The 113,886-nt window shown below is 67.9% G+C and carries 100 protein-coding genes, 1 tRNA gene, 3 pseudogenes and 1 riboswitch; of the genes and pseudogenes, 56 read left to right on the top strand and 48 right to left on the bottom strand.

Annotation, left to right across the window (positions count from 1 at the left end):
- The first annotated feature begins 122 nt into the window (after window positions 1-122).
- The 4 genes from J2S53_RS11505 to J2S53_RS11490 are packed head-to-tail and all read left to right on the top strand — an operon-like array spanning window position 123 to window position 4,119.
- The gene (locus J2S53_RS11505) at window positions 123-1,049 is read left to right on the top strand and encodes an ABC transporter permease (protein WP_092923272.1); all 927 of its coding nucleotides are present in this window, start codon (window positions 123-125) and stop codon (window positions 1,047-1,049) included.
- Window positions 1,042-2,058 carry an ABC transporter permease gene (locus tag J2S53_RS11500; RefSeq protein ID WP_456240961.1) on the top strand — a complete coding sequence of 339 codons (1,017 nt, stop codon included), beginning with the start codon at window positions 1,042-1,044 and terminating at the stop codon, window positions 2,056-2,058. The genes J2S53_RS11505 and J2S53_RS11500 overlap by 8 nt, the downstream gene beginning before the upstream one ends.
- 14 nt (window positions 2,059-2,072) lie before the next feature.
- Entirely contained in the window at window positions 2,073-3,092 is a 1,020-nt protein-coding gene (locus J2S53_RS11495; protein WP_456240960.1) for an ABC transporter ATP-binding protein, read from the top strand.
- Complete coding sequence (locus tag J2S53_RS11490) at window positions 3,085-4,119, top strand: ABC transporter ATP-binding protein (protein WP_456240959.1); 1,035 nt, start codon at window positions 3,085-3,087, stop codon at window positions 4,117-4,119. Before J2S53_RS11495 ends, J2S53_RS11490 begins: the two co-directional genes overlap by 8 nt.
- Window positions 4,120-4,458: 339 nt before the next feature.
- On the opposite strand, the gene J2S53_RS11485 is transcribed toward J2S53_RS11490, so the two are convergent.
- Entirely contained in the window at window positions 4,459-5,937 is a 1,479-nt protein-coding gene (locus tag J2S53_RS11485; protein ID WP_456240958.1) for a S10 family peptidase, read from the bottom strand.
- Window positions 5,938-6,092: 155 nt separating this feature from the next.
- Here J2S53_RS11485 and J2S53_RS11480 point away from each other — a divergent pair, with 155 nt between their 5' ends.
- The 8 genes and pseudogenes from J2S53_RS11480 to J2S53_RS11445 all read left to right on the top strand — a co-directional run bounded on the left by J2S53_RS11480 (window position 6,093) and on the right by J2S53_RS11445 (window position 13,340).
- Window positions 6,093-6,785, top strand: coding sequence for a uracil-DNA glycosylase (locus tag J2S53_RS11480; RefSeq protein ID WP_456242772.1), 693 nt, complete (start codon window positions 6,093-6,095; stop codon window positions 6,783-6,785).
- 95 nt (window positions 6,786-6,880) lie between these two features.
- Window positions 6,881-7,180: a HigA family addiction module antitoxin gene (locus J2S53_RS11475; RefSeq protein ID WP_456240957.1), complete on the top strand. Its 300-nt coding sequence runs from the start codon at window positions 6,881-6,883 to the stop codon at window positions 7,178-7,180.
- 37 nt (window positions 7,181-7,217) lie between these two features.
- Window positions 7,218-7,313 (top strand): annotated as a pseudogene (locus J2S53_RS11470) (uracil-DNA glycosylase); the annotation flags it as partial.
- A 581-nt stretch (window positions 7,314-7,894) separates the two neighbouring features.
- Window positions 7,895-9,217 (top strand): NAD(P)/FAD-dependent oxidoreductase, encoded by a 1,323-nt coding sequence (locus tag J2S53_RS11465; protein WP_092979625.1) that lies wholly within the window; start codon window positions 7,895-7,897, stop codon window positions 9,215-9,217.
- Between the two features lie 329 nt (window positions 9,218-9,546).
- Window positions 9,547-9,620, top strand: a tRNA-Leu gene (locus J2S53_RS11460).
- 316 nt (window positions 9,621-9,936) lie between these two features.
- Window positions 9,937-10,130: riboswitch (cobalamin riboswitch) on the top strand.
- Window positions 10,131-10,192: 62 nt separating this feature from the next.
- A complete protein-coding gene (locus tag J2S53_RS11455) occupies window positions 10,193-11,221 on the top strand; it encodes an ABC transporter substrate-binding protein (RefSeq protein WP_456240956.1) in 1,029 nt (342 codons plus the stop codon).
- Entirely contained in the window at window positions 11,218-12,255 is a 1,038-nt protein-coding gene (locus tag J2S53_RS11450; RefSeq protein ID WP_092979629.1) for a FecCD family ABC transporter permease, read from the top strand. The genes J2S53_RS11455 and J2S53_RS11450 overlap by 4 nt, the downstream gene beginning before the upstream one ends.
- A gap of 320 nt (window positions 12,256-12,575) precedes the next feature.
- Window positions 12,576-13,340 (top strand): ABC transporter ATP-binding protein, encoded by a 765-nt coding sequence (locus J2S53_RS11445; protein WP_456240955.1) that lies wholly within the window; start codon window positions 12,576-12,578, stop codon window positions 13,338-13,340.
- Window positions 13,341-13,419: 79 nt separating this feature from the next.
- Here J2S53_RS11445 and J2S53_RS11440 read toward each other — a convergent pair whose 3' ends face one another.
- Window positions 13,420-14,019 (bottom strand): NADPH-dependent FMN reductase, encoded by a 600-nt coding sequence (locus J2S53_RS11440; protein WP_456240954.1) that lies wholly within the window; start codon window positions 14,017-14,019, stop codon window positions 13,420-13,422.
- 465 nt (window positions 14,020-14,484) lie between these two features.
- Between J2S53_RS11440 and yidC the strand changes: the two genes are divergently transcribed.
- Entirely contained in the window at window positions 14,485-15,768 is a 1,284-nt protein-coding gene (yidC, locus tag J2S53_RS11435; RefSeq protein ID WP_456240953.1) for a membrane protein insertase YidC, read from the top strand.
- A gap of 141 nt (window positions 15,769-15,909) precedes the next feature.
- Window positions 15,910-16,713 carry a Bax inhibitor-1/YccA family protein gene (locus J2S53_RS11430; protein ID WP_456240952.1) on the top strand — a complete coding sequence of 268 codons (804 nt, stop codon included), beginning with the start codon at window positions 15,910-15,912 and terminating at the stop codon, window positions 16,711-16,713.
- A gap of 270 nt (window positions 16,714-16,983) precedes the next feature.
- Here the strand turns inward: J2S53_RS11430 and J2S53_RS11425 are convergent, their stop codons facing one another.
- Together J2S53_RS11425 and J2S53_RS11420 are read right to left on the bottom strand one after the other, a co-directional pair.
- A complete protein-coding gene (locus tag J2S53_RS11425; protein WP_456240951.1) occupies window positions 16,984-18,204 on the bottom strand; it encodes an acetyl-CoA C-acetyltransferase in 1,221 nt (406 codons plus the stop codon).
- Between the two features lie 478 nt (window positions 18,205-18,682).
- Window positions 18,683-19,597, bottom strand: a complete 915-nt coding sequence (locus J2S53_RS11420; protein WP_456240950.1) for an SGNH/GDSL hydrolase family protein — start codon at window positions 19,595-19,597, stop codon at window positions 18,683-18,685.
- A 361-nt stretch (window positions 19,598-19,958) separates the two neighbouring features.
- Here J2S53_RS11420 and J2S53_RS11415 point away from each other — a divergent pair, with 361 nt between their 5' ends.
- From J2S53_RS11415 to J2S53_RS11405, 3 genes are all read left to right on the top strand, one after another.
- Window positions 19,959-21,326, top strand: a complete 1,368-nt coding sequence (locus J2S53_RS11415; protein WP_456240949.1) for a cystathionine beta-synthase — start codon at window positions 19,959-19,961, stop codon at window positions 21,324-21,326.
- A 213-nt stretch (window positions 21,327-21,539) separates the two neighbouring features.
- Window positions 21,540-23,030 (top strand): RDD family protein, encoded by a 1,491-nt coding sequence (locus tag J2S53_RS11410; RefSeq protein ID WP_456240948.1) that lies wholly within the window; start codon window positions 21,540-21,542, stop codon window positions 23,028-23,030.
- Between the two features lie 197 nt (window positions 23,031-23,227).
- Window positions 23,228-24,367 (top strand): cystathionine gamma-synthase, encoded by a 1,140-nt coding sequence (locus J2S53_RS11405; protein ID WP_456240947.1) that lies wholly within the window; start codon window positions 23,228-23,230, stop codon window positions 24,365-24,367.
- A 115-nt stretch (window positions 24,368-24,482) separates the two neighbouring features.
- On the opposite strand, the gene J2S53_RS11400 is transcribed toward J2S53_RS11405, so the two are convergent.
- Window positions 24,483-24,740, bottom strand: a complete 258-nt coding sequence (locus J2S53_RS11400) for a hypothetical protein (protein ID WP_456240946.1) — start codon at window positions 24,738-24,740, stop codon at window positions 24,483-24,485.
- 652 nt (window positions 24,741-25,392) lie between these two features.
- Window positions 25,393-26,538, bottom strand: a complete 1,146-nt coding sequence (hppD, locus tag J2S53_RS11395) for a 4-hydroxyphenylpyruvate dioxygenase (RefSeq protein WP_207227682.1) — start codon at window positions 26,536-26,538, stop codon at window positions 25,393-25,395.
- Between the two features lie 228 nt (window positions 26,539-26,766).
- Between hppD and J2S53_RS11390 the strand changes: the two genes are divergently transcribed.
- Window positions 26,767-27,258: an Lrp/AsnC family transcriptional regulator gene (locus J2S53_RS11390; protein WP_456240945.1), complete on the top strand. Its 492-nt coding sequence runs from the start codon at window positions 26,767-26,769 to the stop codon at window positions 27,256-27,258.
- A gap of 259 nt (window positions 27,259-27,517) precedes the next feature.
- Here J2S53_RS11390 and greA read toward each other — a convergent pair whose 3' ends face one another.
- Together greA and J2S53_RS11380 are read right to left on the bottom strand one after the other, a co-directional pair.
- Window positions 27,518-28,006, bottom strand: coding sequence for a transcription elongation factor GreA (greA, locus tag J2S53_RS11385; RefSeq protein ID WP_175496626.1), 489 nt, complete (start codon window positions 28,004-28,006; stop codon window positions 27,518-27,520).
- A 177-nt stretch (window positions 28,007-28,183) separates the two neighbouring features.
- A complete protein-coding gene (locus J2S53_RS11380) occupies window positions 28,184-28,651 on the bottom strand; it encodes a DUF4307 domain-containing protein (RefSeq protein WP_092979640.1) in 468 nt (155 codons plus the stop codon).
- A 198-nt stretch (window positions 28,652-28,849) separates the two neighbouring features.
- On the opposite strand from J2S53_RS11380, the gene mca reads away from it, so the two are divergent.
- Both mca and J2S53_RS11370 read left to right on the top strand, forming a co-directional pair.
- Complete coding sequence (mca, locus tag J2S53_RS11375) at window positions 28,850-29,731, top strand: mycothiol conjugate amidase Mca (protein ID WP_456240944.1); 882 nt, start codon at window positions 28,850-28,852, stop codon at window positions 29,729-29,731.
- Window positions 29,728-30,189, top strand: a complete 462-nt coding sequence (locus J2S53_RS11370; protein ID WP_456240943.1) for a hypothetical protein — start codon at window positions 29,728-29,730, stop codon at window positions 30,187-30,189. Before mca ends, J2S53_RS11370 begins: the two co-directional genes overlap by 4 nt.
- An 89-nt stretch (window positions 30,190-30,278) precedes the next feature.
- On the opposite strand, the gene J2S53_RS11365 is transcribed toward J2S53_RS11370, so the two are convergent.
- Together J2S53_RS11365 and J2S53_RS11360 are read right to left on the bottom strand one after the other, a co-directional pair.
- A complete protein-coding gene (locus J2S53_RS11365; protein WP_456240942.1) occupies window positions 30,279-32,909 on the bottom strand; it encodes a polynucleotide kinase-phosphatase in 2,631 nt (876 codons plus the stop codon).
- Window positions 32,906-34,345, bottom strand: coding sequence for a 3' terminal RNA ribose 2'-O-methyltransferase Hen1 (locus J2S53_RS11360; RefSeq protein WP_456240941.1), 1,440 nt, complete (start codon window positions 34,343-34,345; stop codon window positions 32,906-32,908). Before J2S53_RS11360 ends, J2S53_RS11365 begins: the two co-directional genes overlap by 4 nt.
- 119 nt (window positions 34,346-34,464) lie before the next feature.
- Here J2S53_RS11360 and J2S53_RS11355 point away from each other — a divergent pair, with 119 nt between their 5' ends.
- Entirely contained in the window at window positions 34,465-35,514 is a 1,050-nt protein-coding gene (locus tag J2S53_RS11355; RefSeq protein WP_456240940.1) for an endonuclease/exonuclease/phosphatase family protein, read from the top strand.
- Window positions 35,515-35,712: 198 nt separating this feature from the next.
- Window positions 35,713-37,758: a thioredoxin domain-containing protein gene (locus tag J2S53_RS11350; protein ID WP_456240939.1), complete on the top strand. Its 2,046-nt coding sequence runs from the start codon at window positions 35,713-35,715 to the stop codon at window positions 37,756-37,758.
- A 111-nt stretch (window positions 37,759-37,869) separates the two neighbouring features.
- Here the strand turns inward: J2S53_RS11350 and trhA are convergent, their stop codons facing one another.
- Window positions 37,870-38,556, bottom strand: a complete 687-nt coding sequence (gene trhA, locus J2S53_RS11345; RefSeq protein WP_456240938.1) for a PAQR family membrane homeostasis protein TrhA — start codon at window positions 38,554-38,556, stop codon at window positions 37,870-37,872.
- 174 nt (window positions 38,557-38,730) lie between these two features.
- Here trhA and J2S53_RS11340 point away from each other — a divergent pair, with 174 nt between their 5' ends.
- A complete protein-coding gene (locus J2S53_RS11340; RefSeq protein WP_092979811.1) occupies window positions 38,731-39,507 on the top strand; it encodes an isoprenyl transferase in 777 nt (258 codons plus the stop codon).
- A gap of 206 nt (window positions 39,508-39,713) precedes the next feature.
- On the opposite strand, the gene J2S53_RS11335 is transcribed toward J2S53_RS11340, so the two are convergent.
- Entirely contained in the window at window positions 39,714-39,974 is a 261-nt protein-coding gene (locus J2S53_RS11335; RefSeq protein WP_456240937.1) for a hypothetical protein, read from the bottom strand.
- A gap of 315 nt (window positions 39,975-40,289) precedes the next feature.
- Entirely contained in the window at window positions 40,290-40,541 is a 252-nt protein-coding gene (locus tag J2S53_RS11330; RefSeq protein ID WP_456240936.1) for a hypothetical protein, read from the bottom strand.
- Between the two features lie 315 nt (window positions 40,542-40,856).
- On the opposite strand from J2S53_RS11330, the gene J2S53_RS11325 reads away from it, so the two are divergent.
- The 3 genes from J2S53_RS11325 (at window position 40,857) to J2S53_RS11315 (ending at window position 44,726) form a co-directional block, all read left to right on the top strand.
- Window positions 40,857-42,047: a hypothetical protein gene (locus J2S53_RS11325; RefSeq protein ID WP_456240935.1), complete on the top strand. Its 1,191-nt coding sequence runs from the start codon at window positions 40,857-40,859 to the stop codon at window positions 42,045-42,047.
- Window positions 42,048-42,093: 46 nt separating this feature from the next.
- Window positions 42,094-42,972: a PfkB family carbohydrate kinase gene (locus tag J2S53_RS11320; RefSeq protein ID WP_456240934.1), complete on the top strand. Its 879-nt coding sequence runs from the start codon at window positions 42,094-42,096 to the stop codon at window positions 42,970-42,972.
- A gap of 362 nt (window positions 42,973-43,334) precedes the next feature.
- Window positions 43,335-44,726 (top strand): PhoH family protein, encoded by a 1,392-nt coding sequence (locus J2S53_RS11315; protein WP_456240933.1) that lies wholly within the window; start codon window positions 43,335-43,337, stop codon window positions 44,724-44,726.
- A 45-nt stretch (window positions 44,727-44,771) separates the two neighbouring features.
- Here the strand turns inward: J2S53_RS11315 and tnpB are convergent, their stop codons facing one another.
- The 4 genes and pseudogenes from tnpB to J2S53_RS11295 form a co-directional block, all read right to left on the bottom strand.
- Window positions 44,772-46,094, bottom strand: a complete 1,323-nt coding sequence (tnpB, locus tag J2S53_RS11310) for an IS607 family element RNA-guided endonuclease TnpB (protein WP_456240932.1) — start codon at window positions 46,092-46,094, stop codon at window positions 44,772-44,774.
- Window positions 46,091-46,411: pseudogene (locus J2S53_RS11305) on the bottom strand (IS607 family transposase); the annotation flags it as partial. The pseudogene J2S53_RS11305 and the gene tnpB, both read right to left, overlap by 4 nt.
- A 110-nt stretch (window positions 46,412-46,521) precedes the next feature.
- Window positions 46,522-46,719, bottom strand: coding sequence for a DUF397 domain-containing protein (locus tag J2S53_RS11300; RefSeq protein ID WP_456240931.1), 198 nt, complete (start codon window positions 46,717-46,719; stop codon window positions 46,522-46,524).
- Window positions 46,719-47,585 carry a helix-turn-helix domain-containing protein gene (locus J2S53_RS11295; protein WP_456240930.1) on the bottom strand — a complete coding sequence of 289 codons (867 nt, stop codon included), beginning with the start codon at window positions 47,583-47,585 and terminating at the stop codon, window positions 46,719-46,721. The genes J2S53_RS11300 and J2S53_RS11295 overlap by 1 nt, the downstream gene beginning before the upstream one ends.
- 130 nt (window positions 47,586-47,715) lie before the next feature.
- Here J2S53_RS11295 and J2S53_RS11290 point away from each other — a divergent pair, with 130 nt between their 5' ends.
- Window positions 47,716-47,949 (top strand): hypothetical protein, encoded by a 234-nt coding sequence (locus J2S53_RS11290; RefSeq protein ID WP_456240929.1) that lies wholly within the window; start codon window positions 47,716-47,718, stop codon window positions 47,947-47,949.
- 98 nt (window positions 47,950-48,047) lie between these two features.
- On the opposite strand, the gene J2S53_RS11285 is transcribed toward J2S53_RS11290, so the two are convergent.
- Together J2S53_RS11285 and J2S53_RS11280 are read right to left on the bottom strand one after the other, a co-directional pair.
- Window positions 48,048-48,248: a DUF397 domain-containing protein gene (locus tag J2S53_RS11285; protein ID WP_456240928.1), complete on the bottom strand. Its 201-nt coding sequence runs from the start codon at window positions 48,246-48,248 to the stop codon at window positions 48,048-48,050.
- 190 nt (window positions 48,249-48,438) lie between these two features.
- Window positions 48,439-48,918 carry a MarR family winged helix-turn-helix transcriptional regulator gene (locus J2S53_RS11280; protein WP_456240927.1) on the bottom strand — a complete coding sequence of 160 codons (480 nt, stop codon included), beginning with the start codon at window positions 48,916-48,918 and terminating at the stop codon, window positions 48,439-48,441.
- Between the two features lie 130 nt (window positions 48,919-49,048).
- On the opposite strand from J2S53_RS11280, the gene J2S53_RS11275 reads away from it, so the two are divergent.
- Window positions 49,049-50,128 (top strand): NAD(P)/FAD-dependent oxidoreductase, encoded by a 1,080-nt coding sequence (locus tag J2S53_RS11275; protein WP_456240926.1) that lies wholly within the window; start codon window positions 49,049-49,051, stop codon window positions 50,126-50,128.
- A gap of 147 nt (window positions 50,129-50,275) precedes the next feature.
- On the opposite strand, the gene J2S53_RS11270 is transcribed toward J2S53_RS11275, so the two are convergent.
- From J2S53_RS11270 to kdgD, 3 genes are all read right to left on the bottom strand, one after another.
- Entirely contained in the window at window positions 50,276-51,568 is a 1,293-nt protein-coding gene (locus J2S53_RS11270; protein WP_456240925.1) for an Nramp family divalent metal transporter, read from the bottom strand.
- Window positions 51,569-51,790: 222 nt separating this feature from the next.
- The gene (locus J2S53_RS11265; RefSeq protein ID WP_456240924.1) at window positions 51,791-53,374 is read right to left on the bottom strand and encodes an aldehyde dehydrogenase (NADP(+)); all 1,584 of its coding nucleotides are present in this window, start codon (window positions 53,372-53,374) and stop codon (window positions 51,791-51,793) included.
- A gap of 5 nt (window positions 53,375-53,379) precedes the next feature.
- The gene (gene kdgD / locus J2S53_RS11260) at window positions 53,380-54,300 is read right to left on the bottom strand and encodes a 5-dehydro-4-deoxyglucarate dehydratase (RefSeq protein WP_456240923.1); all 921 of its coding nucleotides are present in this window, start codon (window positions 54,298-54,300) and stop codon (window positions 53,380-53,382) included.
- A gap of 108 nt (window positions 54,301-54,408) precedes the next feature.
- Between kdgD and J2S53_RS11255 the strand changes: the two genes are divergently transcribed.
- Complete coding sequence (locus tag J2S53_RS11255) at window positions 54,409-55,281, top strand: LysR substrate-binding domain-containing protein (protein WP_456240922.1); 873 nt, start codon at window positions 54,409-54,411, stop codon at window positions 55,279-55,281.
- 136 nt (window positions 55,282-55,417) lie between these two features.
- Here the strand turns inward: J2S53_RS11255 and J2S53_RS11250 are convergent, their stop codons facing one another.
- From J2S53_RS11250 to J2S53_RS11235, 4 genes are all read right to left on the bottom strand, one after another.
- Window positions 55,418-56,857, bottom strand: coding sequence for a GuaB1 family IMP dehydrogenase-related protein (locus J2S53_RS11250; RefSeq protein ID WP_456240921.1), 1,440 nt, complete (start codon window positions 56,855-56,857; stop codon window positions 55,418-55,420).
- A 157-nt stretch (window positions 56,858-57,014) separates the two neighbouring features.
- On the bottom strand, window positions 57,015-57,500 hold the full coding sequence (locus J2S53_RS11245; RefSeq protein ID WP_092979698.1) for a DUF4288 domain-containing protein: 486 nt from the start codon (window positions 57,498-57,500) through the stop codon (window positions 57,015-57,017).
- Window positions 57,501-57,547: 47 nt separating this feature from the next.
- Window positions 57,548-59,083 carry a diguanylate cyclase domain-containing protein gene (locus J2S53_RS11240; protein WP_456240920.1) on the bottom strand — a complete coding sequence of 512 codons (1,536 nt, stop codon included), beginning with the start codon at window positions 59,081-59,083 and terminating at the stop codon, window positions 57,548-57,550.
- 365 nt (window positions 59,084-59,448) lie between these two features.
- Window positions 59,449-60,846 (bottom strand): class II fumarate hydratase, encoded by a 1,398-nt coding sequence (locus J2S53_RS11235; protein ID WP_456240919.1) that lies wholly within the window; start codon window positions 60,844-60,846, stop codon window positions 59,449-59,451.
- Window positions 60,847-60,986: 140 nt separating this feature from the next.
- Here J2S53_RS11235 and J2S53_RS11230 point away from each other — a divergent pair, with 140 nt between their 5' ends.
- Window positions 60,987-61,991: an NAD(P)/FAD-dependent oxidoreductase gene (locus tag J2S53_RS11230; protein ID WP_456240918.1), complete on the top strand. Its 1,005-nt coding sequence runs from the start codon at window positions 60,987-60,989 to the stop codon at window positions 61,989-61,991.
- Window positions 61,992-62,352: 361 nt separating this feature from the next.
- On the opposite strand, the gene glpX is transcribed toward J2S53_RS11230, so the two are convergent.
- Window positions 62,353-63,414, bottom strand: a complete 1,062-nt coding sequence (gene glpX, locus J2S53_RS11225) for a class II fructose-bisphosphatase (protein ID WP_456240917.1) — start codon at window positions 63,412-63,414, stop codon at window positions 62,353-62,355.
- Between the two features lie 249 nt (window positions 63,415-63,663).
- On the opposite strand from glpX, the gene J2S53_RS11220 reads away from it, so the two are divergent.
- Window positions 63,664-64,287, top strand: a complete 624-nt coding sequence (locus tag J2S53_RS11220) for a DUF4245 domain-containing protein (RefSeq protein ID WP_456240916.1) — start codon at window positions 63,664-63,666, stop codon at window positions 64,285-64,287.
- 12 nt (window positions 64,288-64,299) lie between these two features.
- On the opposite strand, the gene J2S53_RS11215 is transcribed toward J2S53_RS11220, so the two are convergent.
- The 4 genes from J2S53_RS11215 to J2S53_RS11200 all read right to left on the bottom strand — a co-directional run bounded on the left by J2S53_RS11215 (window position 64,300) and on the right by J2S53_RS11200 (window position 67,085).
- A complete protein-coding gene (locus tag J2S53_RS11215) occupies window positions 64,300-64,548 on the bottom strand; it encodes an exodeoxyribonuclease VII small subunit (RefSeq protein WP_092979840.1) in 249 nt (82 codons plus the stop codon).
- A gap of 68 nt (window positions 64,549-64,616) precedes the next feature.
- Window positions 64,617-65,072, bottom strand: coding sequence for a hypothetical protein (locus J2S53_RS11210; protein ID WP_456240915.1), 456 nt, complete (start codon window positions 65,070-65,072; stop codon window positions 64,617-64,619).
- A 94-nt stretch (window positions 65,073-65,166) separates the two neighbouring features.
- Window positions 65,167-66,390 (bottom strand): exodeoxyribonuclease VII large subunit, encoded by a 1,224-nt coding sequence (gene xseA, locus J2S53_RS11205; protein WP_456242771.1) that lies wholly within the window; start codon window positions 66,388-66,390, stop codon window positions 65,167-65,169.
- A gap of 137 nt (window positions 66,391-66,527) precedes the next feature.
- A complete protein-coding gene (locus tag J2S53_RS11200; protein ID WP_456240914.1) occupies window positions 66,528-67,085 on the bottom strand; it encodes a lipid droplet-associated protein in 558 nt (185 codons plus the stop codon).
- Window positions 67,086-67,305: 220 nt separating this feature from the next.
- On the opposite strand from J2S53_RS11200, the gene J2S53_RS11195 reads away from it, so the two are divergent.
- Window positions 67,306-68,340 carry a 4-hydroxy-3-methylbut-2-enyl diphosphate reductase gene (locus J2S53_RS11195; protein WP_456240913.1) on the top strand — a complete coding sequence of 345 codons (1,035 nt, stop codon included), beginning with the start codon at window positions 67,306-67,308 and terminating at the stop codon, window positions 68,338-68,340.
- Between the two features lie 200 nt (window positions 68,341-68,540).
- On the opposite strand, the gene J2S53_RS11190 is transcribed toward J2S53_RS11195, so the two are convergent.
- A complete protein-coding gene (locus J2S53_RS11190) occupies window positions 68,541-69,602 on the bottom strand; it encodes a DUF6542 domain-containing protein (RefSeq protein ID WP_456240912.1) in 1,062 nt (353 codons plus the stop codon).
- 257 nt (window positions 69,603-69,859) lie between these two features.
- On the opposite strand from J2S53_RS11190, the pseudogene J2S53_RS11185 reads away from it, so the two are divergent.
- The 5 genes and pseudogenes from J2S53_RS11185 (at window position 69,860) to J2S53_RS11165 (ending at window position 78,180) form a co-directional block, all read left to right on the top strand.
- A pseudogene (locus J2S53_RS11185) lies at window positions 69,860-71,430 on the top strand (sugar ABC transporter ATP-binding protein).
- Window positions 71,427-72,605, top strand: coding sequence for an ABC transporter permease (locus tag J2S53_RS11180; protein WP_456240911.1), 1,179 nt, complete (start codon window positions 71,427-71,429; stop codon window positions 72,603-72,605). Before J2S53_RS11185 ends, J2S53_RS11180 begins: the two are co-directional and overlap by 4 nt.
- A 44-nt stretch (window positions 72,606-72,649) precedes the next feature.
- A complete protein-coding gene (locus tag J2S53_RS11175) occupies window positions 72,650-73,660 on the top strand; it encodes a substrate-binding domain-containing protein (RefSeq protein ID WP_456240910.1) in 1,011 nt (336 codons plus the stop codon).
- Window positions 73,661-73,886: 226 nt separating this feature from the next.
- The gene (locus J2S53_RS11170) at window positions 73,887-76,481 is read left to right on the top strand and encodes a glycoside hydrolase family 172 protein (protein ID WP_456240909.1); all 2,595 of its coding nucleotides are present in this window, start codon (window positions 73,887-73,889) and stop codon (window positions 76,479-76,481) included.
- A gap of 196 nt (window positions 76,482-76,677) precedes the next feature.
- Window positions 76,678-78,180: an FGGY-family carbohydrate kinase gene (locus tag J2S53_RS11165; RefSeq protein ID WP_456240908.1), complete on the top strand. Its 1,503-nt coding sequence runs from the start codon at window positions 76,678-76,680 to the stop codon at window positions 78,178-78,180.
- A 78-nt stretch (window positions 78,181-78,258) separates the two neighbouring features.
- On the opposite strand, the gene J2S53_RS11160 is transcribed toward J2S53_RS11165, so the two are convergent.
- Window positions 78,259-79,317 carry a DNA recombination protein RmuC gene (locus J2S53_RS11160; RefSeq protein WP_456240907.1) on the bottom strand — a complete coding sequence of 353 codons (1,059 nt, stop codon included), beginning with the start codon at window positions 79,315-79,317 and terminating at the stop codon, window positions 78,259-78,261.
- 213 nt (window positions 79,318-79,530) lie between these two features.
- On the opposite strand from J2S53_RS11160, the gene J2S53_RS11155 reads away from it, so the two are divergent.
- The 3 genes from J2S53_RS11155 to J2S53_RS11145 all read left to right on the top strand — a co-directional run bounded on the left by J2S53_RS11155 (window position 79,531) and on the right by J2S53_RS11145 (window position 85,157).
- The gene (locus J2S53_RS11155) at window positions 79,531-80,709 is read left to right on the top strand and encodes an exonuclease SbcCD subunit D (RefSeq protein WP_456240906.1); all 1,179 of its coding nucleotides are present in this window, start codon (window positions 79,531-79,533) and stop codon (window positions 80,707-80,709) included.
- Complete coding sequence (locus J2S53_RS11150) at window positions 80,706-83,681, top strand: AAA family ATPase (protein ID WP_456240905.1); 2,976 nt, start codon at window positions 80,706-80,708, stop codon at window positions 83,679-83,681. Before J2S53_RS11155 ends, J2S53_RS11150 begins: the two co-directional genes overlap by 4 nt.
- Window positions 83,682-83,810: 129 nt before the next feature.
- Window positions 83,811-85,157 (top strand): DUF2252 domain-containing protein, encoded by a 1,347-nt coding sequence (locus J2S53_RS11145; RefSeq protein WP_092979724.1) that lies wholly within the window; start codon window positions 83,811-83,813, stop codon window positions 85,155-85,157.
- A gap of 564 nt (window positions 85,158-85,721) precedes the next feature.
- On the opposite strand, the gene J2S53_RS11140 is transcribed toward J2S53_RS11145, so the two are convergent.
- Together J2S53_RS11140 and J2S53_RS11135 are read right to left on the bottom strand one after the other, a co-directional pair.
- On the bottom strand, window positions 85,722-86,219 hold the full coding sequence (locus J2S53_RS11140) for a methylated-DNA--[protein]-cysteine S-methyltransferase (RefSeq protein ID WP_456240904.1): 498 nt from the start codon (window positions 86,217-86,219) through the stop codon (window positions 85,722-85,724).
- Entirely contained in the window at window positions 86,216-87,754 is a 1,539-nt protein-coding gene (locus tag J2S53_RS11135; protein ID WP_456240903.1) for a DNA-3-methyladenine glycosylase 2 family protein, read from the bottom strand. The genes J2S53_RS11140 and J2S53_RS11135 overlap by 4 nt, the downstream gene beginning before the upstream one ends.
- A 167-nt stretch (window positions 87,755-87,921) precedes the next feature.
- Between J2S53_RS11135 and J2S53_RS11130 the strand changes: the two genes are divergently transcribed.
- From J2S53_RS11130 to J2S53_RS11115, 4 genes are all read left to right on the top strand, one after another.
- The gene (locus tag J2S53_RS11130; RefSeq protein ID WP_092979730.1) at window positions 87,922-88,116 is read left to right on the top strand and encodes a hypothetical protein; all 195 of its coding nucleotides are present in this window, start codon (window positions 87,922-87,924) and stop codon (window positions 88,114-88,116) included.
- A gap of 126 nt (window positions 88,117-88,242) precedes the next feature.
- Window positions 88,243-89,322 carry a redox-regulated ATPase YchF gene (gene ychF / locus J2S53_RS11125; protein WP_456240902.1) on the top strand — a complete coding sequence of 360 codons (1,080 nt, stop codon included), beginning with the start codon at window positions 88,243-88,245 and terminating at the stop codon, window positions 89,320-89,322.
- Between the two features lie 325 nt (window positions 89,323-89,647).
- Window positions 89,648-89,830, top strand: coding sequence for a hypothetical protein (locus J2S53_RS11120; RefSeq protein ID WP_456240901.1), 183 nt, complete (start codon window positions 89,648-89,650; stop codon window positions 89,828-89,830).
- A gap of 12 nt (window positions 89,831-89,842) precedes the next feature.
- Window positions 89,843-90,349, top strand: a complete 507-nt coding sequence (locus tag J2S53_RS11115; protein WP_456240900.1) for an NUDIX domain-containing protein — start codon at window positions 89,843-89,845, stop codon at window positions 90,347-90,349.
- Window positions 90,350-90,675: 326 nt separating this feature from the next.
- On the opposite strand, the gene J2S53_RS11110 is transcribed toward J2S53_RS11115, so the two are convergent.
- From J2S53_RS11110 to J2S53_RS11100, 3 genes are all read right to left on the bottom strand, one after another.
- Window positions 90,676-91,347 carry a hypothetical protein gene (locus tag J2S53_RS11110; protein WP_456240899.1) on the bottom strand — a complete coding sequence of 224 codons (672 nt, stop codon included), beginning with the start codon at window positions 91,345-91,347 and terminating at the stop codon, window positions 90,676-90,678.
- Window positions 91,348-93,671: 2,324 nt separating this feature from the next.
- The gene (locus J2S53_RS11105; protein ID WP_456240898.1) at window positions 93,672-94,049 is read right to left on the bottom strand and encodes a VOC family protein; all 378 of its coding nucleotides are present in this window, start codon (window positions 94,047-94,049) and stop codon (window positions 93,672-93,674) included.
- 186 nt (window positions 94,050-94,235) lie between these two features.
- Window positions 94,236-94,427, bottom strand: a complete 192-nt coding sequence (locus J2S53_RS11100) for a helix-turn-helix domain-containing protein (protein WP_130468114.1) — start codon at window positions 94,425-94,427, stop codon at window positions 94,236-94,238.
- Window positions 94,428-94,543: 116 nt separating this feature from the next.
- Here J2S53_RS11100 and J2S53_RS11095 point away from each other — a divergent pair, with 116 nt between their 5' ends.
- From J2S53_RS11095 to J2S53_RS11085, 3 genes are all read left to right on the top strand, one after another.
- Window positions 94,544-94,846, top strand: a complete 303-nt coding sequence (locus tag J2S53_RS11095; protein WP_456240897.1) for a hypothetical protein — start codon at window positions 94,544-94,546, stop codon at window positions 94,844-94,846.
- Between the two features lie 89 nt (window positions 94,847-94,935).
- Window positions 94,936-95,352: a hypothetical protein gene (locus tag J2S53_RS11090; protein WP_456240896.1), complete on the top strand. Its 417-nt coding sequence runs from the start codon at window positions 94,936-94,938 to the stop codon at window positions 95,350-95,352.
- A 184-nt stretch (window positions 95,353-95,536) separates the two neighbouring features.
- A complete protein-coding gene (locus J2S53_RS11085) occupies window positions 95,537-96,361 on the top strand; it encodes an alpha/beta fold hydrolase (protein ID WP_456240895.1) in 825 nt (274 codons plus the stop codon).
- Between the two features lie 146 nt (window positions 96,362-96,507).
- Here J2S53_RS11085 and J2S53_RS11080 read toward each other — a convergent pair whose 3' ends face one another.
- The 3 genes from J2S53_RS11080 to J2S53_RS11070 are packed head-to-tail and all read right to left on the bottom strand — an operon-like array spanning window position 96,508 to window position 99,239.
- Window positions 96,508-97,281: an SDR family oxidoreductase gene (locus J2S53_RS11080; RefSeq protein WP_456240894.1), complete on the bottom strand. Its 774-nt coding sequence runs from the start codon at window positions 97,279-97,281 to the stop codon at window positions 96,508-96,510.
- Window positions 97,282-97,293: 12 nt separating this feature from the next.
- The gene (locus J2S53_RS11075) at window positions 97,294-98,679 is read right to left on the bottom strand and encodes a GntP family permease (protein ID WP_456240893.1); all 1,386 of its coding nucleotides are present in this window, start codon (window positions 98,677-98,679) and stop codon (window positions 97,294-97,296) included.
- A 35-nt stretch (window positions 98,680-98,714) separates the two neighbouring features.
- Complete coding sequence (locus tag J2S53_RS11070; protein WP_456240892.1) at window positions 98,715-99,239, bottom strand: gluconokinase; 525 nt, start codon at window positions 99,237-99,239, stop codon at window positions 98,715-98,717.
- Window positions 99,240-99,496: 257 nt separating this feature from the next.
- On the opposite strand from J2S53_RS11070, the gene J2S53_RS11065 reads away from it, so the two are divergent.
- A complete protein-coding gene (locus J2S53_RS11065; protein ID WP_092979859.1) occupies window positions 99,497-100,231 on the top strand; it encodes an FCD domain-containing protein in 735 nt (244 codons plus the stop codon).
- A 392-nt stretch (window positions 100,232-100,623) separates the two neighbouring features.
- Here the strand turns inward: J2S53_RS11065 and J2S53_RS11060 are convergent, their stop codons facing one another.
- A complete protein-coding gene (locus J2S53_RS11060) occupies window positions 100,624-100,908 on the bottom strand; it encodes a TM2 domain-containing protein (protein ID WP_092979861.1) in 285 nt (94 codons plus the stop codon).
- 200 nt (window positions 100,909-101,108) lie between these two features.
- A complete protein-coding gene (locus J2S53_RS11055; protein WP_456240891.1) occupies window positions 101,109-101,936 on the bottom strand; it encodes an SAM-dependent methyltransferase in 828 nt (275 codons plus the stop codon).
- A gap of 329 nt (window positions 101,937-102,265) precedes the next feature.
- On the opposite strand from J2S53_RS11055, the gene J2S53_RS11050 reads away from it, so the two are divergent.
- From J2S53_RS11050 to J2S53_RS11040, 3 genes are read left to right on the top strand one after another with little or no spacing between them, the layout of a single operon-like run.
- Complete coding sequence (locus J2S53_RS11050; RefSeq protein ID WP_092979863.1) at window positions 102,266-102,769, top strand: 2Fe-2S iron-sulfur cluster-binding protein; 504 nt, start codon at window positions 102,266-102,268, stop codon at window positions 102,767-102,769.
- The gene (locus J2S53_RS11045) at window positions 102,766-103,758 is read left to right on the top strand and encodes an FAD binding domain-containing protein (RefSeq protein WP_456240890.1); all 993 of its coding nucleotides are present in this window, start codon (window positions 102,766-102,768) and stop codon (window positions 103,756-103,758) included. The genes J2S53_RS11050 and J2S53_RS11045 overlap by 4 nt, the downstream gene beginning before the upstream one ends.
- The gene (locus J2S53_RS11040; protein ID WP_456240889.1) at window positions 103,755-105,836 is read left to right on the top strand and encodes a xanthine dehydrogenase family protein molybdopterin-binding subunit; all 2,082 of its coding nucleotides are present in this window, start codon (window positions 103,755-103,757) and stop codon (window positions 105,834-105,836) included. Before J2S53_RS11045 ends, J2S53_RS11040 begins: the two co-directional genes overlap by 4 nt.
- A gap of 89 nt (window positions 105,837-105,925) precedes the next feature.
- Here J2S53_RS11040 and J2S53_RS11035 read toward each other — a convergent pair whose 3' ends face one another.
- Window positions 105,926-106,294 carry a hypothetical protein gene (locus tag J2S53_RS11035; protein WP_456240888.1) on the bottom strand — a complete coding sequence of 123 codons (369 nt, stop codon included), beginning with the start codon at window positions 106,292-106,294 and terminating at the stop codon, window positions 105,926-105,928.
- A 371-nt stretch (window positions 106,295-106,665) separates the two neighbouring features.
- Between J2S53_RS11035 and J2S53_RS11030 the strand changes: the two genes are divergently transcribed.
- On the top strand, window positions 106,666-106,803 hold the full coding sequence (locus J2S53_RS11030) for a hypothetical protein (protein ID WP_175530154.1): 138 nt from the start codon (window positions 106,666-106,668) through the stop codon (window positions 106,801-106,803).
- Window positions 106,804-106,932: 129 nt separating this feature from the next.
- Here the strand turns inward: J2S53_RS11030 and J2S53_RS11025 are convergent, their stop codons facing one another.
- The 3 genes from J2S53_RS11025 to J2S53_RS11015 all read right to left on the bottom strand — a co-directional run bounded on the left by J2S53_RS11025 (window position 106,933) and on the right by J2S53_RS11015 (window position 108,373).
- Window positions 106,933-107,181, bottom strand: a complete 249-nt coding sequence (locus J2S53_RS11025) for a hypothetical protein (RefSeq protein ID WP_456240887.1) — start codon at window positions 107,179-107,181, stop codon at window positions 106,933-106,935.
- 31 nt (window positions 107,182-107,212) lie between these two features.
- Window positions 107,213-107,521 (bottom strand): hypothetical protein, encoded by a 309-nt coding sequence (locus J2S53_RS11020; RefSeq protein WP_456240886.1) that lies wholly within the window; start codon window positions 107,519-107,521, stop codon window positions 107,213-107,215.
- A 189-nt stretch (window positions 107,522-107,710) separates the two neighbouring features.
- Entirely contained in the window at window positions 107,711-108,373 is a 663-nt protein-coding gene (locus J2S53_RS11015; RefSeq protein WP_456240885.1) for a pyridoxamine 5'-phosphate oxidase family protein, read from the bottom strand.
- Between the two features lie 1,059 nt (window positions 108,374-109,432).
- Here J2S53_RS11015 and J2S53_RS11010 point away from each other — a divergent pair.
- The gene (locus J2S53_RS11010) at window positions 109,433-110,428 is read left to right on the top strand and encodes a streptomycin biosynthesis protein (RefSeq protein ID WP_456240884.1); all 996 of its coding nucleotides are present in this window, start codon (window positions 109,433-109,435) and stop codon (window positions 110,426-110,428) included.
- 43 nt (window positions 110,429-110,471) lie between these two features.
- Here J2S53_RS11010 and J2S53_RS11005 read toward each other — a convergent pair whose 3' ends face one another.
- Window positions 110,472-111,065, bottom strand: coding sequence for a TetR/AcrR family transcriptional regulator (locus J2S53_RS11005; RefSeq protein WP_456240883.1), 594 nt, complete (start codon window positions 111,063-111,065; stop codon window positions 110,472-110,474).
- Between the two features lie 193 nt (window positions 111,066-111,258).
- On the opposite strand from J2S53_RS11005, the gene J2S53_RS11000 reads away from it, so the two are divergent.
- Genes J2S53_RS11000 through J2S53_RS10990 form a run of 3 tightly spaced genes read left to right on the top strand, consistent with a single transcriptional unit; the run spans window position 111,259 to window position 113,807 of the window.
- The gene (locus J2S53_RS11000; RefSeq protein WP_456240882.1) at window positions 111,259-111,786 is read left to right on the top strand and encodes a quercetin 2,3-dioxygenase; all 528 of its coding nucleotides are present in this window, start codon (window positions 111,259-111,261) and stop codon (window positions 111,784-111,786) included.
- 42 nt (window positions 111,787-111,828) lie between these two features.
- Window positions 111,829-113,064, top strand: a complete 1,236-nt coding sequence (locus J2S53_RS10995; RefSeq protein ID WP_456240881.1) for an MFS transporter — start codon at window positions 111,829-111,831, stop codon at window positions 113,062-113,064.
- Window positions 113,061-113,807 carry an SDR family NAD(P)-dependent oxidoreductase gene (locus J2S53_RS10990; RefSeq protein ID WP_456240880.1) on the top strand — a complete coding sequence of 249 codons (747 nt, stop codon included), beginning with the start codon at window positions 113,061-113,063 and terminating at the stop codon, window positions 113,805-113,807. The genes J2S53_RS10995 and J2S53_RS10990 overlap by 4 nt, the downstream gene beginning before the upstream one ends.
- The last annotated feature ends 79 nt before the right edge of the window (window positions 113,808-113,886 follow it).

Here is a 113,886-nt window from a genome sequence, read left to right as displayed (position 1 = left end):
AGAACCGGTCACCCGTAATCGCCATTCCGCGAGGTCTTCTCGGGTTACGGACTGTTTCTGCCCGGTCCACCGTCGCCAAAAGCGGCGGTGGACCGGGTGTGTCCTCGTCGAAGGAGGGTTCGGTGGGCCGATACATACTGCGGCGGCTGCTGCAGTTGATTCCGGTGTTCATCGGAACGACGTTCATCATCTACTCGTTGGTCTGGGCCATCCCCGGCAACCCGTTCGCGGGAATGTGCGGGCCGCGTGGTTGCCCGCCCGCGTTCATCGAGCAGATGACCCAGGAATACAACCTGGACAAACCGTTGCCGGTGCAGTACGTCCTCTACCTGGGGCAGCTGTTCAGCGGCAACTTCGGGCAGACCTTCAACGGCATCGAGGTCAGTACGCTGATCCAGAACGCTTATCCGGTCACCCTCAAACTCGCCACCATCGCGCTGGTCTTCGAGGCAGTGATCGGCATCGCCGCCGGCATTCTGACCGCGCTGCGCGGCAAGGGCTTTGTGGACAATCTCGTGCTCGCCGCCACGCTCTTCCTGATCGCGGTGCCGGTCTTCGTCAGCGGGTTCATCATCCAGGTCGTGTTCGGCGTGCAGCTCGAATGGATCCAGCCTTCGGTCGGCAGTGATCCCACCATCGGACAACTCATCGCTCCCGGGCTCGTGCTCGGCAGCCTGTCCATGGCCTACATCGCCCGGTTGACGCGTACCGCGATGTTCGAGAACAAGCGCGCGGACTACATCCGCACCGCCACGGCCAAGGGCCTCAAACCGCGCCGGGTGGTCTCGGTGCACATGCTGCGCAACTCGTTGATCCCGGTGATCACCTTCATCGGTACCGACTTCGGTGCGCTGATGGGCGGTGCCATCGTGACCGAGGGTGTGTTCAACATCCACGGCATCGGCGGCCTCGTCTTCGATGCCATCAAGACCCAGGAGGGCGTCACCGTCACCGGCGTGGTCACCCTGTTGGTGGTTGTCTACCTGCTGATGAACCTGCTGGTGGACATTCTCTACGCGGCTCTGGACCCGAGGATCCGATATGACTAACGCAGGGGAAGGCCAGCAGCACATTCTCGCTGCCGGGGCTTACGCCGAAGGTGAGATCGAAGCGAGAAAGCAGGGGGAGAACGGCGGTGAGTCGTCCGGCGCCCCCGAACCGCGGCAGCAGGCTCCCAAGCAGGAGAAGCAGCGGGGACTCTGGGGCGACGCCTGGCTCGAGCTGCGGCGCAAGCCGCTGTTCATCATCGGCAGCGTCATCATTCTGCTGCTGGTCGCGATCTCGATCTTTCCGGGATTCTTCGCGCCGGGCGATCCCAACGCGCAGAACCTCACGCTGGCCCGCCAGGGACCGTCCGCCGACGCCCCGTTCGGCTACGACTCGATCGGCCGCGACATCTACACCAGGGTGATCCACGGCGCGCGTGCCTCCATCGTGGTCGGTGTGCTCGCCACGCTGCTCACAGTGGCCATCGGTTCGCTGGTGGGGCTGTTCGCGGGCTACTTCGGAGGCAAGACCGACAGCTTCCTGGCGCGGTTCGCCGAGATCTTCCTGGGGTTGCCGTTCGTGCTCGGCGCCATCGTCATCCTGTCGGTGTTCAACGCCGGTATCCAGGGAGCGCCCGGCACGATACGCATCATGCTGCAGGTCATCCTCACCATCGGGGCACTGGCCTGGCCGATCTCGATGCGCATCATGCGTTCGGCCGCGATCGCTGCCAAGCAGCAGGACTACGTCAACGCCGCCAAGGCGCTGGGTGCCAGCCACACGCGGATCATCTTCAAGCACGTGCTGCCGAACTGCCTGGCTCCGGTGATGGTCTACGCCACGATCGCGCTCGGCCAGTTCGTCGGGCTGGAGGCGACGCTGTCCTATCTGGGGCTCGGGCTGCAGTACCCGGTCGTCTCCTGGGGAATGATGATCTCCGACTCGCAGCAGTACATCATCAGCACGCCGCACATGCTGCTATTCCCGGCGGGCTTCCTGGTGATCACGGTTCTGGCGTTCGTGATGCTGGGTGACGCGGTGCGCGACGCGCTGGATCCGAAACAACGGTAGTAAGGAGGGCCGCTTTGTCGGCTACCGACGACAGCACGGGCGGCTCGCCGGAGTCGCGTCTGCTCGAAGTGGAAGACCTGCACGTCGAGTTCCGCACCCGCGAGGCCACGGCGAACGTGCTCAACGGGGTGGGGTATCACGTCGACGCGGGGGAGACCCTCGCCGTGCTCGGCGAATCGGGCTCCGGCAAGAGCGTCACGGCGCAGACCGTGATGGGCATTCTGGACACTCCGCCGGGCTTCGTGACCAAGGGAGCCATCCGTTATCGCGGGGAGGAGCTCCTCTCCGCGACGGAGGACCGTCGCCGTGGCCTGCGGGGCGAGAACATGGCGATGATTTTCCAGGACGCCCTCTCCGCGCTCAACCCGGTTTACACCGTGGGATTCCAGATCGCCGAGCAGTTCCGCTTCCGGCGTGGGATGTCGCGCAAGGACGCGATGGCCAAGGCCGCCGAGATGCTGGACCTGGTCAAGATCCCCAACGCCAAGCAGCGCGTGAAGGAGTTCCCGCACCAGTTCTCCGGCGGCATGCGGCAGCGCGCCATGATCGCGATGTCGCTGGCGCTGGACCCGGACCTGCTCATCGCCGACGAGCCGACCACGGCGCTGGACGTGACGGTGCAGGCCCAGATCATGGATCTGCTGGACGAGCTGCGCCGCGAACGCGGGATGGGACTGATCCTGATCACCCACGACCTCGGCGTGGTCGCCGAGGTCGCCGACCGCATCGCGGTGATGTACGCCGGTCGGGTGGTGGAGGAGTCCGACGCGGAATCGCTGTACAAGCGCCCCGCGCACCCCTACACCGAGGGGCTGATGGAGTCCATTCCCCGGCTGGACCAGAAGGGCGAACAGCTGGCCAGCATCAAGGGGCTCCCGCCCAACCTCGCGAACATCCCCGAGGGCTGCCCGTTCCACCCGCGTTGTCACCGCGCCACGGACGAGTGCCGCCGGAAGGTTCCGGAGTTGCTCGAACTCCGCCCCGGGCGCTACAGCGCCTGCCACTTCGCCGAGGAGTTGATCAGCAGTGAGTGAGCCGATTCTGCAAGTTCGCGACCTGGTCAAGCACTTCCCGGTGCAGCAGGGGATCGTGTTCAAGAAGACCATCGGTCACGTGCGGGCGGTGGACGGCGTCTCCTTCGACCTCAACCGGGGCGAGACGCTGGGCATCGTGGGCGAGTCCGGCTGCGGCAAGTCCACACTGGCCCAGGTGCTGATGCGGCTGGAGCAGCCCACCAGCGGCAGCGCGCTGTTCGAGGGTGTGGACATGTTCGGCAAGAAGAGCGCGTCCCAGCTTCGGCAGCTGCGCAGGGACATGCAGATCGTGCTGCAGGACCCCTACACCTCGCTGAACCCGCGCAAGACGGTGGGCGACATCGTCGGCGAGCCGTTCGAGATCCACCCCGAGGTGGCGCCGAAGGGCGACCGGCAGCGGCGGGTGCAGGAGCTGCTCGACACCGTCGGGCTCAACCCGGAGCACGTGCGGCGCTATCCGCACCAGTTCTCCGGTGGACAGCGGCAGCGGATCGGCATCGCCCGTGCGCTGGCGCTCAAGCCCAAGGTGATCGTCTGCGACGAGCCGGTGTCCGCACTGGACGTCTCCATCCAGGCGCAGGTGATGAACCTGCTGAGTGATCTGCAGTCCGAGTTCGGCCTGTCCTACATCTTCATCGCCCACGACCTCGGCGTGGTGCGGCACCTCTCCGACCGGGTGGGCGTGATGTACCTGGGTAAGATGGTCGAGAACGGGACCGAGGACCAGATCTACGAGCACCCGCAGCACCCCTACACCCAGGCGTTGCTGTCCTCGGTGCCCGTGCCCGATCCCTCGGTGCGCGACCGCAGGGAGGCCATCCGGCTGACCGGCGACGTGCCCAGCCCGGCGAACCCGCCGTCCGGCTGCCGGTTCCGCACCAGGTGCTGGAAGGCGCAGGACATCTGTGCCGAGCAGGAGCCCGAGCTGGCCGTGCGGCGCGACGGCGGCCGCATCGATCTCGAACTGGCCGACGGCCACCCCAGTGCCTGTCACTTCGCCGAACGGAACGACCACGTCGTTTCCTGAGGGGAACGCTGCCTCCTCGAAGGGCATCTCTTCGCGGTGGTGGGGGCGTCGATTTCGCGAGAAATCGACGCCCCGGTGCGGCGGTGCGGTCCCGGTCGGCGTCAATTTCTCGCGAAATCGCGGCGCCGCTACGACGCAGGGCTGAGCTTCCACCACTCCCGCAGGCCGAACTCCGACCACCCTCGCAATCGGCACCGCCGCGGGTTCTCTCGTGCGACTCTCGCGAGGAAGGCCCGACGTTGGGTAGGTCGCTACCCGATGTCGGGCCTCCCCGGAGCGAGAGTCGTGCGCGAGGTTCCGCCACTGGACCGACCGAGCAAACCGAGCGGACGAACCGCTTCACCGGGAGACGAACTCGGCGAGATCTGCGGACTGCTTGATCCGCGAGGGCTCGTGCACGTACATCATGTGCCCGGCGGGGTAGTAGCGGACCTCGATGTTGTCGCGCAGTTCCCGCGGGATCTCCAGCTGTGCCAGGGTGTGCTCGGCCGCGAAGTACGGCGTCGCCCCGTCGGTGTGCCCGCAGCCCACGTGCACCCGCAGGTGCGGGTTGCTGCGCATCGCCTTGGCCAGTTTGTCCGTCGCGGTCACCGCCGTCCCCTCGAAGTCCTCGTAGGACCACGGATGGACCCGTGGGGACAGCACCTCGTAGGGCAGGTCGTTGGAGTACTCCAGCTCCTGCCGCAGGTAGTGGTTGACCCCGGCCGAGTAGGCTCCGATGATCCCCGAGACGCTCGGGTCGTCCGAGAGGTGCTCGCCGCCCGCGTCGGGCTCCCAACCGGTGAAGCGTCCGTCCATGCGACCGACGGTCAGCCGCTTCTCGCGCAACAGCTCGGTGAAGAACCGCAGGTGCTCGATCCGCAGATTCACCCGGTCCACGTAGTCCGGGCTCAGCCCGGTCAACTCGGCGGTGCGCCGCACCACCTCGGCGCGGTCCTCGTCCGACAGCCGGGCACCCTGCCGCAGCGCCCACGGGTGATCCCGCGCCGCGAACTCCTCGGCCTCGTCCAGCACCTCGCGCAGCGGCCGGTCCCCGTGCTTGCCGTGGTGGTGCGCGATGGCCGCGTAGGTCGGCAGGAAGAGACTGTAGGGCAGGTCGTTGCCCTCGGTGAAGCGGATCGTGCCCATGTCCAGCACCGTCGAGATCAGCAGCAACCCGTTCGGGTAGAGCCCGTGCTTGCTCTGCAGGTGTTCGGCCAGTGACGCGGCCCGCAGCGTGCCGTAGGACTCGCCCGCCAGGTACTTGGGCGACAGCCAGCGGCCGTTGCGCGTGGTCCACAGCCGGATCAGCTCCGCCACCGACTCGATGTCGCGCCGGTAACCGTGGAAGTCGCCCGCCTTGCCACCGCGAACCGCCCGGGAGAAACCGGTGGATACCGGGTCGATGAACACCAGGTCGCTGTGTGCCAGCAGCGTTTCCGGATTGTCGGTGAGCCCGTACGGTGGGGCCGCGAGCTGGCCCGCGTCGCCGGAGACCACCTTGCGCGGCCCCAGCAGCCCCATGTGCAGGAACGCGCTGGCCGCTCCGGGACCGCCGTTGAAGGCGAACGTGACCGGACGGTCGGACGACTCCGGCGAATCGGCCACGTACGAGGTCACGAACACCTCGGCGCCGGCGACGTGCCCGTCGAACTTGCCGTCGGTGTAGCTCTCCTCCCGCAGCACGTACCGGCCCGCCGTGGCCGTGTAGGAGAGTTGCTTGCCGTTGGCCGTGATCGTGTGATGTGTGCTGACCAGGTCGTCGGTCGGTTCGGCCGAAGGCGTGCTCGACTGCCGGTTCGACTCGCCGGTGTTGTCGGTTTCCTCACTGGCTGTCATGTGCCGTAGCCTAATCGCCTCGATCGGAGGATTCGGTGGCCCGCGCAGGGGTGTTCGAGCGATGTGCCACTGTGACCGTGGTGAACGAGACACACTCCCGAGCACCCGTCCCGGGGCCGGTCGAGCCGACCACCTCGACGGTCGAGGCGAGCACGCTGGCCGAGCTGGACGAGGCGGTCACCGGTTGTCGCGCCTGCCCCAGACTGGTGAGCTGGCGGGAACGGGTGGCCGAAGAGAAGCGCGCCGCCTTTCGTACGCAGGAGTACTGGGGCAGACCCGTACCGGGGTTCGGGCCCTCCGACGCCTCGCTGGCGCTGGTGGGACTGGCACCCGCCGCACACGGGGCGAATCGGACGGGACGCATGTTCACCGGGGACCGCTCCGGTGAGGTGCTCTACCGGGCGCTGTTCGACGTGGGCCTGGCCTCGGCGCCGCGCTCCGAGTCGGCCGACGACGGGCTGCGGCTGTACGGTACGCGGATCACCGCGCCGGTGCGGTGCGCCCCTCCCGCGAACAAGCCGACCCCCGCGGAGCGCGACACCTGCTCGCCCTGGCTCGCACGCGAGTTCGAGCTGCTCCGACCCACCCTGCGAGTCGTCGTGGTGCTGGGTGGTTACGGCTGGCAGGCCCTGTTGCCGGTGCTGGCGGCCGGTGGTTGGGAAGTGCCCCGGCCGAAGCCGAGGTTCGGTCACGGCGCCCGTGCGACGCTGCGCGACACGGCGGGAGGGGAGCTGCTGCTACTGGGCTGCTACCACGTCAGCCAGCAGAACACCTTCACCGGAAGGCTCACCCCGGAGATGCTGCGCGACGTGCTGGGACGCGCCAAGGAAGCGGCGGGGTTGGCGTGAGGCCGCACCACCTGGCGCATAACGCTTGCCGTGAGTGGACATCAGCCGGGCCCGAGAACGTCGAGATCGTGGACTACCACTGAAGGGAGCTGAGGATGTCCGACGAGTGCGTCATGCCTCCGGTTCATCCCGGGGAAGTCCTGGCCGAGGAGTACTTGGAGCCGCTCGGCGTCACCCAATATCGAGTGGCCGTCGCGATCGGTGTTCCGCCGCGTCGTATCAACGAGATCGTGCACGGCGCGCGCGGGATCTCCGCTGACACCGCACTACGGCTGGCGCGGTTTTTCGGGACGTCCGAGCGGTTCTGGCTGAACCTGCAGTCTCGCTACGACCTCGAACGGGAGAAGGACAACCTGGCCGATTCGTTGGATCGGATCCACCCGTTGGGAGCCTGACGCCACGCCGAGTCCTGATGGCTGCCCGATGCCCGAACTCAGCCGGCAGAACACCTTCACCGGCAGGCTGACGCCGGAGATGCTGCGTGCGGTGCTCACCGAGGCCAAGGACTCCGCAGGCCTGGGGGAGTGAGGTTTTCCGGCCGGGGCGGTGCCTGCGAGGCGGCGATCTCGGAACGGCGTCGATTTCTCGCGAAATCGCCGGGTCCGTGTACGACCTGGCGACCCGGTGAAGTGCCGCGCTCGGCGGCTCCGGTGCCGTGGGGGTGTCGATTTCGCGCCTGGTTTCAGTGGGTGGGCGCGCCGTGATCGCTGCGCCCGCGATTGGTGCGCTGCGCTCGCTGCCCCGTGATCGGTGCGATGGGGGAGCGTGTGACGGGAACCTCGATTCCGTGGTTCCGTGCTCGTGGATCCGAATCTCCGGTATGGTGGGCGGGGATGATTCGAGATCGTTTTCACTCGGTGCTCGCGGTGTCGTAGGCGAGCGTCGAACACGCCGCTCGTGCTCGTTCCCTCCCGGTGATCCCGGTTTTCTCCAGAGGGCGCGCATCGTGCGCGAGCGGAGCACACAACGATTGCGTACCGTGATTTCGGTGGACGCAACGTTCACACCCGCACACGGGCTGTTTTTGTGATCAGGAACACCCGCGAGCGGTGTCACATTTGAGGGGGCCGCCGGGGCGGCCCATCGCGTATTGGTGTGACCATAGAGGCATGGCTGGTAAATCCGATCCCACCCGGATTCTCATCCTCGGCGGCGGCTACGTCGGTATGTACACCGCGTTGCGCCTGCAGTCCAAGCTCGGCCGCCGTGAGGCTTCGGTGACGGTCGTCGACCCTCAGCCGCATATGACCTACCAGCCCTTCCTCCCGGAAGCGGCGGCGGGCAACGTTGAGCCCCGTCACGTGGTAGCGCCGTTGCGACGAGTGTTGAAGCGGTGTCACGTTCTCACCGCGCGTGTCACGGAGGTCAACCACGAGAAGCGATCGGTCACGGTGGAAGATGCCGAGGGCATCGCCAGTGACCTGGGCTACGACGTGCTCGTTGTCGCACTCGGGTCCGTCTCGCGCCTGCTGCCGATCCCGGGGCTGCCCGAACAAGGTATTGGTCTCAAGACCGTGGGCGAAGCGATCTATCTGCGCAACCACGTGCTCGCGAAGATGGACGCCGCCGCCAACACCACCGATCCGGAGCTGCGCAAGCGCCTGCTGAATTTCACCTTCGTCGGTGGGGGGTACGCGGGTACCGAGGCGCTGGCCGAGTTGGAGGACATGGCCAGGTACGCCACCCGCTACTACGAGTCCATCTCACGCGACGACATGAGCTGGTCGCTGATCGAGGCCGCCGGGCGGATCATGCCCGAGGTCAGCGAGAAGATGGGCGTCTACACCGTCAAGGCCCTCGAGGAACGCGACATCAAGGTCTACCTGAACACCTTCCTCAAGTCGGTGGAGAACGGCCACGCCGTGCTCTCGGACGGTACCGAGTTCGACACCGACACCCTGGTATGGAACGCCGGGGTGAAGGCCAACCCGGTGCTGAAGAACACCGACCTCCCGCTGGACGAGCGCGGCAGGATCAAGGCCACCTCGCACCTGCGCGTCGAGGGACATCCCGACGTCTGGGTCGCGGGCGACTGCTCGGCCGTGCCGGACCTGTCCAAGGCGGAGGAGGACCCCAACGCCACCTGCGCCCCCTCGGCGCAGCACGCCGTTCGGCAGGCCAACCAGCTGGCGAAGAACCTCATCTCCTCGCTGCGTGGCCGCAAGACCGCGGCGTACTTCCACCGCAACGCGGGGTCCGTCGCGGGGCTGGGGCTCTACAAGGGTGTGGCCGACGTCTACGGCTTCAAGGCCAAGGGCTTCGTGGCCTGGTTCATGCACCGCACCTACCACGTGAGCAAGATGCCGACCTTCAACCGCAAGGCGCGGATCGTCATCGACTGGACGCTGGCGTTCCTGTTCCGTCGCGAGGTCGTCTCGATGGGCCAGATCCAGAACCCCCGTTCCGATTTCAAGCGTGCGGCTTCCAGTTGAGCCCGTTCCGGGCTCCTCGGTCGGTGATCACACGATCGGCAACGGGCCGTGCGTCGGGAAACCGGCGCACGGCCCGTTGTGTGTGATCCCCCGCTCTCTTGACTTTCTGTGACCTGTTAACAAGCATTACCCGAAAAGTGTCACCTGTATGGGTGGCTATGATGGTGCGCGTGGCGCGTCAGTGTTGATGTTTTTTACACGCTGTGATCGGGTTTGCTCCAGATGGCGGTTTCGTTTCTTCTGGAACCAACGGCAGCATTGGCACGTCTTAACAAGGGGCCCACTGTGGGTCGGTTACCGAAGGCGTGTCGGTGACGAGCCGAGGACGCGCCCCCGTAGCCCAATCGGCAGAGGCGGACGACTTAAAATCGTCGTAGTGTCGGTTCGAGTCCGACCGGGGGCACCGAAAACCCTGGGCACAACATGTGTAGATCATGAAGCCCAGCGGGATGGCCCGGTGTGTCCATTCCGGAGTCGTTGTACCGCTGTCGAGACGACTTTCGGCGAGATCGTTCCTACGTGAGGTCGTGGACACGACGTTTGTCGATCCTCTTCCACTGTCCTCTTTCGTCGCTTCCTTGTCGAACATCGCGACGTGGACGGTCCCGCCTCGGATCCCCGGGCGTCGAACCGGCTGTGAGCGGCGTCTCCTGTCGCTGCTGTGTTCGTCCGACGACGCTGCGCCGCCCACACCGAGCGGAGTCGCGCTCACCGGAATTGTTAGGTTCTTCCTCGCCAGTCAACCCGTCCGGGCAGTGTCGCCGGGCGGCGCAGGGAATCCGGTGTGAATCCGGAGCTGACGCGCAGCGGTGAGAGGGACGCGCGGAGTATCGGCCACTGAGACGAGCTCTCGGGAAGGCGCTCCGGGCGGAGGATCTCGAGCCCGAAAACCTGCTGGCTGTGGCGTCGCCCCCGCGACGCACGGAAACCGCCCGCAGGGCTTCGCGTATCAAAGCCCCCGACGGAGAAGGACTCATGAAGAGATCGTCCCGTGTCTTATCCCTGACCTGCCTGCTTCCGCTCGGCCTCGGCGTGCTGACCGCCTGCGGCGGCAGCGGTGCGGAAACATCCGGCCAGGACAGCGCCGCCGGATACCCCAGGACAATCGAGAACTGCGGCAGGGAGATCGCCGTCGAGGCCCCGCCGGAACGCACGGTCTCGCTGAACCAGGGCTCGACCGAGATCCTGCTCTCGCTCGGTCTCGCCGATCGAATGGTCGGCACCGCCACCTGGACCGACCCGGTGCTGAAGGACCTGCGGGAAGCCAACTCGAAGGTTCCCAGGCTCGCCGACAACGCCCCCTCCTACGAGCGGGTGCTGGCCGAGGAACCGGACTTCGTCTCCGCGTCCTTCGAGAGCACCTTCCAGGAGGTCTCCTCCCGGGACGGCTTCGCGAAGATGGGCGTGCCCACCTATCTCTCCCCGGCCGATTGCGTCAAGAACAACGAGGGTGACGGCGACGGCGCGCGCAGCGAGCCGCTGGAGATGAGCACCATCTACCGGGAGATCGAGGAGCTCGCGCGGGTCTTCGACGTCGAAAAGCGCGGTGACGAGCTCGTCGAGGAGCTGCGCGGCAGGCTGGGCGAGGCCTCCTCCGACATCGACGCCTCCGGTGTGAGCATGCTCTACTGGTTCGCCAACAAGGAGTCGCCCTACATGGCGGGCTGCTGCGGCGCGCCCGGCATCATCACCGAGGAGATCGGCGCCAAGAACGTCTTCGACGACACGAAGAAGGAATGGCCGCAGATCAACTGGGAGACCGTGGCCCAGCGCGATCCCGACGTGCTGGTCATCGGTGACCTGACCCGCGAGAGCCAGACCGCCGAGGAAGCCGCCCAGAAGATCGATTTCCTGGAGAGCAACCCGGTCACCAAGCACATGGACGCCGTGCGCAACGGCCGCTACGTCCGGCTCAGCGGCGCCGCCATGAACCCCTCGATCCGGACCGTCAACGGCGTGGAACGGGTCGCGGCCAAGCTGCGTGAGTTCGGGCTCGTCGAGTGAGCGCCCTACTGGCCCGGTCCCGCGGGGGTGCCGCCGCCGCTCTCTGGCTGGCCGGTCTGCTGCTGCTCGCGCTCTCCATCGCCGTCACCATCACGTTCGGTCCGGCCGACATCGCGGTGACCAACGTGTGGGCGGTGGTGGGCGAGCACCTCGGTCTCGGCGACGCCGGACTCTCGCTGATCCGCGAGGGGATCATCTGGGATCTCCGGCTGCCCCGAACCATGCTGGCGGCGGTCTGCGGCGCCGGGCTCGGACTGTGCGGTGTGGTCATGCAGTCCCTGCTGCGCAACCCGCTGGCCGACCCCTACGTGCTGGGGATCTCCTCCGGGGCCTCCACCGGGGCCGTGCTGGTCGTGGTGCTGGGAATCGGCAGCGGAGTGCTCTCGCTGTCGCTCGGCGCGTTCCTCGGATCACTGGTCTCGTTCACGCTGGTGATGGTGCTGAGTCACATCGTCGGCGGCACCGCCGACCGCGTGATCCTCTCCGGCGTCGCGGCCATGCAGCTGTTCTCGGCGCTGACCTCGTTCATCGTGATGTCGGTCGCCGACTCCCGGCAGACGCGCAGCGTGCTGTTCTGGCTGCTCGGCTCGTTGAGCGGTACCGGCTGGTTCGAGGTGTGGCTGTGCCTGGGCGCGCTGCTCGCCGTGCTGGTGGTGTGCACCGCCAAGTCGAGTTCGCTGGACGCGTTCACCTTCGGGCAGGACGCGGCCGCCTCGCTCGGCGTTCCGGTGGCGCGCACCCGGTTGCTGCTGCTCGTCGTGACCGCGTTGCTCACGGCCACGCTGGTCAGTGCCTCCGGAGCCATCGGTTTCGTGGGGCTGGTGCTGCCGCACGCGGCGCGTGCCATCGTCGGCCCCGGCCACCGCAGGCTGTTGCCGACCACCGCGCTGGCCGGGGCGATCTTCCTGGTGTGGATCGACACGATCGCCCGGACGCTGCTCGACCCGCAGGAGATCCCGGTCGGCGTGATGACCTCGCTGGTCGGGGTGCCCGCGTTCGTGGTGATCCTCTACCGCAGCCGCAAGGTGCACTGATGAAGGTGCTCAACCCGTTTTTCGCGGAGCTCGCTTGGCGGAACCTCTCGCACGGCTCTCGCTGCGGGTGCCCCGACATCGGGTAGTTACTACACAACGTCGGGGCCGTCCTCGCGAGAGCCGCACGGGAGAACCCGCGGCGGTGCCGGTTGGCGGGCGTGGTGCTCGGCGCTGTCACCTCGGGGGTACCGGTGAGACGGACAAAACTCGATGAATGGCAAAACGTGGCTGGGAAACCGACCTCGAACGCGGCACCCGACCGGACAAGGCACTCCACCGGACAAGGCAAGTTCCGTTACGAATCGCAGGGAGCGACGTTCATGAGTCTGCTGGCCGAGGAGGTTTCCTGGCGTGCCGGGGGGAGGCTGATAGTCGACGGTGTCAGCATCGCTCCGGAGGAGGGAGCCACCGTCGGGCTGCTCGGCCCCAACGGTTCGGGCAAGTCGACGCTGCTCCGGCTGCTGTCCGGGGTTCGCCCGGCCTCGGAGGGTGTGGTCCGACTCGACGGCTCCCCGATCGAACGGGTCGGGCGCAAGAACGTCGCCCGCAGGCTGGCCGTGGTCGAACAGCACGCGGGCACCGAGGTCGACATGAGCGTGCTCGACGTCGTCCGCCTCGGCCGCATTCCGCACCGGCGTGCCTGGGCGGGGGCCACGGCCGACGACGAGGCCGCGGTGCGCTCGGCCGTGGAGTACACCCGGCTGGAGGACAAGGTCGAGCGGTCCTGGCACACCCTCTCGGGAGGGGAGCGCCAGCGGGTCCAGATCGCGCGGGCACTCGCACAGCAGCCGAAGGAGCTGCTGCTCGACGAGCCCACCAACCACCTGGACATCCAGCACCAGCTGGAGCTGTTGGCGCTGGTGGTCCGGATCCCGGTGACCAGCGTCATCGCCCTGCACGACCTCAACCTGGCGGCCATGTTCTGCGATCACCTGCTGGTGCTGGCGGAGGGGCGTGCCGTGGCGGCGGGCTCCCCGGAGCGGGTGCTGACCGAGGAGCTGATCGCCGAGGTCTACAACGTTCGTGCCCGGGTGGACGCCGAGGGCCCAGGCGGGCGCCCCGCCATCCGCTTCTTCCCGGACTGACCGGAGCTTCCCCGCCACCCCGCTGGGGTTTCCCGACGCGTGGTGCCGGGGGAGAGCTCCCCGAGCCACGCTCACCCGGTCAACGCCGGTAGGGACGCTTCTCCTTCGCGTCCCGGAGCGCGGTGGCCCACCAGGACAGATCGTCGAGCATCATCTTGGCCGCGGCCGTGCTGCCCGCCCGGTCCTTGGGAAAGCCCTCCTCGTCGAAGGCCTGCCCGGCCCACTGGAAGCTCACCGTGTCCCGAACGGTCATGGCGCGGACCTCGGCGAACACCTGCCTGAGGTTCTCCAGGGCGTGCAGTCCGCCGGCGATCCCGCCGTAGGAGACCAGCCCGACCGGCTTCGCGTACCACTCGGACTTGTGGTGGTCGATCGCGTTCTTCAACGATGCCGGGAAACTGCGGTTGTACTCGGCCGAGACCACCACGAAGGCGTCGGCCGCGTCGAGCCGTTCGTGCAGTGACGTCTTCGAGCTCCCCGCGTCGGAGGCTGAGCTCACGCTCATGTCGATCGGCAGTTCCACCTCGGCCAGATCCACCAGGTCGACCTCGAAGTCACCGTGGCGTTCGGCCTCGGCGGCTATCCAGTCACCCACCGTCGGTCCGAAGCGGCCCTCCCGGACGCTGCCGATGATCACTGCCACGCGCAGGTTGTCGCCGATCGTGCTGTAGCTGGACATTTCGTTTCCTTCCCGCTTTCCGGAAGTGGCGGGCCTGCCGCTCCGGGTGTCGCTGTCGAGATCGAAACTAGGAGTTCGATCAAACTCGAAGTCAAGTTCCCGGTCGGACACTTTCGAATTCGGTTGCCGGGGAACCGGAATCGGGGAGACTGGCGGCCGTCCGTTTCGCGTACAATCCGGAACCGGAACGTGACACGGTTCGTGCCGTGTTCGAACGTGTTCGCCGAGTGGGTGTGTGGCGCGAGTGATCGAGTAACCGAGCGGTGGCCGGTTAGGGATCCCGGATTCGCATCGCCCCCGAAGCTCGGCATCCGTGCCGGTCGGCCGGTTACGGGCCGTCCCGCCCACCTTGATCGAATGCGCTCGTGGCACCCTGGCGGGGTTGAACCCTCCGGTTCGTGTCGGAGTGCGGCTGTGCAGGTAGAGCCCGGATGAGCGCGCCGGGCGACGACCAGGAGTGAACGAGTGGAGCAATTCTTCGGCTTTATCCTCTACCCGGTGTCGTGGCTCCTCTGGGTCTGGCATCAGCTCTTCGGCGCCGTGTTCGGCCCGGATCAGGGCATCAGTTGGATACTCTCCGTCTTCTTCCTGGTGTTCACCCTGCGCGTGCTGCTGCTCAAGCCCGCGCTGAGCCAGATCCGCGCGGGGCGCAAGATGCAGAAGTTCGCCCCGCAGATGCAGAAGATCCGGGAGAAGTACAAGAACGACCGCCAGAAGATGGCGCAGGAGATGCAGAAGATGCAGTCCGAGCAGGGGGTCAACCCGCTCGGTGGCTGCCTTCCGGCGCTCGTGCAGATTCCGGTCTTTCTGAGCCTGTTCCACGTGCTGCGTGGTTTCGACCCCACTGAGGACAGCAACTTCGCCTTCGGCAGGGAGGGCGTTCAGTCCTTCGTCAACGCCGACATCTTCGGTGCCAAGCTCTCCAACTGGATCACCCAGTCCGAGCAGCAGTTGGAGCAGTTCGACACCACCCGCCCCGATATGATCATCGTGGGCATCCCGTTGATGATCGTCGCTTCGGTGGCCACCTACTTCACGATGCGGATGTCGATGAAGCGCCAGTCCGACGCGGCGATGGCCAACCCGCAGAGCGCGATGATGGGCAAGGTCATGATGTACCTCGCCCCGATCGGCGCCCTGGTCTCCGGCTGGTTCCTGCCGCTGGCGGTGCTGTTCTACTGGCTCGCCAACAACGTCTGGACCCTGGGGCAGCAGCACTTCCTCACCAACAAGGTGGACCGGGAGGAAGCGCGCCAGAAGGAGCAGGAGATCGCGGCCAAGAAGGAGGCCCCGCGCCCCAAGCCTGGACAGAAGCCGGATCGCGGCGGCAGGAAGGCCGTCGCGGAGCTCGACGAGGACGAGTCGGAGGAGGAGTCGCCCGACACCACGTCCGAGAACGGCACCAAGTCCGGCGGTGGTTCCAAGGCGGGCTCCGGCTCCAAGTCCGGCGGTGGTTCCGCGGCCAAGAAGACGTCACAACGGACCAACGGTTCCAAGACGGGCTCCGGTTCCAAGACGGGCTCCGGTTCCAAGACGGGCTCCGGTTCCAAGTCCGGCTCCGGGAACGCGAAGTCGGCCACGGGTGCCAAATCCGGTGATGGCTCGGGCGGCGGCTCGGAGAACGGCGGCAAGTCCTCCGGCGGTTCCGGGAGTGGCTCGGGCAACAAGAAGGGCCAGCAGTCCAAGAGTCGTTCGGGTGGCTCTGGTAAGCATTCGCCGGCGCAGCGGAGCCAGAAGAAGCGTCGCTGAAACCGTGACGTTCCCGAAACAGGTGAGGCACTGGGATCAGTGCCGCGATTGCGGGTAAAGTGCGTTTTACGTGGCCGGGAACCGATCACGGTTTCCGGCCGTTAATACGGGTGACGGCGCACGCACGCCCGGGAGGATGACTTGCGCACAAGCAGCAACCCTGCGTTCAAGAACCTGCCCAAGGGTGGGGGGTACGCGAACTTCAACTACGGCCAGCCCGCCGGTGCCTTCGGGACCGAGGGGCAGGCCCCCACCGCTCCGCAGCAGACCGGACGGCCGCTGTCGATCGACGACATCGTGACCAAGACGGCCACCACGCTGGCGATCACGATCGGTACCGGTGCGGCCACCTACATCATCGGTGGTGCCGCTTCCTGGGGACTGGCGCTCCCGGCGGCGATCGTCGGGTTCGTACTGGCGTTGGTCAACATCTTCAAGAAGAAGGTGAGCCCGGCGCTGGTCATCGCCTACGCCGCCGTCGAGGGTGTGTTCCTCGGCGCGGTGAGCCATCTGTTCGCCACGATGGTGAACAACCCGGCCATCATCATGCAGGCCATCGCGGGCACCATGGGTGTGTTCGGGGCCATGCTGGTGGTCTACAAGACCGGTGCGATCCGGGTTACCCCGAAGCTGACCAAGTGGGTCATCGGCGCGGCGGCGGGTGCCTTCACGCTGATGCTGGTCAACCTGGTCGCCGGTTTCTTCGTCGAGGGTGGCCTCGGCATCCGCAGCAGCGACGGCGGTCCGCTCGCCATCGGCTTCAGCCTGCTGTGCATCGGTATCGCCGCGTTCGTGTTCCTGCTGGACTTCGACCAGGCGGACAGCGCCATCAAGAGCGGTGTGGACGCCAGGTTCGCCTGGTACATCGCGTTCAGCCTGATGGTCACGCTGGTGTGGCTGTACCTGGAGATCCTGCGGCTGCTGTCCTACCTGCAGAGCGACTAGCGGTACTTCGCCGGTCCGGTTCTCGTGGGTGCCCGTTCGGTGCGATCGGCGCCGTGCCCGCGAGTTCCGCCCGGCAGGAGCTCCCGCGACCACGGGGGAGCTCAGCGGAATCGAAGCGGCGCCCGTCCCTTCCGCAGCTGCGGAGGACGGGCGCCGCTTTTCATGGTCGCGAACGGCACCGGTCACGGTCGCGAACGGCACCGGTAGCCGTTTCCGAGGCACGGCCCGGTGGCAGCGGCTCGCCCCGTGACGAGCCGCGCCCACCCGTTGTCAGCTGAGCCGTTCCAGCACCATGGCCATTCCCTGACCACCGCCGACACACATCGTTTCCAGCCCGAACTGCTTGTCGTGGTACCGCAGCGAGTTCAGCAGCGTGGTCGTGATCCGCGCGCCGGTCATGCCGAACGGGTGGCCCACGGCGATGGCACCACCGTTGACGTTGAGCTTGTCCAACGGGATTCCCAGCTCCTGGTAGGACGGGATCACCTGGGCGGCGAACGCCTCGTTGATCTCGACCAGGTCCATGTCGCCGATGCCCATGCCCGCCCGGCCGAGCGCCTGCCGGGATGCCTCCACCGGGCCCAGCCCCATGATCTCCGGGGAGAGCGCCGTCACACCGGTGGACACGATCCTTGCCAGCGGGGTCAGGCCGAGCTGTTCCGCCTTGCGGTCACTCATGATCACCAGCGCGGCCGCGCCGTCGTTGAGCGGGCAGGCGTTGCCCGCCGTGATCCGCCCGTCGGGACGGAAGACCGGCTTGAGGCCCGACACCGCGTCCTTGGTCACCCCGGCACGCGGACTGTCGTCGGTGTCCACGACCGCTCCGGAGGGCGTGGTGACCGGAGTGATCTCCCGGGACCAGAACCCGTTCGCGGTGGCCTTCTCCGCGAGGTTCTGCGAACGCACCCCGAACTCGTCCATCTCGTCCCTGCCGATGCCCTTGGCCAGCGCCAGGTTCTCCGCCGTCTGACCCATCGGGATGTAGACGTCGGGGAGTTCGCCGAACTCCCGTGGGTCCACCCACTCGGCGGCGCCGTTCTCGGCGGCATGCTGGGTGCGCTGCTGCGCCCGGTCGAACACCGGGTTGGCGGTGTCCGGCAGCGAATCCGAGTTCCCCTTCGCGAAGCGGGAAACCGCCTCCACGCCCGCGCTGATGAACACGTCACCCTCGCCGGCCTTGATGGCGTGCATGGCCATTCGGGTCGTCTGCAGGCTGGACGAGCAGTAGCGGGTGATCGTCGTGCCGGGCAGGTGGTCGTGGCCGAGCAGCGTGGCGACCACGCGCCCCATGTTGTAGCCCTGCTCGCCGCCGGGCAGTCCGCAGCCGAGCATCAGGTCGTCGATCTCGCCGGGATCGAGTTCGGGGACCTTGTCCAGCGCGGCCCGCACGATCTGTGCCGAGAGATCGTCCGGGCGCATGTCCAGTAGTGATCCCTTGCCCGCGCGCCCGATGGGGGAGCGGGCGGTCGCGACGATGACTGCTTCGGTCATGGCGGGAACTCCTTCGCGGTCGCTGTGTCTGTTTCGGAACGATTCCCGTGACGTGTTCGAGTCACGCACGGTGGAATGTGCTCACCCTAGGGGCCTACCCGATGTTGGCGCGGTGACAGCGCTCACAACAACGCCATACCGACTGGATGGTACGCCTGCACATCACCCGAAAACAGCTGACGAGGTCATGTCGGCGCGGTTTGCCGGGGTGGTGCTGTGGCGGAACCTCACGGGCCGTCTCGCTGCGGGATCCTCGACATCGAGTAGTTACTACGCCACGTCGAGGCTGTCCTCGCGAGACGACCCGTGAGAACCCGCGGCGGTGCCGGTTGCGAGGGTGGTCGGGGCTCGGCCTGCGTCGATGGCGCGGCGATTTCTCGAGAAATTGACGCCGCCCGAACGGGAACCGACCACGTTCCGGGACACCCTGTGCGCCGTTCCGGAGCCGGGGCGGTTCATGAGCGGGCGAGTTCCCAGCTCAGTTCTCGGCTCGGTGGCCCCATCGCAGGTTCAACCGGGCCACGAATCGGCGGGTCGGTCTGCGGGCCTCGACCGCCGCCGAACGGGCCGGAGCCTTGGGCACCGGCACGCCGGCCCAGGCGCCGATCGCGTCGCACAGTGTCGGCAGCAGCAGTTCGGCGGCCATCTCGTACCCGGCGGCGGAGGGGTGGAACCGGTCCGGTCCGAACAGCTCCACCGGCCGGGTCAGGAACTCGGGGGAGAGCAGGTCGGCCAGCGGCACGGCATGACCTCCGGAACGTTCCACCGCCCGCCGCTGTTCGGTCGCCAGGGTGAGGCTCCTCCTGCGGACGACCGAACGCAGCGGCTGCGGGATGGGGCGGACCACTCCGAGGTCCGGACAGGTTCCCACGACCACCGCCACCCCCTCCTCGGTCAACCGGGCCACCCCCTGCTCCAGCAGTCCCGTGCTCGCGCTCACCGGTATGCGGGTGGTCACGTCGTTGGCGCCGATCAGCACCAGCGCCAACCGGGGCGGTCGCCGGAGCACCGCGTCGATCTGCGCTTCCAACCCCCTCGTGGTCGAGCCCACGACCGCGTGCGTGCGCAACAGCACCGGGAGTTCCAGTTCCTCGGACAGCCCGCTCGCCAGCCGTACCCCGGGCAGCTCCGTCGCCACCTCGACACCGAGCCCGGCGGCCGAGGAATCACCCAGCACGGCGAACTCCAGCGGCGGTATCGCGGCCCCCGCTCCGCCACCGAAATGTTCGGGACAGTACGTGCCGTCCGCGTTCAGGGGGCCGTTGCCGGGCGGGCCGATGACCCGCCTGGCGTATCTCGACTGTTCGTTGAGCAGGCCGTATGCCGCGCCGGACAGTCCGCCCACGGAAGCGGTGCCGACGGCGGCCAACCGCAGCAGTCGCGCAGCGATCATCGTTGCCTCCCCGACTCTCGCGGACGCCTCGGACACCGCTCTGCCGAATGGTCACTCCGTTCGGGTGCAGTCGCATGTCCGGGGAGCCCGGTTCCCGTCCGGTCGGGCTTGCCGAACCCGGAGAAGGTTCCGTAACCCGAATATCGTTCGTCACGAGCGAATGGTTAATGAGCGCCGAGCGGGCGAACGGGTGAAAATCGCCTGAACAACGGGTTCGCGCGGCTCGCGAATCACCTACCCCGCCGAGAGCGCGGTGCGGCCGGTGGGGAGACTGCTGGTGGGCAGTTTTGGCCCCGGGAGAATTCGTGCGGATCCGCGGCGCGGCCGCACGGCACACGGTTGATACGAGGAAGGGACCGCCGTGGACTACGTGGAGCACGTGGCCGATCTTGTCGGTGACACACCGTTGGTGCGGCTGAACTCACTGACAAAGCCCGGGAACGCCCGGGTGCTGGTCAAAGTCGAATACTTCAATCCCGGCGGCAGCGTCAAGGACCGGATCGCCGAGCGCATGATCGAGGCCGCCGAGGAGTCGGGGGAACTCCCGCCGGGAGGCACCATCGTGGAGCCCACCTCGGGCAACACCGGTGTCGGGCTGGCGATGATCGCCCAGCGCAAGGGCTACCGTTGCGTGTTCGTCTGCCCGGACAAGGTCAGCGAGGACAAGCGCAACGTCCTGGAGGCCTACGGTGCCGAGGTCGTCGTGTGCCCGACCGCGGTGCCACCCGAGCACGAGGACTCCTACTACAGCGTCTCCGACCGGCTGGCGGCGCAGGACGGTTACTGGAAACCCAACCAGTACGACAATCCCGCCAATCCCGAGTCGCACTACCACTCGACCGGTCCGGAGATCTGGAAGCAGACCGAGGGGAGCGTGACGCACTTCGTCGCGGGGATCGGTACCGGTGGCACGATCTCCGGTATCGGGCACTACCTCAAGGAGGTCTCGGAGGGGCGGGTCCGCATCGTCGGTGCCGATCCCGAGGGCTCGGTCTACTCCGGCGGACACGGGCGTCCCTACCTGGTCGAGGGCGTCGGCGAGGACTTCTGGCCGAACACCTACGACCGCGATATCTGCGACGAGATCATCTCCGTCTCCGACGGGGACTCCTTCCGGATGACCAGGGAACTGGCTCGGCAGGAGGCGCTGCTGGTCGGCGGCTCCTGCGGCATGGCCGTGGTCGCGGCGCTGCGGCTGGCGGAACGCGTCGATCCCGAGGACGTGATCGTGGTGATGCTGCCCGACAGCGGGCGCGGTTACCTCACCAAGGTCTTCAACGACTCCTGGATGGCCTCCTACGGATTCCTCCCCCCGGGGCACAGTGGCGGTTCGATCGGGGACGTCCTCCGGCGCAAGGACGGCACCATGCCCGAACTGGTGCACGTACATCCGAACGAGACGGTCGCCGAGGCTGTGGCGATCCTTCGCGAGTTCAGCGTGTCCCAGATGCCGGTGGTAAAGGCCGAGCCCCCGGTCATGGCGGCCGAGGTAGCGGGCGCGATCAACGAGCGCGACCTGCTGGACGAGCTGTTCGCGGGCAGGGCCAACCTGGCCGACCGGGTCGAGACCCACATGTCGCCGCGGCTGCCCACGATCGGAGCCGGTGAGGACATCAACTCGGCCATGCGGGCGCTCAAGAACGCCGACGGCGCGATGGTGCTGGTCGACGGCAAACCGGCCGGCGTCGTCACCAGGCAGGACGTGCTCGCCTTCATCGCGGGGCGCTGACCGGAGTGCTTCCCGGCGGGTTGTCCGGATCGGAAACGACCGGTCGCGCGGCTCGGAGCGCCTCGTTCTCCCGGGCAACCCGCTTTCGGCGGATACGTGCTGTGCTGGGAATATCGAAGTGCTGTTACACGGTGACCCCTGCGTCCGAGTGCTGTCGGATACCGTAGGTCCCGTACACGCCCAGGTTCACGCCCAAGGGGGTAGGAAAACCCGATGAGCTCTCCGCAATCACCCGAAGGTGGTAACCAGGAGGAGCGGCAGCCGGATTCGTCCTTCGAGCAGCAGTCCGGCAACGCCGAGGCCGACGCGTCCACCCCGGACTCGACACAGAAGATCTCCTCGCGGATGAATCCGCAGGAGACGGAGCAGCCGGAGAGCGGGCAACAGGGCGATCGGAGTTCCGGCGCGGATTCGACGCAGGTCGTCAATCCCGCGCAGGCCATGCAACAGATGGAACAGTCCCCGCAGCCGCAGCCACAGCAGGAGGGCGGGACCACCCAGGTCGTTCCGCCGTCCATGCAGCAGCCGCAGCCGATGTACGAACAACCCGGCCTGGGGGGACAGCAGTCCGGTGGTTTCGCGACGCAGCCGCCGGGTGCGCAACCACCCCAGATGCCGGGGCAACCCGGTATGCCCGGGCAACCTCCCGGGCAGCAGGGCATGCCGGGGCAGACCCCCGGGCAGCAGCCGATGCCCGGCCAGCCGCCGCAGATGCCCGGGCAGCAACCCGGTGGTCACCCGGGGATGCCCGGCACACCCAGTGGTGGGTTCCCGGCACAGCAGCCACCACCGCCGGGACAGCCCGGGCCGTTCGGCGCGCCACCGCAGCAGCCGGGGCAGCCGTCCGGTGGCAACCAGTCCGGGGCGGTCGTCCCGGTAGGACCGCCGGTGGAGTGGGGCGACCGTGCGAAGAGCTACCTCATCGACGGCATCGCCCCCGGCGTGGTTTACGGCATCATCTACGCGATCGCCATGGCCATGGTGCTCGGAGGCACTGCCAGCAGCGTTTCCAGTGGCGGGACGAGCGGCGGTGGTGCCGCTCTTTTCGGCGGCATACTGATGTTTCTCGCCTCGCTCGGACTGCTCGGCTTCCTGGTCTGGAACTACGGTTACAAGCAGGGCACCACCGGGCAGTCCCTCGGCCGCGGCTTCGCCAAGACCATGCTGATAAGCGAGACAACCGGCAGGCCGGTCGGGTTCGGTTACGCCTTCCTGCGCTACCTCTGCCACATCGTCGACAGCCTTCCGCTCGGCATCGGTTTCCTGGCGCCGCTCTGGGATCCCAAGAACCAGACCTGGGCCGACAAGATCATGGGTACGGTCGTCGTCCCCGCCGCTCCGGCCGGACCCGGTGGTCCCGGCGGCCAACCCGGCATGCCCGGCCAACCCGGCATGGCTCCCGGACAGCAGTACGCCCAGCCCTACGGCCAGCCCTACGGCCAGCCCTATCCGGGGCAGCCCGGCCAGCCGATGCCCGGCCAGCCGATGCCCGGTCAACCTGTGCCGGGCCAGCAGCCCATGCCCGGCCAGCCGATGCCGGGGCAACCCATGCCCGGTCAACAGCCCGCACCGGGTCAGCCGCCGCAGGGCCCGCCCCAGCAAGGGCCCCCGCAGCAGGGTCAACAGCCCATGCCCGGCCAGCCCTACGGTCCGCCACCCGGTGGGTACCCGCCCCAGCCACCCGGACAGCCACCGCAGTGGTGAGTGGAACGTCGGCACCGATCCCCGCCGGACCACTCCCGTGGTCCGCATGAGATTCGCGGGCGTGTCACTCCGTGCGCGGAGTGAGGGCGTCCGCGAATCTCGTTCCGCCACGCTCTCGGACCGGCGGGGTGTGTGGGCTTGTTCACCTCCCGTGAGCGCGTGTCACCTTCCGAAGGGCTACGAGTAGGGTTCCGGGCATGACCGACGGTTTCGCCACTCGCGCCATCCACGCGGGGCAGCACCCCGACAGTTCGACCGGCTCCGTGATTCCGCCGATTCACGCGACCTCGACATACGCCCAGGACGGCGTCGGAAACCAGCGAGCGGGCTACGAGTACTCCCGCACCGGCAATCCCACCCGCACCACGCTGGAGGAGTGCCTGGCCGCGCTGGAATCGGGGCGCTACGCACGGGCCTTCTCCTCCGGGATGGCCGCCACCGACGCGGTGCTGCGCGGTGTGCTGCGTCCCGGTGATCACCTGGTCATTCCCGATGACGCCTACGGCGGGACGTTCCGCCTGATCGACAAGGTGCTGACCGGGTGGGGAGTCGACTACACCCCCGTCCGCGTGTCCGACGTGGACGAGGTTCGTGCGGCGATCCGGCACAACACCAAGGTCCTGTGGGTGGAGTCGCCCACCAACCCGCTGCTCAACATCGCCGATCTGGCCGCCCTGGCCGAGCTCGCGTCCGAGACCTCCACACGGCTCGTCGTGGACAACACGTTCGCCTCGCCCTACCTGCAGCAGCCGCTCTCGTTGGGGGCCGACGTGGTGGTGCACTCCACCACGAAGTACCTCGGTGGTCACTCCGATGTGGTCGGTGGTGCCGTGGTTACCTCCGACGAGGAGATCGCTTCCGGAATCGCGTTCCTGCAGAACACCGTAGGCGCGGTTCCCGGGCCGTTCGACGCGTGGCTCACACTGCGCGGCATCAAGACCCTGGCTGCGCGAATGGAGCAGCACAGCGCCAACGCGGCCAGGATCGCCGCGGCGTTGCGGGAACACCCCAAGGTCACCAGGGTGTTCTACCCGGGGCTTCCGGAACACCCCGGCCACGAGGTCGCGGCGCGGCAGATGCGGCTGTTCGGTGGGATGGTGTCGTTCACCCACGCCGACGGGGAACAGGCCGCCGTGGACGTCTGCGCCCGCACCCGGTTGTTCACCCTGGCCGAGTCACTGGGCGGGGTGGAGTCGTTGATCGAACACCCAGGCAGGATGACCCACGCGAGCACAGCGGGATCGCTGTTGCAGGTGCCCGCCGAGCTGGTCCGGGTCTCCGCGGGGATCGAGGACGTCGACGACCTGCTGCAGGACCTGCTCGCCGCCCTGGAGTGACGCCGCACCGCTGGGGCTGATCGCCGCACCGTTGGGACGGCCGAGGGTGCGTAAATTTCTCGCGAAATCGCCGCGCCGGTGGGGTGGCACGGCACGGGGTTTCCGCCACGGCCGTTCAGCTCTTGGCGCCTTCGACGTTCCAGGACGGCGCCGGTGCGGCGGGCGTGGTTACCTCCTCCGGATTCACCGGCAGGTCCTCGCGGCCCACGCAGCCGCCCACCAGCCGAACGGTCTCACCGTTCGTCTCGTAGCTGCCGGGGTCGTCGCAGCCGGAACTGACCACGGTGAACACGGCGACGGCGCACAGTACCGTCGCCGTTGTCAGTCCCGCGACCAGGGGGAGCGTGCCGGAAGAGGTACTCAGCCGTGGCATGGTGCCTCCAGGGGGCGGTATCGGTCGGTACGCTGACGACCCGGTCTTGGCGGTGTGACGTCATCAAGCTTACCGAATACGTTTTCGAGTGGCGCGTTTCGAGTGAACGTCGCGATGCACTCGGTTATCGCTTTCCGACGCGGGATACGTGTGTGAAACGGGTTCGCGGCGATTCGACCGTCCGCTTCGTACCGGCCGTTTCGTACCGGCCGTTTCGTACCGGCCGTTTCGTACCGGCCGTTTCGTACCGGCCGTTTCGTGCCGGCGGTTTTATGCCGGCTGCTTCGTGTCGCCGGTTCGCACTGATCGCTTCGGCTCGCACTGGCCGCTTCGGCTCGCACTGGCCGCTTCGGCCGAAACACCGATGCCCGCCCTCGACCGAATCGTCGAGGACGGGCTCAATCGGTCATCACCCGACCTGAGACCGATGCTACTCACGTGACCGCCCTCTTCCGTGAGCAGCGGTGCCGAAGCACTCGGTAGAGTGGCAACTTCAGCCCTTCCGGGTGAAGTCGTTCGACCGTCGAGTGCTCGGTCACGAATCCCGCGAAAGGTCACTCGTGTCGCCCGGCGTGTCGCACCGTTCGATTCGTGCCGCCCGCCATCGGCAACCGGTGGCGGGCGGTACGCGACGAGTGTGGAGCGAACTCGATCAGAGGTTGCCGCGCAGTTCCTGCTCCCGCTCTATCGCCTGGAACAGCGCCTTGAAATTGCCGATACCGAACCCGAGCGAGCCGTGGCGTTCGATGAGTTCGAAGAACATCGTCGGGCGGTCCCCGATCGGTTTGGTGAAGATCTGCAGCAGGTAGCCGTCCTCGTCCCGATCCACCAGAATCCCGTGCTCCTTGAGCGTTTCGATGGGCAGCCGCACCTCACCGATCCGGGCACGCAGCTGTGGATCGTCGTAGTAGGAGTCGGGAACCCCGAGGAACTCGACTCCCGCAGCGCGCATCGCGGTCACGCTGGCGATGATGTCGTTGGTGGCCAGCGCGATGTGCTGACACCCCGAATCGCCGTAGAACTCCAGGAACTCGTCTATCTGCGATTTCTTCCTGCCGACCGCGGGTTCGTTGAGCGGGAACTTGACCCGGTGGTTGCCGTTGGCCACGACCTTGCTCATCAGCGCCGAGTACTCGGTGGCGATGTCGTCACCGATGAACTCGGTCATGTTCACGAAGCCCATGACGCGGTTGTAGAACGACACCCACCGGTCCATCTCGCCCATCGGCACGTTGCCGACGCAGTGGTCGATCGCCTGGAACACCCGTTTCGGTGCTCCCTCCGGTTTGCGGTACCCGCTGTCCTTGGCGACGTAGCCGGGGAAGTACGGACCGGAGTACCCCGACCGGTCGATGAGGCTGTGCCTGGTCTGCCCGTAGGTGGCTATCGAGGCGTGGCGCACCGTGCCGTGCTCGTCGGAGACGTCCGTCGGCTCCTCCAGCACGGTGGCTCCCTGCTCCCGGGCGTGTGCCACGCACTTGTCGACATCGGTGACCTCCAGGGACAGGTCGCACACCCCGTCACCGTGCTCGCGGTGGTGATCGGCCAGTGAGCTGTCGGGGTCGACCGCGCCCTTGAGCACGAACCGCGCCGAACCGGACTTGAGCACGTAGGCCCGGTGGTCGCGGTGACCGGTTTCCGGTCCCCGGTAGGCGATCAGCTTCATGCCCAGTGCGCTCTGGTAGAACACCGCGCTCTGCGTCGCGTTTCCCGAGATGAACACGACCGCGTCCATGGCTCTGACCGGGAACGGGTCCCGGTCCGGGTCGTGCGGGACCAGGCCGACCAGTTGCTTCATCTGCTCGAACGTCACGTCGTCACGTTCGGCGGTCCCGGTGCTTTGGTTGGCGGTCTCGGTCACGGTGTCCTCCCGCTGACTGCGAACTCGATGCGTACGCAAGCCTGCGAGTGCCGCGCACCCTGCGCAACAGGAGGCTTCACGGCTGTACAACCTGCTCGACTCGTGGTCGGTTGGTAGGGGGTCGACTGCTCACCCTGTATCACCGAAAGATGTTTGGAGCGTGCTGTGACCACCACTTCGGGTGACGATTCGCTGGACGAGCTGGACGCGCGCCTGCTGCTGTTGCTCTCGGACGAGCCCCGCCTGCCGGTGCTGGAGTGCTCCCGCCGGCTGGGCGTGGCGCGTGGCACGGTGCAGGCCCGCATGGACCGGATGATCCGCCACGGCATACTGCGCGGTTTTCCACCGGAACTGGATCTCGCCGCCGTGGGGTACGGGCTGACCGCGTTCGCGGTGTTGGAGATCGCTCAGGGGCAGCGCGGTTCGGTGGCCGAGCAGCTGTCCGCGATAGACGAGGTCTGCGAAGTACACGCCACCACCGGACAGGGTGATCTGTTCGTGCGCATGGTCGCGCGGTCCAACGACGACCTGCAGCGCGTCATCGATCGGGTGGTGGCGGTAACCGGTGTGTTGCGCACTTCCACTTCCATCGCACTGTCCACACCGGTGCCTCCCCGCGTGCGCCCGTTGCTGGAGCGCCTGGCCGATTCCGAGTGACCGATCCGGGGCCGCTGCTCGAGGTGTCCCGCGACGCGGCGGGGCAACCCGCTCACGTGCCGATGCCCGTGCGGCGAGCGAGCCGCTCCGCGATGTGTTCCGGGAGGGATTCGCGACGGGGAGGACCCGCCAAACCGAAGTTAACCGCCCCTGCGCCGGGGCGGTTGATGGTCGTTACCCGATGTCGCGGCCCCGGAACGAGAGCCGATGGGAGGTTCCGCCGAGCGAGCTACCCGTCGGTCCGACCGGAAAACCTCGATCAGCCCTGGAACGGCTCCGCCTTGATCAGTGTCACCTGCATCTTGCCGCCGTTGGGCAGGTCGTACTCGCAGACGTCGCCCTCGGCGGCGTCCAGCAGAGCCTTGCCGAGCGGCGAGCTGGGGGAATAGACCTCCAGATCACCGTGGGCGCCTTCCTCGCGGTTGGCGAGCAGGAATTTCTCCTCCTCGTTCTCGCCCTCGAACCGCACGGTCAGCACCGAGCCGGGACGTGCCACACCGGACTCGGTCGGAACGTCGCCGACCTTGGCGTTGCGCAGCAACTCCTGCAGCTGGCGGATACGTCCCTCCAGCTGTCCCTGCTCCTCGCGCGCGGCGTGGTATCCGCCGTTCTCCTTGAGGTCGCCCTCTTCGCGAGCTTCGTTGATCTTCGCAGCGATCGCCGGGCGCTCGGCCACGAGCTCGTCCAGCTCACCCTTGAGCCGGTCGTAAGCATCTTGGGTCAGCCAGGTCGCCTGGGTATCGCTCACGGTCACCACTCCTCGTCGACTGCGGTTCCGCGTTCCGCGGACCGATAGCTTTCGCACTCCGAAGAGTTCGGAATGGAAAAACACGGCCCGTGCGGGGCCGTGCTGGTAGCGACAATAACACGAGTAAAGGGGTGTTGTGGGGTATTCAGCCGGTACCACCGGAGTGACGTGGCGAGTTCACCCGGATGGCCGTGCACCCTCCCGGAGATAATTCGGCACATCGTAGGAACAGCCGAAAACCTCACCGGTAACCGGCTGCTCCGAGGTCCGCAGTACCGTCTCGACGTGGGTGGTCGTCTCCCCGGGCGGGAGATAGACCTCCTTGCGTCCCGCCTCCTTGCCCGAGATCCCGCGGGAACGCACCACGCATTCCGCCGGCTCGGAGGGGTCGTCGCGACGCACCTCCAGCGTGATGTGCACGGTGTTGTCGTCGCGGAGGTCGAACTGGGAGGCCTTGCCGTCGATGGGGGCGCTTCCGAAGTTCCGGTAGCCCGCGACCGCGAGCACGATCCCGAGTGCCAGTACCAGCGCGCTCCCCAGCCACAAGGGCCATCGCCGGTCGCGTCCGGAACCGCGCCTGCCGTACCTGCCCTCGGGAACCCCGTTGCCCGTTCCGGGCGAACCCGGCTCGGATGAACTCGTCACGGTCTCAGCCTCTCGACCTCTCCGGTGGTTCTTCCCCGCCGCGGTCCGTTCTCCTCCGCAGGGGGCTGCCGCCGGTCGACATCGACGTTCGGGAACAATGGAAAGCGACCTGCGGTTGAGTATCCCTGGGGCGTACCGCCCGGAGTTCGCGGGGGGCGGTACAGGTGTCGACAGCCAGACGGGAAGGGAATACCGGACATGGCGGAGAAACTTCGCCTGATGACTGTGCACGCTCACCCGGACGACGAGTCCAGCAAGGGGGCGGCCAGCACGGCTCGTTATGTGGCGGAAGGCCACGACGTGATGGTTGTCACCTGCACCGGAGGTGAGGCGGGCAGCATCCTGAACCCGGCGATGGACAAGCCGGGAGTGGTCGAGAACATGCCGGAGATCCGGCGTCGCGAGATGGCCGAGGCAGCGGAGATCCTCGGTGTGCACCACCGGTGGATGGGGTTCGTCGACTCCGGGCTTCCCGAGGGCGATCCGCCGCCGCCGTTGCCGGAGGGGTGTTTCGCCAACCAGCCGTTGGAGTTGCCAACCGAGGAGCTGGTCCGGATCGTGCGCGAGTTCCGGCCGCACGTGGTGGTGACCTACGACGAGAACGGCGGCTATCCGCACCCGGACCACGTGAAGTGCCACGAGGTCTCGATGGCGGCCTTCGACGCTGCCGGTGATCCCGACCGGTTCCCGGGCGCGGGTGAGCCCTGGCAGCCGCTCAAGTTGTACTATGGGCACGGCTTCTCCAGGCGTCGAATGCAGCTGTTCCACGATTCGTTGCTGGAGCGCGGGCTGGAATCGCCCTACGGGGAGTGGCTGCGGAAGTGGGACGCCTCACGCCAGGATCCCTACGAGCGGGTGACCACGCAGGTCGAGTGCGCGGACTACTTCGAGGTCCGTGACGACGCGCTGCGTGCCCACGCCACGCAGATCGACCCGAACAGCAGGTGGTTCGCGGTCCCGCTGGACATCCAGCGTTCGGTCTGGCCCACCGAGGAGTACGAACTGGTGCGATCGTTGGTGGACACGACGTTGCCGGAAGACGATCTGTTCACCGGAGTGCAGGAGCGAGTGCACGCATGACGGTGCTCGGTTACGCGGCGGTGCTCGCGACGGAGCGGCAACCGCTGGCCATGGTGGTGGCGCAGGACTCGGGTCCGGGAGTGCAGGAAGAGGGGGTCGGCAAGTCCACCCCGCTCGCGCTGTTCCTGATCCTGGTGCTGCTGATCGCGGTCGTCTTCCTGGCCCGATCCATGACCAGGCAGCTCGGCAAGGTTTCCACCCGGTTCGACGAGCAGCGCGCCGCCGCGGCGGCGCCGAAACGCGTCAAACGCGCCGAGGCCGCTCGCCTGGCCCGACAGCAGGAAGCCGGGGCCGCCGAGCGAACCGAGGACTCCGACTCGTCCGCCGTTTCCGAGGAACCGGGACGACATCCCGGTCCCGAGGCTCCCGGCGGCGAGCTTCCCGACGACAACGCCCCGACGGACGACTCGGCGGGGGACGACGCCGCGGAGCGTCGTGAGCGGGGGCGTGCGGACTGAGCGGATCTTTCCCGTCGAGCGGTCGCGGGAAATCACGTTCGTATCCGAGTGGAACGGGCCGCACGAGTGGTCCGTTCCACGCGGCGTGGTCACAACCGGGGGTCCACCGGATCCGATTCGAGCGCCAGCACGGCGGAGACGCACTCGTGCAGCCGCCACAGCGGTTCACCGTCGGCGAGGCGATCGAGCGCTTCGAGCCCCAGGCCGTGCTCCCGCAACGCGAGCGATCGCTTCCTGCCCAGTGAGCGCTTCCGCAGCCGCTCCAGGTTGTGCGGCTCGGTGTACTCCGGTCCGTAGACCAGCCGCAGGTACTCCCGGCCCCGCACCTTCACCCCGGGCTGGACCAGCCCGTTCCGGCCGCGCGGTGCCGCCGTGCGCGGTTTGACGACCATGCCCTCCCCGCCCTCGGCGGTCAGCTCCTCCCACCAGGCGGTGGCCGCGGCCACCGAGCCGGCGTCGTCGATGTCGACCGCGCGTCGTCGAGTCGTGCGGAACAGCCCCGGATCCGCCTCGGCGAGCCGGTCGGCGGTTGTCAGGTGCCACTCCTGCTCGGTTTCGCGATACGCCCGTCCCTCGCTCGCCAGGACCCGGAACGGTGCGAGCCGTATCCCCTCGGTTCCGTCCACGGGGTGGCAGTACGAGCGGTAAGCCGTGCGAAAGCGCTCGACATCGGTTTGCCTGGCCTCGAACCTGGTTCGCAACGCGGTCACGTCGAGCCCGCGCCGCTCCGCCTCGCGCAGACCTCGCAGCGTGCTCCGCAACGTGCTGTCGCCTGCCGTGGCCGTGCCCGCGTACCGCTCGTCGATCAGACCCGCCGCCTTGGCGTTCCAGGGCAGCAACTCCGTGTCCAGCAGTAACCAATCGGTGTCGAGCTCTTCCCACAGGCCGGTCCGGCCCACGGCGGCGTGGACTCGCGCGAGCAGCGTGGTCGAGGTCGCCTCGTCGAAGAACGCCCGCCCGGTGCGGGTGTGGATCGTTCCCGGCGTGCCCGACGGACGGGGTTCGATTCCGAACCTTTCCCGCGCGGTCCGGTCGTCGCGGCACAGCAGCACCACGGCGCGCGAGCCCATGTGCTTCTCCTGGCACACCAGCTCCCGCACCCCTTGGTGCCGGTAGTCGGCGAAGGCCCGTTCCGGGTGCTCCAGCAGCTCGCCCTCGGTCACCGTGGAGCAGGGCGGCATCGTCGGCGGCAGGTACAGCAGCAGCCGGGGATCGATCGCGAGTCTGCTCAGCACCTCCAGTGCGGCGGCGGACTGCTCGGCACCGATCGTCACCCGGCCGTGATGGCCGGTGTGCACCACGCGACGCCCGGAGACGTCCCCCAGATCGAGCGTTCCCGGTTCGCGTCGCGGGGTCCGCTCGGCGGGATCTTGCCGCTCGTTCCCGTCCCGGTCGGTCGACTCGCCGTTCCGCGGCGGACGTGCCGGTTCGCTGTACACCCGCTCCGCCGGTACCGACACCGTCTCCCGCTCCGGGTAGCGCAGCGCGGTGAGCTCCCCACCGAACACGCATCCCGTGTCCAGGCACATCGTGTTGTTGATCCACTCGGCCGCGGCCACCGGGGTGTGGCCGTACAGCACCGTCGCGCTGCCCCGGTACTCCTTGGCCCAGGGATAACGCACCGGCAGCCCCCATTCGTCGGTCTCGCCGGTGGTGTCGCCGTACATCGCGAACGCGCGCACCCGGCCGGAGGTCCTGCCGTGGTAGCGCTCCGGCAGCCCAGCGTGTGCCACGACCAGGTTTCCGCCGTCCAGCACGTAGTGGGCGGTCAGTCCGTCGCAGAAGTCGCGGGCACGTCGTCGGAAGTCCGCGCCCAGCTCGTCGAGCTGATCCAGCGTCTCCCGCAGCGAATCCGGGATCCGCACCCTGCGGCCGTCGAGCGCCTTGACCAGTTTGTGCTCGTGGTTGCCGATGATCACCAGCGCGTTGCCCGACTCGGCCATTCCCATGACCAGCCGGAGCGTGCCCGCGCTGTCCGGCCCCCTGTCCACCAGGTCACCCAGCAGTATCGCGCGCCTGCCCCTCGGGTGTTCGGCGTCGACCGCGTTCCCGTCGGCATCGTGCCGCAGCCGGTAGCCGAGCTCGGTCAGCAGTGTTTCCAGCTCGACACGACAGCCGTGCACGTCGCCGATCACGTCGAACGGGCCTGTGTCGGCGCGACGGTTGTTGAACAGCTTGGTCCACCGCGGTTCCGCAGAGTCCACTTCGGATTCGGAACGGAGCACGTGCACCCGCCGGAACCCTTCCCGCCGCAGTCCCTTCAGCGAGTGGCGCAGGTCCTTGCGCTGCCGCCGCACCACACCCGGATCCGGGGCCTCCGGGCGTTCGGCGTTGCGCCGCAGGCAGAGGCTCTCGGGCATGTCGAGCACCACGGCGACCGGCAGCACGTCGTGCTCCCGGGCGAGCCGGATCAGCGACTGCCTGGCGTGGTTGTGCACGTTCGTGGCGTCCACGACGGTCACCCGACCCGCCGCCAGCCGCTTGCCCGCGATGTGGTGCAGCACGTCGAAGGCGTCGGCCGTCGCGTCCTGGTCGGTGGGGTCATCGGCCACCATCGCCCGGCAGTGATCGCTCGACAGCACCTGGGTGGGCGGGAAGTGCCTGGCGGCGAAGGTGGACTTGCCGGAGCCGGAAGCACCCACGAGCACGATCAGCGCGAGCTCGGGAAGATCCAGCTCCGTCACCGTCGAATTCGCGCTCGCGTCCTCGGTCTCGGTCATGATGTCGCGTCCCTGTCGGAGAGGTCGTTTCGGGTGAACACGGCCAGCTGGGTGGGCTGTCCGAGCCGCCGGTCCGCTTCGCCGATACCGCTCGACGTGGCGGTGTAGCCGTGGGTACGCGCCACCCGCCGCGTCCACTCCGCGAACTCGGCACGGTCGAACTCGAAACGGTGATCGGGATGGCGCATCCCACCGGCCAGATCCGGATAGTGCGAGTTGTACTCCGAGTTCGGGGTGGTCAGCACCACCCGGGCCGGGCGCGCGTGCGCGAACACCGCGTGTTCCAGCGCAGCCAGCCGTTCCGGGTCGACGTGTTCGATCACTTCCATGAGCACGGCCGCGTCGTAGCCCACCAACCCCGAGTCGGTGTAGGTCAGCGCGGACTGCCGAAGTCGGATCCGGTGGTTCTCGCGTTCCGAACGCCGCTCCAACCGCAGGGTGCGCTCGGCGGCCCGCAACGCGCGGGTGGAGACGTCCACCCCCAGGATCTCGCCGAACTCCGTGTCGTCGAGCAGGTCCCGCAGCAGTTTGCCGTCGCCGCAGCCCAGATCGACCACCGAGCGGCCCCCGGTCGTGCGCAGCACTTCCAGCACGGCGGCCCGGCGCTGCGCCGCCAACGGGCGCGTCTCGGTGGTGCCGTCGTCGTGGTCGGTGCCCTCGTCAGCGGTGAGCCGCCGCAGCGCCTCGTCCACCAGCGGTCGCGCGTGCACCAGGTAGCGCCCGCTGATCAGCTCCCGCTCGGGGTGGCTCGCCAGCCAGGCCCCGCCCGCGCGCAGCAGTTTGTCGATCTCGTCCTGGCCGACCCAGTAGTGCTTGGCGTCGTCGAGTACCGGCAGCAGCACGTAGAGCTGGTTCAACGCCTCGGAGACGGTGTGCTCGCCGCGCAGCGTCAGCCACCCGTACCGGGTCTCACCCCGGTCCGGGTCGTGCAGCACCTCGTGCTCGACCTCCCAGCCCAGCGGTTCGAACAGGCGGCGCGGCAGTCCCCGGTCCCGACCGTGCGGCACGGCGGGCAGTTCGATCCGCAGCGGTACCGCTCGGGTGACCAGTTCGGGCCGTGCCTCGCAGCGGGCCGCCAGCGCGGTCCGGAACACCCTGCCCAGCGCCACCGCCAGCAGCGAGGAGGCCACGTAGGGGCGGTCGTTGACGTAGGGACCCAGCGCCCACGAACCGCCCTGGCGGGCCTGTCGCGCCAGCTCCACCGGATCGGTCTCCAGCAGCAGCGCGGCGGTGCAGTCGTGCTCGTCGGCACGCGGGTAGTACACGTGCGCCCTGCCCGCCGTCACGTCGAAGGACTGTGCCCGCTCGGGGTGCTTGTGCAGCAGGAATCCCAGGTCGCTCGCCGGTCGCTCCCCCATGGTGGTGCTCAACGTCAACAACACGGGCACCAGCATGCCTCGCGGCGCGTGCCGCACGCAGCCGATTTCCGGTGCCAACCGGCCTGGGGTGCCCCGTTCCCAGGTGGTTCGCCGGACTCCGGAACGAATCCGAGCGGGGGAGCTCGATCACGAGCTCTCGGCGTTCGCACCGAGGACCGAGCTTTACGATAAGGCCGTTGAAGATCGAAAACCTTTCCGATTCCGCTTCCGGTAACCGAGCCGGGACGTGGAAACGGCGACTGCGAACGGCGCTCTACCTGTGCGGGCTCGCCGGGGTGGCCTCGGTGCTGTGGGCGGGCAGCCTCGGGATCGACCTGGTTACCCCCTGGGCGCAGCTGTCGGCGTTGCGACCCCAGTGGAACGTGCTGCTCCTGCTGTTCGCCGTGGTGCCGCTGTGGCGGCGACGCTTCGTGATCTCGGCGTTGACTCTGGTCACCACGCTGGTTTCCACGATCGGGATGCTGCCCCCGGCCTGGGGGACGAGCGGTTCGGTCTCCTCCGGTTCCGGCTCGGTCGGGATAGCCGTCTTCAACGTTTTCGCCGACGGTGCCGACCTGTCCGAGATCGCCCGGGAGATCCGAAGCGCCGATCCGGAAGTGGTCTCGTTGCCCGAGGCATCCAGCGGCTATGCCGGAAAGCTGGTCGACAGGCTCGCCCGCACCGGGGACGAGTACGTGTACGAGACGGATGCCCCACTGGTCGGTGACGTCGAGCCCCCGACCCGCAGACGAACCGGTCCGTACCCCACCTCGCTGCTGGTGAAACCGGAGCTTCGACCGGAGTTCGGCACCGAAAAGGTCGCGGGCTCGCTGGGCACGCTCGACGCGAAGATCAACGGTTCGGCGGTGACCTGGCACGTGGCCGCCGTGCATCCTCCGCCGCCGTTTCCGGGAAGGACGTCGGGATGGCGGGCCAGTCACAGCCTGCTCGAGGAGTACTGCGATTCGGAGACGCCGTTCGTGCTCGCCGGGGACTTCAACTCCACGCTGAACCAGGGGCCGATGCGGCGACTGACCTCCAACGGATGCACGGACGTCGGCCGCACCGCCGGTACCGGGTCGAGCACGACCTGGCCGTCCTCGCTGCCGGAATTCCTCGGGATCACGATCGACCACGTGCTCGTAGGCGGTAGCGAGGTCGGCACCGCCGACTACCGGACGGTCGACATCAGCGGCACCGACCACAGGGGGCTGATCACCGAAGTGGCCCTGCCACGGCTGAACTGATCCGGTTCCGGCCACCCGCACGGCCGTTCCCGGGCGGCGTCCTGCCCTCGCCGCTCAGGAGCTGTCCCGACACGGCGAGACACCGACCGCGTGGGCGGGAACCGGCGACCCGTGCGAGTTCCGTCAGGGCTTCTGGCGGCGGGCTTCTCGCGGTGGGGCTTCTCGGCACCGGGACCGTCGGCGTGGGACGCTGCGGGTATGGCACAGCGGCTAGCCCGGGCGACGAGTCCGTACCTACTCCAGCACGCCGACAACCCGGTCGACTGGTGGCCCTGGTGCACCGAGGCGTTCGAGGAGGCACGGCGGCGCGACGTGCCGGTGCTGCTCTCGATCGGCTACGCGGCCTGCCACTGGTGTCACGTGATGGCGCACGAGTCGTTCGAGGACCCCGACACGGCCGGGGTGATGAACGAGGAGTTCGTCAACATCAAGGTCGACCGGGAGGAACGCCCGGACATCGACGCCGTCTACATCCAGGCCACCCAGGCCATGACCGGCCAGGCGGGCTGGCCGCTGACCTGCTTCCTGACCCCGGACGGCGAGCCGTTCCACTGCGGCACCTACTACCCGGCCGCGCCGATGCACGGCATGCCGTCCTTCCGGCAACTGCTCGACGCGGTGATCAGCGCCTGGCAGGAACGCACCGAGGAGGTGCGGCAGAGCGCGAGCAAGATCGTCGAGCAGCTGGCGAGCCAGCGCGCGGCGCTGCCGGAGTCCGCAGTGGACGACGAGGCGCTGACCGCCGCCGTGACCGGGCTGACCGAGGAGTTCGACGCCGACAACGGCGGATTCGGCGACGCACCCAAATTTCCGCCGTCGATGGTGCTGGAGTTCCTGCTGCGCCACCACGAACGCGCGGGCGACACCGGCACCGGCGCGCGGGCGTGGCAGCTCGCCGAGAGCGTGGCCGTGGCGATGGCGCGCGGCGGCATCAACGACCAGCTGGCGGGCGGTTTCGCCCGCTACAGCGTGGACGCGTCCTGGATCGTGCCGCACTTCGAGAAGATGCTCTACGACAACGCGTTGCTGCTGCGGGCCTACACTCACCTGGCGCGGCGGCACGCCGCCGGGGTGTCCGGCACCGATCTCGAACTGCTGCGGCGGGTCGCGGGGGAGACGGCGGAGTTCCTGGTGCGCGATCTCGGCACCTCGGAGGGCGGCTTCGCGGCCTCGTTGGACGCCGACACCGAGCAGGGCGAGGGGGTCACCTACGTGTGGAGCCCGGAACAGCTGCGTCAGGCGCTCGGTGAGGACGACGGCACGTGGGCCGCGGAGATCTTCGGGGTGACCTCGGAGGGTACCTTCGAGCACGGCACCTCCACGCTGCGCCTGCTGCACGATCCGGACGATCCCGAGCGGTGGCAGGACGTTCGGGAGCGGTTGCTGCGGGAACGCGCGGGACGCCCGCAGCCCGCCAGGGACGACAAGGTGGTCACCGCCTGGAACGGACTCGCGATCACCGCGCTGACCGAGGCCGCCACCGCGCTGGACCGTCCCGACTGGCTCAGCGCGGCGGAGACGGCCGCGCGGCTGCTGCTGGACACCCAGCTCCGGAACGGCAGGCTGCTGCGCACCTCCCGTGCCGGTGTGCCGGGCACCGCCGAAGGCGTGCTGGAGGACTACGGCTGCCTCGCCGAGGGGCTGCTGAGCCTGCACCAGGCCACCGGTTCGGCGCACTGGCTGGACACGGCGTGCGAGCTGCTGGACACCGCGTTGGAGCTGTTCGCCGACACCGAGAACCCGGGGGCGTTCCACGACACCGCTTCGGATGCCGAAGCCCTGGTCAACCGCCCCTCGGACCCCACGGACAACTCGAGTCCCTCCGGGGCGTCCTCGGTCACCTCGGCGCTGGTGACGGCGGGGGCGCTCGCGGGCTCCGAGCGCTCCGGACGCTACCGCGAGGCGGCCGAGCTGGCGCTGAACCGCGCTGGGCTGCTCGCTCGGCGCGCCCCGAGATTCGCGGGGCACTGGCTGGCCGCCGCCGAGGCGAGCAGGCACGGGCCGCTGCAGATCGCCGTGGCCGGTCCCGCCGACAGCGACCGGGCCGAGCTGATCACCACCGCCCGTCGCCATTCGCCGGGTGGCGCGGTGGCCGTGGCGGGGGAACCCGAGGACGCGGAGGTTCCGCTGCTGGCCGACCGGGGACTGCTGGAGGGGTCCGCCGCGGCCTACGTCTGCAGGGGCTACGTGTGCGATCGGCCCGTCGGCAGCGCGGCGGAGCTGCTGGCGACGCTGCGCGGCTGAGCACGCCCACTCGACACCGGCCGTCCCGAGGCGGGAGCGTCCGGGAGGCTCCCGCCTCCGGAGGGGGCTACATCGGTCTCTCCCGGGCGGGGCCGACCGGAAGGATCCTGTTCAGGAGTACAGCGCCAGCCAGATGGCGATGTGGTGGCAGACCGCGGCCGCCGAGACCGCCGCGTGGAAGAACTCGTGGTAGCCGAACACCCTCGGCCACGGATCGGGGCGGCGCAGCGCGTAGCAGATCGCACCCCCGGTGTAGAGCACGCCGCCGACCACCAGCAGCACCAACGCCGTGGCCCCGGCGTTGGCCAGCAGGTCGGGCAGCACGAAGACCGCGACCCACCCGAGGGCGATGTAGACGGGTACCCCGACCCAGCGCGGGCCGTTCGGCCAGGCCAGCTTGAGCACCACGCCGCCGAGTGCGCCGCCCCACACCACCGCCAACACCACCGTCGCCGTGGTCGGCCGCATCGCCAGCATCGCCAGCGGCGTGTAGGTGCCCGCGATGAACAGGAAGATCATGGAGTGGTCGAGGCGCCGCATCGTGGTCCGCGCACCTTCCGTGCGCCACGTCCTGCGGTGGTACAGCGCGCTTACGCCGAACAGGCCCAGCACCGTGGCGACGTAGATGGAGGTCCCCAGCGCGGCACGTCCGGACACCGTGGTTCCGGCCAGCGCGATCAGCGCGGCGCCAGAGACCAGCGCCCCGAGCGCGGACCACAGGTGGATCCAGCCCCGCAGCTTGGGTTTGACCGGCTGAGCGGCCGAGGGCTCGCGCGTGTTGCGGCTCGCTGTTGGCACGTTTCGAGCCTACGGGAGGGAGGCCGCCCCGCTCCGCTCGACATGATGACGTTCACCCGCCCGGTGCGGGACGAGCCACGGCTCACCCGCCTCGGTGAGCTGCGCGCGGAGCGGCCGTGTCGATCCTGCGGTCGCTTGCCGTGCTCGTCGAGCCTCCGAGTAGTCTCGTGGAACGTGGCGCTGAGACTTCGGCTACGAGAGCTTGTCTACGATCTCTACGAACGGCGGTTGCGCCGTCAGCTAAAAGGGGCACAACCCCCCAGACACGTCGGTGTGATTCTGGACGGCAATCGCCGCTGGGCGAAGGAGGCCGGGTTCGACGCCGACTACGGTCATCGTGCCGGGGCGCGCAAGATCTCGGACTTTCTCGGCTGGTGTCGGGAGAACCAGGTGGAAGTGGTCACGCTGTGGCTGCTGTCCACCGACAACCTCAGAAGGGCCAGCAGCGAGGTCGACTCGCTGCTGGAGATCATCGCCGGTGTCGTCGAGGAGATCACCCAGCCCGGCACGCCGTGGCGGGTGCGCATCGTGGGTGCGATGGACCTGCTGCCCACCGAGATCGCGGCCAGGATCTCGGCCGCCGCGTTGCGGACCGAGAACCGGGATGGGATGCAGGTCAACGTGGCGGTCGGCTACGGCGGCAGGCAGGAGATCGCCGACGCGGTGCGCAAGATGCTGCAGCGGCACGCCGAGGCGGGAACCACCATCGAGGAGCTCGCCGAGGTGCTCGATGTCGATCACATCGCCGAACACCTCTACACCTCCGGGCAGCCCGATCCGGAGCTGTTGATCCGCACTTCCGGTGAGCAGCGATTGTCCGGTTTCATGCTCTGGCAGTCGGCGCACTCGGAGTTCTGGTTCTGCGAGACCTACTGGCCCGCCTTCCGGCGAGTGGACTTCCTGCGCGCACTGCGGAATTTCGCGGCTCGGCATCGCAGATTCGGGAACTGACGCGTTCTCGGCAGAGCTCTTGGAACGGGCTCTTGGAACGGGCTCTTGGAACGGGCTCTTGGGACGGGTTCTCGAACCGCGGGCGCGAGTGGCGAAGTGCTGCGGTGTCGACGATATCCGTAGAACCGAGAAGCGGGGCCGGACCGCGATGTCCGACCCCGCTCGTTTCGTCCCGGTGTTTCGGGCCGAATCCGTTCAGCCCGTGCTCAGCTGCCGTTGGTGACCGAGGTGGGGTGGTCCACAACCGGCGCGTTGACGCACTGCGAGGGCTGCGCGTGCAGCGCGTTGACGACCGCGCCGAGCACGGCGACGTTGTTGCCGCACAGCTGGACCGGCAGCACGCTCAGGTTGTTGTCGTTGAGCACGTTGATGCCGTCGTTGTCCTTGGTGTCGGCGCTGGCCATGGGGGCCATGGCCATCATGCCGGCGGCGGCGATACCCACGGCGGCGGCGGTTTTCTTCAGCATGGGGGAGTTCTCCTTCGAATTACACGTCGATTCCGACGCTCTCCGCCTGTTCGGACTCCGAGCGGCGGAGGAGATTTTGTCGTGAGCTGACTCGGAACGAGCCCGTCAGTGCGGAAATCGCTCGTCAGGGCGGAAGTAGCTCGTCAGTGCGGAAACCGGCTACCGAATCGTGTCACGCGATCGCGTGGAAGAAACGGATCAGTTCTCGTTCCGAGCTCTCCGGGGGTAGTTCGGTTCGCCGCTGAATCCGGAGTGGACGGCGGGTAGGTCAGTTCCGTCCACTCCGGCTCTTCCGGTTCCGCGCGGGATCCGGGCTCAGCTGATCGCCTTGGGGTGGTCCACGACCGGGGCGTTGACGCACTCGGAGGCCTGCGAGGACAGCACGTTGGCGACAACGCCGAGCACGGCGACGTTGTTGCCGCACAGCTGGATCGGGACGGCGCTGATGTTGTTGTCGTTGAGCACGTTGATGCCGTCGTTGCCCTTGGAGTCGGCGCTGGCCATGGGGGCCATGGCGACCATGCCGGCGGCGGCGATACCCACGGTGGCGGCGGTCTTCTTCAGCATTTTCTCGCTCCCTGTCGGTACGGGTGATTCGTGGAACGCGGTTCGCACGACGGAACCCCAGAAAATTCCGCCGTGGGCGCGCACACGAAGGAAACCTATCGACTGCATGATCGCGAGGAAAGCTCGATAACACTATCGTGTAAATATCTAATTTGGTTTCTAAAGGTATCTTTCGGGTGACACACGAAAGGCGACATCGATGATCGGAATGATTCGCCGGAACCCTTCCGGCCGTGCGTCACCCTCGGGAGGAACGTGAGCGGTTCTACGGCGCGAACACGTCACGAAAGCCGCGAACTCCGCTATCCTGCCGACATGCCCGAAGCACCGGTCGCCGAGTACCTCCTTCTCGGCCTGCGGTTCGGGCGGCTGTCCCGCGGCTTCGTGCAGAGCTACACCGGCGATCGTGCGCTGCGCGGGCAGGTGGACCGCGAGCCCGCGCCGCTTCCCGGCGTGCTCGCCTCCCAGGCACGCGGACTGCGTCGAACCGTCCGGCGGGCCGCGCTGGGTGCCGACCGTGCGGACTTCCTGCTCGGGCAGCTCGCCGCGCTGGACTGCGCCGCCCGCGGGCTCGCCGGTGGTCCCGTGTCGTTCGCGGGCAGGCTGCGCCGCTGCTTCCAGATCGAGGTACATCGCACCGACCCCGAGCACTACGCGGCGGTCCACGCCGAACTCGCCCACTGGCTGCCCCGGGGCGCCACGTTGGCCGAGCGGGTGGCGAACTTCCGCGAACGCGAACGCGTCCCGGCGGAAGCGCTGCCCGGCTGCGTGCGTGCCCTCTCCGAATCCTTCCGAGTCCTGAGCCACGAGGCGTTCCGATTGCCCTCGCACGAGCGGGTGACGTACCGGTTCCGGCACGACCCTTCCTTCGGCGGGCTGCAGCACTACCTCGGCGGTGGCCGCTCCGTCGTCACCGTCAGCACCGCCGTACCGCACCGGCTAAGCGACCTGCCCAGGCTGCTGGCGCACGAGAGCTACCCCGGCCACCACACCCAGCACTGCCGTGGCACGCTTCCCGAACACGACATCTCGCTCACCGACACCCCGCAGTGCACGGTCTCGGAGGGACTGGCCGAACGGGCGCTGGACGTGCTGCTCGGTCCGGCCTGGGGAGCCCGGGTTCGTGAGGTGCTCCACGGGATCCTGCCGGTGCCGGCGGCGGAGGACCTCGAACGGATGGACGCCGCGCGGCGCGTGCTCGCCGGGGTACGGCGGGACGCCGCGCTGATGCTGCACGAGCACGGCACCGATCCCCACCGGGTGCGCGAGTACCTGCGGTGCTGGTTGCTGCTGGACGACTCGCGTGCCCGGGTGCTGCTGGAACGCCTCTCCGACCCTTCCACCGCCGCGTACGCCGTCGTCTGCCCAGCCGCGTACGAGTTGACCGGTGCCTGGTTGGACGCCGAAGGTCCCGAACACCGCCGCGCTCGCTACGAACGGCTGCTGGATCGGTCGCTGCCGCCGCACACCCTGCGGTCCGAGCTCTCCGGCAGAATCGCCGCTTGACTGCTCCCCGACGTGAACGCCGGGGTTTCCGCCGATCGGAGGGCCGATGAGCCGACGCGCCGTGCTGTGCGCTGGGATGGTCACGCTGGACCTGCTGCAGCGGGTGGCCGAGTTCCCGGGGCCGAACGAGAAGACCACCGCCGAGCGGGCAGAGCTGAGCGCGGGCGGGCCTGCCACCGGGGCCGCCGTCACCGCCGCCGCGCTCGGTTCGGAGGTGAGCCTGCTGACGGCACTGGGAAGTCATCCGATGGCCGGGGTGGTGGCGGACGAACTCGCCGAGCACGGAGTCGAACTGCTCGACGTCACTCCCGACAGCGGAACGCCGCCGGTGGTCTCCGCCGTGACGGTGCACAGCACGACCGGTAGCCGCAGCGTGGTCTCGCGCGCGCCGAAGGATGCCGATCCGGAGCCGGGAGCGCTGCTGCGGACCGTCCCCGACGCGGTGCTCGTGGACGGTCATCGTCCCGTGCTCGCGCGAGCGGCCGTGCGGCACGCCGGACGGGCCGGTGCTCCCGTGGTGCTCGACGGTGGCAGTTGGAAACCCGTGCTCGCCGAGATCCTCCCCCGAGTGGACCTCGCTGTCTGCTCCGCCGACTTCCGGGTTCCCGGCACCACCGAGCTCGACGAGCAGCCCGCCGCGCTGTTCGAACGCGGAGTGGGGGCCGTGGCGATCACCCGGGGTCCCCGCGACGTGCTCTGGTGGTTGCCGGACGGCGCGAGCGGCAGCGTTCCGGTGCCCGAGGTCGAGGCGGTGGACACGCTCGGCGCGGGCGATGTGTTCCACGGTGCGGTGGTTCACGCGGTCGCCGGTGGTGCCCCGCTGTCCGGCCTGCCCGACACGCTTTCGTTCGCGGCCGGGATCGCCGCCGACCGGGTGCGCCGTCCGGGGCGTGGGGAGTGGTTGCGCGGCATGTCCCCTCGCTGACTCGGGGAGGCGGTGCGAACCGGGATCGATTCCGTGCGGTGTGCGGGGTGCGAAACACCCCAGGCCCACGGTCGGGTGATGGGTTCACCGTAGGGGCCGTGCGGGTGTGCACACTGTGGCTTTCGGGTGACGATTCGTTTAATCACCTGTGTGGCTGCCTGCCAACGTCCGATCACACGGGTAGCGTCCGCGGTGACGGGTCGTGCAGTTGCGGCCCGTCCGGGGAGGCCCTTCACCCGTGTCGAAGGTCGGATCGGGCTCCACCGGGTGGCTGCCCACGGCCCGACTCCGACGGGGTGCGGGGCGGCCCGGCCCGCCGACGAACGGGCGCGGTCGCTCGTGCCCGTTAGGGAGTAGCCGTGATGACACGACGTTCCCAGCAAGCGGAGCCCCTGTCCGGTTCCGAAAGCGTGAATTCCTCAGCTCCCGCACCGCGTCCCTCGGACGCGGCCGAGGGAAGGGGAGTGCGTAGCTACGTCCTGGACACTTCTGTGCTGTTGTCGGACCCCTGGGCTTTCACCAGGTTCGCCGAGCACAGTGTCGTCCTGCCACTGGTCGTGATCAGCGAGTTGGAAGGCAAGCGCCACCACCCCGAACTGGGCTGGTTCGCGCGGGAGGCGCTGCGTGGTCTCGACGACCTGCGACTGCGACACGGCAAGTTGGACGAGCCGGTTCCGGTCGGTGAGTCGGGTGGTCGACTGCACGTCGAGTTGAACCACTCCGACCCCGAAGTGCTGCCTCCGGGGTTTCGCAACGAGTCCAACGACGCCCGCATCCTGGCGTGCGCGCTGAACCTGGCCGATGACGGTCACCTGGTGACCCTGATCAGCAAGGACATGCCGCTGCGGGTCAAGGCCGCCGCGGTGGCGTTGGACGCGGACGAGTACCGGGCGCAGGACGTGATCTCCACCGGTTGGTCCGGCATGACCGATCTGGACGTGCCGCCCAACGAGGTGGACACGCTGTTCAAGTCCGGCTCGGTGGAGTTGGCCGAAGCCGCCGAGCTCCCGGTCAACACCGGGTTGCGGCTGCTCGCGGGAACGAAGAACGCCCTGGGCCGGGTGACCCCGGACAAGACGGTGCGGCTGGTGCGCGGTGAGCGCGAGGCGTTCGGGCTGCACGGTCGTTCCGCCGAGCAGCGGATAGCCCTGGATCTGCTGCTGGACCCCGAGGTCGGCATCGTCTCGCTGGGCGGTCGGGCCGGAACCGGCAAGTCCGCGCTGGCGCTGTGCGCCGGGCTGGAATCCGTGATGGAACAGAACAGGCACCGCAAGGTGATGGTCTTCCGGCCGCTCTACGCGGTGGGCGGGCAGCAGCTCGGCTACCTGCCCGGCAGCGAGGACGACAAGATGCAGCCCTGGGGGCAGGCGGTCTACGACACGCTGGGCGCGCTCGCGGGGCAGAACGTCATCGACGAGGTCATCGACCGGGAGATGCTCGAAGTGCTGCCGTTGACCCACATCAGGGGGCGCTCGCTGCACGACTCCTTCGTGATCGTCGACGAGGCGCAGTCGTTGGAGCGCAACGTGCTGCTGACGGTGCTGTCGCGGCTGGGTGCCAATTCGCGGGTGGTGCTCACCCACGACGTGGCGCAGCGCGACAACCTGCGCGTCGGCAGGCACGACGGTGTGGCGGCCGTGATCGAGAAGCTCAAGGGCCACCCGCTGTTCGCGCACGTCACACTGACCCGCTCCGAGCGGTCCCCGGTGGCGGCCCTGGTCACCGAGATGCTGGAGGGTGAGTTCATGAGCTGACGCCGTTCAGGAAAGGTGTGAAAACGTTCCTGAGCCGTCGTATTGCTACGCGGCGTTGGCCCCGGCCCGTTGTGTCGGGGTCTTCCCGTGGCGATACCCGCTGCCAGCATGGCTGGTTTTACGTGGGTTTCCAGCGGGCTCGTTTTTCGTCGCCCCGCAACTCGGGGAGGACGCCAGGCCCGCGAGGTTGCGGGCCGCATTGAGGTCGCGATCAGTGCGGTAGCCGCAGTGATCGCAGGTGAATGTCCGCTCGGACAGGCGCAGTTTGGCTTTCACCGCACCACAGTCGTTGCAGGTTTTCGAGCTGGGGTAGAACCGGTCTGCCGCCACCAGATCGCGGCCTGACCAGGTGGTTTTGTAGTCGAGTTGGCGATGCAGCTCGCCCATGCCGACACCGGAGATGGCGCGAGCCAACCGGCGGTTGCGCACCATCCCGGCCACGTGGAGGTCTTCCACCACGACGGTGTCGAACTCGGCCACGAGTCGGGTGGAGAGCTTGTGCAGCCCGTCGCGGCGCGCGTTCGCCACGGCGGTGTGCAGCTTGGCGATGCGTGCTTGGGTTTTGCGCCACCGGTTCGACGGTGTGCGCTTGTCCGGGCCCTGCTGGCGGGCGGCCCCACGCTGCAACCGGCGCAACTCCCGCTGCGCGGCGTCGAGGTGTTTCGGGTTGGCGATGATTTCCCCGGTGGACAGCACCGCCAGGTGCTTCACCCCGAGGTCAACGCCGACCGTCCCGCCCTTGACCGCAGGCTCAGGTTCGGTCTTGGTGATCTCGACGGAGAACGACACGTGCCACCGGCCGCGTTGAAACGACACGGTGGCCGATCGGATGCGGGCGGTGCCGCGTTCGACGTGTCGGGCGAGTGTGCGGGTGGATTCGTGCGTGCGCACGAGCCCAATGCGGGGCAGCTGCACATGCCGCCGATCCGACTCGGACAGCCCGAACGAGCCGGTGGAGAACCGGCACGACAAGCGGTGGCGCTTGGACTTGAACCGGGGAAACCCGATCCGCTTCCCGGCGCGTTTACCGGTGCGGGACTTGTGCCAATTACCCAGAGCATCAGCCAGATTGGCCAGACCCGAGGCGTAGGCTTCCTTCGAGTTCTCGCCCCACCACGGGGCCACCTCGTCCTTCGCGGCGTTCCAGGCTTTGCGCAGGGAATAGGCCGACCAGTTCAGGCTCGGCGTCAACTCGGATTCGGGCACGCCGTAGGAGCGTTCGGCTTCCCGCTGGTTCAGCACGGCCCTGACCTGGGCTAGGCCCCAGTTGTGGGTGAACCGTGCCGCGCCGCAGTGCGACGACAACATGGCCTGCTGCTGCCCGGTCGGGTCGAGCGCGAATTGGTACGCCTGCAACACCGTGGTCATCGCGGCGGCACCTCCGCCGCCTTCAGTGCTGCTTTCGCCCGCTTGGCCGCCGACCGGCGCCCGTACAAGCGGGCGCACATCGACGTGAGTACTTCGGTCATGTCGCGCACCAGGTCGTCTTCCACTTCGGCGTCGTTGAGTACGACGATTCGGCGGGACTGGGCGGACAGGGCGGCTTCGAGGTGTTCGACACCAAATCGGGCCAGCCGGTCGCGGTGTTCCACCACGATGGTGGTTGCCTCGGGGGTAGCGAGCAGCTTCCGCAGTTTCTGCCGGTTGCCGTTCAACCCGGACCCGATCTCGGTGACCCCCACCGGGAGCAAGTCCTCGAAGGACGGCGTGGCCGGGCGGCGATTTCGCGAGAAATCGACACCCGGCCACGGCCGGTCGTGTCAACTCCGTCCGTCCCAGCGATCTCGGCGTGACTTCACCACCGGTGATCCTGGGCCGGTTCGGTCGTGGTGTGGAGGAAGGCGCGCCAGGCGTGGTGGGTGAAGGTGTGGACGGGGCCGTCGGGGTTCTTGGAGTCGCGGACGCCCACGGCGGTGTCGGTGAGTCGCACCTCCACGCAGTTGTCACTGCCTCCGGAACTGCGACTGCTCTTGATCCAGCCGGTGTCGTACATCAGACCTCCTTGCGGGTTCGTTCCAGGAAAGCCCGTGACTCCTCTGGAGAGAGTGTCAACTCGCACACTCGATCGAAGATTCTGGTGAGCACTCCCACGTCTTCCGCGTCGTCGAGGTAGACGGATGGGCCGTGTACAACCGAGGAGAAAGCTATCGGTGAACCTCGGTCACCGAAACCGAATATCGTGAATCCGCCGCCACAAGCCGGATTCGACACCGCTCCTACCGGCAGCACTCGAACTGTCAGGCTTTCGTGGTGATCAAGCAGGGACAGCACGTGTTCGAGCTGATCCCGCAGCAAGAAGTCAGTTCTCTTCATGTCCAGGATGGCGTGCTCCGCGAGCACGATGTCGAGCTCGCCCGGGTGCTCACTGTGCAATGTTTTGGACTGGCGATTCATCCGATAGTCGATACGCTGTTCGATCTCGGCCGGTGCTGAGCTGGTGAAGATGCCTTCCCAGGAGCTTATTACCGAACGGATGTAGGAAGGCGACTGCAGTAGTCCGGGGACGATGCTCGGTTCGAACGCTTTGATCTCGGTCGCGTTGCTTTCCAGGTCGGCGAACCGCTGGTAGGCGTCGGGCAGCGTGTCCACGTACGCCCTGCGTTTCTGGCGTTTTCGGGCCGAGCTCGCCAGCGCTCGTACCGTTTCCCGTTCCTGAGGCTCTACCGAGTAGAGATCGAGCAGGCTGTCGAGGCTGTCCGGTGGCAGGGTTCCCTCGCCGTCCTCGATCTGGACCAACCGCGAGCGCGCCTTGCCGATCTCCTGCGCAGCGGCGTGCTGTGATTTGCCTGCTTGTTCCCGGAGTCGACGCAGGGTGAGCCCCAGTTGCCGCCGCTCGAACGTCTGACGGGCACGGCCCATGCGCTTCCTCTCGTAACTCACCCGATCAGATGGCTGTCAAAGACTGACGGTCAGTCTTATCTTGGTTGTGGTGGCCACCATTCCTGTCAGCTCGATCAATCATCGTATCGACCAGCAAGGAGCGTGGATCATGAGTCTTTACCGGCGCACCGGGGTATCGGTGGAGTCCTATGTGGAGATGGCCCGTGGGGTGGCGGTTCGCTGTGAGGTGGACCGGCTAAACGAGCAGGCCAGCCTAGCGTTCGGTTCCTCGGAGAGCTTCGTGCTCAGTCTGGATCGCGACGCGCTCGAACAGCTGGTGTCGGTGGGCAGTCGCGCCATCGCCGAACTAGACGTCGAGGGCGAGTCGTTGACTGTCATGTGAGCGCGTTGGTCGTCATCGGTGTTTTCGACGGGTGTCGTCGGTTTCGTGAGTTGAACCGACGACACCGTCTCGACGCGTTGTTGTCACTGGAAACGGTCCTATTCGGTCGGTTCGGTCGTGGCGCGGAGGAAGGAGTGCCAGGCGTGGTGGGTGAAGGTGTGGACGGGGCCGTCGGGGTTCTTGGAGTCGCGGACGCCCACGGCGGTGTCGGTGAGTCGCACCTCCACGCAGTTGTCACTGGCCGCCGCACTGTAGGAGCTCTTCAGCCATTCACCCTGCTTATTGGTCGTCTGTGCCATGTCATCGATTGTCCCCGTCATGGCGCGCCGAAGCCGGTGAATTCACCGTTTCTCGGGACGAGTACCCAATCAGGCGTCGCGTGCGTGTGAGCATCGGCAGGGAGCGGTGCCCACACGGGCGGTCGCTTACGTCGGGCGCGTGAGTTCCGCCCGCTGTGGTGGGAGCGGGTCTCTCCGAAGAGTGCCGGACTCAGTCGGCAGCTCGGTCGGCAGCGGGGTTCCGCCCCGAGTCGTCGGTGGCCAGTACGCGCCCCAGCAGCTCGACCAGCGTGTCACGCTCCTCGTCCGTGAGGGGACTGAGCAGTTCTCGCTGCGCGTACCGGGCGACCGCTGCCATCTCCCCCGCGAGTTCCGCCCCGGCCGTGGTCAGCGTGACCCGGTGCCGACGTCGGTCCTCGGGGTCGCGCTCCCGGCGCACCAGTTCCCGTTGCTCCAGCTTGTCGAGGTAGCCGACCAGATGACTGCGGTTGAACCGGAGCCGATCGGCGAGCACGTGCTGCGTCAGCGACCCGAAGTCCGAGAGCGCCGTGAGCACCGCGAAGTGCGGTAGCCGCAGTCCTCGTTCGGCGAGCGCCCCGTCCAGTTCCCGGTGGCCGATACGCGCGACGTGCCCCGCCAGGTAGGAGGGCAACGAAAGCAGGCTCGGGGGACGTGTCTCGTGCTCGCTCATGAGTGCAACCCTATCCACCCGCCAAATTAATGTCATACTGTAACTGTTACATAATGACACTAATTTGTGGCGTGGAACGAGCCGTTGCCGAACGTGAGGCGGGTGACGGCCCGTGGATATCGGAGGAACCATGACAGCAACCGTCGTCGTTGTCGGTGGTGGATACGGCGGTATCACGGCGGCCAGGGCGATCGACGAGTTCGCCGAGGTCGTGCTCGTGGAACCCCGCGACACCTTCGTGCACAACGTCGCGGCTCTCCGGGCGCTGGTCGAACCGTCCTGGTTGGACCTGATCTTCCTGTCCTACGACAACCTGCTCGGCAACGGCAGGGTGATCCGCGACCGCGCGGTGCGCGTGGACCGCTCTGCCGTCACCCTCGCCTCCGGCGAGCGGATCGAGCCGGATTACGTGGTGCTGGCCACCGGCTCGTCCTATCCGTTCCCGGCCAAGGTGGACGTCACCGAAAGTGCCCTCGCCGCCAAGAAGCTGCGCACCACGCACGACGCGCTGGCCGACTCGCGTGGCGTCCTGCTGCTGGGGGCCGGACCGGCCGGGCTGGAGCTGGCGGGGGAGATCAAGCACGGTTGGCCGAACAAGTCCGTTACCGTCGTCGATCCCGCGCCCGAACCGCTCTCGGCGGTGCCGTTCCCGGCGGAGCTGCGCACCGAACTGCGGCGCCAGCTCGACGAGCTCGGCGTGGAGCTGGTGTTCGGCAGCCCCCTGGCCGAACAACCGCCAGCCGAACCCGGGGCGTTCTCCGTGACCACCCGCTCCGGCGAACGGATCGACGCGGACCTCTGGTTCCGCTGCTACGGAGTGGTTCCCACCACCGACTATCTGGGCGAGGAACTCGCGGCGGCCCGCCGGGAGGACGGCGCGCTCGACGTGACCTCGGAACTCCGGCTGTCCGGCCAGGACCACGTGTTCGCCATAGGTGACCTCACCTCGATCCCGGAGACCAAGACGGCCAAGGCCGCCGAACTCCACGCCGGGGTGGTGGCCGCCAACATCCGGGCCCTCGCGTACGAGGAGAGCGAGCTCACCCATTACGAACCGGCTCCATCGGGGATCTCGCTACCGCTGGGCCCGGCAGGCGGGGTCTCCTACTCGCCGTCCGCCGGTGTGCTCGGGGCGGAACAAACCTCGCGGCTCAAAGGGACGAGTATGCGCCGCGAGGTCTACACGGCACTGCTGAACCTGGACGGTTGAGCGCCGAAGCGGCGATGCTCGTGAAGTGGTGCCCGGCGAACCCACCGGGCACCGCTTCGTCGGAACTCCATTCCCCGTGGAACGGATTCCCGGTGGGAAAACCGGGTTCAGCCCGGAGTCAGCCACGATCACCGAAGTCCGGCCGTGCTAGAACCAGCCCATGACCGCTTTGATACTCACCCAGATCGCCAGGGCGGTGGTCAGGACCAGGACGGTGTTCTCCGCGAGGCTCGCTTTGTGCTCGCCCAGATGGCTCGATTTGTTCACGAGAATCATGAGCCCGATCGCCGTGATCGGCACGACGACGGCCTGCATCCCGGTGACGAATATCGCCATCTCGACGAACCCGGGCATCCCGGGGATGGGCCAGATGATGGGCGAGATCAGAATGAACAGGCTGAACCACTTGAACCACGGATCGTCGTCGAACTTCCGCCCGAACTTCTCCCGGCGCTCCGGCCTGACCATGTGCAAACAGTCGATGATGATTTTGGGGAAACCGTTCGCGTACCCGATCACACTGCTGTAGAGGATTCCGAACGCCCCGAGGTAGAAGACGACGGCGCCGAACGTGCCCAGGTGCAGCGACAGGGCCTTGGAAATGTCCTCCAGGCTGTTGACCTCGATGTCGTTCGGGCTGAGGATCTCGGCGCCGACGACCCAGACCGTCAGGTTGATCACGATGGCGGCGCAGATGCCGAACAGGATGTCGTTGCGCTGGATCCGCTTGTGGCGCACGCCCTTCCAGCCCTTCTCCTTCACGAAGTAGGGGTACAGGAAGTTGGCCATCGATCCCGCCACCGCTCCGATCAGTGAGAGGGCGACGGCGAAGACCCCGAACGCGCCGGTATCGCTCGGGATGCCGAATCCCACCGTGCCCTTGACGATCCCACCCACGTCGGGAACCGAGTAGATCGCCAGCCCCAGGAAGGCGGTCGTCATCAACACCAGGAGGAGTTTGAGGAGCTTCTCGATGGTGTTGTAGACATTACGCCCGATGACGAACAGGCTGAGCAGCACCACGGCGCACGACCACAGGAACGGATGACCGACACTGAATATCCAAGCGAGGGCCTCGCCCGCCCCGGTGATCATGTAGGCATTGAAGAAGTGCCCGCTGACGAGGATGGCGATGCCGATGAACCACGGGTAGTACTTGGAGACATCGTTGTAGCCCTCGACTATCGTCTGCCCCTTCAGGTTCAGAATCTGATACCTGCCCATGAGGTTCACGATGACGAACCGAACGATCAGGGAAAGGGCGAGCAACCACATGAGGTTGTACCCGTAGCTCGAACCCGACACGGAGGCGGTGACGAGGTCACCGGCTCCCATCATGCTCAGGACGGCCACGATTCCCGGACCGAAGTTCCGGATTCGGCCCATGAATGATCTATCCGGGGTGGCCACGGCCGCCTTGTCGCCTTCTTTTTGTTCCATCAGCAAAAACCTCGGTAATTCGTGGAATAGTAACTACTCGGTGCTGACGATTCGCGATGCTTTCGGTGATCTCCACCGACGTAGGTGAGATCGGGATGCGGCAGCCGCGGCCAACGCTGGGTTATGGAGCTACCCGTTCCAAGGGGGTCGTCCCCGCGATAGGCATCATCGCCTCCCGCTGGGTGCGGAAGGATCCGGCGGAAAGTGCTTTCGAATCCCGCTTCAGTGCCGTCCCGGTTCGCCGTCGACCCGACGCCACAGCTGTTCGGGGTTGTCCGTAGCGATCGAGCCGGGCAGCAATGCTTCGGGGACGTCCTGGTAGGCCACCGGACGCAGGAACCGCTCCACGGCCAGGGTGCCCACCGAGGTGCCGCGCGAGTCCGAGGTGGCGGGGAACGGTCCACCGTGGACCATCGCGTGACCCACCTGCACCCCTGTCGGCCAGCCGTCGAACAGGACACGTCCCGCGCACCGCTCCAGCAGCGGCAGCAGCGCGGCGGCATCGGGGTGGTCGGCGGTCGCGGCGTGCACCGTGGCGGTCAGCTGCCCCTCCAGGTTCCGCGCGACCTCGCGGAGCTGCTCGGCGTCGCGGCACCGGACCACCAGCGAGCACGCGCCGAACACCTCCTGGTGCAGCGACTCCTCGGCGAGGAACTCGCCCGCCTCGGTGGCGAGCAGGGCGGGGCGGCAGGTGTTCGGCCGGTCCGTCGCGGTTCCCCGGGCCAGCTCCTCGACCGAGGAGTGTGCCGCGAGTTCACCCAGCCGTGCCGCGTAGGCGTGGGCGATGTCGGGGGTGAGCATCGTGCTCGGTTCGCTCGCCGTCACCGAGTCGGCGGCGGTGCTCAGGAACTCCCGCAGTTCCGGACCGTCGATCGCGACGACCAGCCCGGGGTTGGTGCAGAACTGACCGGCTCCCGAGGTCAGCGAGCCGACGAAACCGGTGGCGATGTCCCCGGCCCGTTCGGCGAGCGCGTTCGGCAGCAGGAACACCGGGTTGGTGCTGCTCATCTCCGCGAACACCGGGATCGGGCGCGGCCGCGACTGCGCCGCAGCCAGCAGCGCCAGTCCGCCGGAGCGGGAACCGGTGAAGCCGACCGCCTGGATCCGCGGATCCGTGACCAGTGCGGTGCCCAGCTCCGGCCCGGAGCCGAACAGCATCGAGAAGGTGCCGGCGGGCATGTCGAGCTCGGTGACCGCCCGGGTCACGGCTCGCGCGACCAGCTCGCAGGTGCCGGGGTGGGCGTCGTGCGCCTTGACCACCACCGGGCAACCGGCGGCCAGCGCGGAGGCGGTGTCACCGCCAGCCACGGAGAAGGCCAGCGGGAAGTTGCTCGCGCCGAACACCGCCACCGGTCCCAGCGGAATCCGGCGCTGCCTGATGTCGGGACGCGAGCGGGAGCCGTCGGCGGCTGGTGAGGGGTCGACGCGCGGCGCCTCGAGGTCGCCCTGCCGGACCAGCGAGGCGAACATCCGCAGCTGCCCCGTGGTGCGGCCGACCTCGCCGCTCAGCCGTGCCTTCGGCAGCCCGCTCTCGGAGTGCGCGCGTTCGACCAGGGGCTCGCCGAGCGCGTCGATGTTGTCGGCGATCCGGTCCAGCAGCGCCGCACGCTCGCTTCGCGGGGCGGCCCGGTAGACGGGAAACGCCTCCTCGGCGGCGGCGCAGGCGCGGTCGACATCGGCGGGGCTGCCGTGGCCGAATTCCGGATCCAGGGTTTCCCCGGTGGCCGGATCGACGGCGCGGATCCCCGCGCCCTCGCCGAGGACCTCCGTTCCGGCGACGAGCATGTGTCCGGTGGGTCGCGTCATCGTTCTCACTCCTCCGAGATCCGCTGTACGAGGTTGTCGAGCATCGCCTGTTCGGTTTCGTCCAGATCCACCAGCGGCGTCCGCACCGGTCCCGCGGGGCGGCCGATCACCCGCATGCCCGCCTTGACGATGCTGACCGCGTAACCGGCCCGGCGGTCCCTGATCTCGCAGTAGGGCAGTACGAACTCGTTCAGGTAGCGGTAGACCGTGTTCCGGTCCCGGCGCTGCACCGCCTCGTAGAACCGCAGGGCGAACTCGGGCACGAAGTTGAACATCGCCGAGGAGTACGTGCTCACACCCATTTCCAGATAGGGCAGTGCGAACGTCTCGGCGGTGGGCAGCCCTCCGATGTAGGTGAGGCGGTCGCCCAGGCGGGAGTAGATGCGCGTCATCCGCTCGATGTCGCCGACGCCGTCCTTGAAACCGATCAGGTTCGGGCAGTCCTCGGCCAGTCGCGCCACCGTGGTGTCGGTGAAGATCGCGTTGGCACGGCTGTAGACGATCACGCCGAGGTCGGTGGCGGCGCAGACGCGGCGAACGTGCGCCGCGAGCCCCTCCTGGTCGGCCTCGGTGAGATAGGGCGGCAACAACAGCAGTCCGTGCGCCCCCGACCGCTCGGCGGCCCGGGCCATCTCCACCGCGGTGGCCGTGCCGTACCCGGCGGGAGCGATCACCGGCAGGTCTCGCGGCACCTCCTCGACCGCGGCGGTGACCGCCCTCTCGACCTCGGCCGGAGTGAGGGAGAAGAACTCCCCGGTCCCGCCCGCCGCGAACAGCCCGGCGGCGCCGTACCCGCTCAGCCATCGGATGTTCTCGCGGTAGGCGGACTCGTCGAGGCTCAGGTCCTGCCGAAAGTGGGTCACCGGGAACGAGAGCAGCCCGGAAGCCAGCCGTCGGGCGACCTCGGATGGTGAGAGGTGGGGCATCGGTTCGTCTTCCTCCGGTTACGAACGTTGGTTGGAGGTGACGCTAGAGTTAACCATCGATGCACGTCTAACTCCGATTAAGCATTCACCAATACCCCGAAAGCATCGATGTTCACACTCACCCAGCTGTCCGGTTTCGTCGCGGTCGCCGAGGAAGGCCACTTCGGGCGGGCCGCGCAGCGGCTGCGCATGACCCAGCCCCCGCTGAGCCGGCAGATCCAGCAACTGGAGAAGGAACTACAGGTCCGGCTGTTCCACCGGGACAGCCGGACGGTGTGGCTCACCCCGGCCGGGCGCGCGTTCCTGCCGGACGCGCGGAGGCTGCTCTACGAGGCCGACAGCGCCGCGCTCTCGGTGCGTCGGGTGACCGCGGGCCAGGAAGGGGTGGTGCGGGTGGGATTCACCGCCACCTCGGCCTACGGTGTGCTGGGCGGGATGATCGGCACGGCTCGACAGCACCTGCCGCACGTCGAGCTGGTACTGCGCGAACTGGTCACCAGGGAACAGCTCGAACGGCTCTCCTCCGGAGCGCTCGACCTCGGGCTGGTGCGACCGCCGGGCAGGCAGGACCTGCGGTCCCGACTGCTGCGTCGCGAGCCGCTGCTGGCGGCGCTGCCCGTGAACCACCCGCTGGCCTCGGAACCCGGACCGCTGGAGTTGAGCGCCTTCGACGGCGCCGACGTGGTGACCTACTCGCCCTCCGAGGCGCGCTACTTCCACGAACTGCTGGTGGGCGTTTTCCGGGAGGCCGCGGTGCGGCCGAACTACGTGCAGCACGTGAGCCAGGTGCACACCCTGCTGGCGCTGGTGGAGGTGGGGCTGGGGATCACCCTCGTGCCGTCCATCGCCAGCCGGCTCCGACTGGACGGCGTCGTGTTCCGGGAGGTGCGCCTGCCCGAACCGGAACCGGTGGAGCTGCACCTGGCCTGGCGGGACGGCAACGACAACCCGGCGCTGCACGCGCTGCTGGAGCTGCTGTGATCGCGGAGGGTGTGCCCCGTCGGCTGACGCCGCCAACCGGGCGCTACCTCAGCGGGCGCCGGGCCGCCGCGCCACCTTTCCGCTCGCCACCACCGGCCTCGCCCCGGGCGGAACCCGGGACGAGGCCGGTGAAGCGTCACCAACCGCTGGGCAGCGGCCTGCCCTCGGCGAAACCGGCGGCCGACTGGATTCCCACCACGGCCCGGTCGTGGAACTCCGGGAGCGTACGGGCGCCCGCGTAGGTGCAGGAGGAGCGCAGTCCCGAACTGATCTCGTCGAGCAGGTCCTCCACCCCCGGCGCGTTGGGGTCCAGCCGCATCCGCGAACTGGAGATGCCCTCCTCGAACAGCGCCTTGCGCGCCTGGTCGAAGCCACTGTCCGAGCGGGTGCGCGCGGTGACGGCACGCTTGGAGGCCATCCCGAAGGACTCCTTGTAGGCGTTGCCGTGCTCGTCGCGCTGCATGTCACCGGGCGACTCGTAGGTGCCCGCGAACCAGGAGCCGACCATCACCGAGGCCGCGCCGGCCGCCAGCGCGAGCGCCACGTCCCTGGGGTGCCGGACACCGCCGTCGGCCCAGATCCGCTTGCCGAGCTCGGCCGCCGCTTCGGCGCACTCGGCGACGGCGGAGAACTGCGGCCTGCCCACGCCGGTCATCATCCTGGTGGTGCACATCGCGCCCGGACCCACACCGACCTTGATCACGTCGGCTCCGGCCTCGGCCAGGTCGCGCACCCCGTCGGCGGTGACCACGTTGCCCGCCACCACCGGCACCTCGCCGGAGACGGAGCGGATCACACGCAGCGCGGCGATCATCTTCTCCTGATGCCCGTGCGCGGTGTCGGCGACCAGCATGTCCACCCCGGCGTCCAGCAGCGCCGAGGTCTTGCCCGCCACGTCGCCGCTGACTCCCACGGCGGCGGCCACGCGCAGCCTGCCCTCGGAGTCCACCGCCGGGGTGTAGATCTCGGAACGCAGCGCACCCCGCCGCGTCATGATCCCGGCGAGCTCACCCGCGCCGTTCACGGCGAGCGCCACCTCGCTGCCCCGCTGGTGCAGCGACTCGAACACCTCGCGTGGCTTGGTCTCCAGCGGCAGCACCACCGGGTCGCGATCGGCTACCTCGCCGAGCCGGGCGAACCGGTCCACTCCGGTGCAGCACCGCTCGTCGACCACCCCCAGCGGACGACCGTCGTCGTCGACGACCACCACCGCGCCGTGCGCCCGCTTCGGCAGCAGGTTGAGCGCGTCGGCGACCGCGTCGCCCTCGTGCAACACCAGCGGGGTGTCCCACACGGTGTGTCGCGACTTCACCCAGGAGACGATCTCGGCCACGGCTTCCGGGGCCACGTCCTGTGGCAACACCACGAGGCCGCCCCGCCGGGCGATCGTCTCGGCCATTCGTCGTCCCGCCACGGCCGTCATGTTGGCGACCACGATCGGCAGCGTCGTACCGGAGCCGTCGTCGGTCGACAGATCCACGTCGAACCGCGACTCCACCCCCGAGCGCACCGGAGCGAGGAAAACGTCGTCGTAGGTCAGGTCCGTGGTGGGGCGTTGTCCGTTCAAGAACCGCACAACCCGTCAGGCTACTCCTCGCGCGGCGGCCTCTCACCCGTACGTGGCCGGTCGACGGCGGTGTTGTGCCGATCCACCAGTCCGAGTCCCCACCGGCCCGTGGCGTTCGTGCGAAACCACGAATCCGAAGCCACGTCCGCGTAGCCGAGCCGGCCGGTCAGGGCTCCTCGCCCTCCAGGGTCGGTTCGAACGAGCGGTACCGCGCGTAGTTCCGGAAGAACCTGCTGTAGAGCTCGGAGCCGTCGTCGAAGGTCGCGTCCTCGATCTGCTTGACCTCCACGACGTGCTTGAGCCGCCAGGTAACCAGCTGCTGGTGCTCGTTGTGGTAGCTGATCTCCTGCTGCTTGCCGTACTCGCGCGCCTTCTCGTGGGCTTCCTCCTCCGAGTGAGCCGTCAACAGCACGAACGACTCCTCGTACAGCGGTTGGAAGTCGGGCGAGTCCGAGGTCGACTCCGTCACCAGTACCGCCACGTAGGCCTCCGGCTCCGCTCCCGCGAAAGCGGAGGCCCTGCCTCCCGTGGTGGGCTCGCCGCCGATGTTGATCGAACGGTCCGCGCCTTCCACCAGCTCGTCGGGAAGCTCCACCGGCGGAGGCATCTCGGGAGACTGCTCGGGCTCCGGCTCGCTGCCGCGGTTGCTCATGACCCCACCTTCTCACTAGCGGTGTCGGAGAATCGGACACCCACCCGTTACGGGTTCTCGGCGGCCACGGTCTCCCGGTTGGACCGCTTGCGGCTCAACATGGCCCTGTCCGCCGTTTCGAGGGTGCCGGACAACCCGAACGATTCCGTCAGGTCGGCCCACCCGATCGTGACCGAAACCGGAGTGCCCGCCACCAGCGCGTCCCAGTCCCCGTCCGCCACCGCGCTCGCTATCCGGGCCCCGATGCGGTGCGCGTCCGAGAGCTCGGTGCGCGGCAGTACCGCGACGAACTCGTCACCGCCGTAACGCGCGACGAAATCCCCCTGCCGGAGGGTCCTGGCCAGGATGGCCGCCACGCGTTGCAGCACCAGATCGCCCGACAGGTGGCCGTAGACCGTGTTGACCTCCTTGAAGCCGTCCAGGTCGATGACTCCCACCGCGGCATCGTTGCCCTCCTCGATCAACCGCCCCACGTAGCGGTCGAAGTGCCTGCGGTTGGGCAGCCCGGTGAGCGGATCGGTGAGCGCCTCCGAGGCGTACTGCTCCACGGTGCGACGCAGCGCCTCGTGGTCGAGCTGTGCCCTGGTCCCGTCCACCAGGCGATCACGCAGCTGTCCGGTGTCGGCGGTGGCCGTCCTGATGGCCTCCCGGTCGGCTTCCCTGGCGGCGCGGTGGTTCCCGCCGGCGGCGTGTGCCAGGGCGCGCAACCGGTGCGGTTCGGCGCTTCCCAGCGTGTAGGGACTGGTCGGGCGGTCGAGGCCGCGCAGTGCCGCCGCGGTATCGCCCTCGGCGATCGATTCGCAGGCCGCGGCGAGCATCCGCAGGTCAGCCACCTCCCAGCCGTGTTCCTCGGCGGTGAACAGCGCGGGATCCACCTCGGCCCGCTCGCCGAGTGCCCGCAGCCGCACCGCCGCGTACCCGTAGTAGTACTGCTCCGCGGGCCAGAGTCGGCGCGGGTCGGTGCGATCGGCCCAGGTCCGCAGCACCCGTCGCAGCATGTCGGCGCAGCTCTCGGTGTCACCCAGGTGATCCGCCGAAACCGCCCAGCGCACCGCCACTTCGGGCAGCGCGTGGTCACCGCTGGGCAACCCGAGAGCCTGCCCGGCGCGGTAACAGCGTTCGGCCAGCGGCGCGGCCTGGGCGTGGAATCCGAGGTAGGAGTAGGTCACCGCCAGGTCGTGGCGGGCGGTGACGGTGTCCTCGGTAGGTCCCCGCTCGGTGTCCAGTTCGCGCTCCGCCTGCACCAGGTGCCGCACGCAGCGTTCCAACGAGTCGGATGCGGCGATGATCCCCGCCAGCGCGTGCAGGTGGCCCCGCAGCGCGGGCGCCCGCCGTTCGGACAGCATGCCGAAGGCCCGGTCCAACACCGCGGGGCACTCCTGGACACGGCCCAGGTTGAACAGCCTGCCGAGCTTGAGCACCAGGGCCCGACAGATCACCAGCGGATCGGCCGCGGCAGCGGCTATCCCGTCGGCCAACTCGATCGCGCCCGCGTTGTCGCCGTCACGGGCCAGCGACCGGATGCTGTCGAAGTGCTCGGTGAAGTCCTCGGCAGGACCGACTTCCGTTTCCGGAATCTGCATAACCCCTGTCCCCGCAGCGTTCGACCAGCGGCAAGCCGTACCGGAGTGCCGCAATCGCGTCACGATAGTGCCACGGTCGTGTGAGTACCGTCACGAGCCGGTGCCGTGCGATTTCGGTGTGTCCACCCCGGTGGTGCGTTACCCGCCCGCCCTGACCCCGGTGCGTGAGGTAGTCGCCCGATTCCGGGTGCCCGCGGTGAGAGCCCGCGAGCGGAACCATCGGTTGAGGTGGCGGGGAGACCCGTTACGAGAGGACCAGGTTGCGAAGCCGCGGCGCGTACCGAGCGGGGACCGGCACGCGCCGCTGATCCGGCCCGGCGAATCCCACGGGGCGTGGCACGGCCGGGCCGGACGGGAGCGGTCGTTCAGCGCTCGGCCCGCGCCATGCTCAGCACGTCCAGGGCCTCGTCGAGCTGCTGCCGGGTGAGCTTGCCCGCCTCGATGTAGCCGCGTTCCAGCACCACCTCGCGGATGGTCTTGCGCTCCTTCAGCGCCTGCTTGGCCACGGCGGCGGCCTCCTCGTACCCGATGTAGCGGTTGAGCGGGGTGACGATGGAGGGCGAGCCCTCGGCGTACTCCCGGGTTCGTTCGGTGTCCGCGGACACACCGGCGAAGACCTTGTCCGCCAGCAACCTCGACACCGCGGCGAGCAGCCTCGTCGACTCGAGCACGTTGCGCGCGATCACCGGCAGGTTCACGTTCAGCTGGAAGTTGCCCTGCGAGCCCGCGAAGGACACCGTGGCGTCGTTGCCGACCACCTGGGACACCACCTGCATCGTGGCCTCCGGAATCACCGGGTTGACCTTGCCGGGCATGATCGACGAGCCCGGTTGCAGGTCCGGCAGCTCGAGTTCGGCCAGCCCGGTTCGGGGGCCGGAGCCGAGCCAGCGCAGATCATTGGCGATCTTGTTCAGGCTCACCGCGACGGTGCGCAGGTTGCCCGAGGTCTCCACCACCCCGTCCTGGGTGGCCTGCGCCTCGAAGTGGTTGCGTGCCTCGGTCAGCGGAAGACCGGTCACCCGGGCCAGTTCGGACGAGACAGCGGCGCCGAAGCCCTCGGGAGCGTTCAGACCCGAGCCAACGGCAGTACCACCGATGGGCAGCTCACCGAGCCGGTCCAGCCCGGCACGCAGCCGCTCCACGCCGTACCGCACCTGCGCGGCCCACGCGCCCGCCTCCTGGCCCAGCGTGATCGGCACCGCGTCCATCAGGTGGGTACGACCCGACTTGACCACCTCGCTCCACTCCGCGGCACGGCCCTCGATCACCGCCGCGAGCCGCTCCAGCGCCGGGATCGCGTCGGTCAGCACCGCCTCGGTGGCGGCGACGTGGATCGTGGTCGGGAAGGTGTCGTTTGAGGACTGCGAGGCGTTGACGTGGTCGTTCGGGTGGACGTCGCGTCCGAGCGAACGGGTGGCCAGGGTGGCGATCACCTCGTTGGCGTTCATGTTCGAACTGGTTCCCGAACCGGTCTGGAACACGTCGATGGGGAAGTGGTCGTCGTGACGGCCCTCCGCCACCTCGTCGGCCGCGGCGGCGATCGCCTCGGCCATGTCCGCCTCCAGCACGCCCAGTTTGCCGTTGACCCGCGCGGTCGCGGCCTTGAGCAGCCCCAGCGCGCGGATCTGGGCCCGTTCCAGTCCCTGCCCGGAAACGGGGAAGTTGTCCACGGCACGCTGCGTCTGCGCCCGGTAGAGGGCCTCGGCGGGCACCTGTACCTCACCCATGGTGTCGTGCTCGGTGCGGTATCGCTGTTCACTCATGCGAAAAGTGTGAACCGTATCGACCGCGCGGGTCAGTATGGGTTCGGCCACTCGGTGATCGACGCGCGCTGATCGCCCAACCACGCCCGACCTCGGGCTACGCTGGAAACCGGGTGTTGCCGTCACTGCGCGAGGTGGACATGAGTCGCGACACGCTGTCGGGTGAAGAGGTCTCCGCCGAGGTCGACGTGCTGATCGTCGGAGCGGGACCGACGGGACTCTACGCCGCCTACTACGCCGGGTTTCGCGGCCTGTCGGCCGCCCTGGTCGACTCGTTGCCCGAACCCGGCGGTCAGGTGACGGCCATGTACCCCGAGAAACGGATCTTCGACGTGGCGGGCTTTCCCGAGATCAGGGGACGAGACCTGATCAGCGGACTCGTCGAGCAGGCCGACCGCTACGAGCCCACCTACCTGCTGGGCAGGTACGCCACCGCCCTCGCCGTCGACTCGCGGGGCCTGCTCGTCGGACTGGGGGACGGCAGTGTCGTGCGGGCCGGAGCGATGCTGATCACGGCCGGAATCGGCGAGTTCACCCCCAGGCCGCTGCCCGCCGGCGACGGCTGGCTGGAACGGGGAGTCGTGCATTTCATCCCCGAGATCGCCGCGCACGAGGGCCGCGACGTCGTCGTGGTGGGCGGCGGGGACTCCGCGTTCGACTGGGCACTGGCACTGCACCCGGTCGCCAACAGCGTCACCCTGGTGCACCGCCGCGCCAGGTTCCGCGCCCAGGACGGGCTCATCCGGGAAGTGGAGCGTCTCGACGTGCCGCTGATCACCGGCGCCGAGGTGGCCGAGATCCGCGGGGACGAGCACCGAGTCCGGGAGATCGAACTCGAACTGTCCGGAGGGGACACCAAGGTGCTGCGTGCCCAGACCGTGGTGGCCGCGCTGGGATTCACCGCCGAACTCGGGCCCATAGCCGAATGGGAACTCGAACTGGACAAGCGTTCCATCAAAGTGGACACCACGATGCGGACGAACCGGGAGCGGATCTACGCCGCGGGCGATGTGGCGTCCTACCCGGGCAAGGTCAAGCTCATAGCCACCGGGTTCGGTGAGGCCGCCACCGCCGTGAACAACATCGCGGTGGAGCTGGATCCCTCGGTGCGGCTCTTCCCGGGACACTCCACCAACACCGGCTGAAGGCGGAACTGTGGCACGGCTCGGGGGCCGTAGCTGGTCGCTTGGCGGAACCTCCGGCGGCGCCTCGCTCCGGGGAGGCCCGACATCGGGTAGCGACCTACACAACGTCGGGCCTTCCTCGCGAGGCACTCGCCGGAGAACCCGCGGCGGTGCCGATTGCGGGAGTGGTGGGGGTTCGCCCTGTGGGGGTGGTCGGGGTTCGGCTCCGCGTCACAGCGGCGCGGCGATTTCGCGAGAAATCGACGCCGCACTGCCTCGTGTACCGCTCACCCGGCCACCCGCGACGACTCCGACACCGGGCTTCCGGAGCCGGCCGCGGGTTCCCGGATTCAGCCGAGGATTCCCGGATTCGATCGGGTTCTCAGGGCAGAAGTCCGTGGCGCGCCGTGGGCTCGCCGTTCGTGAAGTCGAGCTCCGAGTACTCGTTGAGCTTGCTCAGCTTGTGCGAGCCCTCGATCAGCCGGACCGTGCCCGACTTGGAACGCATCATCAACGACTGGGTGGTGCAGCGCTGCGCCCGGTAGTGCACCCCGCGCAGCAGCGCCCCGTCGGTGATGCCGGTGGCGCAGAAGAACACGTTGTCGCCGCCCACCAGGTCCGAGGTGGTCAGAATCCGTTCGGGGTCGTGCCCGGCGGCGCGCACCTGTTCCCGCTCGGTGTCGTCCTTCGGCCACAGCCGGGCCTGCAACTCGCCGTCCATGCACTTCAGCGCGCACGCGGTGATGATGCCCTCGGGGGTGCCGCCGATTCCCATGAGCATGTCCACCCCGCTGTCCGGACGTGCGGCGGCGATGGCTCCCGCCACGTCGCCGTCCGAGATGAACTGGATCCTGGCGCCGGCCGCACGCACCTCGGAGATCAGCTGCTCGTGCCGAGGACGGTCCAGGATGCACACGGTGACATCGGAGACCTCGATCTGCTTGGCCTTGGCCACCCGACGGATGTTCTCGGCCACGGGGGCACCGATGTCGACCACGTCCGCCGCCTCGGGGCCGACGGCCAGCTTCTCCATGTAGAACACGGCGGAGGGGTCGAACATCGCGTTGCGCTCGGCGACCGCCAGTACCGCCAGGGCGTTCGGCATCCCCTTGCTCAACAGGGTGGTTCCGTCGATCGGGTCGACGGCCACGTCGCACTCGGGCCCGTGGTGATTGCCCACTTCCTCGCCGTTGAACAGCATCGGGGCCTCGTCCTTCTCGCCCTCGCCGATCACGACCACCCCGCGCATCGCCACGGTCCCGATCAGCTTGCGCATGGCCTCGACGGCGGCCCCGTCCCCCGAGTTCTTGTCGCCACGTCCCACCCAGCGGCCCGCGGCCATCGCGGCTGCCTCGGTCACCCGCACCAGGTCCATCGCCAGGTTGCGGTCGGGAGCCTCGGGATGGCGGGTGGTCTCGTGCGAAGCGGTGCTGGAACTGCTCATGGCGCCTCCCGTGGGCGAGTGCGACTCGCCGTCTCGGTAACTGTCCGATGCCTTGGTCGTCGTCGGTCCTCCGGCCCTGCCTCGTCCCGACGGACGAGCCCGGTCGGGCGGAGTGCTCACCGCCCGTGATCCTGCCGATGAGCGGATCTTCGCAGATCCGTACCCGTGCCGTTCCGGTGAAGTGGCGCAGGCCACGCGCCCGTTCCGTCGCGCGGACGCGTCGGAACGCGCACCCCGGTGGGTGAGAGCATGCGAGGCGTGGCTGAACAGCGCAACCAGAACTCGGAGGACAATCGATCCAGTGCTCCGGCGGGAGGACCGCCCCGTGGGCCTCGCGCCATGTTGTTCGCGATGCTGCCGCTGATACTCGTGGTGCTGGGGATAGCCGGATTGAGCGGACGCTGCTCGTTCAGCCCACTGGGGCCGTCGCTGGACTCCTCGACGGCCCCCACCATCAACGCCTCCGAGGAACTCGACTCCGTGGCTCGTCGGGTCGACTTCCAGGTGCTGCGTCCCGAGCTGCCCGAGGGCTGGCGTGCGAACTCCGCGGACGTGCGGCAGGTGGCCCCGGACAGCACCGCCGTGCAGGTGGGTTGGCTGACCGGTCGCACCCACTACGTGCGGTTGTCGCAGTCACCGGCCTCGGAGACCGAACTGGTCTCCTTCGAGACCGAACAGCGGCCCAGGGCGTTGGGAACCGTCGACGTGGCAGGTCGCAAGTGGGTGATCTACCGGAGCATCCGTTCGGAACGGGCGTGGGTCAGTGAGCGTGACGACGTGCGACTGCTGATCACCGGCAACGGAGACGAGCGGGAGTTCCGCACGATGGCCAGGGCCGTCTCGCGGGCTTCCGTGGTGGGACCAGGGCAGTAACGCGGCCGGGGCTCACTGGCCGGTTTCCGCTTGCTCCTCGTGCTGTTCCACCGCTGCGAGGGCCTGGTCCACACGCTGCCGCGCACCGGCCAGATGGCGTTCGCAGACCTTGGCCAGCGCCTCCCCGCGCTCCCACAGCGCGAGGGAGTCCTCCAGGGAGAGCCCGCCCGCTTCGAGCCGTTTGACCACCTCGGCCAGTTCGTCGCGAGCTCGTTCATAACCCAGTCCGGCGACGTCCGGGTGGTCGGATTCGGGATCGATTCCGTGCTCGGAAGCGTTCTCGGGGGCAGTCCCCGCGCTCTCGTCGGGACTTTCCGGTTCGCTGCTGGTCACTGCGTGGCTCTTTCCAAGTTCTGCTGTACCGACATGACCGCCTCGGCGATGGCCTGGTCGTAGCCCACGAAGGCCTCGGCGAACTCCTCGCCGTCACCCTCGCGCACCGCGTCGTTGATGCGTAGTTGTGCCGAGGCGACCCTACGCCGGTACCCCACCCCGCGCTCCGACCACCACCGGTCGCCCACGTACCGTGAGGTCGCTTCCGCGAGCGCGCTGAGCTGCGTCGGCAACGCGCGTCGCTCCGGAGGGTGACAACCGCCGAGCAGCGCCGCCCAGCAGCCCGCCGCCACCGTGTTCGTTTCCTCCGCTCGACTCCGGACCACGCGGGCATCACCCACGGCGGGTGTGCCCGGAGCCGTGGCCGCCGAAGTGGTGACGGCGACGGTGAGGGGGAGGAAGGTGGGCTCTCGCCCGTGATTCAGCACCACGACCTCCATGTGCGCTTCCAACTGCCGGAAACCTCGTCATCGCGGTTCACGCCGCGCGAGAGGTCCGCGCGGGACCTCTCGCGGCGGGCGTGCCGTCGGATTCCGGTGCGGCCGGCTACTCGTCCTCGGTCACGACGGCATGTACGGTGCCGTCCTCCAGACGGATCCGCAGGGGCGTTCCGGGGCGAACCTGCTCCGCCGAACGCAAGATGGACGAATCCGGACCGTCGGCGCGTTGCACGATCGCGTAACCTCGAGCAAGCGTGGCTGCCGGACCCAGCGCCGTCAAGCGTGACCTCGTCGCGGCGAGCTCCTGCCCCTCTCCGGTGATCACCGTCAGCATCGCGCGTCTGCCACGTTGGCGCAGCGCGTCCACCTCTTCGTCCCCGCGCCGCAGCGGACCTTTCGGATCCGCGAGCGAAGGCCTGCTGCGCAGCGAATTCAACAGTCCCTGCTCGCGCTCCACCCAACCGCGCAGTGCCCGTCTGGCGCGGTCGGTGAGCTGTCCGATACGTCTGGTCTCCTCGGCCACGTCGGGCACCACCCGTTTGCCCGCGCCCGTGGGTGTGGAGCTGCGCACATCCGCGACGTGATCCAGCAGCGGGGAGTCCGGTTCGTGCCCTATCGCGCTCACCACGGGGGTGGTGCACGTGGCGACCGCGCGGCACAGTGTCTCGTCCGAGAACGGCAGCAGGTCCTCCACGCTGCCGCCGCCACGCGCCAGCACTATCACCTCGACGTCCGGGTCGCGGTCGAGCTCGGAAAGCGCCTCCAGGATCTGGGGCACCGCGGTGGAACCCTGCACGGCCACGTTGCGCACCGCGAAGTCCACGGCGGGCCAGCGCAGCCGGGCGTTGCTGATCACGTCGTGTTCGGCGGCCGAGCCGCGTCCGGTGATCAGCCCCACACGTCCGGGCAGCAGCGGTGGGGAGCGTTTCCGGGCGGTCTCGAACAGTCCCTCGGCCGCCAGCAGCTTGCGGAGCCGTTCGATACGTGCCAGCAACTCGCCGACACCGACCGTGCGGATCTCGTCCACCCGCAGGCTCAGGGTTCCCCTGCCCACGTAGAACGAGGGTTTACCGTGCACCACCACCCTGCTGCCGTCGGTCAGCGGTGGGTCCATGCCCTGCAGCAGCGTGTTCGGGCAGGTCAGCGTCAGCGACACGTCGGCGGAGGGGTCGCGCAGCGTCAGGAACGCGGTGGTGGCCTTGGGACGTGCGGAGATCTGGGTGAGTTGGCCCTCCACCCAGATGTTTCCCAACCGGTTGATCCACTCCGCTATCTTGCGGGAGACGGTACGAACCGGCCAGGGGTTTTCGGCGCTGGTGGCGGAACTCAGCGGACTCGCTCCTTCGGATGACGACTCGGGTTGGGCCGGACTTTCCCGGTCGCGGGCACACGTGCCGGCACGACCGGCCGTGGTCGGCCCGACGGTCGTGCTCCCGACCGGGTGCTGGTCGGGGTGCCCGCGACCGGTCAGCTGTCGCGCTCGGCGGCGCGTACGTTGTTCAGCCGGTTGAACAGCATCTGCAGGAAGTCCGGGCGCCGGGAATGCGCCCGTTCGTGCTCCAGCAGCCGCACCAGGTCCGACTCGGAGAGCCCGCGTAACTTCCCCCGCAGCTGCGGCAGGGTCATCTCCTCGTAGCCGGGCAACAGATCCGAGACGTCCCCCGGGGCCCGCTCGCTCGACCACTCGCGTTCCGGGGGTGGCTGCGCCACGAAGCGGTCGGCCTCGTCACGGCTCGTCCCCGTCCGCCGGTCGGTCCCTTCCCGGCTCGAGGTGGTGAACGACTCGTCCTCGTCGAACGTCGCCCACTCGGGGTGCTGTTCGGTCTGCCGCGCATTGGCGAGCAGGTCGTCTCCCTTGATCGCCAGTTCCGTGATGTGCTGCTGCACCCGCATGCTCAGCTGCAGTGCCTGACTGGTGACGGTGACGGGCAGACCGATCAGGTGGTCGGGCAGCCTGCGGGTCTGTTCGACCACCGTGCCCGCCAGCCCCGCTGCCACCCGAATCGGCAAAGGAAACGATCGCATACCGTCAAGCTTGCCCCACGAGCGTGGCCCTCGTCATCACGTGGCGGAGTGGTGCCGCGCACCGCGCGTTCCGGTGAGCGGCCTCGTCGCGCTGTCGAGCACCGTTCGCGTGGTCACGGGTGTCGCAGCGCGTCCGGGTCACCTCGTCGCCGGAATCGTCGCCTCGTCGGGACGGTGCTGGCTGCTGACCGTTCCGCGTCGCATCCGTACCCTGTGCGGTATGAGCACCTCGCCGCAGGCTTCCGACTCCGGACAGGATACGACAGCCACCGACTCCGCCCCGTCGGGCAAACGCGTTCTGCTGGCCAAACCACGTGGCTACTGCGCGGGAGTCGATCGCGCCGTGGACACGGTGGAACGCGTGCTGGAGAAGTACGGGGCACCCGTCTACGTCCGCAAGGAGATCGTGCACAACCAGCACGTGGTGGGGAACCTGCGTGACCGCGGTGTCGTGTTCGTCGAGGACACCGAGGAGGTCCCGGAGGGATCGCTGCTGGTCTTCTCGGCACACGGCGTTTCCCCCGCGGTTCGCGAGGCCGCGACCCGACGCAACCTGCGCACCATCGACGCCACCTGCCCGCTGGTAACCAAGGTGCACAAGGAGGTGAACCGGTTCGCCCGGGAGGATTACGACATCCTGCTCATCGGGCACGAGGGCCACGAGGAGGTCGAGGGAACCTCGGGTGAGGCCCCGGAGAACGTCCAGCTGGTGGACAAGCCGGAGGACGTCGACCAGGTCGAGGTGCGCGACCCCTCGCGGGTCGTCTGGCTCTCCCAGACCACCCTGAGCGTGGACGAGACGATGGAGCGGGTGAACCAGCTGCAGGACAAGTACCCCGAGATGCAGGCCCCGCCCAGCGACGACATCTGCTACGCCACCTCGAACCGCCAGGTCGCGGTCAAGGCGATGGCCGAGGAGTGCGACCTCGTGCTGGTGGTCGGTTCGCAGAACTCCTCGAACTCCAAGCGCCTGGTGGAGGTCGCGCTGCACGCGGGAGCCACCGACTCCCACCTGATCGACTACGCCAGCGACATCGACGACTCCTGGCTGGAGGGGGTCGACACCGTCGGTGTCACCAGCGGGGCCTCGGTGCCGGACGTGCTGGTCTTCCAGGTGCTGGACTACCTGCGGGAACGTGGCTGGGGTGAGGTCGAGGAGGTCACCACGGCCAACGAGAAGGTCTCGTTCGCGTTGCCCCGCGAGCTGCGCAAGGACCTGGACGAGAATCCGAACAGTCCGCAGAGCGTGCGCTGAGCGAGCCGGTTCGGCCGGCTGGTTTTCGGCCGGTGGGTTCTCGGCCGGCGGGCTTTCGGACAGCGGGTCGCCGTGTCCGGTTCGGACGGTTCATCACCGAGCCGTGTTCCGGTCCGGGAGTGGTTCCGCGACCACTCCCGGCGTGATCGCGAGCGCCCGAGCGGTTCCGCCGAGCGAGCGACCCGCTCGGAAAGCCTCGATCAGCCCTCGTCCCGTCGGGGACGCCGCGGCCTGCCCGGTGGTTCGGTCCGCCCCCGCCGCTGCGTCGAGCCGCCAGGGGGGTCCCCTTCACGCGGGGGGCGTTTCGCGTTGCCCCTGCCCGGGGGTGCCGGACGCCTGTCCTGGTTCGGCGCGGAGCTCTCGGACGGTTCACCGCCCCGTTGTCCGCGTCCTGACCGCTGGTCGTCCCGTCCGTTCGGTGGCGTCCCGCCGTCCCGTTCGCGCCTGCCGGAACCACGGGGCGCTTCGCCGTCGGCTCGCTCCGATGGCCGTTCGGAGCGATTCCTCGGTCCGGAACCGCGTCCGGGGGGAGCTCCGCGTCGGCCCGAGGACTCGGGGGATTCCGAGCGCTGCTCGCGTTGTCCGGAGCGTGGTGACTTCCGCCGGGCCGCTCGGTCGTCCGCGTCCTCGGGATCAGCGGTCGCCGTACCGGCTCTGCCGCGGTTCGACGCGCTGTCGCGGCCCTCGCCGGGGCCGCCACGGGAGGCCCGTTCGGACCCGCTGCCCCTGGAACCGCGTCCGGCACCGTCGCCCCGCTCGCCGCGAGCCGACTCGGCCGCCGCCGTGTCCCCGCCGCGCCGCTTCCTCGGTTGTAGTACGAATATCCGCAACAGTCCGCCGAGTATCGCCACCGCCGTCGTCGCTGCCATCGCCGGAAAGCTGTTGATCAACGGTGTGGCCAGCGAGAGCATTACCTGGCGAAGGCCGTCACCCGCGTTGAAACCGATCCCCATGGCCCAGACCACGCTCGGGATGACGATCGCCACGACCAGCGGTGGTTGCACCATCGGGCCGAACAGGCTGCCGCGCTGAACCAGCATGACCGCGAGCAGGGCGCCCACGATGCAGCCCGACGTGAAAACGAACCCGGGGCCCGACCAGATCAACGTGTCGATCACGGCACACAAGGCGGCCAGCACCAGCGGCAGCAGAAACGCCGCCCACCACGGGATGCCGCGGATGGTTCCGAAAGCCGACCGTTGTGCCAACTGTCCGGAACGACTTTCGGGGCTGTGGATGTTGCGCTCGGATGTCGCGGTCACGCTTGTCACCGTAACGGTCCAGTGCGGTCGCAACGACACGTCCACGATCCCGGTGGCTCGTTTCTCGGCGGCGAGCGGCTCTCTCACTCGATGGCGGTAATCCCGTGACCTGTCCGTTATCGCCACCGAATCGGGTGATAGACGCGGGCGGAGCGCGCGGGCCCAGGTCACATCGTGTGATGCTTGACACAACACACGGGTGAGCGGGCGGGGCGAAGCGACCGGTTATCCGCTCGTGTTCCGCAGGGGGTGACGCAATGGACGCCGCACCACCGCTGGTGGAGCTACGGGCGATCACGAAACGGTTCGGTGGTGTGCTGGCCTGTTCGGGCGTGGACCTGACCGTGCGGGCCGGTGAGGTTCACGCGCTGCTCGGCGAGAACGGTGCGGGCAAGTCCACCCTCATGCGGGTGCTGTCCGGCGATGTCACCGGCCATTCCGGCGAGATCCGCATCGCCGGGAAACCCCGCGCTTTCCGCGGGCCGATCGACGCGCAACGCGCCGGGGTCGCCATGATCCAGCAGGAGCTGGATCTGGTGCCCGCGCTGTCGGTCGCAGAGAACCTCCACCTCGGACGCGAGCCCCGCACCGCACGCGGCACTGTGGACCGTTCCCGGATGAACCTGCGGACCGGTGAACTGCTGCGGCGCATCGGGGTGGATCTCGACCCGCGCAGCCCCGTGGGACAACTCCGCATCGGCGAGCAGCAGCTGGTCACCGTCGCCCGCGCGCTGGCCCAGGACGCCGCGGTGCTGATCATGGACGAGCCGACCTCGGCGCTGTCCGGTACCGAGGTGGACAGGCTGTTCGCGGTGATCGCCGAACTGCGCCGCGACGGCACCGGGATCGTCTACATCTCTCACCGGATGGACGAGATCGGCGAGGTCGCCGACCGCGCCACCGTCCTGCGCAACGGCGGGGTGGCCGCCGAGTTCGACGCTCGCAGCGTCACAGCCGAGCAGGCAGCCGACGCCATGGTCGGCGATGACTTCACCACCGCTTTCACACCGACGCGGCGGAGTCCGGGCGGGGAATTGCTCGCGCTGTCCCGCTTCGCGGTGCACCCCCGCGTGCGCGACGACGGCAGGAGGACTCCCACGGGTGTGGACCTGTCGGTGCACCGTGGCGAGATCGTGGGGCTGTGCGGATTGCTCGGTTCGGGACGCACCGAACTTCTCGAAGCGCTCTACGGGCTCGGGCCGAGCGCTGAATGGCGCGGTGAGGTGCGGTTGCACGCTTCCCGTTACCGGCCGCGCGGCCCCCGGCAGGCGCTGCGTTCCGGAGTCGCGTTCGTGCCAGAGGACCGCGCGGGCAGTGGTCTGGTCACCGAACACTCCGTGACCGCCAACACGGTGTTGTCCGTGCTCCCCCGGCTCGGCAGGCTCGGGCTGGTCGCGAGGAGGCGGGAGAGCTCGACCGCGCGACGGAACGCTCGACGTCTCGGGATCAAGCTCGGTTCCACGTCCGATTCCGTGGGCACGCTCTCCGGGGGCAATCAGCAGAAGGTCGTGTTCGGACGGATGCTGCTGACCGAGCCCGCGCTGCTGCTGTTGGACGACCCCACGAGGGGGTCGACGTGGCGGCCAAGGTCGAGATCTACCGGTTGCTGGACGAGATCGCCGGACAGGGCATCGGTGTGCTGCTCGCCTCCTCGGAGCTCGCCGAACTTCTCGACGTGTGTTCCCGCGTCGTGGTGCTACGTGACGGCGGATCCGTCGCCGAGTTCGACAGCTCGCGCACCAGCCGGGCCGAGCTACTGGCGGCCGCGATGGGAAATCGGAGTGACGCGGCGGAGCCGGCGGTGGCTTCCACGGGGGGTGGGAAATGAGCTCGCGCGCCACCGACGACGAGCCCACCGACTCCGCGTCCACCTCCACCGGGGGATCCGCTCCGGACGCCGCCACCCCGGAGACCGCGGCCGGGACCTCGACGAGCGAAGGCTGGTCGGCAGGGAGACAGTCGGCAGGGGACCGGTCTTCCGGAGCTCGGCCGAGCGAAGTTCAACGAGCGGGGCGGAGTGGTTCGGGTGGCGTCGAGGCGCTGCTGCGGTTCCAGAGCCTGTTCGGCCTCCTGCTCGTCTTCCTGGCCTCGGTGGTGTTCTCGCCGCGCGGCGACGACGGCGAGATCATCTTCCTGACCAGCGAGAACCTGTTCAACCTCGTACGGGCGATCTCCGAGATAGGCATCATCGCGATCGGCCTCACCTTCGTCATCCTCGTCGGCGGCATCGACCTGTCGGTGGGATCGCTGCTCGGGCTGGCGGCGGTGGGATCGGCCGTGTTGCTGACCGAGGACGACTTCGGGGTGCTCGCCGCGGTGTCGGTGGTGCTGCTCGCCGGGCTGGTGTTCGGCCTGCTGCAGGGGGCGGCGGTGGCGCTGCTACGGGTGCAGGCGTTCATCGTCACGCTCGCGGGGCTGCAGATCGCCAGGGGACTGGCGCGCCTGTGGTCCGGTGGACAGACCGTGCCGATCACCTACGGCTCCGGTGCGGGGCAGGCACCGCTGTCGTTCTCGTTGCTGGGGGAGCGGACCTTCGACGGCATCGTGCCCGTCCCGGCGCTGATCTTCGCGGTGCTCGCGGTACTCGCGGTGGCGTTCCTCCGGGGCAGCGCCTTCTCCCGCCACCTCTACGCCATCGGCGGCAACGAGAAAGCGGCCAGGACCTCGGGGGTCCCGGTCAACCGGGTCAAGATTATCGCGTTCGGGATCTGCGGACTGTGTGCGGCCCTGGCGGGCATCGTGCACGCCGGTCAGCTCAACACCGGCAGTCCCAACGCCGGGATCTCCTACGAGTTGGACGGGATCGCCGCCGTGGTCGTGGGTGGGACGAGCCTGGCGGGCGGTCGTGGATCGATGATGGGCACGATAGCCGGCGCGTTGCTGCTGGGAGTGCTCAACAACATCCTCGCGCTCAACACGGTGGACACCGACCTGCAGTTGGTAATCAAGGGTCTCGTGATCGTGGCTGCCGCCGCCGCGCAGCGGCTGTGGCCCTCCCGGTAGTGGAAATCCGGTAGTGGAAATCCGGTAGTGGAAAAGGAGCCCGGATGAGTTCTCGGACGCGATCGATGTTCGCGGCTGTCTGCGCGGTCGCGCTGCTCGGCGCCGGATGCGGGACCACGAGCACGAACGCGGGTGCGGCCGGTGGGGGACCGGATTCGGCGGAGGTCTGCGATGGACCGGGCGAGGAGTACACCATCGGCGTCAGCCAGGCCAACGTCGCCGAGCCCTACCGGGTGCGGATGAACGCCGACATCAGGCGTGCCGCCGCGGAGGTCGAGCAGTTCGACGAGGTGCAGTTCCTCGACGCCGCGCAGGACAACTCTAGGCAGGTCAGCCAGATCCGGACCCTGATCACCAAGCGGGTGGACCTGCTGATCGTCAGCCCCAACGAGGCGGCCCCGCTTACCGGGGTGGTCGGCAGGGCCTACAACAGCGGCATCCCGGTGATCCTGCTGGACCGCAAGGTCAACGGCGATTCCTACTCCACGTTCATCGGCGCCGACAACGAGAGGATCGGTCGGAAGGCGGGCGAGTACCTCGCCGAGCAGCTGCTGCCCGAGGGCGGCGAAATCGTCGAACTGCGCGGCCTGTCCGGCTCCACACCCGCGGCCGAACGTGGCAGGGGTTTCCGCGCCGGGATCGAGGGATCGGGAATCGAGATCATCGCCACCGCGGACGGGCAGTGGTTGCGTGCCGAGGCCCGGTCGAAGATGGCGGCGATGCTCAAGGCCCACCCCCGCATCGACGCGGTTTACGGGCACAACGATCCCATGGCCGAGGGTGCCCACCTCGCCGCGCGGACGGCAGGACGGGCGGAAGGGACGAAGTTCGTCGGCATCGACGGGCTCCCCACGCCCTCCGGTGGGATCAAGGCGGTGCGGCAGGGGCGGCTGTCGGCGACGTTCGTCTACCCCACCGGGGGTGCGGAGGCGATAACCGCCGCGAAGCGGATACTGATCGACTGCGAGTCGGTCCCCCGGAAGCGGACCCTGCCGACACAGTTGGTCACCCGGGAGAACGCCGCCGAGGTGTATCGCCGGTTGAATTCCCGGTGACGAATCGGGCGGAGAGCATCGGTGATCCGGTGTCGCCGAATATCGCGGAAATGTGAAGATCTCTGATTTTTCGCTGTGTTTCCCGTAGCGTCGATTCCCCCGAACGAACGATGTGGATTTCGGTGCGGAATCGACCGCGATCGTACGACAATTCCCGGGAAGTGGATCGACCCCGGTGCGGCTTCCCGCAGCGTGGTCGCGGATTCCTATCCGGGAGGCGAACACGATGGCCGTGGGAACAAGCGCGGGAATCCGGTCCGGGCCCGCCGTGCGCGGGCGCGCGGCGCGCGTTCTCGTCGTGTTCGTGCTGGTTCTCGGTACTCTGGGGGCCACCATCGGCGACTCCACCTCGGAACGCGTCCGTGCCGAGGAACCCGGCACACCGGCCGGATCGGGTGACGGCCGCACGGTCGGCTGGGAGACCTACCGCTCGCTGGACGAGCTGGGCGGACTCCGACACGGTGGCAACAGCAAGCAGTTCTCCAGCTTCGCCAGGAGCGGCAGCAACGACGACGGTTTCAACGGAACCCACTCGTGCCTGCGCACCACCGAGCGCGGCTGCGTCATCGCGGAGCACACCGGGGCGGGGGAGATCACCTCGATCTGGTTCACCCGTGACCCCTGGGGCGATGTCACCGCCACCGGCGACATCCACATCCGACTGGACGGCCGGACCGTGCTGGACGCCCCGCTCGCCGACGTCGTGGCGGGTGAACTGGGGCCACCGTTCGTCTGGCCCCTGGTCGGCGACGCGCGCGACACCTCCGGTGGCGCGGTCGTCAAGGTCCCGATGCCCTACCGGGAGTCCATGCGGATCACCGTGGACGAGAACCCGTACTTCTACCACGTCGACTACCGCTCGTTCGCCGATGCGGATGGCGTCACCACCTTCGACCCGCGTGACCCGGCCCTGGACGTGGTCCGGCGGCTGCGTCGGTTCGGGGTGGCCGATCCCAAACCGGACGCGCCCACGATCGCGGAACGGCGTTCCCGCTTCTCGCTGCGCCCCGGCGAGTCCACCACGCTGAAACCGATCCGCGGACCGGCGATGATCGACGAACTTCGGCTCCGCCTCCCCGGTGTCGTGGCGGCGCCGCGCGTAATCGACGACGGGCGCGCGTTCGGCGAGGGCGGATCCAGCTCCTTCGACGCGCGCATCGCACCCGGCAACGACGGAGTCCGGATAACCCGCCGCTACGACGCCAACGTCGGAGGCCAGGTGGCGCGAGTGCTCGTCGGTGACGAACGCGTCGGCACCTGGAACAGCGGCCCGGCGCGAAAGGGGGAGTGGGGACGCGAGCGGGTCACCGTGCCCGCACCGCTGACCCGGGGCAGGGCCGAGCTGCGCGTCACGAACGAGTTCCGGTCCGCCGAGGTGGACATCAACGAGTTCCGCTACGAAGTGCACAGCAGGGTGGACGGTGACTGGATCCGCACCGACGTCCTCGACGTGGGACCGGCCAATCCCGGTGACGAGACGGCGCACGACTACCGGATCGACAACCAGGTCTTCCAGCGGCGCAAACTGGTGGCCCACCTGCCGCACGAGCGTGCGCGGGTCGAGAAGTCCGACGCGGTGCTGCGCGACGTGCGGCTGCGGATCACCTTCGACGGACGAACCACCGTCGACGCCCCGATCGGGGAGTTCTTCGGCTCCGGGCTCGGCGAGTACGACGTGCGCAGACTTATGAGCTCCATCGACGCCGGGGAGGGGTGGTACACCTCATGGTGGCCCATGCCGTTCGCGCGACGAGCCGAGATCGAGCTGGTCAACGAGGGGTCGGTGCCGATCCGCCGCGCGGTGCTCGAAGCGACCGCCGCCCCTTCGGCGGGTGCGGGGCCGGGGACCGGTTCGGGCCACTTCCACGCCACGCACCGTCAGGGTCTCACCGAGCCCGGCAAGGACTGGAAGTTCCTGTCCACCTCGGGCAGCGGTACGTTCTACGGCGTGACGCACACCATGCGCGGCAGGATTCCCCCCGGCATGGCGCGCACTCCGGAGGGACCGCGTTCCTCGGCCTCCCCACGTGCCAACCAGCGCAACTATCTGGAGGGTGACGAGCGGTTCTACGTGGACGGCTCGGCCAGCCCGGCCTGGTACGGCACCGGAACGGAGGACTTCTACGAGTCGGGCTGGTACTTCCGGGGCGGCACCACCTTCGCCATGCCGCTGGCGGGCAATCCCGCTTACGAGTACTCCGGTGACGGGTGCCGTTACGACTGCACCGGGACGTACCGGCTGCTCGTGTCCGACGCGGTGTCGTTCGACAGCGAAATCGTGGCCGGTATCGAACACGGACCGGCCAACAACGAGCCGGCGCGCTACAGCTCCACCGCCTACTGGTACGGCAACCCGGTCTCCACCATGCGGCGCACCGACCGGATCGACCTGGACGACCGGTTCAGCAGACTGGCACACGACTACAACGCCCTCGGCGAGTCGCGTCGGGAGCTCACCGCCACCTTCGAGGGCAGGCGCGACCCTGGCCCGTACCGGTACACGACCACCTCGACCACGGGTGAGATCGGGTTCCGGGTGCGGATCGATCCGGACAACTCCGGAGTGCGGCTCCGCAGACTCTCCGACCAGCGCAGCAGCCATCAGCGGGTTCGTGTGCTGGTCAACGGTCGGGACGCCGGCGTCTGGTCGCAGCCGTTGGGCAACAGCGCGCACCGGTGGCTGGAGGACGGTTTCGACATCCCGGCCGAGCTCACCCGAGACCGGAACACGCTGCGAGTGCGGCTGCTGCCCGCGGACGACGCGCCGCCCTGGTCGGCGGTGCGCTACACCGCGTTCTCCTACCGGACGGCGGGAGAATAGCGCCCAACCGCTCGTTGGTAGGACTTCGGCACCGCGGCGCCGAGGGCGCGGCGATTTCACGAGAAATCTAAGCCCCTGGGGCCGCACCGCTCCCCGTCCCGGCGATTTCGTGGGAAATTGACGCCGAACATCGACGGGAGATCCGAACAGCCGAGGGTTTGCCGTGGTTTCGCGACGGCTGCGGGAAGTGGGAGCGATGTCCGAAGAGGTACTGCTGGGAATCGACATCGGCACGTCCAGTTCCAAGGGCGTCCTGACCACCACCAGCGGTAAGATCCTGGCCAGGGCCGAGCGCGCACACGCCACGAGCCGCCCGTCACCGGGGCGGGTCGAGCACGACGCCGAGGCGATCTGGTGGCACGACTTCCGGGAGCTGGTGGCCGAGTTGTTGCCCGCCGCCGAGCGGCGCGGGATCGCCGGGCTCGGGGTCAGCGGTATCGGGCCGACACTGCTGCCCGCCGACGAGGAGGGCAACCCGCTGCGGCCCGCGATCCTGTACGGCGTGGACACCAGGGCCACCGCCGAGATCGCGGAACTGAACGCCGAGCTCGGCCCCGAGGAGATACCGCGGCACAGCGGTTCGGCACTGAGCAGCCAGGCGGTCGGCCCCAAGATCCGCTGGTTGGTCAACAACGAACCCGAGACCTACCGTCGCACGGCGAAACTGCTGATGTGCGGTTCCTACCTGGTGCACCGCCTCACCGGTCGCTACGTGCTCGATCACCACTCGGCCAGCCAGTGCGATCCGATCTACGATCTTCACCGGAAACGTTGTGCCCCCGAGTGGTCCGACGCGGTGGCACCCGGGCTCGAACTGCCCGAACTGGCCTGGTCCACCGAAACGGCGGGCAGGGTCCACGCCCGCGCCGCCGCCGAGACCGGACTACCGGAGGGGCTGCCGGTCACGGTGGGCACCGTGGACGCCTGGGCGGAGGCGTGCAGCGTCGGTGTGCGCGATCCCGGCGACGTGATGCTGATGTACGGCACCACCATGTTCTTCGTGCGGGTCGTGGAACGGCTCCGGGCCCATCCGGTGTTGTGGGGCACTCGCGGTGTTCATCCGGACACCTACACCCAGGCCGCCGGGATGGCCACTTCCGGCGCGGTGACCGACTGGCTGCGCGGTCTGTTCGACGGGGAGTTCTCCGAGCTGGCCGCCGCCGCTTCCGAAGTGCCGCCGGGCAGTCGCGGTCTGCTGCTGTTGCCCTACTTCGCCGGTGAGCGCACCCCCGTGTTCGACCCGGACGCGCGGGGCATGCTGTTCGGCCTGACCACCGAGCACGGCCGGGCCGAGCTCTACCGCGGTGCCCTGGAGGGAATCGCCTACGGAGTGCGGCACAACCTCGCCGAGATGCGCGGTTCGGACACCGCGACCGAACGACTCGTGGCGGTGGGCGGTGGCACCACGGGCGGATTGTGGACCCGCATCGTCTCCGACGTGACCGGCTGCACCCAGCTGATCCCGGCGGAGACGGTGGGTGCCTGCTACGGCGACGCGCTGCTGGCCGGGTTGGCCACCGGCACGGCGGTCGCCCCGGACGAGTGGAACCCGGTGGTCGACCGGGTCGAGCCGGACCCGGCCAACACCGAACGCTACGATGCCTTCTACCGCCACTACCGCACGCTCTACGAGAGCACCGCCGAGACGGCGCACTTCCTCGCCGAACAGCAGCGGATCGCCACCGCGGGTCCGGCCTGATCCCGCCTCGGGCGGCGCGGCGGGACTGCCGTGCGGTGTTCCGACAGGACCGAAGCGCTGGGCAGCCGTCGCGTCCGGTCATTCCGCCGCGCCGTCGCCCGTCCCGTTCCGGGAGGCCACCCTGTCGGTGCGACCCGCCTCGTCCCCGGAACCGGGCGACCCTTCCGAACCGGCCAACTCTTCCGAACCCGACGGTCCATCGGAACCGGCCAGTCCTTCCGAGGTCCGACGCACCTCGGCCACCCCGGTGGCGTCGTTCAGCTCGGCCAGCGGCAGCACCGCCCCCCGGAAGTGCTCCAGCGCGTCGAGCTCCCTGCGGCGTGCCGAGACGAACCGCTGCAGGTGAGTGCCGGACAGGTTGACCGCCTCCACCGCCGAGGCCGCGGCCCGCTGCGCCTCCACCGCTTGGGCGCGGATCCGCTCGATGTCGGCGGCGATGGTGCGTTCGGTCGCCGCGAACAGCGCGGCCGAGGCCAGCACCCCGAACCCGGTGGGTCCACACAGGAACACCCGCTTCTCCAGCAGCCACCCCAGCAGCGTCGGGTCGCTGTCCAGCGCCGAGACCACCGCCGCGTCGGAGGGAACGAACATGATCGCGCCGTAGATCGCGTCGGCCCAACGCTGGTAGTCCCTACCCGCTAGCTCCTTGGCGCGGGCGCGGATGTTGCGGGCGTGCACCCGCAGCGCCTCGTCGCGCTCCGCCGGATCGTCGGTTTCCATCGCCTCGGCCCACGCGGCGAAACTGGCCTTGGCATCCACCGGGACGCGCCGTTCCCCGCTCACGTTGAGCACCAGGTCAGGCCGGGCGGCACCACCGCCCGCGAGGTCGGTCTGCTGGGTGAAGTGAACCCCCTCCCGCAACCCCAGTGCCCGGGTGGTTCGTACGAGGGACTGTTCACCCAACTCGCCGCGTCCGGTGCTGGAGGCGAAGGTCACCTCGTAGCGCCGCAGCGCCGCCTCGTGCCGCGAGGCGCGCTCCCGCTCCGCCTCCAGCATCCGCAGCGCCTCCGCCGCCCGCCGTGCGGAATCCTCGGCCCTACGGGCGGAATCGCCGTACAACCGCCAGATCACCAGCAGCGCGGCCGCGAACAGCAGCACCATCACCACCAGCAGACCCCCGAGCATCGCTGACCCCACGAGCACTCCTCTCGTCCGTCGGTTGTCGAACGGATCATCGCCGACGAGGGGGAGCCGCGTCCCGTCCCCGTCCGCGACACGCCGCCCCCACTCGCGGCACACCGCTGTCTCCCGTGACACAGCACTGCCGCCCGCCGCGCATCGCCGCCGCCCGCGCCACAGCACTGCCGACGGGGTGATCGAACCGCCGCGGTGTGTCGATAGCGTGCGGCCATGCGCCTGCTGCACACCTCGGACTGGCACATCGGTCGCACGTTCCACGGCCACGACCTGCTCGACGACCAGCGGCGGGTGCTCTCCGAGCTGGCCGAGATCGTCCGTGCCGAGAACGTGGACGTGGTGGTGATCTCCGGGGACCTCTACGACCGCTCGGTGCCTTCCGGCGAGGCGGTGCAGACCTGCGTCGACGTGCTCGAACAGCTCCGCCGGACCGGCGCGCGGCTGGTCGTCACGTCGGGCAACCACGACTCTCCGCAGCGGGTGGGGGCGTTCGCCGGATTCGCGGCCGCAGGCGGGCTGCACCTGCACACCCGCGTCGCCACCCTGCACGAGCCCACCGTGCTCTCCGACGAGCACGGGCCGGTGGCCTTCTACGGCATCCCCTACCTCGAACCCGACCCGGCTCGGCAGGTGCTGCGCACCAGCACGGCGCCCGGCGCGGCAGAGGACGTCGAGCGCGGTCACCCCGCTGTGCTGGGTGAAGCGATGAACCGGGTTCGGGGCGAACTGGACAGCCGTGATCCCGGCACCAGGTCCGTGGTGCTGGCACACGCCTTCGTCACCGGTGGCGGCAGCAGCGACTCCGAACGCAACATCGCCGTCGGCGGGGTGGATCAGGTGCCCGCCGACGTGTTCGCCGGGGTCGATTACGTGGCGCTGGGACATCTGCACGGTTGCCAGCGGATCACCGAGCGGGTGCGGTACTCGGGCAGCCCGATGGCCTACTCGTTCTCCGAGGCACGGCAGCGCAAATCGGTGTGGCTGGTCGAGCTGGACTCCGAGGGGCTGTCCGAAACACGCCGGATCGAGCTGCCCGTTCCCCGCGAACTGGCCACGGTGTCCGGAACTCTCGAACAGCTGCTGCACGACCCCGAGTACGAATCCGCCACGGACTGCTACGTTTCGGCCACGGTCACCGACGAGGCCCGCCCGGTGGACGGGATGCGCAGGCTGCAGCAGCGGTTCCCCCACGCCGTGCACATGGAGTGGGAACCGGCGGGCGGCAGGGCCCGTGCCTCGCTGCGCTACTCGGAGGCGGTGCGTGACCGCGACGAGCCGCGGCTGCTGCGGGACTTCGTCGCCAATTGCCGGGGAGAGGAACCGTCCGACTCGGAGGGTGAGTTGTTGGATCGGGCACTGTCCGAAGTGAACACCGCGGAGGTGCGGCGGTGAGACTGCACCACCTGGAGCTGTCGGCCTTCGGTCCGTTCCGGGACCGGCAGCGGATCGACTTCGACGAGCTCGGCGCCGACGGGCTGTTCCTGCTGCACGGTGACACCGGGGCGGGAAAGACCACCGTGCTCGACGCCGTCACCTTCGCGCTGTACGGCCAGGTCCCCGGTGTTCGGCACCAGGCCAAGGCGCTGCGCTGCGACACGGCGCCGCCGGAGACACCCACCCGGGTGTCGCTGGAACTGACCGTGCAGGGCTGTCGGATGCGCGTGGAGCGCAACCCGGAGTACCAACGTCCCAAGAAAAGGGGCGAGGGCACCACCACGGAGAACGCGAAGGCCACGCTGACCTGGCTCGACGAACCTCCCGAGGGTGAGCCTACCGAGGGGGTCACCCGCCCCAACGACGTCGGTCCGACCGTGGAACGACTGCTGGGGATGGACGCGGGACAGTTCTGCCAGGTCGTGCTGCTGCCACAGGGTGACTTCGCGCGGTTCCTGCGCGCCGACGCCAAGGAGCGGGCAGATCTGCTGGAGGAACTCTTCGACACCCGGCAGTTCTCCCGCGTCGAGGACTGGTTCGCCGAGCGACGCAACCAGCGCAGGACCGAGCTGCGCACCGCCCGGGAGCACAGTGAGAAGCTGCTGGCCCGGTTCTCCCAGGTCGCTGGCGGCGAGCCCGGTGAGGACGAGGACCGTGCCGAATGGTTGGACGAGACCGAACGGAGCTTCGCCCGCCGGTACGAGCACGCCCGTGCCGAGGACGAACGGCTCCGGCAGCGGCGCGAGCGGGCCGATGAGAAGCTGGCTCAGCAGCGCGAGCTGGCGGACAAGGTGCGACGCGTCCGCGAAGCCCGCGCGGAGCTCGACGAACTCGCGGACCTGGCGGAGAACTACCGGACCGCCGGTGCCGAGCTCGACGCGGCCCGCCGCGCCGTGCCAGTGGCCAACGCCGCCCGGGAACTGGACAGCAGCACCACCCGACTACGCGAGGCCGAGCAGGAGCTGCACCGGGCCCTGGCCGATTGCCCCGACCACGAAACCGACGGCGCGGCGCCCGCCGGGAACGGATCCGCCGACACCGACGAGTTGCACGCCCGGTCGCTGCGCTACCGCGAGGAAGCGGCCGTGCTGGCCGATCGGGAGCAGGAGGCCGAGCAGCAGCGTCACGACCGGGCGCGGATCACCGAACTCGACGAGAACATCGCCGCCGACCTCACCACCGACGCGGAACTCGCACAACAGCAGCACCAGCTGCCGGAAGAGCTCGAACAGGCCCGAGCGGCGGCCCACGAAGCCGAACAGGCACCCGAACGGCTGGAGACGGTCACCGCCAGGTGCGAGGAACTGAACTCGGCGCTGGAGGCAGCCCGGCGACTCCCCGATGCCGAGACACGACGCGACACCGCACGCGAACGGGCCCAGCACGCCGTCGACGAGCACCAGAGCGCGCGTGAACAGCTGCAGGACATCCGGGAACGCAGGCTCGCGGGTATGGCGGCCGAACTGGCCACCCGACTCGAAACCGACGCGGCCTGCCCGGTCTGCGGCTCACTACAGCACCCGCACCCGGCCGAGCCGGGCGAGTCGTCCGTCGGCCCCGATGACGAACGGCGGGCACGCGATACCGAGAACGATCGCCAACAGCGCAGGGACAGCGCGCGGAGCGAGCTGGAGGAAGCCGAACGGGAACACACCCGGCTCCGCGAACAGCTCGGCGAACGCACCGAACCGCGACTGCGCGAGGAGTTCGAGCGAGCCACCGCCGAACGCGACGACCTGCGCGAACTGGCGGACCAGCGGCAGCACCGAGCCGAGCGGCTGACCGAACTCAACAACCACGCCGAGCGGTTGGCGGCCAGGCGCACCGAACTGGACAAACGGATCACCGCCGCACGCTCCGGCCGGGAATCACTCGCCGAGACCGTCGACGAGCGGGAGCAACGGCTGCGCGAGGCACGTGGTGAGTTCGACACGGTCACCGCGCGACGGCGACACCTGCTCGAACTCGCCGAACGCCTCGAACGCGCGGTGCGGGCACGCGCCGAACACGACCACGCGGTGACCCGCGAGAACGAACAGCGCGAGGCGCTGGCGCGGATCGCCACCGAGAACGGCTTCGACGGCTCCGAGACGGCGCTGGCGGCACGGCGGGAACAGCCGCGCATCGACGAACTCGCGGACTGGCTGGCCGACGTCGACCGCCGCGACGCGGCGGCCAGGGCCACCCTCGACGAGCTGCCGGACGTCTCGGCCGACACCGAGGTCGACACCGAAGGCGCCGCGGCGGCGGCCGAACAGGCGCGGCGGCTGGTCGACGACGCGGCCGGAGTGCTCGGTGACCTCGACCACCGCAGCGCGCAACTCGCCGAGCTCGGCGAGGAACTACGGCAGTCCTGGAAGGAACTGGCGCCCCTGGAGGAGGAGTTCGCCGAACTCGACGCCCTGACCGACGTGGTCAACGGTCGAGGACAGAACGCCCGGAAGATGACACTGCGCTCCTACGTGCTCGCCGCGCGGCTGGAGGAGGTCGCCGTGGCCGCCACCGCCAGGTTGCGGCACATGAGCGACGGGCGTTACGCGTTCGTGCACTCCGACGAGCAGGGCGCGCACGGCAAACGGGGCGGGCTGGACCTGCGCGTGATCGACGACTACTCGGGACGCACCCGCTCCACCAAGACGCTGTCCGGCGGTGAGTCGTTCCTCGCCTCACTGTCGCTGGCTCTGGGGCTGGCCGACGTGGTCAGCTCCGAATCCGGTGGCGCGATGCTCGACACGTTGTTCATCGACGAGGGCTTCGGCACCCTGGACGGGGATACACTCGACCTCGTGATGGACGCGCTGGACGAGCTGCGAGCCGGGGGCAGGACGGTCGGTCTGGTGTCGCACGTCGACGAACTGCGGCAGCGTATTCCGGTACGCCTGCGGGTGCGCAAGTCGCGCGGCGGTTCGTCACTGGCGATCGAGGCGTAGCCCCGCACCGTGTTCATCACCGGCCCGCCGTGGTCGGGCCGGTGATGAGTTCGGTGTGCCGGTGCGTGAACTCAACCGAGCAGCGTCGATACCGCGGTCCGGCGCGACCGGGCCGGGAAAGGTCGGTTCATGTCCGAGCTGTCCAGCATGCTGGAGACCCACGATCCGGATGCTCGCCGCGAGTACATCGTGAACACCCTGGTGGACACCTTCTCCGAACTGATGGAGAACAAGCCCGCCGCCTTCCGCACCAAGTTCCGCAAGATGGCCGCCTCGCCGTTCGCCTTCTACCGCGGCACGGCCTGCCTGTTCTACTCCGACGTCGCCCGGCTCAAGGACCCGTGGGCCGACGAACGCACCAGCAGGGTCTGGATCCAGGGCGACCTGCACGCCGAGAACTTCGGCACCTACATGGACGGCGAAGGCGTGCTGATCTTCGACGTCAACGACTTCGACGAGGCGTACCTCGGACATTTCACCTGGGACCTGCAGCGGTTCGCCGCCAGCCTCGCGCTGCTCGGGTGGAGCAAGGCGCTGCCGGACGAGGACATCGGCGAGTTCATCCGCCGTGCCACCCGCTCCTATATCGACCAGGTGCGGCAGTTCGTGGCCGGTGACGACGACGCCGCCTTCTCGCTGAACCTCGGCACCACCGACGGGCCGATCCGCGAGGTACTGCAGCAGGCCCGGCTGCGCAGCAGGGGCGGACTGCTCGACCGCGAGACCGAGACCGAGGGCTACGACCGCAAGTTCCGTAACGGGGTGGGCGTACGCAGGCTCGGCGACGACGAGTACCAGCGCGTCATCGAGGCGTTCCAGCGCTACCTGAGCACGATTCCGCAGGACAAGAAGATGCGCGACATCGCCTACCAGGTCAAGGACGTGGTGGGGCGCAGCGGTTTCGGCATCGGCAGCGCGGGGCTGCCCGCCTACAGCGTGCTCATCGAGGGCGAGAACGAGGCGCTGGAGAACGACCTGATCCTGTCGGTGAAGCAGGGCAACGCGGCCGCGCCCGCGACGGTGGTGCCCGATGAGCGGATCCGGAACTACTTCCTGCACCACGGGCAGCGCACCGCGATGTCGCAGCGGGCACTGCAGGCGCACGCCGACGCGCTGCTGGGCTACACCGAGATCGACGGCACCGGCTACGTGGTCTCCGAGGTCTCGCCCTACGTGTCCGATCTGGACTGGGGTGAACTCACCGAACCGGATGACATCCGGCCGGTGGTGGACTACCTGGGACGCGCCATCGCCAAGATCCACTGTGTCGCGGACTCGGACTCGGACCAGACGCTGGTTCCGTTCCAGACCGAGGACGCCATCTCGAAGGTGCTCGAAGGCAGGGAGGAGGAGTTCGCGGACTGGCTCTGCGACTTCGCGATGAGCTACGCCGACGTGGTGCGCGACGACTACCGGCTGTTCGTGGAGGCGTTCCGCAACGGTGAGATCGGAGGGGTCACTTCCACTCGCACCTGACATCGCTGGGTGGCGGTGCCGGTTGCGTAGTCGCTCGCTTGGCGGAACCTCCGGCGGCGCCTCGCTGCGGGTGCCCCGACATCGGGTAGCGACCTACACAACGTCGGGGCCGTCCTCGCGAGGCACTCGCCGGAGAACCCGCGGCGGTGCCGGTGGCCAGGGTGGTCGCAAGCGGCCGGGGCCGGTCGCGTACGGGGTCGTCCTCGCTGCCGCGCTCATGGTCGCTTCCCCACGATGCTCTCCGGAGCGCCGCGATTTCTCGCGAAATTTACGTACCGACACGGCGGTGTGGCCCCAGCTCCGTCAATTTCTCGAGAAATTGACACCCCTACGGCGGTGAGGCCCGGACGCGGAATTTCCCACGAAATCGCCGGGACACCAGCGCCGACGAATAGCCGCACTCCGACCACCCTCGCAGCAGGAGCGGCCGCGGGTTCTCCCGTGCGGCTCTCGCGAGGAAGGCCCGACGTGGCGTAGGTGGCTACTCGATGTCGGGTCTCCCGGAGCGAGAGCCGTGCGAGAGGTTCCGCCACAGCACCAGCTACTCAGGCCGAGCGTTCATCCTCAAAGTTGTTCGTGGTCGAGGAGCTGTCGCTTGAGTTCGAGGCCCCAGCGGAATCCGCCGAGCGAGCCGTCGCCGCGCAGCACCCGGTGGCACGGCACGAACAGTGCCGCCGCGTTGTGCGAACAAGCGGCAGCGGCGGCCCGCACCGCTTCGGGGCGCCCGATCAGCGCCGCGTAGTCGCGATAGCTGACGGACTTGCCGCCCGGGATCTCCCGCAGCACCCGCCAGGCGTGTTCCCGGAACGGGCCGGACCGCTGGGAGACCGGGATGTCGGCCGCCGCGTCCAGCTCCCCCTCGTGATACCGGCGCACGGCGCGGCTCACCTCGCCGAGATCGGTTGCCTTGCGGATCTCGTGCGGCCGTAGCGGTTCCGCGATGAGCGGCAGCAGTTCGTCGGCTGCGTCGGTCCACCCGGCGGCGAGTACCGTGCCCTCGCTGTCGACCACCGTGGTGAACGGGCCGAAACGGGTGTCCATCATGGACCATTTGGCTGTCATGTCGGCTCCTTCGTCGTGGATTCGGTGTGGTGTTCGTGGTTCGTCGCGTGTCGGGCGCTCCGGGCTGCCCGCCACAGGTGCACCGCCGCGTAGGAGCGCCACGGGCTCCACTGCCGCGCGCGGTCGAGCAGCGTGGCGCCGTCGGGCAGCCCCAGCAGTCCGGCGCCGCGACGTAACGCGCGGTCGGGGAGGGGGAAGCTGTCGGGCTCGCCCAGCACGCGCGTGCTCACGTGGTCGGCGGCGCGTTCCCCGAGCCCCGCCCCGCGCAGCTCCTCGCGCAGTTCCGCGCCCTCTCGACCTTCGTCGATGCGCAGCGCCCCGCTGATCAGCGCGGTGGCGAGCCCGCGGATCGCTGCCGCGCTGCCGCCGGATCCGGGCAGCACGCGCTCCGCTCCCTCGGCGAGCGCCTCGGCGGTCGGGAACAGCACGACCTCGCTCGTCCCGTCGAGGGCGGGAACCCGCTCACCGAGCTCGGCGATCAGCTTGGAGAGCTCGGCGCGCCCGTCGCCGGTCGGTCCGGCTCCGCCGAACCCTGATTCGTCGAGCCCCGATTCGTCGAGCAGAGCCCGCACCGCGGTCTCCGTGCCGTCCGCGCTGCCGGGCAGCCGCACTCCCGGGGTACTCGCCACCGTTCCGGCCAGCGCGGGATCCGAGCCGAGCACCTCGTCGACGGCCACCGGATCGCAGTCCAGGTCGAACAGCCTGCGCAGTCGTGCCACCGCGCTGCCGAGGTCACGGAGTTCGGTCAACCGCAGGGTGACCGCCAGGTGGTCCGTTCGAGGGGTGAGCTCCGCGACCCCGTGACCGTGCGGCAGGCGCAGGGTCCGGCCGTAACCGCTTCCGGTCGTCCACTCCACGCCATCGACGGCAGGACCGAGCCGGAATCCCAGCGTGCCCGGGGCGTCGAACGGCAACCGCATCGGCAACCGCAGCCGCAACGTGCCCGCCGGGAGCCCCTCGGGGGAGCGGCGTCGGGTCGTCCGCGCCCGCAGCTCCGTCGGGTTGGTGGCGAACACCTCCCGAACGGTCTCGTTGAACTGGCGCAGGCTCGCGAACCCGGCGGCATAGGCGATGTCGGTGAAGTTCAGCTCGGTGGTCGCGATCAGCAGCCGCGCGGTGTGCGCCCGGTGGGCGCGTGCCAGCGCGAGCGGCCCCGCTCCCAGTTCCTCGGTGAGTACCCGGGTCAGCTGTCGGGTGGAGTAGCCGAGCCGCGCGGCCAGTCCCGGCACGCCCTCCCGCTCCACGAGCCCGTCGGTGACCAACCGCATCGCGCGCCCCGCGAGGTCGGCTCGCAGGTTCCACTCCGGCGATCCCGGCACGGCGTCCGGCAGGCAGCGGCGGCACGCGCGGTAACCGGCCTGCTGCGCCGCTGCCGCCGTGGCGAAGAACTCGACGTTGCCGGACTTCGGGGTGCGCGCGGGGCAGGAGGGCCTGCAGTAGATACCGGTGCTGCGCACGCCGGTCACGAAGCATCCGTCGAACCGGATGTCCCGGGACGCCACGGCGCGGTAGGCCTGTTGCGGTGTGACCAGCATGAGTCGAGACTGCCACTGCTCGGCGCGCCCCACTAGCGGAAATCGGACACGATGGTTCGGGTGTTTTGGGCCCTCCCGAGAGGTTCAGGCGTGGGATTCGGCCCTGGCGAGCGCCGGACGTGACACGGTCGGCTGCGCGATCGGAGTCCGGCACCTATCTTCGGGGCATGACTCGGGGACGTGACATCGCTCGCTGGTTCGCCGCCGCACTGGCGGCGCTGGCGCTACTGACGGCGGGTTCCTGCGAGGAGGGCGAGCAGGGCCCCGGTGGCGGGGACCAACAGGAGCAGCAGGACCAGGAGGACGGCGAGCAGGAGGATGGGGAACAGCAGGAACAGGAGGAGGACGGCGGCGGCTACTGAGACTCCGCCGGGGGATCGCCAACGGTCCTGATGCGCCGAGGGGATTGCCCCGCGCATCCGGCACGGCGGGCGGTCGACTCGCCCGCCTGACCGTGATCCGAATCGGGCTCCTAGACTTGGACAGCTGTGACCCTCACTCTCGGAATCGTCGGCCTGCCCAACGTGGGCAAGTCCACGCTGTTCAACGCGCTGACCCGCAACGATGCGGTCGCGGCCAACTACCCGTTCGCGACCATCGAGCCCAACGTCGGTGTGGTTCCGCTGCCGGACCAACGGCTGGACAGGCTCGCCGAGATGTTCGACTCGGCGCGCACCGTGCCCGCGACCGTCTCGTTCGTCGACATCGCCGGGATCGTGCAGGGGGCTTCCGAGGGGCAGGGGTTGGGCAACCAGTTCCTCGCCAACGTGCGTGAGGCGGACGCGATCTGCCAGGTGATCCGCGTGTTCGACGACTCGAACGTGGTTCACGTCGATGGTCAGGTGAACCCGTCCAGCGACATCGAGACCATCAACACCGAGCTCATCCTCGCGGACCTGCAGACCATCGAGAAGGCGCTGCCCCGCCTGGAGAAGGAAGCGCGCACCAAGAAGGAGCGCAGGCCCGCCGTGGAGGCCGTGCAGGCCGCCAAGGAGGTGCTGGAGGAGGGCAAGACCCTGTTCTCGGCGGGGCGCGGCACCGAGGTTCCCGAGCTCGCCGAGCTGAACCTGCTGACCACCAAGCCGTTCCTCTACGTCTTCAACTGCGACGAGGGCGTGCTCAACGACGAGGCCAAGCTCAAGGAGCTGCGCGAGCTCGTGGCGCCCGGCGACGCGGTGTTCCTGGACGCCAAGGTCGAGTCGGAGCTGCTGGAGCTGGACGAGGAGTCCGCCCGCGAGCTGCTGTCCTCGGTGGGGCAGGAGGAGCCGGGGCTGAACGCGCTGGCCAGGGCCGGGTTCCACACGCTGGGGCTGCAGACCTACCTCACGGCCGGGCCCAAGGAGGCCCGCGCCTGGACGATCCGCAAGGGCGCCACCGCGCCGGAGGCGGCCGGTGCCATCCACACCGACTTCCAGCGCGGCTTCATCAAGGCCGAGATCATCTCCTACGAGGACCTGGTCGAAGCCGGTTCGATGAACGCCGCCCGCTCCGCCGGCAACGTCCGGCTGGAGGGAAAGGAGTACGTGATGCACGACGGCGACGTGGTGGAGTTCCGCTTCAACGTGTAGCGGACGCCGTTCCGGCAGCTCAGCGGCCTGACTCGATTCGTCGTTCGTCAGGTGTTCGTCAACGTCTCCCAGGACTTCGGCGTCTGTCCGGGCGGCTGCGTCGCGGGTCCGGTCCTCGGCTGACGGCCACGAGTGCGAGTAGGTGTGCAAGGTGATCGACGGTGTGCAGTGGCCGAGCGCCCGCTGCACGGTCATCACGTCACAGCCCGAAGCGATCAGTCCGCTCGCGTAGAAATGCCGTAGCTCGTGGCGGCGGACGTCTTCGCAGCCCGCTGCCTCCCGTACCTCGCGCTACCAGTACTCGATGCTGTTCTGATGCATCGGGTTGCCGTTGTCGCCCTCGGTCTACCGTTTCGATGACGAGGTGATCGTCGGTCCCCACGTGTTCGGCGAGCTCGCCGCTCACGCGCCAGCCATGCACGTTCGCCGTCTCGCGGCGGGTGATCTGTTCAGCACCTACGCGGACAGCTTCGATGCTGTGTGGGACGGTGCTTCGGCGTTGACCTGAGAGGCAGAAGCCATGAGCAAACGGGACTACTACGGCGACCCGCAGGCCCCGACGGCCAACAGCCTCGTGGTGGCCGTGGCCGTGGTGGGCCGTGACGAGTCCGGCCGTGTGCTGTTGATCGAACGCACCGACAACGACCTGTGGGCCCTGCCCGGCGGAGCACAGGACATCGGCGAGACCACCCGACAAGCCGCCTTGCGCGAAGTCGCCGAGGAAACCGGGCTGATCGTGGAGCTCACCGACATCGTGGGTATCTACTCCGACCCGCGACACGTCATCGCCTACGACGACGGCGAGGTCCGCCAGGAGTTCTCGATCGTGTTCACCGCCCGCACCGACAAGCGGGCGGGCGGCCTCCCCGGAAGCGAAGCGGAAGACAGGCGGCCAGACATCACGGCAGGGGCCGCCGAGACGACTCACCACCTGCTCGCCGGTTCGGCGTGGCACCGTGGCCGGTCGGGCACGTGTTCCCGCGAAGTGTGGTCCCGTTACGGACGCCCTCACCCGGCCACTTCCTAAGGGCAAACCAGCGTGCCCGGGGAGTAGCCTCGTAACCTGCTGCGCTCTTTTTGATTCGCCACACTAAGCTATCGACAGAACAAGCGTTTAATCCATTAAACCAGAGAAAAATATTGTCAATTTTTATAACAAGAAGACGGTATTTTAGTTTTTCGGCACAAATGGATGTGTAACCTTCAACAAGAGAAGGTTACACATCCAGATAGTGTTGCCGTATCGCCCCTTAGGGGTCTGACAACCACTTGAGGGGTGATCGACAAAATCAGAACGATTATGTCGTAATGACAGCTGACTGGTTTGATTGATAAGGCGTCAAATTTTAAGATTTACTTTTTTTCAATTTTTTCCCCATTGGGGATTCCTTCGCAGTGCCAGTTGTTGTAAAGTCCCTGCCGGCACAGTGTGGATGTGTCTTTTTTGATATAGTATCCCGTTACAATGCGGGCTCCCACAAGATACTGGCCATCTCCAATGTTGACTGATTTCCACGTGATGTCTCCACAAGGCTTCCCATCTTTGGGAACACAGTCTGGAGAGCTTGCTTTAGCAATCTTAGCCCCTTCGGGGTATGCTAGAACATCGAACGAAAGGTGATCGTCTTCGTCGTCTATTTTCTTTGTCCATCCGACGTACCCACCTTTCCCTGCGTTGAGGATATTTCCTTCAGTGTCAGTGACATTGATCCTGTCTCTAACTTTTCCTTCGAGTGTCCACTTTTCGCCGTCCTCTTTGGCGATCATTATGTCGATATGTTTTCCTACGAAGAACGGTCTCTTTTTGGTGTTCAGGCTTTCGCCTCTGACATAGTAGAATGTCTTTTTGTTTTTATGTTCCCAGCAGATGGCGGCTCGGGCATCATATCCGTCTTCCCCTTTTGCCCTATGTGTGGCGGTGCACGTAGGGCCTGCCGCATGTGACTCTTCGGCGGGAGCAACTGCCAAAAACGGGGATACCAGTGCCGCTGCGAACGCAGCGATCGGCAAGAATCTTTTACTCAAGAAACAAAACCTTTCAAATAGTTAATGAGCACTCAGTCAAGAATGCGTAATGAACTCTAGCTCGCTTATGGGTAGTTCAGTCAATGGCTGGCCCGTGCACTATAGGGTGATCTTATTACCCAATCAGGGATTTATCGAATTAATTTCAAATGAAAACTATCCGCGTTTGCCGTGAATAAAATTTCATTTATATTTCGGCTTTGAACTTCCCTGTCCCATGTCAAGCCCGTAAGGGGCCGAGCCGCTTTACGTGCCGGCCCGCCTCAAGCAGTTATAACCAGTGCCGCCACACTTTTCCCACACAAACGACGACAGACGATGAGCACCGACCAGCCACAGCGACCGGTGTGGGGGCGACATCGAGCCAGGTGACAGCGGGTATCAGCACCTACCGGCAAACGACGACGGGAACCGACCCGCTACTCCACGGGTTCCGGGGCGGGGCAGATCCGGCGCGGTGTTGCATCTGCTCGAACACCCAGCAGTGTTGGGTGAGGTCCCGTTTGTCAGCTGTTCGTCAGGGCATCAAAAACGACCACGAAACGACGAGAAGTTAAGAACAACGTTTGACCAGGTCAACGACCGTAGCGGCACCATCGGTGCTGGTCACGAAAACCCGGTGAGGAGTTCAGGTTCAACGTGTGAGGCCGTAAACCGGGGCTTGTGCCCACAGGCCACGGTGGTCGAACTGCCTGGTCAGTGACGATGCGAAACCGTTCGGCGAACCGTTTCGTTGCTCCGGTTTCCTGCCATTGCTCGGCACCGTGCTGACTTGGTGCTGACTCCGTGAGGTTGAGAGACCTCCCGTGCGTCCGGGGTTGATCCTGATCGCAGACCGCGGCCCCCGACAGCCTTACTCAGCCCCGGAGCCAGGCCGCCGTCCTCTTTTCTTGCGAGCCGCAGGCGACCTCCCAGCTCGGGTCCCGCGTGGACCCGTAAGGCTGCGAGCCCCCCTCGATCTCGGGGGAGCCGTGTATTCGACACACCTCTCCCGGGATCGAGGGGGAGGTGAAGACTCTCGGTATACCGGAATTGTGACTTCGGAGCTTCACCCCGCGCGGGGTGTTACACCCGCGCCGAGCCGGGGGTTACGCGCATTGCCGGGATGATGGCCGGGCTACACGAGCGTGAGCGCCAGGGCTTACCAAGTACACGGCCGGGTTCGCCTAGATCGTGCGTTGCCTGACGCGCGGACTTCACCCGCTCTAACCGGGATCCGCACGGCTGTGAACCGTGGCCAGGACTTGTAGCCCTACCCACGCGCTGCCTGGGGTGCGCGTGGAGGGAAGTCTATTCCGTGCTAGACTCAGCACTGCTCTTTGTACTCTTGGCGGATACAAAGTAGCACGAGCCCTCTGGTTTCGATCAGGGGGCTCTTCTGCGTTCGTGACCGAGCGTGCACATACGAATGCGCCCCGGAGCGGATCCGAGGGTGTGAAGCTGTTCGGCTGTTGGTCAGTCGAACCGGAATTCAGCCGGGTCCGAGGACGCCCCGCGTCGAGGTCTGGTCGATTTCCCATCCCGCGAGCTTTCGGTGCGCCGCTGCCCACTCGGCGCGGGGCCAGGCTTCCGGCATTGTTCGACAGGGCTTCGCGTGCCGCCTGGCGGGCCTGCTCGAAGTCCCCGAGGGCGTGGAGCACGAATCCGTTGTGTCCATCCAGGATGGAAGGCACGTACCAGTACGAAGAGTCCGGCAGTTCTTCCGGGGCGGGAATACGTGCCACGTGGTGGTCGGCTTCCGGCGCTGCGTGCCGTGCATCGAGGGGGCTGCTTAGCTCCACATCCGGTCGGTTCCCCCGTTTCACGGGGAGTTTTCCGAAGTGGTTATTTTGGATGGTCGGTTGTGCTGACGGTGCCTGTCGGGGGATAGGCATCGGTGTTGATCGGTCCGAGTACCGGGTCGAACACCGTGATCCGTTCGGCGCGTTTTCCGGAATCGGCTTTCCGCCGACGGCTTTGCCAAAGGTCGAGCTGTGAGTTCTTCGTGCGGGTCCTCCCGTGGTATTCGCACCGTCCACCGCCGGTGGCGACCGTGCAGCGGGTTCCCCTTTTGGTGGTCCCGCCGCACTGCACCGCCGGGTCGTGGATGTGGCACAGCCCGGAGGGACGCGCCCCGTTGGGGCAGGGCTTACCGGCCTTCGTGGTCGTTCGACAGCGCATGATCGGAGCATGCCACTTTCCGAGATCAATCGGATGCACAAGGTAGCTGTTCGCGGTGTGGTCGCTGTTTCGGGAGCGACCACGTCCACCCCGCACCTCACCGACTACCTGATCCCCGTGGCACGTACCGCGCGAATCGGATCACGGGGTACGGTGCGGGTTCTTCAGGAGCTGTACGGCTGGGTTATGGCCTCCAGGAAGTGCTCGGACGGGTCGGTGAAGTAAACACCTCGCCCGCCGTGGTTGTTGTTGTGCTGCTCGGGCAGCTTTCGTCGTGGATCGGCCCAGTGCGGCACTCCCTCGTGCCGCAATCGGCCGTACAACCCGTCGAAATCCGCCTCGGTGATCAGAAAGGCGTAGTGCTGCGGCGGGAATTCGATGCCGGGTTCGGCGAACTGCAGCATCGTGCCGCCGTCCAGTCGTACTACGAGGAAGTAACCACCCGCCTCGGCCGGAGGCAGGTCGAAGATGCGGGTGAAAAACGCCGCGGAATCGTGCTTGTCGTGCGCGGCGATGATCGTGTGGTTGAACAGAACGGTCAACGGGTGCTCCCGTGAACTGGACGCCTCCATGCCTGACGCTGTCCGCCACCGGCACGCGACGCGAGTTCGGATTCTGGCCTGTGGCCGGAGGATCCGCAAGCCCCGCGGCCGAACCCGCGAAGTAGCCTGCCGTACTCTTCCGACCTCGCAGGGCCGAGACGCGGCTACAGCCGATCTCGTGGGGAATCAGCCCCTGCGGCGTTTCTCGTTCAGCTCGCGGAGCTGGCGCTTCACGTCGTCCAGCTCCCAGCGGTAGTGACCACCCGGGGTGGTCAGGGTGGGTTCCAGCTGACCCGTCCGCGCGTAGTTGGTGATCGACTGATGCGAGATCCCGAGAGCTCGCGCCAGCTCTCCGCTCGTCAGCAGTCGATCGGACATGCCTCGAAGATAGTTCGCTCGATCGGTTGACCGCTTGCTGCTTTAGCAGATTTAGCGGTTCTGTTAGTTTCAATGTGTCAGCAGATTTAGCAGATTTAGCATTTTGAGGAGTAGCGATGACGAGTGAACGTGAGCACTTCTGGATGCCGATCCCGGCCCCCGAGTCGAAGCGGCACGCCTTCCGGGGCAGGCAGTGGGACGGATCTCCGGCGGCCGAGAGCCTGTGCGGCTCGGCGCTGTCGATGGCGCGCCCCAGCGAGATGGACTGGATCCAGCGCCCCACCTGTCGGCACTGCTGGCAGGAGTTGCTGGAACGGGTTTCCGAGCCGGAGCCAACCTGCCAGGACTGTCCCCACCGCTCCGGAAGGCGCGATCCGGAGACCATCCGCGCCGAACTGGAGCGGACCGAATCCCCGTGATCCGGCTGTGGGGTCATGCCGAGTTCATCTTGTTGTGGAATCCCGCGAAGCCAACACGGCAGCGGAAGTGACCGTTAAGTTCGGCCCGTATGTTGTTTTTCCTGCTGCTGGTCTCCCCGGTGGTGGTGCTGCCGCTGGTGCTCGTGCACGCGGTGTACTCGTACCGGAAACTGCTGCGGCGACCCGCAAGGCTGTGCTCGTACGCGGCCGTGCTCATCGGCGGTACCGCGCACCTGGTGTTCCTCCGGGGGCTGACCCACACGCCCATCGTGCAGGGCACTACTAGATGTGTCGAGGACAAACCGAGCTGGATGGGTGAAGAGGTTCGGTTGCTGCGTTACGACCCGAAGACCTTTCCGCCGGAGGCCAACTGCGTCTGGGACGACGGGACCACAGTGGACATGGTGCCGGGGTACATCACTCCGACCTTGTACACGCTCCTGTCGCTCACCGCAGCCTGCGCCGTAGTGGGGTTGTTCTTCCTGCTGCGCACCCGCCGCTCGTGAACCGAACGTGCGAACGTCCCGCGCGGGAAGCGGAGCGGCGAGCCCCCGCCCACCCGAGCGCGCGATCGGTGACGGAACGCCTGGGGAACCCTCCCGGCCTGCGTGGAGCGTGAAGTGGTGCGACCGTACGGGTACGCGGCGGCACCCCGCCGCGTCATTCCATGATGATCTCGGGGGGCATCGCATGGGCACCATCACCACCAACGACGGCACGGAGATCTACTACAAGGACTGGGGCGCGGGCCAACCGATCGTGTTCAGCCACGGCTGGCCGCTCTCGGCCGACGACTGGGACGCCCAGCTGCTGTTCTTCCTGCACCACGGCTACCGGGTCATCGCGCACGACCGGCGCGGCCACGGGCGTTCCGAGCAGACCGGCGAGGGTCACGACATGGACCACTACGCCGACGACCTCGCCGCGCTGACGGCGCACCTCGATCTCTCGAACGCGATCCACGTGGGTCACTCCACCGGCGGCGGCGAGGTCGTCCGCTACCTGGCCCGGCACGGCGAGGGCCGGGTCGCCAAGGCGGCGCTGCTCTGCGCGGTGCCACCGTTGATGGTGCGAACCGAGAGCAACCCGGACGGCCTGCCCAAGGACGTCTTCGACGACTTCCAGCGGCAGCTGGCCGAAAACCGCTCGCAGTTCTACCGCGATATAGCCGCGGGCCCGTTCTACGGTTTCAACCGCCCGGGTGCGGAGCCCTCGGAAGCCGTGATCCAGAACTGGTGGCGCCAGGGCATGATGGGTGGCGCGAAGGCGCACTACGACGGTGTGGTCGCCTTCTCGCAGACCGACTTCACCGATGACCTGAAGCGGATCACCGTGCCGGTGCTGGTGATGCACAGCCAGGACGACCAGGTCGTGCCCTACGTCGCCTCCGGGCCGCTGTCGGCGAAGCTGCTGCGCGACGCCACGTTGCACACCTACGAGAACTTCCCGCACGGCATGCCCACCACGCAGGCGGAGACGATCAACGCGGACCTGCTGGAGTTCCTGCGCGGGTGACCCACCGGTCTTCGCACGAGCGACTCCGCCCCTGCCGTGCGAGTGATCAGCGACTTCCACTGGACGCCGAACACGGCATCGGTCGCGGACGGAAAGGGGCGGTCCACGATGGACCGCCCCATCCGAAAACGCCGGAGGACCGCCGGTCAGACCACTGCCGTCATGCCGCCGTCGACGAACAGTAGCTGCCCGTTGACGAACGACGCGGCGTCCGAGGCCAGGAACACCGCCGGGCCGAGCAGATCGTCGGTACTGCCCCATCGACCGGCGGGAGTGCGCCCGGTCACCCAGCCACTGAACTCGGGGTCGGCTACCAGGGCCGAGGTCAGCTCGGTCGCGATGTAGCCGGGTGCGATGCCGTTGATCTGCAGGCCGCTGCTCGCCCATTCGGCGGTCATGGCCCGGGTCAGGTTCCGCAGCCCGCCCTTGGCCGCCGTGTACGGCGCGATCGACGGCCGGGCGAGCTCGGTCTGCACCGAGCAGATGTTGATGATTTTGCCGCTGCCGTGCCGCACCATGTCGCGCGCCACCGTGCGTCCCACGAGGAAGGCGCTGGTCAGGTCGGTGCGCAGCACCTCCTCCCAGCGCTCCACCGAGAGGTCGAACATCGGCTCGCGGTGCTGGAAGCCCGCGTTGTTGACCAGCACGTCGATTCCGCCGTGCCGGTCGGCGATCTCGGCCACCCCTTCGACGACTTCGTCCTCGTCGGTGACGTCGAAGCACACCACGTCGCACTCGGCTCCGGGAACCGCCGCGCGCAGCGCGTCACGTGCTTCGGCGGCCCGCTGTCGGTCGCGGCCGTTGAGCACCACCGTGGCCCCGGCCTCGGCCAGCCCCTTCGCGACGGCGTTGCCGATGCCGCGACTGCTGCCGGTGACCAGCGCGACCCTGCCGGTCAGGTCGAACAGTTCGGATACCAAGGAGTCCTCCACTCAGGCGACGACGAACAGCAGGGAGGCGATGGCGAAGCCCATCAGCCCGATGGTGGTCTGCATGACCGTCCAGGTCTTCAGCGTCGTCTTCACGTCCATCCCGAAGAACCGGCCCACCAGCCAGAATCCGGAGTCGTTGACGTGCCCGGCGGTGACCGAGCCCGCCGCCAGCGCCAGCACCAGCGCGGCCAGCTGCACCGAGTTGAAGTCCTGTCCGAGCACCACCGGCTGCACCAGCCCGGCCGCGGTCGTCAGCGCGACGGTGGCCGAGCCCTGCGCGATGCGGATCACCGCGGCGATCACGTAGGCGGCGACGATCACCGGCATCCCGATGTCGGACATCACGTCCGAGAGCGCGTCGCCGATGCCGCTGGCCTGCAGCACGCCGCCGAACATCCCGCCCGCGCCGGTGATCAGGATGATCGCGCACACCGGGCCGAGCGCGGAGTCGAGCAGCTTCTCGATGACGTCCTGGCCGCGTCCCCGGCGGGTCCCCAGGACGTAGGTGGCCACGAACACGGTGATCAGCAGCGCGACCGGCGTGGCACCCAGGGTGCGGGCGACCTGGAACCAACCGGCGTCGGGGTTCGCCCACCCCGCTTCACCGGCGGTGTTCAGCCCGGTGTTGGCGAAGATCAGCAGCAGCGGAAGCAGCAGCAGCGAGATGACGGTGCGTGCGCGGGGCGGGTTCTCGTCCTGCTCCACGGGAGTGCCGCCGTTGAGTAGTTCCGGCACCGGAAGCACGATGCGCTTGCCCGCCCAGAGGCCGTAGAGGTAGCTGGTCAGGTACCACGTCGGAATCGCGACAACCAGAGCGAGCGCGAGGACCAGTCCGACGTCGGCGCCCAGCAGCCCGCTGGCCGCGACCGGCCCGGGGTGCGGTGGAACGAAGATGTGCATCACCGAGAACGCGCCCGCCGTGGGCAGGCCGTAGCGCAGCACACCACCGCCGAGCCTGCGTGCCACCGCGAACACGATCGGCAGCATCACGACGAGCCCCGCGTCGAAGAAGATGGGAAAACCGAAGATCAGCGAGGCGATGCCCAGCGCCATCGGTGCGCGTCGTTCGCCGAACCTGTTCAGCAGCGCGTCGGTCAGCGACTGGGCGCCTCCGCTGACCTCGAGGAGTCTGCCGAGCATCGCGCCGAGCCCGACCAGCAGCGCCACGCTAGCCAGCGTGGAGCCGAATCCGCTGGTGAGTGTCTCGATGATGCTGTTCGCCGGGATGCCCGACGCGAACGCGGTGGCGAGGCTGACCAGCACCAGCGCGAGGAAGGCGTGCACGCGCAGTTTGATGATCAAGAACAGCAGTACGGCGATCGCGGCCGCCGCTATGCCGAGTAATGGGCCCGAACCCATTGTCTGTGTCCAGCCATCGATGTTCATTCAAAAGCTCCGTTGCTTTGTGCCGGTTTCGATGGTCATCGCGCGGCGTGGCAGGCGCCGGGGTCGAGAGCCGCGAGGGTCTGCCGCACGATGTCTTGCGGGGGATCGACGATGTCGACGGTCAGGCCGGCCTCGTCGGGGTGTAGCGGTTCGAGGTCGTCGAACTGCGACCGCAGCAGTGAGCTGGGCATGAAGTGCCCGGAACGGCTCGTGAGCCTTCCCTCGATCGTTTCGGCCGAGCCGGACAGGTGCAGGAACCGCACGTTCGCCCCGGCCTGCCGCAGGACGTCCCGGTACGTCCGCTTCAGCGAGGAGCAGGTCACGATCGTGTTCGTCCCGCTCGTGGCGTGTCGGGTGATCCAGTCGCGGATCCGCCACAGCCAGGGCAGCCGGTCCTCGTCGGTGAGCGGGACACCGGCCGTCATCTTGGCGATGTTGGCTTCGGGGTGGAACTCGTCGGCCTCGGCCGAGGGCCGATCGAGCTGTTGGGCGAGCAGCTGCGCGACGGTGCTCTTGCCCGCCCCCGAAACGCCCATCACCACCAGGCATGTGGCTGTCATACGACTCCCTCGTCGAGCTGCGTCCGTTTCCGTGTCATGTCCACGCGGCTAAAAAGTATTACCTTTGGCGGCGAAAGTTATCACCAAATGATGTGACTGGGAAGACATTCGGAACTCGGTAATCTGTACGGGTAAACCCGGCAACCGTGGAGCAGGAGAACAACGTGACGAGGTCCGGACACGGACACGAGGGGAGTGAGCAGCGGGCGAGTTCTGCGAACGACACCGCGACCGTGCGTGCCTCACCGACCGGTGCGGTGAAAAGCGGTGCCGGGGAGTCGAATGTCGAAGTGCTGCACAGTGGTGTACTGGACACGCTCGGCAAGGAGATCACCGACGGTCGATTGCCCACCGGACACGTGCTGACACTCGACACGCTCGAGGAACGGTTCGGGGTGTCGCGCACCGTGGTGCGGGAGAGCGTGCGGATTCTGCAGTCGATGGGGCTGGTCACGTCCCGGCGCCGGGTCGGCATCACGGTTCAGCCGAGGCGGTCCTGGAACGTGTTCGACCCACGTGTGATCTGGTGGCGACTCGCGGGCGAGGGGCGGGAGGCCCAGTTGCGTTCGCTGACCGAGCTTCGCATCGCGGTCGAACCGCTGGCCACCGCCGACGCCGCGCGCAACGCTTCGGGAGAGGTGAGATCACGTGTGGTGGAGCTGTCGTCGATGATGCGCGCCAAGGGCGAAGCGGGTGAGCTCGACGACTTCCTGGAACTGGACATCGAGTTCCACACCGCGTTGTTGCGGACCAGCGGCAACGAGATGTTCGAGGCGTTGGCCGATGTGGTCGCGGTGGTGCTGCGGGGGCGAACTCAGCTGGGGCTGATGCCGCACCAGCCGGTTCCCCGCGCGCTGGACCTGCACGAGCGTGCGGCACACGCCGTGGCCAACGCGAGATCGGAGGAGGCCGAGGACGCCATGCGCGAGCTGCTCGCCGAGGTCCGGGACGCCGTCGTTCCGGTTTGGGGGAATCCGTCGGCGGGGAAGTAGAGCTCCATCGCGGGGGTCGAGGTCTCGCTGTCCCACGGCGACCGCTACGCCGAGGCGCTGATGCGGCTCGCGCACCCAGAAGCGGCGCGTGACCACCTCGGAGCGTCCCAGTGAGACCCTGTCACCTCGGTCCGTCGACGTGGCGCGGCGATTTCGCGCGAAATTCACGCTGGATCGGTGTCCGGATTCCCCGGAAGTGGCGATTTCGTGGGAACGAATCCCACGTACCGGTCGCGGTCGGCGTGGGTGGTGTGGTCCGCGCCGGACCCACTGGTGGGATCTGGCGGCGCGGACCTCGCGACCGGATGAGTGCGACCGTGATCGGGACACACCGGGACGGTGCTTCCCTCGAACGTCGCGGTCTCACGACCGCGCGGGCGACGACCCCGTCGTCACGCCCTGCTCGTGTCGCGCTGCCGCAGTTCGCCGGCCAGCTCCAGGTTGTGCTGCTTGATCCAGCCGGGAATGAGGAAGGCGTCCACGAGTGCCCACACGGCACTGATGGGGCTGGTGATGACGAGCACCGTGCACACCAGCTGCGCCACGGCGGTACCGACGCGGTTGCCCGCGTAGAACCGGTGGGCACCGAACAGGCCGAGGAAGATCCACAGCACGTAGCTGACCACCAGCGACTTCTGCCTGGCCTGGTATTCCATCATGTCGTATTCAGCGTTCAATCGGATGTCTCCCGAGGGGCGCGGTTCCAGAGTCGCTCCATCCTATGTTTCGGCCGAACGGTGGTTCGTTCCGGTCGTCCCGGTGACGAGAGCGGTGGATGCGGTGCACGTTCCCGCTGTCGCGGGGGACTTCCTCGTTGACACCGCGTGTGCCGGTCACGCGTGAATTTCGCGCGAGATCCGCGAGCACCCGGAGGCCGTCACTCCGGCACCCGCGCCAGTCCGGCGTAGATGCCGCTGGGTTCGGTGGGGCCCGCGATCTCGCCGTGGTGCCAGTCCTGGGCGTAGCGGATTCCCGGCTCGACGAGCCGGGTGCCCTCGAACAGGCTGAGTACCTCCTCGTAGCTCCGCGGGTATGCCTGGTGGCTGGCGCGGCTGTGCTGGATGCGCTCGGCCACTCCGCTCGTGTTCACGTCACCGTCGTCGGTGGTCAGGTGCGAGATCGCGATGTAGCTGCCGGGCGCCAGCCCCCTCCGGTAGCTCGCCACCGTCTCGCGCAGCCGATCGGTGTCGGGGAAGTACTGCAGCACGCAGAGCAGCAACACCGCCACCGGCCGGTTCAGATCCAGCATGCCGCGCGTGACCGGTGAGTTCAGCACCTCCACCGGGTCGGTGAGGTCGCCGCGCAGGATCGTGGCCTTGTTCGTCCCTTCGAGCAGTAACTCGCTGTGCGAGACCGCCACGGGCTCGTTGTCCACGTAGACCACCCGGGAATCCGGATCGTGTCGGTGCGCGATCTCGTGCACGTTGCCGATCGTGGGCACCCCGGAGCCCAGGTCGAGGAACTGATTAACCCCCTGCCGACAGCAGTGGGTCACCATGCGGCGCAGCAGTGACCTGTTCTCGCGCGCCATGCTCGCGATCCGGGGCTCGCTCTCGGCGATGTGATCACCGAGCTCGCGGTCCACGGCGAAGTTCGCCGACCCGCCGAGCCAGTAGTCGTAGACCCGCGCGGGATTGGGAAGACCGACGTCGGTGTCGCCGGGGAACCTGTAACCGCGGTCGGGTGATTCGTCGAGGCCGCCCATAAGCTCTCCCACACCGGAGGTTCGCGACGAACACAGCTTACGCCTCGACCCGACTCGACACCGCCCGGAAGTGAATACTGTTTGCTTCCACCTGCTCGGCTACCGCACCGAGGTGCCGATCGTGCACGAGGCACGGCCCCATCGGGCTCCGGGTACACCGGAGTGGCCGACACCGGGAGGGAGTGGTGACTCCCGCTCCGCGGCGAGGAGGGTTCGACGCGAGTCCGGATCGCGGGCAGACTGCGCGCGTACGATGATCACTGAACCCCGCTCTGACACGGGTGTCGTTCGAGATCACCGCCCTACACGATCAAGAGGCGATTTTCGGAATGGACTCGGAGATAACCCTGCGGGTGGACGGACGGCGGGAAACGCTGTCCGTCGACACCCGGACGACTCTGCTGGACGCACTACGCGAACGATTGGGGGTGACCTCTCCGAAGAAGGGATGTGACCACGGGCAGTGCGGTGCCTGCACCGTGCTGCTGGACGGCAGGCGTGCCACCAGCTGTCTGACCTTCGCCGTCGCGAACGACGACAGTGAGGTCGTCACCGCGGAAGGACTGGCCGAGGAGGACGAACCGCACCCGGTGCAGCGGGCGCTGCTGGACAACGACGGTTTCCAGTGCGGCTACTGCACGCCGGGGCAGGTCTGCTCCGCGGTGGGCATGTTGGACGAGGTCAAGTCGGGCTGGCCCAGCTACGTGACCGAGGATCTCGAGGAGTCGATCGAACTCGACGAGGACGAGATCCGTGAACGCATGAGCGGCAACCTCTGCCGCTGCGGTGCCTACGCCAACATCGTCACAGCCATCCGAGAGGCCGCCGAGTGAAACCCTTCGACTACCAGCGCGCCACCGACGCCGACAGCGCGATAGCGACCGTCAGCCGCGATCCCGAAGCGCGCTACATCGGTGGCGGAACCAACCTCGTCGACCACATGAAGCTGGGGATCACCGAACCGGGGAAACTGGTCGACATCACCCGGCTGCCCTACGACTCGGTCGAGTCGCTGCCCGACGGCCGGGTCCGCATCGGCGCCACGGTGCGCAACAGCGACCTGGCGGCGGAGCCGGTGATCCGGCAGCGCTACCCCGTGCTCGCGCAGGCACTGCTGTCCGGGGCCTCCGGGCAGCTGCGCAACCTGGCCACCACGGGCGGCAACCTGCTGCAGCGCACCCGCTGCTCCTACTTCCAGGACGTCACCACCCCGTGCAACAAGCGCGAACCCGGCTCGGGGTGCTCGGCGCTGGAGGGCTGGAACCGGCACCACGCCGTGCTCGGTGCCTCCGAGCGGTGCGTGGCGACCCATCCCTCGGACATGGCGGTCGCGCTGGCCGCGCTCGACGCCGACGTGCTGGTGGCGGGGCCGGACGGGCAGCGCACCGTGCCGGTGACCGAGCTGCACCGGCTGCCGGGTGACGAGCCGGAACAGGACACCGTGCTGCGGCACGGCGAGCTCGTCACCGCCGTCGAACTGCCTTCGCTGCCGCTCGCCGCTCGTTCGCGCTACCGCAAGGTGCGGGACAGGGCCTCCTACGCCTTCGCGCTCGTCTCGGTCGCGGCGGCGGTCGAGGTCACCGACGGCTACATCACCGACGCCCGGATCGCCTTCGGCGGGCTCGCGCACAAGCCCTGGCGGGCCACGGCGGCGGAACGGGCGCTGCACGGCGCCCCGGCCACCGAGGAGGCGTTCCGCGCGGCGGCCGACGCCGAACTCGCCGAGGCGGAAACGCTGCGCGACAACGAGTTCAAGGTGCCCATGACTCGCAACACCCTGGCATCGGTGCTGCGCGAGCTCACCCAGCAGGAGGGATCATGACCGGAGCGACGCGGGCCACCTCGCAGGGGCCGGAACGGGTCGAGGGCCGTGCCAAGGTGACCGGCACCGCGCCCTACGCCTTCGAGTACCCGGTGACGGACCCGCTCTACCTGCACCCGCTGCGGTCGGGCATCGCACGGGGCCGCATCGCGAGTATCGACACCGCGGCAGCCGAGCGGGTCGACGGGGTGCACACCGTGCTTACCCACCACAACGCGGACGCCCTGAACCCCATCGGTGACCCCGAACTGGCCGTGCTGCAGTCCGACGGGATCGACTTCCGCGGCCAGCTCGTCGGCGCGGTGGTCGCCGAGACGCCGGAGATCGCGGCGCACGCGGCCGGACTCGTCGACATCCGATACGAGCGGCTGCCGCACGACAGCGAGTTCCGGGACGACGCGAACATCGTCTACACCCCGGACGCCGACGCCAGCCCCATGCTGGCGCCGGACCTGGAGCGGGGCGACGTGGACGCCGCACTGGCGGAGGCGACCCACACGGTGGACGTCACCTACACCACGCCGCCCGAGCACCACAATCCGATCGAACCGCACGCCGTCATCGCGACGTGGGACGACGACGGACTCACCCTCCACGATTCGAACCAGGGATCGCACCTGGTCCGGGACCTGCTCGCCCCGCTGGTCGGCCTCGACAAGGAGCGGATCAGCGTGATCGCGCCGCACGTCGGGGGCGCCTTCGGCTCCAAGGGGATGCCGCACGGGCACGTGGCACTGACGGTGCTGGCCGCGCGCCGGACGGCGGGCAGACCGGTCAAGTGCGCTTTGTCGCGTACCCAGATGTTCGAGCTGGTGGGCTACCGCCCACCCACCCGGCAGCGGGTGCGACTCGGGGCCGACTCCGAGGGGCGGCTCACCGCCACCGAGCACGACTCGCTGGAGCAGACCTCCCGGTTCAAGCAGTACGCCGAGCAGAGCGCAAGCGCCTCGCGGGAGATGTACGCGTCACCCAATCGCCGCGTCACCAACCGGCTCGCCGCGCTGGACGTGCCCGCCCCCACCTGGATGCGGGCGCCCGGTGAGGCGAGCGGGATGTACGCGCTGGAAAGCGCTGTCGACGAACTGGCGGTTCGGGCCGGGATCGACCCGATCGAGCTCCGGGTACGCAACGAACCGGAGGTCGCTCCGGTCTCCGGGCTGCCGTTCTCCAGCCGCAACCTGGTCGCCTGCCTGCGGCAGGGTGCCGAACGGTTCGGGTGGCAGGATCGCGACCCTCGGCCCGGTACGCGGCGGGAGGGCGACTGGCTCGTGGGCACCGGGGTGGCCGCCGCCAGCTTCCCGAGCCTGCTGTTCCCCGGCTCGCTGGCTACGATCCGGCACGAGTCCGGCGGGAAGTACCGGGTGGAGATCGGCGCGGCCGACATCGGTACGGGAGCCCGTACGGCGCTGACCCAGCTCGCGGCCGAGGGGCTGGAGGTCCCGTTCGAAGCAGTGGAACTGCGGCTCGGCAGCACCGAACAGCCGAATGCCGGCCTGGCGGGCGGATCCGCCGGTACCGCCTCGTGGGGCTCGACAGTCGTGGACGCGGTGCGTGCGTTCCGCGCCGAGCACGGCAGCGATCCCGCGGCGGGAGTCGAAACCACGGCGGGCGCGGCCGACAATCCGGACCTGGGCAAGTACGCGATGAACGCCTACGGTGCGCAGTTCGCCGAGGTGCGGGTGCACGCCGACACCGGTGAGGTGCGGGTTCCCCGGATGCTGGGAGTGTTCGCGGCGGGCCGGATCGTCAATCCGCGCACCGCGCACTCGCAGTTCCTCGGTGGGATGACGATGGGGATCTCGATGGCGCTGCACGAGCACAGCGTCGTCGACGGACGGTTCGGTCACGTCGTCAACCACGATCTCGCCGGGTATCACATCGCGGGCAACGCGGATGTGGGGTCGATCGAGGTGAGCTGGGTCGAGGAGCACGATCCGCACGTCAACTCGGTGGGTGCCAAGGGGATCGGCGAGGTCGGGATCGTCGGTACGGCGGCGGCCATCGGCAACGCCGCGCACCACGCCACGGGCGTGCGGGTTCGGGACCTCCCGCTGACTCCCGACAAGTTCCTGCGCTGATTCCCGCGCGGCGCTCGGCACCGGTCTCGCACGGGGCCGGTGCCGGGGCTTGGCCCGATCGACTGGAGAACCGAAGCGAGCCCTGGGCGTCACCTGCGGCCCGCGGTGGGCCGCCTTCCGGAGGAGGTGGGCCTGCCGCCCGAGGTGGCTCCGCGCCCCGAGCCCGAACCGCGTCCCGCACTCGAGCCGCTGCCCGACCTCGAACCGCCGGAGCGGGCCGAGCCGCGCCCCGCGTCCTGGCGGCTGCCCCAGGTGTTGTGCCAGCGCCAGTTGATCCAACCGTCCAGCACCAGGACGAGGACGCCCAGCACGGCCATGATCAACCCCAGCGTGGGCATGATCGCCAGGCCCACGAACAATGCCGCCATCAGCAGCGGGACGACCGCTATCCAGCAGAAGGGATCGATACTGCCGATGAACGTCGGGTTGCGTTCTGCTCTGCTCGGTTCACGCGCCAACGGAGTGCTCGCTTTCCAGCGGGTCGGGGGCAGCAGCGATTATCGGCGGTTCCCGCGTTCGAACCGACCGCAGGGGTGCCGTTGTGCTTCCACCCTGCGTCAACTCCCGTGATGTCGGCACGGTTTCACCTCAAGGTGTGCACTTGGTCACTCTCGTTTCGATTGCCGGTGGCAAGTGCCCGTTGGGGTGTCGCTCTGTAGTGTGATTTCTTGATGATCACGTCGAGCGTTCGTGAGACGCCGGTCTCCGGCGGTACGGACAGGATTGCTGTGGGGGTGCGGTAGTGAAGCGGAACTCACCTCGCGTTGCCCGTGGGACCGCGTTGATCGCACTCGTGTTGTGTGCTTTTTCGGCGCTGCTCAATTTCACGGTGCTGCTTGTGTTTCTGCGGGAGGTGCCGGACGTCAACTACTGGATTCCGGTCAGCAACCTGATCGGTGTCCTACTGTTCGGCCCGTTGGCAGTGTTGAACACGTTCCTCTACCTCCGTGCGCGCTGGCAGGAGTAAGGCATCGCGCGCCGCAGGCGGGGAAGCACTTGATGTTCTCGGGGATTCTCCAACCGATCCGTGCTCAGTCGGTCGACGAGTGGGCCAGGAGAACGGCGAACACGGATCGAGGGACTCGGCAACCAGTGATCAATCGGCGGAAACCCGGACCTGGTGCTGTGGAACGGAACTCTCGGCTGCCGACTCCCGTTCGAACCGGTTGAGCTGGCGGCGGCGCAGCAGCTTCGCGACCAGCTGACAGCCGAACGCGAGTAGTATGCAGCCGAACCGTGGCCAGGGCGACTCCACCCGCCAGGTGACGTACAGAAACACCGGCAGCAGCAGCACCGACAGCGTGTACAGCGCGAGCTGGACTCCGGTGCGTTTCGGTTCCGGCACGTGAGCGTCTCGCGATCCCCGGTGGGGACGTTCAGTCGGTCCCGTCCGCGGTCCCCTCGGAGCGGTACTTGTTCGGGCGCAACGTCGAGCGGTCGGGGAATCCGAAGCGCCACTTCGCCGGTTTCATCGGCCCCGTGGGGGCCGAGTCCATGGGCGTGAAGTGCCGAAGCACGAGAAACGCCAGTACTGCCGAGACCACGAATATCGGCATGGCCAGCCACAGCGGGGTTTCCAGTATGTTCAGCACGAGGCTCGTAGACGGGGCGGTAAGCAGCCCCACTCCTCGCCAGAAGTGCTCCCGCTTGGAAAGCGGCTGAAATGCCTTGTTGTCTCGTTCCATGAGCGACTCCGATACATGTTCCCCTCCCTCAGGGCAGCATTACTCGGTAGCGATGGTCAACTTCGACAGTGGTGTGTCCGATCACGACGGTCCGAGCCGAACCGGCTCGGTGCGGTGGGTCCCAACTGTCGGAGCGCGGAAGTGCGGTACCGGGATGGGCGGCGGCAGGGGAGCGAAGGTGCGGACACGTCAGCCGTACAGCTTCTTCGCGTACTCCGCGCCGTAGTAGTGCTCCAACTCGGCCATGCTCTTCTCCGGAGTCTCCAGCGTCTTGGCGATGGCCGGACGCGATTCCATCGCTTCCGGATTCCAGCTCTCCGGGTTCCAGAGCCCGGAACGCATGAACGCCTTGGCGCAGTGGTGGAAGACCTGCTCGATCTCGACCACCAGTGCCAGTACCGGTCGGTGTCCCTTCACCTCCATGCGCTCGAAGAACGGGGCACGCCGCACGATCCGAGCCCTTCCGTTGATCCGCAGTGTGTCGCCTCTGCCGGGCAGCATGTAGAGCAGCCCGACGTGCGGATTGCGCAGTATGTTGCGGAAACCGTCCGCGCGGCGGTTACCGGGGCGTTCCGGGAGCGCGATCGTGGAGTCGTCCAGCACCAGTGTGAACCCGGGCGGGTCTCCCTTGGGTGAGACGTCGCAGTGCCCCAGTTCGTCGGAGGTGGCCACCAGGCAGAACGGGGAGTGGGCCAGCCACCGCTTGTCCAGCTCGTGCAGTTCGGCGCGTTCCTTGTCCAGGGTCCGCCGCAACGGAGTGCCCAGCAGTTCCCGCAGTTCCGCCTCGTCGGTCACTTCGAGCGGTTCGGGGTCCGAGCCGCTGTTCTCGACATCCCGCGATGAATCGTCCATTCGAGTCAACTCCTCCTCCGGCTAGATCTGCCCCGCACGGTAGACCGTGGCCGTGAGGCCGGTGGCCGAACGGCCGTCCGCCCGCCTCCGCCGGCTCGGCACATTGCCGACCTACGTAGACATGATTGCCCGTAGCATCGCGGAGTTACTCTACTCCGCTTGGTGAGCGATACCAGCGACCTGGCGCTTTACCGGCCGGATACGAGCGGTGCCGCTTACGCCGGAGTCGACGGCATCAGCACCGAGCTCGATACCGCCACTGCCGACGACGCGGCTCTCTGCCCCGCTTGCCGCCGAAACCCTGAAGGACGTGTGAGTTTTCCTCTGAAAACTCGCACTTGGGAAAAATATTCCTTTCGTTGTTCGAGTTTTATGTAAATTACGAACACATCCTCCGTGTGCATTGTCTGGAGGTAAAGCTGTTGAACCGATCGGCCTAGCGGTGTACGCACTGTGGTGCATCGAAAGGAAATCAGTCACATCGGTTCGACATCAACAGTGTTCTGGGCTAAAGTGGCCGGTCGAGAACGGATGTTTTGAATAAACGAGTCAAGAGGAGAATAACGGTCTGTGGTTGCCTGTCGAATTGAACAGTGAATCACTTCCTCAGTCCTCTGTCGCCGTTCGTCAGAGAATGTCGTGGGGGAACGGGGGTTCCGCCGCCCGGGCCCGTTTGTGCTAGCGGAACGCGTCGTTACCGGCGCACGCTACCTCTCGGGTGCGCGATGGCGGGACTGCTGACACGAACGTTGCTGGTCAAAAGGAATGATGGGGGTATCAGGGGCGTATCCAGCCGTGGACTGGGTCTTGAGAGACAGTCTCCAAATCGAAGGATCTCGTGCACTGCGGGGTGGGGCTTGCGTCACAATGCGGGTCGGCATGCACGGATTCAGGTCTCCCTGACCGTGCCAAAACCTGTCATCGAGTGACTGGCGTCTCTGTCGTGTTCGTTGCGTCGTATCGAAATGCCTTCGAACCATGCAGACACGACGATAGCCCTGAATCAAGATTGTATGCTTTGGAGTCTTTGTGTTCAATGAAGGAATCGACAGGGAAATTATGTCCGTCGAGCAAGGGTGTCCCGACCGTGCGCAGGTGGAGCGGAGGGGCACTGTCACCAGGACGCAGTCGACGTTCTCGGTTCCGGTCGACACGCTCCTGTCCGCTGACTCACCGAGGCTGGACGGCGAGGATACCGAACACGTGCGGATACTGGCTGAGTCGGACGATCCGCTTCCACCGATCGTCGTCCATCGCCCCACCATGCGTGTCATCGACGGAATGCATCGCCTGCGTGTGGCACTGCTGCAAGGCCGGAGTCACATCGAGGTAGAGTTCTACGATGGCGACGAGGAGGACGTGTTCATCCTAGCGGTACAGGCGAATGTGAGACACGGCCTCCCGCTTTCCCTCACCGATCGTACTGCCGCCGCCGCACGCATCGTCGATTCGCATCCGCAGTGGTCGGATCGAGCCATCGCGCTCATCGCAGGGCTCTCAGGAAAGACCGTGGCCGCGATCCGACGCCGTTCGACCGAAGAAGATCCTCGGTCGAACACCCGGATAGGCAGGGACGGTCGGGAGCGGCCGTTGAACGGTGCCACCGGACGACGGCTGGCCAGTGAATTGCTACGAGAGCGTCCGGATGCCTCTGTCCGGGAAATCGCCAGGGCTGCCCGAATAGCACCGTCGACCGTGTGTGACGTCCGAAAGCGAATGCAGTCGGGAGAGGATCCGGTACCGTCGCGGCAACGTGGTGGGCACCGCGAGCGTGACCAGCCACAGGTAGCTGGAGAGGACGTCTCCATCGCCTACTGTGAACGGGAGGACATGCTGCGGAAGCTGCAGAAAGATCCGACCCTGCGGTTCAGCGAAACCGGTCGTGCTCTGCTGCGCCTGTTGCGGACCCAGTCGTTTCCCCTCGCGAACGTCGATATCGCCGAGTACGTCCCGTCGTACTGTGCGCAAACCGTTGCGGAACTGGCACGCGACCTCGGGCAGTCTTGGCACAAGCTCGCGCAACGTCTGGAGTCACGGGGGTGCGCGCAAGTATGACAGGAGCAAATATGACAGGGCACTGTCTGAGTAACCGGCGGAATTATACTGAGCGGTGAATTCCGGCGAGCGCCAAATCGACCATGGTCCGCAGCTCCTGACGAGTCGCTCCACTGCGCGCCTGTACGGCGATGCCGTGTTGTACCGTCGCGACATAGCTCGCCAGCGCGGCGGGATCGGTCTCGGCCGGTAGATCCGCTGCTGCTATCGCGCGTTCGAATCTTTCGCGCAGCCGCTGCTTGTCATTGTGTCGTATCTCGGCCAGACGTGACCTGACGGCGTCATTCTCGCTGGAACAGCTGAGCGCGCCGTGCACGATCAGACAACCGTGCGGCGCGTTCTCGTCGGTGGTGGCCTCCGCGGCCCCGTGCCAGATCCGAGCTATGACCTCGTGGGCGGTGGGAGCTGTTATCGCCTCGTCGACGTACTGAGCGATGGTGCGGCTGTAGCGCAGCAGCGCCCGCTCGAACAGGGCTTCCTTGCTGCCGAACGCCGCGTAGAGGCTGCCGCGGCGGATACCGATCGCGTCGGTCAGATCGGCCAGGCTCGTGCCTTCGTACCCCTTGCCCCAGAAAACGGTGAGGGCAGCGTCGACAGCCGCGTCGAAGTCGAACTCTCGGTGACGTCCTCTCGGCATGGGGTCTCCCCGTGGCGCGGGTGTTCTGACTCGTGCTCAACGGCCGTTGACCACGAGCACCGTGTTCGGGAACCAGGTTACCGCTTGACAGTATCTCGCTGCCTCGTTCTAATGATGACCGATCGGTCAAGATTTGTACGCGGCGTCCGTAGCGGTGGACGCCGCACATGTTCACGGTTCAGAGGCAGGCGGTATGGACGACGCTCCGGCCGTCGGGGGCACGGCATCCGACGGCGTAACCACGACCCCCTTCGTCCACGTGCCCGCGGGCGGTGGATCAACGGTGTGGCTCAACGGGGACGTGTACTCGGTCAAGATCGGCCAGGAGGGTTCCAGCGGCAACTTGGGACTGCTCGAAGCCTCGGTTCCTCCGGGTGGGGGGCCGCCGATGCACAACCACACATATGAGGACGAGGCTTTCTACATCGTCGAAGGCGAACTCGAAATCTACATCGGCGATCAGACCGTGATCGGGCGCTCCGGGGATTTCGTATTCATTCCGCGCAACACGATGCACGGATTCCGCAACAAGGGTCTGCACACCGCTCGACAACTCCTCATCTTCACACCAGGCGGCTTCGAGCGTTTTTTCCTAGAAACCGGGAGACCCGCGGTGCCAGGAGTAGCCGTTCCCCACTTCCAGCCCTCCGACAACGAGCACGCGATCGAGGTCGGAAGACGTTACGGATCTTTTCAGGCACAAGCCGACTCCGTCGGTTGACCCAGTACGACAACGAATCCCGTCGAGAGGAACTCCACCGCCATGCCCATCGCCGTATATGTACTGGGGCTCGGAATATTCGCCCTGGTGACCAGCGAACTGCAGGTCACCGGAATGATGCCCGCCATGGCGCAGGAACTCGGCGTCTCCGTCTCCCAGGTCGGCTATCTGATCTCGTTGTACGCCCTGGCCATGGCGATCGGCGGGCCGTTCCTGAACACCGCGCTGCTGAGGCTGCCTCGTCGGTCGGCTCTCATGGTCCTGTTCGGGGCTTTCGTGGCCGGTGAGGTGCTGGGAGCGCTGTCGCCGGGATACGGATTGTTGATCGTCGCCCGCTTGATCACCGGTGCGGTTTCGGGAGCCTTCTTCGGCGTGGCCATCGCCGCCGCGATCCAACTCGCCGGCCCCAACGTCGCGGCTCGGGCGAGCTCCATCGTCCTCAGCGGTCTCATGGCCGGCACCGTGCTGGGGCTTCCGCTGGCGAACTACATCGGTTCGTCCTTCGGCTGGCGGATGAGCTTCTGGATCGTCGCCGTCATGGCGATTACGGTGGGCGCACTCACCGCCCTCGTCGTGCCTCGTCTCGAGGCTTCGCAGGAAACAAGCGTGCGCAGCGAAATCGCCGCGTTCCAGAACTGGAGATTGTGGGCGGTCTACTCCACCAGCACCCTGGTCATCGGCGCGACTTACGCGGCGTTCAGCTACTTCACACCCATCCTGTCCGAGGTGACCGACTTCGGTGCGACCACTGTCACGACGCTGCTGTTCGTGTACGGGGCTGCCACGATCGTCGGCAACTACATCGTCGGCAGGCTGGCGGACACGAGGGCCATCAGCACCCTGACGGCCGGAGTGGTGTCACTGATCGTCCTGCTGATCGTTTTCGGGCTGTTCACCACACGGCCCCCTGTCGTCGTCCTCGCGCTGATCGGAATCGGTCTGGTCGGTGTGACCATGAATCCAGCGCTGGTGGCCCGCGTGATGGGGACGGCGAACGGCGGTTCACTGGTGAACACGGTGCACACGTCCTGCATCACGATGGGAGTCGTGTTCGGATCCTGGGTGGGTGGCCTGGGGATCAGTGCCGGTTACGGATTGCGGGCCCCGTTGTGGATCGGGGTCATAATAGCGGTCGCCGGTTTTCTGACCCTGCTTCCCGACATTTTGACCAGGGGAGCCTTCTCAGGAACGAACGCCGCACCGGATTCTCGGTCGGAGCCTGTTGCGGAGGCGGCTGACTCGATGGCCACTACGGACAGAACACGGGAGTCGAAGTGAATCAACTCATCGGTAAGGTTGCCCTGGTCACCGGCGGAAGTCGCGGAATCGGCGCCGGAATCGCACGTTCCCTGGCGGAAGCGGGCGCGGATGTGGCCATCACCTATGTGCGGAACAAGGATGCGGCCGAGACGGTCGTCGATGATATACGGAACGCGGGATGTCGCGGTTCGGCACACTCGGCGGACCTGATGGTGCCGGAAGAAGCGTCTTCCGCGGTCGAGGAAACCGTGGCGGAATTCGGTCGACTCGACATCCTGGTGAACAATGCCGGTTTCATGGACCAGTCAGGAGTCGCCTTCCAGGATCTTCCGACGGATACAATCGACCGCACTCTCCACGTCAACATCCGGTCTTGTGTCCGGGCGGCCCAGGCGGCTACTCGGCATCTCGAAGAAGGCGGGCGCATCATCAACATCGGAAGCTGTCTGGGAGAGCGAGTTCCTGGGCCGGGCAACACGTTGTACGCCATGAGCAAAGCGGCGGTAACGGGAATGACCAAGGGACTGGCACGGGATCTCGGTCCTCACGGCATCACAGTGAACCAGGTTTCGCCCGGACCGGTGGACACCGATATGAACCCGGCCGACGGTCCGACCGCCTCGATCCAGCGCGATCTCACGATACTCGGCCGTTATGGCGAGCCTACGGAAATCGCTGCCGCCGTCGTGTACCTGGCCGGGGATGGAGCCTCCTTCGTTACCGGCGCCACGTTGCCGGTCGATGGCGGCAACACTGTCTGACCAGGTTTCGATCGGCTCGGAGCGTGGCTGTCACGCGGTCGCACCCAGTCCGCTGGAGTACGGTCTCGCATGAGTCTCG

Source organism: Actinopolyspora lacussalsi, assembly GCA_030803735.1.
Taxonomy (GTDB): Bacteria; Actinomycetota; Actinomycetes; order Mycobacteriales; family Pseudonocardiaceae; genus Actinopolyspora; species Actinopolyspora lacussalsi.
This window is presented reverse-complemented; position numbering and strand designations above follow the sequence as displayed.

Excerpts from the sequence above, each read along its gene's own strand:
- J2S53_RS11500 (WP_456240961.1), top strand. The coding sequence starts at position 1,042 with ATGACTAACGCAGGGGAAGGCCAGCAGCACATTCTCGCTGCCGGGGCT.
- J2S53_RS11485 (WP_456240958.1), bottom strand. The coding sequence starts at position 5,937 with ATGACAGCCAGTGAGGAAACCGACAACACCGGCGAGTCGAACCGGCAG.
- J2S53_RS11475 (WP_456240957.1), top strand. The coding sequence starts at position 6,881 with ATGTCCGACGAGTGCGTCATGCCTCCGGTTCATCCCGGGGAAGTCCTG.
- J2S53_RS11465 (WP_092979625.1), top strand. The coding sequence starts at position 7,895 with ATGGCTGGTAAATCCGATCCCACCCGGATTCTCATCCTCGGCGGCGGC.
- J2S53_RS11455 (WP_456240956.1), top strand. The coding sequence starts at position 10,193 with ATGAAGAGATCGTCCCGTGTCTTATCCCTGACCTGCCTGCTTCCGCTC.
- J2S53_RS11445 (WP_456240955.1), top strand. The coding sequence starts at position 12,576 with ATGAGTCTGCTGGCCGAGGAGGTTTCCTGGCGTGCCGGGGGGAGGCTG.
- J2S53_RS11440 (WP_456240954.1), bottom strand. The coding sequence starts at position 14,019 with ATGTCCAGCTACAGCACGATCGGCGACAACCTGCGCGTGGCAGTGATC.
- J2S53_RS11425 (WP_456240951.1), bottom strand. The coding sequence starts at position 18,204 with ATGACCGAAGCAGTCATCGTCGCGACCGCCCGCTCCCCCATCGGGCGC.
- J2S53_RS11420 (WP_456240950.1), bottom strand. The coding sequence starts at position 19,597 with ATGATCGCTGCGCGACTGCTGCGGTTGGCCGCCGTCGGCACCGCTTCC.
- J2S53_RS11410 (WP_456240948.1), top strand. The coding sequence starts at position 21,540 with ATGAGCTCTCCGCAATCACCCGAAGGTGGTAACCAGGAGGAGCGGCAG.
- J2S53_RS11405 (WP_456240947.1), top strand. The coding sequence starts at position 23,228 with ATGACCGACGGTTTCGCCACTCGCGCCATCCACGCGGGGCAGCACCCC.
- J2S53_RS11400 (WP_456240946.1), bottom strand. The coding sequence starts at position 24,740 with ATGCCACGGCTGAGTACCTCTTCCGGCACGCTCCCCCTGGTCGCGGGA.
- hppD (WP_207227682.1), bottom strand. The coding sequence starts at position 26,538 with ATGAAGCAACTGGTCGGCCTGGTCCCGCACGACCCGGACCGGGACCCG.
- mca (WP_456240944.1), top strand. The coding sequence starts at position 28,850 with ATGGCGGAGAAACTTCGCCTGATGACTGTGCACGCTCACCCGGACGAC.
- J2S53_RS11370 (WP_456240943.1), top strand. The coding sequence starts at position 29,728 with ATGACGGTGCTCGGTTACGCGGCGGTGCTCGCGACGGAGCGGCAACCG.
- J2S53_RS11365 (WP_456240942.1), bottom strand. The coding sequence starts at position 32,909 with ATGACCGAGACCGAGGACGCGAGCGCGAATTCGACGGTGACGGAGCTG.
- J2S53_RS11350 (WP_456240939.1), top strand. The coding sequence starts at position 35,713 with ATGGCACAGCGGCTAGCCCGGGCGACGAGTCCGTACCTACTCCAGCAC.
- J2S53_RS11335 (WP_456240937.1), bottom strand. The coding sequence starts at position 39,974 with ATGCTGAAGAAAACCGCCGCCGCCGTGGGTATCGCCGCCGCCGGCATG.
- J2S53_RS11330 (WP_456240936.1), bottom strand. The coding sequence starts at position 40,541 with ATGCTGAAGAAGACCGCCGCCACCGTGGGTATCGCCGCCGCCGGCATG.
- J2S53_RS11325 (WP_456240935.1), top strand. The coding sequence starts at position 40,857 with ATGCCCGAAGCACCGGTCGCCGAGTACCTCCTTCTCGGCCTGCGGTTC.
- J2S53_RS11320 (WP_456240934.1), top strand. The coding sequence starts at position 42,094 with ATGAGCCGACGCGCCGTGCTGTGCGCTGGGATGGTCACGCTGGACCTG.
- J2S53_RS11315 (WP_456240933.1), top strand. The coding sequence starts at position 43,335 with ATGACACGACGTTCCCAGCAAGCGGAGCCCCTGTCCGGTTCCGAAAGC.
- tnpB (WP_456240932.1), bottom strand. The coding sequence starts at position 46,094 with ATGACCACGGTGTTGCAGGCGTACCAATTCGCGCTCGACCCGACCGGG.
- J2S53_RS11300 (WP_456240931.1), bottom strand. The coding sequence starts at position 46,719 with ATGTACGACACCGGCTGGATCAAGAGCAGTCGCAGTTCCGGAGGCAGT.
- J2S53_RS11295 (WP_456240930.1), bottom strand. The coding sequence starts at position 47,585 with ATGGGCCGTGCCCGTCAGACGTTCGAGCGGCGGCAACTGGGGCTCACC.
- J2S53_RS11290 (WP_456240929.1), top strand. The coding sequence starts at position 47,716 with ATGAGTCTTTACCGGCGCACCGGGGTATCGGTGGAGTCCTATGTGGAG.
- J2S53_RS11285 (WP_456240928.1), bottom strand. The coding sequence starts at position 48,248 with ATGGCACAGACGACCAATAAGCAGGGTGAATGGCTGAAGAGCTCCTAC.
- J2S53_RS11280 (WP_456240927.1), bottom strand. The coding sequence starts at position 48,918 with ATGAGCGAGCACGAGACACGTCCCCCGAGCCTGCTTTCGTTGCCCTCC.
- J2S53_RS11275 (WP_456240926.1), top strand. The coding sequence starts at position 49,049 with ATGACAGCAACCGTCGTCGTTGTCGGTGGTGGATACGGCGGTATCACG.
- J2S53_RS11270 (WP_456240925.1), bottom strand. The coding sequence starts at position 51,568 with ATGGAACAAAAAGAAGGCGACAAGGCGGCCGTGGCCACCCCGGATAGA.
- J2S53_RS11265 (WP_456240924.1), bottom strand. The coding sequence starts at position 53,374 with ATGACGCGACCCACCGGACACATGCTCGTCGCCGGAACGGAGGTCCTC.
- kdgD (WP_456240923.1), bottom strand. The coding sequence starts at position 54,300 with ATGCCCCACCTCTCACCATCCGAGGTCGCCCGACGGCTGGCTTCCGGG.
- J2S53_RS11255 (WP_456240922.1), top strand. The coding sequence starts at position 54,409 with ATGTTCACACTCACCCAGCTGTCCGGTTTCGTCGCGGTCGCCGAGGAA.
- J2S53_RS11245 (WP_092979698.1), bottom strand. The coding sequence starts at position 57,500 with ATGAGCAACCGCGGCAGCGAGCCGGAGCCCGAGCAGTCTCCCGAGATG.
- J2S53_RS11240 (WP_456240920.1), bottom strand. The coding sequence starts at position 59,083 with ATGCAGATTCCGGAAACGGAAGTCGGTCCTGCCGAGGACTTCACCGAG.
- J2S53_RS11235 (WP_456240919.1), bottom strand. The coding sequence starts at position 60,846 with ATGAGTGAACAGCGATACCGCACCGAGCACGACACCATGGGTGAGGTA.
- J2S53_RS11230 (WP_456240918.1), top strand. The coding sequence starts at position 60,987 with ATGAGTCGCGACACGCTGTCGGGTGAAGAGGTCTCCGCCGAGGTCGAC.
- glpX (WP_456240917.1), bottom strand. The coding sequence starts at position 63,414 with ATGAGCAGTTCCAGCACCGCTTCGCACGAGACCACCCGCCATCCCGAG.
- J2S53_RS11220 (WP_456240916.1), top strand. The coding sequence starts at position 63,664 with ATGCGAGGCGTGGCTGAACAGCGCAACCAGAACTCGGAGGACAATCGA.
- J2S53_RS11200 (WP_456240914.1), bottom strand. The coding sequence starts at position 67,085 with ATGCGATCGTTTCCTTTGCCGATTCGGGTGGCAGCGGGGCTGGCGGGC.
- J2S53_RS11195 (WP_456240913.1), top strand. The coding sequence starts at position 67,306 with ATGAGCACCTCGCCGCAGGCTTCCGACTCCGGACAGGATACGACAGCC.
- J2S53_RS11180 (WP_456240911.1), top strand. The coding sequence starts at position 71,427 with ATGAGCTCGCGCGCCACCGACGACGAGCCCACCGACTCCGCGTCCACC.
- J2S53_RS11175 (WP_456240910.1), top strand. The coding sequence starts at position 72,650 with ATGAGTTCTCGGACGCGATCGATGTTCGCGGCTGTCTGCGCGGTCGCG.
- J2S53_RS11170 (WP_456240909.1), top strand. The coding sequence starts at position 73,887 with ATGGCCGTGGGAACAAGCGCGGGAATCCGGTCCGGGCCCGCCGTGCGC.
- J2S53_RS11165 (WP_456240908.1), top strand. The coding sequence starts at position 76,678 with ATGTCCGAAGAGGTACTGCTGGGAATCGACATCGGCACGTCCAGTTCC.
- J2S53_RS11155 (WP_456240906.1), top strand. The coding sequence starts at position 79,531 with ATGCGCCTGCTGCACACCTCGGACTGGCACATCGGTCGCACGTTCCAC.
- J2S53_RS11145 (WP_092979724.1), top strand. The coding sequence starts at position 83,811 with ATGTCCGAGCTGTCCAGCATGCTGGAGACCCACGATCCGGATGCTCGC.
- J2S53_RS11140 (WP_456240904.1), bottom strand. The coding sequence starts at position 86,219 with ATGACAGCCAAATGGTCCATGATGGACACCCGTTTCGGCCCGTTCACC.
- J2S53_RS11135 (WP_456240903.1), bottom strand. The coding sequence starts at position 87,754 with ATGCTGGTCACACCGCAACAGGCCTACCGCGCCGTGGCGTCCCGGGAC.
- J2S53_RS11130 (WP_092979730.1), top strand. The coding sequence starts at position 87,922 with ATGACTCGGGGACGTGACATCGCTCGCTGGTTCGCCGCCGCACTGGCG.
- J2S53_RS11115 (WP_456240900.1), top strand. The coding sequence starts at position 89,843 with ATGAGCAAACGGGACTACTACGGCGACCCGCAGGCCCCGACGGCCAAC.
- J2S53_RS11100 (WP_130468114.1), bottom strand. The coding sequence starts at position 94,427 with ATGTCCGATCGACTGCTGACGAGCGGAGAGCTGGCGCGAGCTCTCGGG.
- J2S53_RS11095 (WP_456240897.1), top strand. The coding sequence starts at position 94,544 with ATGACGAGTGAACGTGAGCACTTCTGGATGCCGATCCCGGCCCCCGAG.
- J2S53_RS11090 (WP_456240896.1), top strand. The coding sequence starts at position 94,936 with ATGTTGTTTTTCCTGCTGCTGGTCTCCCCGGTGGTGGTGCTGCCGCTG.
- J2S53_RS11085 (WP_456240895.1), top strand. The coding sequence starts at position 95,537 with ATGGGCACCATCACCACCAACGACGGCACGGAGATCTACTACAAGGAC.
- J2S53_RS11075 (WP_456240893.1), bottom strand. The coding sequence starts at position 98,679 with ATGAACATCGATGGCTGGACACAGACAATGGGTTCGGGCCCATTACTC.
- J2S53_RS11070 (WP_456240892.1), bottom strand. The coding sequence starts at position 99,239 with ATGACAGCCACATGCCTGGTGGTGATGGGCGTTTCGGGGGCGGGCAAG.
- J2S53_RS11055 (WP_456240891.1), bottom strand. The coding sequence starts at position 101,936 with ATGGGCGGCCTCGACGAATCACCCGACCGCGGTTACAGGTTCCCCGGC.
- J2S53_RS11050 (WP_092979863.1), top strand. The coding sequence starts at position 102,266 with ATGGACTCGGAGATAACCCTGCGGGTGGACGGACGGCGGGAAACGCTG.
- J2S53_RS11040 (WP_456240889.1), top strand. The coding sequence starts at position 103,755 with ATGACCGGAGCGACGCGGGCCACCTCGCAGGGGCCGGAACGGGTCGAG.
- J2S53_RS11020 (WP_456240886.1), bottom strand. The coding sequence starts at position 107,521 with ATGGAACGAGACAACAAGGCATTTCAGCCGCTTTCCAAGCGGGAGCAC.
- J2S53_RS11015 (WP_456240885.1), bottom strand. The coding sequence starts at position 108,373 with ATGGACGATTCATCGCGGGATGTCGAGAACAGCGGCTCGGACCCCGAA.
- J2S53_RS11010 (WP_456240884.1), top strand. The coding sequence starts at position 109,433 with ATGTCCGTCGAGCAAGGGTGTCCCGACCGTGCGCAGGTGGAGCGGAGG.
- J2S53_RS11005 (WP_456240883.1), bottom strand. The coding sequence starts at position 111,065 with ATGCCGAGAGGACGTCACCGAGAGTTCGACTTCGACGCGGCTGTCGAC.
- J2S53_RS11000 (WP_456240882.1), top strand. The coding sequence starts at position 111,259 with ATGGACGACGCTCCGGCCGTCGGGGGCACGGCATCCGACGGCGTAACC.
- J2S53_RS10995 (WP_456240881.1), top strand. The coding sequence starts at position 111,829 with ATGCCCATCGCCGTATATGTACTGGGGCTCGGAATATTCGCCCTGGTG.